The 115,343-nt window shown below is 59.4% G+C and carries 101 protein-coding genes, 2 tRNA genes and 4 pseudogenes (2 of these 107 running past the window's edge); 63 read left to right on the top strand and 44 right to left on the bottom strand.

Annotation, left to right across the window (positions count from 1 at the left end; genetic code table 11):
* Positions 1-1,301 carry the 3' portion of a hypothetical protein gene (locus JJB09_RS10905; protein ID WP_201657433.1) on the top strand. It extends 532 nt beyond the left edge of the window, so the window shows 1,301 of its 1,833 coding nt (coding positions 533-1,833); its start codon lies off the left edge, out of view; it ends in the stop codon at positions 1,299-1,301.
* A 6-nt stretch (positions 1,302-1,307) separates the two neighbouring features.
* On the opposite strand, the gene JJB09_RS10900 is transcribed toward JJB09_RS10905, so the two are convergent.
* Both JJB09_RS10900 and JJB09_RS10895 read right to left on the bottom strand, forming a co-directional pair.
* Positions 1,308-2,681: a cytochrome P450 gene (locus tag JJB09_RS10900; protein WP_201657431.1), complete on the bottom strand. Its 1,374-nt coding sequence runs from the start codon at positions 2,679-2,681 to the stop codon at positions 1,308-1,310.
* A 1-nt stretch (position 2,682) separates the two neighbouring features.
* A complete protein-coding gene (locus JJB09_RS10895) occupies positions 2,683-3,897 on the bottom strand; it encodes a lipase family protein (protein ID WP_201657429.1) in 1,215 nt (404 codons plus the stop codon).
* Positions 3,898-4,021: 124 nt separating this feature from the next.
* On the opposite strand from JJB09_RS10895, the gene xseA reads away from it, so the two are divergent.
* Both xseA and JJB09_RS10885 read left to right on the top strand, forming a co-directional pair.
* Complete coding sequence (xseA, locus tag JJB09_RS10890; protein WP_201657922.1) at positions 4,022-5,614, top strand: exodeoxyribonuclease VII large subunit; 1,593 nt, start codon at positions 4,022-4,024, stop codon at positions 5,612-5,614.
* Entirely contained in the window at positions 5,611-6,201 is a 591-nt protein-coding gene (locus JJB09_RS10885; RefSeq protein ID WP_201657427.1) for an NAD(P)H-dependent oxidoreductase, read from the top strand. Before xseA ends, JJB09_RS10885 begins: the two co-directional genes overlap by 4 nt.
* 51 nt (positions 6,202-6,252) lie before the next feature.
* Here JJB09_RS10885 and JJB09_RS10880 read toward each other — a convergent pair whose 3' ends face one another.
* A complete protein-coding gene (locus tag JJB09_RS10880; RefSeq protein WP_201657424.1) occupies positions 6,253-6,735 on the bottom strand; it encodes a MarR family winged helix-turn-helix transcriptional regulator in 483 nt (160 codons plus the stop codon).
* Positions 6,736-6,812: 77 nt separating this feature from the next.
* On the opposite strand from JJB09_RS10880, the gene JJB09_RS10875 reads away from it, so the two are divergent.
* On the top strand, positions 6,813-7,697 hold the full coding sequence (locus JJB09_RS10875; protein ID WP_343229013.1) for an EamA family transporter: 885 nt from the start codon (positions 6,813-6,815) through the stop codon (positions 7,695-7,697).
* A gap of 225 nt (positions 7,698-7,922) precedes the next feature.
* Here the strand turns inward: JJB09_RS10875 and JJB09_RS10870 are convergent, their stop codons facing one another.
* Positions 7,923-9,164 (bottom strand): aminopeptidase, encoded by a 1,242-nt coding sequence (locus JJB09_RS10870; RefSeq protein WP_201657420.1) that lies wholly within the window; start codon positions 9,162-9,164, stop codon positions 7,923-7,925.
* A 180-nt stretch (positions 9,165-9,344) separates the two neighbouring features.
* Between JJB09_RS10870 and coaBC the strand changes: the two genes are divergently transcribed.
* Positions 9,345-10,550, top strand: coding sequence for a bifunctional phosphopantothenoylcysteine decarboxylase/phosphopantothenate--cysteine ligase CoaBC (gene coaBC / locus JJB09_RS10865; protein ID WP_201657418.1), 1,206 nt, complete (start codon positions 9,345-9,347; stop codon positions 10,548-10,550).
* 43 nt (positions 10,551-10,593) lie between these two features.
* Here coaBC and JJB09_RS10860 read toward each other — a convergent pair whose 3' ends face one another.
* Positions 10,594-11,409 (bottom strand): class II glutamine amidotransferase, encoded by an 816-nt coding sequence (locus tag JJB09_RS10860; protein WP_201657416.1) that lies wholly within the window; start codon positions 11,407-11,409, stop codon positions 10,594-10,596.
* 203 nt (positions 11,410-11,612) lie between these two features.
* Here JJB09_RS10860 and JJB09_RS10855 point away from each other — a divergent pair, with 203 nt between their 5' ends.
* The 4 genes from JJB09_RS10855 (at position 11,613) to JJB09_RS10840 (ending at position 15,699) form a co-directional block, all read left to right on the top strand.
* Positions 11,613-12,524, top strand: coding sequence for a pirin family protein (locus JJB09_RS10855; protein ID WP_201657414.1), 912 nt, complete (start codon positions 11,613-11,615; stop codon positions 12,522-12,524).
* A 187-nt stretch (positions 12,525-12,711) separates the two neighbouring features.
* A complete protein-coding gene (locus tag JJB09_RS10850) occupies positions 12,712-13,332 on the top strand; it encodes a glutathione S-transferase family protein (RefSeq protein ID WP_201657412.1) in 621 nt (206 codons plus the stop codon).
* 143 nt (positions 13,333-13,475) lie between these two features.
* On the top strand, positions 13,476-14,561 hold the full coding sequence (locus JJB09_RS10845; RefSeq protein ID WP_201657410.1) for a zinc-binding metallopeptidase family protein: 1,086 nt from the start codon (positions 13,476-13,478) through the stop codon (positions 14,559-14,561).
* 106 nt (positions 14,562-14,667) lie between these two features.
* On the top strand, positions 14,668-15,699 hold the full coding sequence (locus JJB09_RS10840; RefSeq protein WP_201657407.1) for a LacI family DNA-binding transcriptional regulator: 1,032 nt from the start codon (positions 14,668-14,670) through the stop codon (positions 15,697-15,699).
* A 5-nt stretch (positions 15,700-15,704) separates the two neighbouring features.
* On the opposite strand, the gene pbpC is transcribed toward JJB09_RS10840, so the two are convergent.
* The 4 genes from pbpC to JJB09_RS10820 all read right to left on the bottom strand — a co-directional run bounded on the left by pbpC (position 15,705) and on the right by JJB09_RS10820 (position 25,341).
* Positions 15,705-17,786 (bottom strand): penicillin-binding protein 1C, encoded by a 2,082-nt coding sequence (gene pbpC / locus JJB09_RS10835; protein ID WP_201657404.1) that lies wholly within the window; start codon positions 17,784-17,786, stop codon positions 15,705-15,707.
* A gap of 6 nt (positions 17,787-17,792) precedes the next feature.
* Complete coding sequence (locus tag JJB09_RS10830; RefSeq protein ID WP_201657402.1) at positions 17,793-23,240, bottom strand: alpha-2-macroglobulin family protein; 5,448 nt, start codon at positions 23,238-23,240, stop codon at positions 17,793-17,795.
* 514 nt (positions 23,241-23,754) lie between these two features.
* Complete coding sequence (locus tag JJB09_RS10825) at positions 23,755-23,997, bottom strand: hypothetical protein (RefSeq protein WP_201657399.1); 243 nt, start codon at positions 23,995-23,997, stop codon at positions 23,755-23,757.
* Positions 23,998-24,171: 174 nt separating this feature from the next.
* On the bottom strand, positions 24,172-25,341 hold the full coding sequence (locus tag JJB09_RS10820) for a pyridoxal phosphate-dependent aminotransferase (RefSeq protein WP_201657396.1): 1,170 nt from the start codon (positions 25,339-25,341) through the stop codon (positions 24,172-24,174).
* A gap of 210 nt (positions 25,342-25,551) precedes the next feature.
* On the opposite strand from JJB09_RS10820, the gene JJB09_RS10815 reads away from it, so the two are divergent.
* The 7 genes from JJB09_RS10815 (at position 25,552) to JJB09_RS10785 (ending at position 31,716) form a co-directional block, all read left to right on the top strand.
* A complete protein-coding gene (locus JJB09_RS10815; protein ID WP_201657919.1) occupies positions 25,552-26,235 on the top strand; it encodes a GntR family transcriptional regulator in 684 nt (227 codons plus the stop codon).
* 188 nt (positions 26,236-26,423) lie between these two features.
* On the top strand, positions 26,424-27,563 hold the full coding sequence (locus JJB09_RS10810; protein WP_201657393.1) for an aminotransferase class V-fold PLP-dependent enzyme: 1,140 nt from the start codon (positions 26,424-26,426) through the stop codon (positions 27,561-27,563).
* Positions 27,564-27,650: 87 nt separating this feature from the next.
* Positions 27,651-28,439: an ABC transporter substrate-binding protein gene (locus JJB09_RS10805; RefSeq protein WP_201657390.1), complete on the top strand. Its 789-nt coding sequence runs from the start codon at positions 27,651-27,653 to the stop codon at positions 28,437-28,439.
* 87 nt (positions 28,440-28,526) lie between these two features.
* Positions 28,527-29,204: an amino acid ABC transporter permease gene (locus tag JJB09_RS10800; protein WP_201657387.1), complete on the top strand. Its 678-nt coding sequence runs from the start codon at positions 28,527-28,529 to the stop codon at positions 29,202-29,204.
* A gap of 42 nt (positions 29,205-29,246) precedes the next feature.
* The gene (locus JJB09_RS10795) at positions 29,247-30,014 is read left to right on the top strand and encodes an amino acid ABC transporter ATP-binding protein (RefSeq protein WP_201657384.1); all 768 of its coding nucleotides are present in this window, start codon (positions 29,247-29,249) and stop codon (positions 30,012-30,014) included.
* A 120-nt stretch (positions 30,015-30,134) separates the two neighbouring features.
* Positions 30,135-31,391, top strand: a complete 1,257-nt coding sequence (locus JJB09_RS10790; protein WP_201657381.1) for a cysteine desulfurase-like protein — start codon at positions 30,135-30,137, stop codon at positions 31,389-31,391.
* Positions 31,392-31,512: 121 nt separating this feature from the next.
* A complete protein-coding gene (locus JJB09_RS10785) occupies positions 31,513-31,716 on the top strand; it encodes a hypothetical protein (RefSeq protein ID WP_201657378.1) in 204 nt (67 codons plus the stop codon).
* Between the two features lie 170 nt (positions 31,717-31,886).
* Here JJB09_RS10785 and JJB09_RS10780 read toward each other — a convergent pair whose 3' ends face one another.
* Complete coding sequence (locus JJB09_RS10780; protein WP_425523713.1) at positions 31,887-32,768, bottom strand: N-formylglutamate amidohydrolase; 882 nt, start codon at positions 32,766-32,768, stop codon at positions 31,887-31,889.
* 226 nt (positions 32,769-32,994) lie between these two features.
* Here JJB09_RS10780 and cpdR1 point away from each other — a divergent pair, with 226 nt between their 5' ends.
* Positions 32,995-33,357, top strand: coding sequence for a response regulator CpdR1 (gene cpdR1, locus JJB09_RS10775; RefSeq protein WP_201657372.1), 363 nt, complete (start codon positions 32,995-32,997; stop codon positions 33,355-33,357).
* A gap of 85 nt (positions 33,358-33,442) precedes the next feature.
* A tRNA-Val gene (locus JJB09_RS10770) sits at positions 33,443-33,517 on the top strand.
* 215 nt (positions 33,518-33,732) lie between these two features.
* On the opposite strand, the pseudogene JJB09_RS27110 reads toward JJB09_RS10770, so the two are convergent.
* The 3 pseudogenes from JJB09_RS27110 to JJB09_RS10760 all read right to left on the bottom strand — a co-directional run.
* Positions 33,733-33,897: pseudogene (locus tag JJB09_RS27110) on the bottom strand (IS256 family transposase); the annotation flags it as partial.
* Positions 33,898-34,046: 149 nt separating this feature from the next.
* A pseudogene (locus JJB09_RS26910) lies at positions 34,047-34,130 on the bottom strand (IS21-like element helper ATPase IstB); the annotation flags it as partial.
* A gap of 39 nt (positions 34,131-34,169) precedes the next feature.
* Positions 34,170-34,286 (bottom strand): annotated as a pseudogene (locus JJB09_RS10760) (transposase); the annotation flags it as partial.
* A gap of 537 nt (positions 34,287-34,823) precedes the next feature.
* Between JJB09_RS10760 and JJB09_RS10755 the strand changes: the two are divergent.
* Complete coding sequence (locus JJB09_RS10755) at positions 34,824-35,432, top strand: transposase (protein ID WP_201657369.1); 609 nt, start codon at positions 34,824-34,826, stop codon at positions 35,430-35,432.
* Positions 35,433-35,891: 459 nt separating this feature from the next.
* On the opposite strand, the gene JJB09_RS10750 is transcribed toward JJB09_RS10755, so the two are convergent.
* Positions 35,892-36,461, bottom strand: coding sequence for a transposase (locus JJB09_RS10750; protein WP_201657364.1), 570 nt, complete (start codon positions 36,459-36,461; stop codon positions 35,892-35,894).
* Between the two features lie 771 nt (positions 36,462-37,232).
* On the opposite strand from JJB09_RS10750, the gene JJB09_RS10745 reads away from it, so the two are divergent.
* The 3 genes from JJB09_RS10745 (at position 37,233) to hisN (ending at position 40,516) form a co-directional block, all read left to right on the top strand.
* Positions 37,233-37,907: a hypothetical protein gene (locus JJB09_RS10745; protein WP_201657361.1), complete on the top strand. Its 675-nt coding sequence runs from the start codon at positions 37,233-37,235 to the stop codon at positions 37,905-37,907.
* Between the two features lie 314 nt (positions 37,908-38,221).
* Entirely contained in the window at positions 38,222-39,403 is a 1,182-nt protein-coding gene (locus tag JJB09_RS10740; protein ID WP_201657359.1) for a helix-turn-helix transcriptional regulator, read from the top strand.
* Positions 39,404-39,742: 339 nt separating this feature from the next.
* Complete coding sequence (gene hisN / locus JJB09_RS10735; protein ID WP_201657356.1) at positions 39,743-40,516, top strand: histidinol-phosphatase; 774 nt, start codon at positions 39,743-39,745, stop codon at positions 40,514-40,516.
* Between the two features lie 5 nt (positions 40,517-40,521).
* Here the strand turns inward: hisN and JJB09_RS10730 are convergent, their stop codons facing one another.
* A complete protein-coding gene (locus JJB09_RS10730; protein ID WP_246748664.1) occupies positions 40,522-41,484 on the bottom strand; it encodes an alpha/beta fold hydrolase in 963 nt (320 codons plus the stop codon).
* Between the two features lie 416 nt (positions 41,485-41,900).
* On the opposite strand from JJB09_RS10730, the gene JJB09_RS10725 reads away from it, so the two are divergent.
* Positions 41,901-42,371: an Hsp20 family protein gene (locus tag JJB09_RS10725; protein ID WP_201657353.1), complete on the top strand. Its 471-nt coding sequence runs from the start codon at positions 41,901-41,903 to the stop codon at positions 42,369-42,371.
* Between the two features lie 70 nt (positions 42,372-42,441).
* On the opposite strand, the gene JJB09_RS10720 is transcribed toward JJB09_RS10725, so the two are convergent.
* On the bottom strand, positions 42,442-43,488 hold the full coding sequence (locus JJB09_RS10720; RefSeq protein ID WP_201657350.1) for a threonine aldolase family protein: 1,047 nt from the start codon (positions 43,486-43,488) through the stop codon (positions 42,442-42,444).
* Between the two features lie 501 nt (positions 43,489-43,989).
* Here JJB09_RS10720 and gltB point away from each other — a divergent pair.
* Both gltB and JJB09_RS10710 read left to right on the top strand, forming a co-directional pair.
* A pseudogene (gene gltB, locus JJB09_RS10715) lies at positions 43,990-48,630 on the top strand (glutamate synthase large subunit); the annotation flags it as partial.
* Between the two features lie 143 nt (positions 48,631-48,773).
* On the top strand, positions 48,774-50,228 hold the full coding sequence (locus JJB09_RS10710) for a glutamate synthase subunit beta (RefSeq protein ID WP_201657347.1): 1,455 nt from the start codon (positions 48,774-48,776) through the stop codon (positions 50,226-50,228).
* A gap of 51 nt (positions 50,229-50,279) precedes the next feature.
* Here the strand turns inward: JJB09_RS10710 and JJB09_RS10705 are convergent, their stop codons facing one another.
* A complete protein-coding gene (locus tag JJB09_RS10705) occupies positions 50,280-51,476 on the bottom strand; it encodes an SGNH/GDSL hydrolase family protein (RefSeq protein WP_201657345.1) in 1,197 nt (398 codons plus the stop codon).
* Positions 51,477-51,562: 86 nt separating this feature from the next.
* Complete coding sequence (locus JJB09_RS10700) at positions 51,563-52,738, bottom strand: lytic murein transglycosylase (RefSeq protein WP_246748681.1); 1,176 nt, start codon at positions 52,736-52,738, stop codon at positions 51,563-51,565.
* A gap of 236 nt (positions 52,739-52,974) precedes the next feature.
* On the opposite strand from JJB09_RS10700, the gene galU reads away from it, so the two are divergent.
* Positions 52,975-53,859: a UTP--glucose-1-phosphate uridylyltransferase GalU gene (galU, locus tag JJB09_RS10695; protein WP_343229010.1), complete on the top strand. Its 885-nt coding sequence runs from the start codon at positions 52,975-52,977 to the stop codon at positions 53,857-53,859.
* A gap of 46 nt (positions 53,860-53,905) precedes the next feature.
* Here galU and JJB09_RS10690 read toward each other — a convergent pair whose 3' ends face one another.
* Entirely contained in the window at positions 53,906-54,985 is a 1,080-nt protein-coding gene (locus JJB09_RS10690) for an acyl-CoA dehydrogenase family protein (RefSeq protein ID WP_201657338.1), read from the bottom strand.
* Between the two features lie 264 nt (positions 54,986-55,249).
* Between JJB09_RS10690 and JJB09_RS10685 the strand changes: the two genes are divergently transcribed.
* The 4 genes from JJB09_RS10685 (at position 55,250) to JJB09_RS10670 (ending at position 58,485) form a co-directional block, all read left to right on the top strand.
* A complete protein-coding gene (locus JJB09_RS10685; RefSeq protein ID WP_201657336.1) occupies positions 55,250-55,849 on the top strand; it encodes an RBBP9/YdeN family alpha/beta hydrolase in 600 nt (199 codons plus the stop codon).
* A gap of 172 nt (positions 55,850-56,021) precedes the next feature.
* Positions 56,022-57,377 (top strand): FAD/NAD(P)-binding protein, encoded by a 1,356-nt coding sequence (locus tag JJB09_RS10680; RefSeq protein WP_201657332.1) that lies wholly within the window; start codon positions 56,022-56,024, stop codon positions 57,375-57,377.
* Positions 57,378-57,699: 322 nt separating this feature from the next.
* Positions 57,700-57,888 (top strand): hypothetical protein, encoded by a 189-nt coding sequence (locus tag JJB09_RS10675; protein WP_201657329.1) that lies wholly within the window; start codon positions 57,700-57,702, stop codon positions 57,886-57,888.
* Positions 57,889-58,023: 135 nt separating this feature from the next.
* Positions 58,024-58,485, top strand: a complete 462-nt coding sequence (locus tag JJB09_RS10670) for an RrF2 family transcriptional regulator (RefSeq protein ID WP_201657326.1) — start codon at positions 58,024-58,026, stop codon at positions 58,483-58,485.
* A 22-nt stretch (positions 58,486-58,507) separates the two neighbouring features.
* On the opposite strand, the gene JJB09_RS10665 is transcribed toward JJB09_RS10670, so the two are convergent.
* Positions 58,508-59,056 carry a flavin reductase family protein gene (locus JJB09_RS10665; protein WP_201657322.1) on the bottom strand — a complete coding sequence of 183 codons (549 nt, stop codon included), beginning with the start codon at positions 59,054-59,056 and terminating at the stop codon, positions 58,508-58,510.
* A 209-nt stretch (positions 59,057-59,265) separates the two neighbouring features.
* On the opposite strand from JJB09_RS10665, the gene JJB09_RS10660 reads away from it, so the two are divergent.
* The 8 genes from JJB09_RS10660 to JJB09_RS10625 all read left to right on the top strand — a co-directional run bounded on the left by JJB09_RS10660 (position 59,266) and on the right by JJB09_RS10625 (position 65,730).
* Positions 59,266-60,702 (top strand): FAD/NAD(P)-binding protein, encoded by a 1,437-nt coding sequence (locus tag JJB09_RS10660; protein WP_201657319.1) that lies wholly within the window; start codon positions 59,266-59,268, stop codon positions 60,700-60,702.
* Positions 60,703-60,901: 199 nt separating this feature from the next.
* Complete coding sequence (locus JJB09_RS10655) at positions 60,902-61,867, top strand: aliphatic sulfonate ABC transporter substrate-binding protein (RefSeq protein WP_201657317.1); 966 nt, start codon at positions 60,902-60,904, stop codon at positions 61,865-61,867.
* Between the two features lie 45 nt (positions 61,868-61,912).
* Entirely contained in the window at positions 61,913-63,079 is a 1,167-nt protein-coding gene (gene ssuD, locus JJB09_RS10650; protein ID WP_201657310.1) for an FMNH2-dependent alkanesulfonate monooxygenase, read from the top strand.
* 94 nt (positions 63,080-63,173) lie between these two features.
* Positions 63,174-64,016 carry an aliphatic sulfonate ABC transporter permease SsuC gene (gene ssuC, locus JJB09_RS10645; RefSeq protein ID WP_201657308.1) on the top strand — a complete coding sequence of 281 codons (843 nt, stop codon included), beginning with the start codon at positions 63,174-63,176 and terminating at the stop codon, positions 64,014-64,016.
* 10 nt (positions 64,017-64,026) lie between these two features.
* Positions 64,027-64,833: an ATP-binding cassette domain-containing protein gene (locus JJB09_RS10640; RefSeq protein ID WP_201657305.1), complete on the top strand. Its 807-nt coding sequence runs from the start codon at positions 64,027-64,029 to the stop codon at positions 64,831-64,833.
* 101 nt (positions 64,834-64,934) lie between these two features.
* Positions 64,935-65,117 (top strand): hypothetical protein, encoded by a 183-nt coding sequence (locus JJB09_RS10635; protein WP_201657299.1) that lies wholly within the window; start codon positions 64,935-64,937, stop codon positions 65,115-65,117.
* Between the two features lie 85 nt (positions 65,118-65,202).
* Positions 65,203-65,358, top strand: coding sequence for a hypothetical protein (locus JJB09_RS10630; protein ID WP_201657298.1), 156 nt, complete (start codon positions 65,203-65,205; stop codon positions 65,356-65,358).
* 165 nt (positions 65,359-65,523) lie between these two features.
* Positions 65,524-65,730 carry a hypothetical protein gene (locus JJB09_RS10625; RefSeq protein WP_201657296.1) on the top strand — a complete coding sequence of 69 codons (207 nt, stop codon included), beginning with the start codon at positions 65,524-65,526 and terminating at the stop codon, positions 65,728-65,730.
* A 14-nt stretch (positions 65,731-65,744) separates the two neighbouring features.
* Here JJB09_RS10625 and ureG read toward each other — a convergent pair whose 3' ends face one another.
* From ureG to JJB09_RS10600, 5 genes are all read right to left on the bottom strand, one after another.
* A complete protein-coding gene (ureG, locus tag JJB09_RS10620) occupies positions 65,745-66,362 on the bottom strand; it encodes an urease accessory protein UreG (protein ID WP_201657292.1) in 618 nt (205 codons plus the stop codon).
* A 109-nt stretch (positions 66,363-66,471) separates the two neighbouring features.
* Entirely contained in the window at positions 66,472-67,164 is a 693-nt protein-coding gene (locus JJB09_RS10615; RefSeq protein ID WP_201657289.1) for an urease accessory protein UreF, read from the bottom strand.
* Positions 67,130-67,597 carry an urease accessory protein UreE gene (ureE, locus tag JJB09_RS10610; RefSeq protein ID WP_201657286.1) on the bottom strand — a complete coding sequence of 156 codons (468 nt, stop codon included), beginning with the start codon at positions 67,595-67,597 and terminating at the stop codon, positions 67,130-67,132. Before ureE ends, JJB09_RS10615 begins: the two co-directional genes overlap by 35 nt.
* 170 nt (positions 67,598-67,767) lie before the next feature.
* Positions 67,768-68,307, bottom strand: coding sequence for a peroxiredoxin (locus tag JJB09_RS10605; RefSeq protein WP_201657283.1), 540 nt, complete (start codon positions 68,305-68,307; stop codon positions 67,768-67,770).
* A gap of 157 nt (positions 68,308-68,464) precedes the next feature.
* On the bottom strand, positions 68,465-69,301 hold the full coding sequence (locus JJB09_RS10600) for a transporter substrate-binding domain-containing protein (protein WP_201657280.1): 837 nt from the start codon (positions 69,299-69,301) through the stop codon (positions 68,465-68,467).
* A gap of 89 nt (positions 69,302-69,390) precedes the next feature.
* On the opposite strand from JJB09_RS10600, the gene JJB09_RS10595 reads away from it, so the two are divergent.
* Complete coding sequence (locus JJB09_RS10595; protein ID WP_201657277.1) at positions 69,391-71,355, top strand: glycosyltransferase; 1,965 nt, start codon at positions 69,391-69,393, stop codon at positions 71,353-71,355.
* On the opposite strand, the gene JJB09_RS10590 is transcribed toward JJB09_RS10595, so the two are convergent.
* Genes JJB09_RS10590 through hutI form a run of 5 tightly spaced genes read right to left on the bottom strand, consistent with a single transcriptional unit; the run spans position 71,340 to position 77,160 of the window.
* On the bottom strand, positions 71,340-71,912 hold the full coding sequence (locus JJB09_RS10590; RefSeq protein WP_201657274.1) for a HutD/Ves family protein: 573 nt from the start codon (positions 71,910-71,912) through the stop codon (positions 71,340-71,342). The genes JJB09_RS10595 and JJB09_RS10590 overlap by 16 nt on opposite strands.
* Positions 71,912-73,585 carry a urocanate hydratase gene (gene hutU, locus JJB09_RS10585; RefSeq protein WP_201657271.1) on the bottom strand — a complete coding sequence of 558 codons (1,674 nt, stop codon included), beginning with the start codon at positions 73,583-73,585 and terminating at the stop codon, positions 71,912-71,914. The genes JJB09_RS10590 and hutU overlap by 1 nt, the downstream gene beginning before the upstream one ends.
* Before the next feature lie 11 nt (positions 73,586-73,596).
* Positions 73,597-74,400: an N-formylglutamate deformylase gene (gene hutG, locus JJB09_RS10580; protein ID WP_201657268.1), complete on the bottom strand. Its 804-nt coding sequence runs from the start codon at positions 74,398-74,400 to the stop codon at positions 73,597-73,599.
* 1 nt (position 74,401) lies between these two features.
* The gene (gene hutH / locus JJB09_RS10575; protein WP_201657265.1) at positions 74,402-75,937 is read right to left on the bottom strand and encodes a histidine ammonia-lyase; all 1,536 of its coding nucleotides are present in this window, start codon (positions 75,935-75,937) and stop codon (positions 74,402-74,404) included.
* Positions 75,934-77,160 (bottom strand): imidazolonepropionase, encoded by a 1,227-nt coding sequence (gene hutI / locus JJB09_RS10570; protein WP_201657262.1) that lies wholly within the window; start codon positions 77,158-77,160, stop codon positions 75,934-75,936. The genes hutH and hutI overlap by 4 nt, the downstream gene beginning before the upstream one ends.
* Positions 77,161-77,272: 112 nt before the next feature.
* Here hutI and JJB09_RS10565 point away from each other — a divergent pair, with 112 nt between their 5' ends.
* Both JJB09_RS10565 and hutC read left to right on the top strand, forming a co-directional pair.
* Complete coding sequence (locus JJB09_RS10565) at positions 77,273-78,619, top strand: formimidoylglutamate deiminase (protein ID WP_201657259.1); 1,347 nt, start codon at positions 77,273-77,275, stop codon at positions 78,617-78,619.
* Positions 78,620-78,649: 30 nt separating this feature from the next.
* Positions 78,650-79,402, top strand: coding sequence for a histidine utilization transcriptional repressor HutC (gene hutC / locus JJB09_RS10560; protein ID WP_201657256.1), 753 nt, complete (start codon positions 78,650-78,652; stop codon positions 79,400-79,402).
* On the opposite strand, the gene JJB09_RS10555 is transcribed toward hutC, so the two are convergent.
* The 7 genes from JJB09_RS10555 to JJB09_RS10525 form a co-directional block, all read right to left on the bottom strand.
* The gene (locus JJB09_RS10555) at positions 79,399-80,076 is read right to left on the bottom strand and encodes a TIGR02117 family protein (protein WP_201657253.1); all 678 of its coding nucleotides are present in this window, start codon (positions 80,074-80,076) and stop codon (positions 79,399-79,401) included. The two genes, hutC and JJB09_RS10555, sit on opposite strands and share 4 nt — an antisense overlap.
* A gap of 55 nt (positions 80,077-80,131) precedes the next feature.
* Entirely contained in the window at positions 80,132-81,841 is a 1,710-nt protein-coding gene (gene ureC, locus JJB09_RS10550; RefSeq protein ID WP_201657250.1) for an urease subunit alpha, read from the bottom strand.
* 5 nt (positions 81,842-81,846) lie between these two features.
* On the bottom strand, positions 81,847-82,491 hold the full coding sequence (locus tag JJB09_RS10545; RefSeq protein WP_201657247.1) for a glycosyltransferase family 29 protein: 645 nt from the start codon (positions 82,489-82,491) through the stop codon (positions 81,847-81,849).
* A gap of 4 nt (positions 82,492-82,495) precedes the next feature.
* Positions 82,496-82,918 (bottom strand): lysozyme inhibitor LprI family protein, encoded by a 423-nt coding sequence (locus tag JJB09_RS10540; protein WP_201657244.1) that lies wholly within the window; start codon positions 82,916-82,918, stop codon positions 82,496-82,498.
* Positions 82,919-82,943: 25 nt separating this feature from the next.
* On the bottom strand, positions 82,944-83,249 hold the full coding sequence (locus tag JJB09_RS10535) for an urease subunit beta (protein ID WP_201657241.1): 306 nt from the start codon (positions 83,247-83,249) through the stop codon (positions 82,944-82,946).
* Between the two features lie 11 nt (positions 83,250-83,260).
* Complete coding sequence (locus tag JJB09_RS10530) at positions 83,261-83,563, bottom strand: urease subunit gamma (protein ID WP_201657238.1); 303 nt, start codon at positions 83,561-83,563, stop codon at positions 83,261-83,263.
* A gap of 87 nt (positions 83,564-83,650) precedes the next feature.
* The gene (locus JJB09_RS10525; protein WP_425523712.1) at positions 83,651-84,484 is read right to left on the bottom strand and encodes an urease accessory protein UreD; all 834 of its coding nucleotides are present in this window, start codon (positions 84,482-84,484) and stop codon (positions 83,651-83,653) included.
* A 224-nt stretch (positions 84,485-84,708) separates the two neighbouring features.
* Between JJB09_RS10525 and JJB09_RS10520 the strand changes: the two genes are divergently transcribed.
* The 13 genes from JJB09_RS10520 to JJB09_RS10460 all read left to right on the top strand — a co-directional run bounded on the left by JJB09_RS10520 (position 84,709) and on the right by JJB09_RS10460 (position 98,679).
* Positions 84,709-85,062 (top strand): ArsR/SmtB family transcription factor, encoded by a 354-nt coding sequence (locus JJB09_RS10520; protein WP_201657232.1) that lies wholly within the window; start codon positions 84,709-84,711, stop codon positions 85,060-85,062.
* Positions 85,049-85,534, top strand: coding sequence for an SRPBCC domain-containing protein (locus tag JJB09_RS10515; RefSeq protein ID WP_201657229.1), 486 nt, complete (start codon positions 85,049-85,051; stop codon positions 85,532-85,534). Before JJB09_RS10520 ends, JJB09_RS10515 begins: the two co-directional genes overlap by 14 nt.
* A gap of 343 nt (positions 85,535-85,877) precedes the next feature.
* Complete coding sequence (tolQ, locus tag JJB09_RS10510; protein WP_201657227.1) at positions 85,878-86,597, top strand: protein TolQ; 720 nt, start codon at positions 85,878-85,880, stop codon at positions 86,595-86,597.
* Between the two features lie 15 nt (positions 86,598-86,612).
* Positions 86,613-87,080, top strand: coding sequence for a protein TolR (gene tolR / locus JJB09_RS10505; RefSeq protein WP_201657224.1), 468 nt, complete (start codon positions 86,613-86,615; stop codon positions 87,078-87,080).
* Positions 87,081-87,089: 9 nt separating this feature from the next.
* Positions 87,090-88,214: a cell envelope integrity protein TolA gene (tolA, locus tag JJB09_RS10500; protein ID WP_201657221.1), complete on the top strand. Its 1,125-nt coding sequence runs from the start codon at positions 87,090-87,092 to the stop codon at positions 88,212-88,214.
* 73 nt (positions 88,215-88,287) lie between these two features.
* Complete coding sequence (gene tolB / locus JJB09_RS10495; protein ID WP_201657218.1) at positions 88,288-89,595, top strand: Tol-Pal system beta propeller repeat protein TolB; 1,308 nt, start codon at positions 88,288-88,290, stop codon at positions 89,593-89,595.
* Positions 89,596-89,744: 149 nt separating this feature from the next.
* Positions 89,745-90,278, top strand: a complete 534-nt coding sequence (gene pal, locus JJB09_RS10490) for a peptidoglycan-associated lipoprotein Pal (RefSeq protein WP_201657215.1) — start codon at positions 89,745-89,747, stop codon at positions 90,276-90,278.
* Positions 90,279-90,598: 320 nt separating this feature from the next.
* Entirely contained in the window at positions 90,599-91,429 is an 831-nt protein-coding gene (locus tag JJB09_RS10485; protein ID WP_201657212.1) for an alpha/beta fold hydrolase, read from the top strand.
* A gap of 276 nt (positions 91,430-91,705) precedes the next feature.
* Positions 91,706-92,686 carry a tol-pal system protein YbgF gene (ybgF, locus tag JJB09_RS10480; RefSeq protein WP_201657209.1) on the top strand — a complete coding sequence of 327 codons (981 nt, stop codon included), beginning with the start codon at positions 91,706-91,708 and terminating at the stop codon, positions 92,684-92,686.
* Positions 92,676-94,019, top strand: coding sequence for a tRNA lysidine(34) synthetase TilS (tilS, locus tag JJB09_RS10475; RefSeq protein WP_201657206.1), 1,344 nt, complete (start codon positions 92,676-92,678; stop codon positions 94,017-94,019). Before ybgF ends, tilS begins: the two co-directional genes overlap by 11 nt.
* Before the next feature lie 115 nt (positions 94,020-94,134).
* Positions 94,135-96,063 (top strand): ATP-dependent zinc metalloprotease FtsH, encoded by a 1,929-nt coding sequence (gene ftsH / locus JJB09_RS10470; RefSeq protein ID WP_201657203.1) that lies wholly within the window; start codon positions 94,135-94,137, stop codon positions 96,061-96,063.
* Positions 96,064-96,269: 206 nt separating this feature from the next.
* Complete coding sequence (gene glmM / locus JJB09_RS10465) at positions 96,270-97,622, top strand: phosphoglucosamine mutase (protein ID WP_201657201.1); 1,353 nt, start codon at positions 96,270-96,272, stop codon at positions 97,620-97,622.
* A 211-nt stretch (positions 97,623-97,833) separates the two neighbouring features.
* On the top strand, positions 97,834-98,679 hold the full coding sequence (locus JJB09_RS10460; RefSeq protein ID WP_201657198.1) for an outer membrane protein: 846 nt from the start codon (positions 97,834-97,836) through the stop codon (positions 98,677-98,679).
* A 65-nt stretch (positions 98,680-98,744) separates the two neighbouring features.
* Here JJB09_RS10460 and JJB09_RS10455 read toward each other — a convergent pair whose 3' ends face one another.
* The 3 genes from JJB09_RS10455 to JJB09_RS10445 form a co-directional block, all read right to left on the bottom strand.
* Positions 98,745-99,812, bottom strand: coding sequence for a cyclic nucleotide-gated ion channel (locus JJB09_RS10455; protein WP_201657195.1), 1,068 nt, complete (start codon positions 99,810-99,812; stop codon positions 98,745-98,747).
* Between the two features lie 248 nt (positions 99,813-100,060).
* Positions 100,061-100,720, bottom strand: coding sequence for a calcium-binding protein (locus tag JJB09_RS10450; RefSeq protein ID WP_201657192.1), 660 nt, complete (start codon positions 100,718-100,720; stop codon positions 100,061-100,063).
* A 169-nt stretch (positions 100,721-100,889) separates the two neighbouring features.
* On the bottom strand, positions 100,890-101,399 hold the full coding sequence (locus tag JJB09_RS10445; protein ID WP_201657189.1) for a DUF992 domain-containing protein: 510 nt from the start codon (positions 101,397-101,399) through the stop codon (positions 100,890-100,892).
* Positions 101,400-101,802: 403 nt separating this feature from the next.
* Between JJB09_RS10445 and JJB09_RS10440 the strand changes: the two genes are divergently transcribed.
* The 3 genes from JJB09_RS10440 to serA all read left to right on the top strand — a co-directional run bounded on the left by JJB09_RS10440 (position 101,803) and on the right by serA (position 105,738).
* Positions 101,803-102,645 (top strand): outer membrane protein, encoded by an 843-nt coding sequence (locus JJB09_RS10440; RefSeq protein WP_246748663.1) that lies wholly within the window; start codon positions 101,803-101,805, stop codon positions 102,643-102,645.
* Positions 102,646-102,894: 249 nt separating this feature from the next.
* The gene (locus tag JJB09_RS10435) at positions 102,895-104,073 is read left to right on the top strand and encodes a phosphoserine transaminase (protein ID WP_201657183.1); all 1,179 of its coding nucleotides are present in this window, start codon (positions 102,895-102,897) and stop codon (positions 104,071-104,073) included.
* A gap of 69 nt (positions 104,074-104,142) precedes the next feature.
* Positions 104,143-105,738: a phosphoglycerate dehydrogenase gene (serA, locus tag JJB09_RS10430; protein ID WP_201657180.1), complete on the top strand. Its 1,596-nt coding sequence runs from the start codon at positions 104,143-104,145 to the stop codon at positions 105,736-105,738.
* A 213-nt stretch (positions 105,739-105,951) separates the two neighbouring features.
* On the opposite strand, the gene JJB09_RS10425 is transcribed toward serA, so the two are convergent.
* The gene (locus JJB09_RS10425; RefSeq protein ID WP_201657177.1) at positions 105,952-106,992 is read right to left on the bottom strand and encodes a DUF2793 domain-containing protein; all 1,041 of its coding nucleotides are present in this window, start codon (positions 106,990-106,992) and stop codon (positions 105,952-105,954) included.
* Positions 106,993-107,147: 155 nt separating this feature from the next.
* A complete protein-coding gene (sciP, locus tag JJB09_RS10420) occupies positions 107,148-107,423 on the bottom strand; it encodes a CtrA inhibitor SciP (RefSeq protein ID WP_201657174.1) in 276 nt (91 codons plus the stop codon).
* 247 nt (positions 107,424-107,670) lie between these two features.
* Between sciP and mnmA the strand changes: the two genes are divergently transcribed.
* The 5 genes from mnmA (at position 107,671) to JJB09_RS10395 (ending at position 112,677) form a co-directional block, all read left to right on the top strand.
* Positions 107,671-108,867, top strand: coding sequence for a tRNA 2-thiouridine(34) synthase MnmA (gene mnmA, locus JJB09_RS10415; RefSeq protein ID WP_201657171.1), 1,197 nt, complete (start codon positions 107,671-107,673; stop codon positions 108,865-108,867).
* Positions 108,868-108,997: 130 nt separating this feature from the next.
* Positions 108,998-109,074 (top strand) — tRNA-Met (locus tag JJB09_RS10410).
* Between the two features lie 169 nt (positions 109,075-109,243).
* Positions 109,244-110,221 carry a zinc-binding dehydrogenase gene (locus JJB09_RS10405; RefSeq protein ID WP_201657168.1) on the top strand — a complete coding sequence of 326 codons (978 nt, stop codon included), beginning with the start codon at positions 109,244-109,246 and terminating at the stop codon, positions 110,219-110,221.
* Between the two features lie 171 nt (positions 110,222-110,392).
* Positions 110,393-111,553 (top strand): CoA transferase, encoded by a 1,161-nt coding sequence (locus JJB09_RS10400; protein WP_201657165.1) that lies wholly within the window; start codon positions 110,393-110,395, stop codon positions 111,551-111,553.
* Positions 111,550-112,677 (top strand): ABC transporter substrate-binding protein, encoded by a 1,128-nt coding sequence (locus JJB09_RS10395; protein WP_201657162.1) that lies wholly within the window; start codon positions 111,550-111,552, stop codon positions 112,675-112,677. The genes JJB09_RS10400 and JJB09_RS10395 overlap by 4 nt, the downstream gene beginning before the upstream one ends.
* Positions 112,678-112,832: 155 nt before the next feature.
* On the opposite strand, the gene JJB09_RS10390 is transcribed toward JJB09_RS10395, so the two are convergent.
* Both JJB09_RS10390 and JJB09_RS10385 read right to left on the bottom strand, forming a co-directional pair.
* Entirely contained in the window at positions 112,833-113,678 is an 846-nt protein-coding gene (locus JJB09_RS10390; RefSeq protein ID WP_201657160.1) for an amidohydrolase family protein, read from the bottom strand.
* A gap of 111 nt (positions 113,679-113,789) precedes the next feature.
* Entirely contained in the window at positions 113,790-114,578 is a 789-nt protein-coding gene (locus tag JJB09_RS10385) for an IclR family transcriptional regulator domain-containing protein (protein ID WP_201657157.1), read from the bottom strand.
* Positions 114,579-114,830: 252 nt separating this feature from the next.
* Between JJB09_RS10385 and JJB09_RS10380 the strand changes: the two genes are divergently transcribed.
* A protein-coding gene (locus JJB09_RS10380) for a mandelate racemase/muconate lactonizing enzyme family protein (RefSeq protein ID WP_201657154.1) crosses the window boundary here: on the top strand, positions 114,831-115,343 show its 5' portion. It continues 609 nt past the right edge of the window; the window shows 513 of its 1,122 coding nt (coding positions 1-513); it begins with the start codon at positions 114,831-114,833; the stop codon falls past the right edge of the window.

The following is a 115,343-nucleotide window of genomic DNA, read 5'->3' as shown; positions in this document are numbered from 1 at the left end:
ACAATCTGCAACTGGTGCTGGCCATCTTCATTGTCGCGATGTTGATCGATCCGTTGGCACGCGCTTCTAACTTTGCACTTGCCGCAATTGCGGGGGCCGTCGCGCTGGCAATTGGCGCTGAAACGACACCGCTCGTTGCGGTCGGGTCGGTGGTTGTCGCGTTACTCTGGGCATTCGATGGAGATCGATACAGGCGCGCAGCAATCGGCTACGGCTTGAGTTTTTCAATCTGTACCGCTGCAATCTTCTTCGGCACGACGCCAACGTCTCTTTGGTCTGCTGTCACCTGCGATACGTTGTCGCTTGGTTACTTTGCCATTGCCAGTGCAGGTGGATTTGCCCTTGCCGCCGCTGCCCTGTTTGCCAGCGGCCGGGGAACTGGCATGCGCCTTGGAGCGCTTGTCCTCGTCGGCTTCGTTACCGCTGCGATCGCGCTCATCATCGCGCCACAATGCTTGAAAAATCCTCTGGGCGACCTTGATCCGCTGCTCCAGACAATGTGGCTGTCGAGCATAAGTGAGGCGCAGTCGATCATCGCCGTCGCTCCGGAAGATGTCGGCGGCTTTTATGCGGTCGGCTTGATCGGCGTTGCGGTCTGCCTGTTTCGCATCCTCCGGCGCCAGCAGGCAACCGCACATGCGATCCTGCTTGCCCTGATTTTGGTCAGTTGGGTGATCTCGGCCGTGCAGGTGCGGGGTACGATATTCGCAAGTTTTCTCGCCTTCGTACCGCTGTCGGCGCTGATTTCGGATCTGCGTGATGTTTATTACGCCCGCCGCAACGACACCCGTGCCGCCGCCGCCTTCATCATTGCGGTGCTCGCCAGCATACCCTCGGTGTGGACCATTTCCGGAGTGATGGCGTTCAAGGCCGGTGATGCACTGGCTGGCACGCCACCGAAGCAGGAAGAGACAAAGGCCGGGGCCTGCGTTACGCCGCAACGCCTCAAGTCACTGGCTTCGCTGCCGCCAGGCCGAATCCTATCGACATCCAATCCGGGGTCGGTGTTGCTCCGATATACACCACATGCGGTGCTGACTGCCAATTACCACCGCAACCAGGCGGGCATGATTGCCGCGCTGAAAATGGGCATGGCTGAGCCGTCCGAAGCCTGGCAGATGATGAAACATGAAAAGATTGGCTATCTGCTGATCTGCACGGATGATCCCCAGCTGAGCTCGATCAGTCGCGCTCAGCCGAGCGGTCTCTTTGCCCGGCTGGTGAATGGCGAAATTCCAGAATTCCTCGAGCCAGTCGATAATGGCGGCGAAAAGCGGATGCTGGTCTTCCGGGTGCTGTAATGCGATTCAGCGCTTGCGCAACCTCAGGCGGATACCGTTTTCCGAACGCAGTGTCAGGCGCGCCACCGGCTTTGGCACGTGGCCTTCGACTGGCAGGATCTCATAGTGCCGCGAGATCATCGACAAGATGATGGCCGCCTCCTGCAACGCAAAGGAAGCACCAAGGCAGACGCGCGCCCCCTGGCTGAAAGGCATGTAGGCCGAACGGATCGCCTCTTTCTCGTCGCTGCGTGAAAAGCGATCGGGGTCGAACGTATCCGGGTTCTTCCAGATCTCGCGGTGACGGTGCAGGAGCCAGAGCGAAATGAAGATCGCCGACCCTTTCTTCAGTTTCTTGTCGCGCATGGTTTCGGGGACGGTGATGTCGCGGGGCACGAAGGACACAGGCGGATAAAGTCGGAGCGTCTCGCGAAACACGTCGCGGGTCAGCTTGAGGAACTTGAAATGCCGGGGCGCAAAGCCACCCTCCTGGCCGAAGGCCAGTTCGGTTTCCACATGCATGCGATCCTGCACATCCTGGTCATGGGATATCAGGTAAAGCGCCCAGGACAGCGCACTGGCCGAGGTCTCGTGGCCGGCGAGGAACATCACCGCGATCTGGTCGACGAGTTCCTTCTCGGAGAATTTCGAACCGTCCGTGTCTTCAGCCGCGATCAGCGACGAGAGAATATCCTGAGGCGGGTTTTCCGGATTGGTGGCGAGCAGTTCAAAGCGCTTGCGCACCATGCGGGCCAGCGGGCCGCGTATGCCTCTGGCATGGCGGATAGCCCGCATGCGCGGGATGGACAGCGCCTGCGGTAGGCCCGCCATGTTCCAGACGCCGTGGATATAGGCCAGTTCCTGATAGTGGTTGAACGCGTCGAAGATCTGCGCGGCTTCCTCACGCGGGATCGGTTCGGAGAAGATCGTCCGGAAGATGATATCGGCGGTGACATGGGTCATCTCGAAATCGATCTGCACCTCGCGGCCGTCGGCAACGGCGTCGAGCCGGGCCTTCATGTCGTTGGCCGATTCCATCATCAGCGGAAAGACTTCTGAAATGCGGGCGAAATCGAAGGCCGGGTTCATCATCCGGCGCTGCTTCTTCCAGGTCTCGCCATTGGATACGAAGATACCGTTGCCGAGGATCTGGTAGAGGATCGTCCCCATCAGATTGCTTTTCGGATAGAGATCAACATCCGACGACAATATGCGATTGACGATATCCGGTTGGGCGAGGAAATAGAATTTGCGTCGCACCCCGGAAAACTCACCCATCTTCATGGAGTAGCTGCGTTCGAACAACACGTCGAGCGACGAATGCCGCCCCTCGATGATGCGGGTCAGCGGCGAGGGACGCGTCTTGCGGATGACGGGCATGGGGCCGACGATGCGTGCCATGTCAGCGCTCCTTCCTGAAGAATGGTTTGCCCGAGGGGCGTTTGCCGTAGCGCTCACGTGCCTTCTGGGTGCCGGAGATCAGCAGGACGAAATCATAGAGATCACTGTCGAGGTCCGGATTGTCGGAGGCCTGCATGTAGAAAAAGTGCATCAGCATTCTGTGATAGCGCGCTTCGTTCATATGATCTTCTGAGAAGATCTTGTGAAACTGCGCATTGAGCTGCCTCGGCATTGCCTTGGGCGGGTTCGGCAGGAAATCCAGCACGTTGATCATCGCAAAGCAGGCGCCGTCCGGCGGCGATGAGAAATCGAGCCAGTTGAAATCCGGAAACTTTGCAAACCGCGACAGTTCCTCATGATACCAGTTGGGCTTGTTGCGGAATGCGAGCAGGCATTGGGTCTCGCCGAGTGTCACCAGTCCCAGCGGCGAATCCTTGGCTCCCCATTCTGGACGGCGTTCGAGCACCCGGGATGTCACGATGGAGGCAATCGAGGTGCCGAAGCTATGACCGACGATCAAAGCTTCATCAGGTTTGCCCTCATCGATGGAGGCGACGATATGGTCGACCATCTGGTTCAGCCGTTCATCGAGACCGGGAACAAAGTCACGCGATTGAACCATCTTGTTGGCGAACAGACCGATGCGCCCGTTCCATTCCGGCTTGTAGCGGTCCATGTTCTTGCGGATCCACCAGAACGCATAGGCGCCTGCGCCAATCAGCACCAGCGCAAGGACCTTGCCGATGACTCCTGGGAAAAAGTACAGGCCGAGCAGGCCAAGCAACGGCAGCAGGACACCCAGACCATGAAGGATGGCAGTCATCGCCGGCGCAGACATGACGATGGCGATCGGCCAGCTGTCTCGGATCGTCCTGGTATAGACGCCGTCGAGAAGCAGCCGCCAGAGGCCCGCGATCGACTGCAGGTAGACAAGCCAATTGCGCTTATCCCAGTGCTCGCGAATGATGTCGTCCCATTGCAGAAAGTCGAAACTCGTCTCGCTCGTGCCAGTCGGCAGGGTTGCCGTGATAGGCCACCGGCGAACCAGTTTCGACACGTTCTTGCGAGCGCCGGTCTTGACGTCGTAGCCGGTGGTCTTGGCCCACTTCTCGGTTTCCGTCACGCAGTTCTTGTGCAGGAACAAAACGCCGCGCGGATCAAAGCCGCTGATGAAGAAGACCTGGCGGCGAAAGGGGCGGGAAGAGGAATCAGCCATCAACGATCCGGTTGGGGTTGCCATGATTGCCTGTGATTAACCGATAAAGGTACGGGGGTCCATTGTTCCAGATCAAATAGATCCAAACTCTGGCATCGGCGCGCCTTTGACGACATGATGGACCATCATGACTTTCTTTGAAAACGATTCGCCGTCCAACCTGACCGAGTATACCGTTTCCGAGCTGTCGGGCTCGATTAAGCGGACGATGGAAGCTGCCTTCGACCACGTGCGGGTGCGCGGCGAGATTTCCGGCTATCGAGGGCCGCATTCATCGGGGCATGCCTATTTCGCGTTGAAGGACGACCGCTCGCGGCTTGAGGCGGTGATCTGGAAGGGCGCGTTTTCCAAGCTGAAGGTGCGGCCGGAAGAGGGCATGGAGGTGATCGCCACCGGCAAGATCACCACATTCCCCGGCTCGTCGAAATACCAGATCGTCATCGAAAGCCTCGAGCCAGCCGGCGTCGGCGCGCTAATGGCGCTGCTTGAGGAGCGCAAACGGAAGTTCACTGCCGAGGGGCTTTTCGATCCGTCGCGCAAGCAATTGCTGCCTTACATGCCGGCGGTGATCGGCGTCGTCACGTCGCCGACCGGGGCGGTCATTCGCGATATCCTGCACCGGATTTCCGACCGCTTTCCGCTGCATGTGCTGGTCTGGCCGGTCAAGGTGCAGGGTGAGGGGTCGGGCGCCGAAGTCGCCAATGCGATCCGGGGGTTCAACGAATTTCAGCCGGGTGGCGATATTCCGCGGCCGGATGTGCTGATCGTGGCGCGGGGCGGCGGTAGTCTCGAGGACCTGTGGGGCTTCAACGATGAAGTCGTGGTGCGGGCGGCCGCGGCTTCCCAGATTCCGCTGATATCTGCGGTGGGCCATGAGACTGACTGGACGCTGATCGACTATGCCGCCGACCAGCGCGCGCCCACACCGACCGGGGCCGCCGAAATGGCGGTGCCGGTCAAGGCCGATCTGGAAGCGCAGATTTCGGGCCTTGCGGCGCGGCTTTCGGGTGCGATCAACCGGCAGATGGACAATCGCCGGCAAGGCGTGCGGTCGCTCGTGCGGGCGCTGCCCTCCATCGACCAGTTGCTCGCATTGCCGCGCCGCCGCTTCGACGAGGCTTCGGCCCGGTTGGAGCGGGGGCTGGAGTTGACCGCCCTCAACAGGCGGCGGGCTTTCGAACGAACCGCGTCTCAACTCCGGCCGGACATTCTTTCCGCCCGGATTTCCGAACGGCGGCAGAAGGTAAGCGAGCAGATGCTGAAGGCCGAGCGGGTGATCGAGCGATTGATCGACCGCTCCCGCGCCCGGCTGTCACGCGCCGATGCGGTGTTTGCGGGGCTACCGGCCCGGCTGTCGGGAGAAACCGTGCGCCAGAAAGAGCGGTTGGCCAACATTGCGCGACGCAGCGATGGCGCGCTCGACATCTTTCTCAAGCGCGAACGGCAGGCGCTGTTGGCTCATGACCGAATCCTGCAATCGCTCTCCTACAAGAATGTGCTGAAGCGCGGCTATGCCGTCATTCGCGATGAGCATGATCATGTGTTATCGTCGGCGGGAACGGTGAGCCAAGGCAAGGCGATCGATATCGAATTTGCTGACGGCCACGTCAAGGCAGTTGCCGGTGAGGGAGACGGTGGACCCCAGCCGGTGAAGAAGAAACCTCTACCCAAGGCACCTGCTTCCTCAGGCGCATCCGGGCAAGGAAACCTGTTTTGAAGTTCCTCGTCGTTCTCGCCCACCCGCTGAAATCGAGCTTTGCGGCATCGGTCGCGGGGACAGTGGTGGCGACGCTGGAGGCGCGGGGGCACAATGTCGATTTTCTTGATCTTTATGCCGAGGATTTCGATCCGCGCCTGACGGCGGCGGAGCGAGCGAGCTATTTGGACGAAACCTACGACTCGTCGGCAGTCGAGCCCATGATCGCGCGGCTCAAGGCAGCGGATGGGTTGATCCTCGTCTTTCCGCAATGGTGGTTCAACTTGCCTGCCATACTGAAAGGCTTCATCGACCGGATCTTCGTACCGGGCTTCGCTTACGGCACCGATCCGGACGGCGGCAGGCTGTTTCCGACACTCGACAACATCAAACATTTCTGGGCGATAACGTCGACCGGCTCGCCGTGGTGGATCGTGCATTTCTACATGAACAACCCTGTGAAGCGAATTCTCAAACGGGGCGTGGCGAAATTCTGCTGCCGCCGAGTCGATTTCCGCATGCTGTCACTGCACAGCATGGATCAGATAACGGATGCAAAACGGGCGAGTTTTCTGGAGCGCGTGCGTAGGACAGTGGCAACGCTCTGAGTTCGTGTCTCCTGCTCATCCGGCCGTTGGGGCCGGATGAGGGGCATTCAGTTACTCGAATCCGCTCAGGAACTTTGCCAATAACCCATCCAGAGCCTTTCGCTCAGCCTCGCTCAGCACCTCCACCAACCGGTGCTGGTTGGCGACATGGGCGGTGACAGCCGTATCGACTAGAGCCAGGCCATTTTCTGTCAGCGCGATGATCATGCCGCGTCGATCCTCCGGATTGGTGGTGCGCTCGACAAGGCCGGCCTTTTCAAGCTGATCGATCCGATTGGTCATCGTGCCCGAGGTGACCATGGTGGTGGCGATGAGTTCGCCAGGTGACAAACGATAGGGTGGTCCCGTACGCCGCAGCGTCGCCAGAACATCGAAACTGGAACTCGACAGGCCATGCCTGGCGAGTTCAGCCTCCACCTCGCGGCCGAGATGGGCGCGCAGCCGCGTTATGCGACCGAGGAGACCCATCGGTGCGACATCGAGGTCCGGCCGCTCGCGATTCCATTGGGCTAAAATTCTATCCACATGATCCATGCTTCCAGTATCGCTCGAATTGTCTTGACGTCAAGATAAAATGGAATATCTTGACGTCAAGACAATATAAGGAATTCATCGTGGCCCGTTCATCAGACATCCTACTTACCGCTCTGGCGCCGGCGATCTGGGGCAGCACCTACATTGTCACGACCGAGCTGTTGCCGCCGGGCTATCCGCTGACAGTCGCCATGCTCAGGGCCTTGCCGGCGGGATTGCTGCTGCTACTCCTAGTTCGAACGCTGCCATCAGGAATCTGGTGGGTGAGGTCGTTGTTGCTCGGCGCGCTGAACTTCTCGTTCTTCTGGGCGATGCTGTTCGTCTCTGCTTACCGGCTGCCGGGCGGTGTCGCTGCGACCGTCGGGGCCGTCCAGCCGCTGATCGTTGTTGCGCTGTCGCGCCTATTGTTGGGTTCACCGATAAGAGTGTTCTCGATTGTAGCAGGCGTCGCCGGCCTGATCGGCGTGGCGTTGTTGGTTCTGACCCCGAAGGCGGCGCTCGATCCGATCGGTATTGCTGCCGGTCTGGCCGGCGCAGTCTCTATGGCATTTGGCACAGTATTGAGCCGTAAATGGCAGCCGCCGGTTTCGCCGCTCACCTTTACGGCCTGGCAACTGACGGCGGGCGGCATGCTGTTGCTGCCGGTGGCGCTCCTGCTCGAGCCGACCCTGCCGTCGCTGACGCCAGCCAATTTTATCGGCTTCGTCTGGCTCGGCCTGATTGGTGGCGCCTTGACCTATATCGTCTGGTTTCGCGGCCTGGCGCGGATCGAGTCATCTGCCGTGTCGGCGCTGGGCTTTCTTAGCCCGATGGTCGCGGTCATTCTCGGCTGGGCGCTGCTCGGCCAGGATCTCGGGCCGCTGCAGATCGCCGGTATCGCCGTCGTGCTGGTCAGCACCTGGCTCAGCCAGCGGGCGCAAAGGGGTGTGGCGCTGTCAAGTGTGGCGGTTAGTATGCGGTGAGGCTCACCCCTCACCAACTACGGCCAAGGCCTCGCGATGCTCGTCCGGCCTGCGTATCCTCTCCCACAAGGGGAGAGGTGAAATCGCTGCATCGCTTTGCCACAAGGCACGGCGAACGCCACTGGCGCCCCCTACCTCTCCCCTTGTGGGAGAGGATAGTTCGTCCCCAAGAGGCGAAGCCGATTGGCTGGACGAACTTGGTGAGGGGTTGCCCGTGAGATGACTTTAGGCCCATTCGCCCTTGCGCATCACAGGCACGCGGCTACCATCGACACCAATACCGTCGATATCGACCTCGCCGGAACCGATCATCCAGTCGATATGGATGAGGCTGGAATTGCCGCCCTTGGCAGCGATTTCGTCCTGGGTGAGATTGGCGCCGTTGACGAAGCACTTCGAATAGCACTGGCCGAGCGCGATGTGGCAAGCGGCATTCTCGTCAAACAGCGTGTTGTAGAAGAGCAAGCCCGAAGCTGAGATCGGCGAGGAATGCGGCACCAGTGCCACTTCGCCAAGGCGGCTTGCGCCCTCGTCGGTTTCGAGCACCTTCCTCAGCACCGCTTCGCCCTTGGTGGCCTTGGCTTCGACAATCCGGCCTGCCTCGAAGCGCACCTGGATGTTGTCGATCAGGGTGCCCTGGTGGCTCAGCGGCTTGGTAGAGGAGACGAACCCTTCGACGCGATGTGCATGCGGCGTGGTGAACACCTCTTCCGTCGGAATGTTGGGATTGCAGAGCACGCCGTTCTTGGCATTGGTCGCGCCACCATGCCATTCGTGACCGTCAGCGAGGCCGACAGTCAGATCCGTGCCGGGACCTCGAAAATGCAGGGCGGAGAAATTGTGCTCGTTCAGCCATTTGGCGCGACGCGCGAGCTCCGCATTGTGGGCTTTCCATGCTGCGACCGGATCGGCGACATCGACGCGCGAGGCGGCGAAGATTGCATCGGCGAGCTTCTTGACCGCAACGGCTTCGGAATCGTCAGGAAACACTTGTTTGGCCCATGACGGATTTGCAAAGGCGACGATGTTCCAGTTGATGTTGAAATTGGAGATGTGTTCGAGGGCTGGCTTGTAGGCGGTTGAAAGGGCGCGATTGGCGCGGGCAACCTTGGCCGGGTCCTCGTTGGCCAGCAGCATCGGGTTGTCGCCGGCGATTGCCAGGCGCGCGGAGCCGTTGGCATAGGCCTTGGCCATGCCTTCATAGAGCCAGCCGGATGCGCGATCGAAGGTATCGTCGCCAGCATGCGCATAGCGCATCAGGGTCGCCGCTTCGTCGTTGTAGAAGGTCGTAACCAGTCCGCCGCCAGCAAGATAGGCATGCTTGGTGATGAAGCGGGCGAGCGGCGCTGCGGCAAGCGGCGCGGTGATCACCAGATCCTGGCCCTTCTGCAGGTCGAGACCTACCTTGACGGCGACCTCGGCCAGTTTTTCGAGCTTGCCCATATCGATTGCGGTTTCGGCTGTCATGCGGACCTCTATGCTGTTCATGCTGTTGCCAATTATCTGGCGCATTCGGGCGGCTTTGTGAAGGCTTGGCGACAAATTAACGCAATTCCAAGGCCGTGCGATTGCTGCTCGACCAAACATTGCGATAGTCGCGCCGCTCCACTATTTTGGTGTGAGAAGAATTCCAGCCGCGGGCGAGCCATGACCTTGAAAGACAAACGCATTCTGCTGATCATTTCCGGCGGAATCGCTGCATATAAGAGCCTCGACCTGATCCGTCGGTTGCGAGAGCGCGGGGCAATTGTCATTCCTGTCATGACCAAGGGGGCGGAGGAGTTCATCACGCCGCTCGCCGTCGGTGCGCTGTCGGCCCAGCGGGTGCATACCGATCTGTTCTCTCGCGAGGACGAGGTGGATGTCGGTCATATCAGGCTGGCGCGCGAATGCGATCTGGTCGTTGTCGCTCCCGCTACGGCAGATCTGATGGGCAAAATGGCGAATGGTCTTGCCAACGACCTTGCCTCCACCATCCTGCTTGCCACCGAGCGGCCAGTTTTGCTGGCGCCCGCAATGAACCCGAAAATGTGGTCGAACCCAGCCGTCAGCCGCAATGCCTCGCAGTTGCTGATCGATGGCGCGCATTTCATCGGGCCGATGCGCGGCGAAATGGCCGAAGGCGGCGAGGCCGGCATGGGCCGTATGGCCGAGCCGCTCGATATCGTGGCGGAAGTCGAAACATTGCTGGATACCGCGCCGAAGCCGCTTGCCGGCAAGCGCGCGATCGTGACGTCGGGCCCGACGCATGAGCCCATCGATCCGGTTCGCTATATCGCCAACCGGTCTTCGGGCACGCAGGGCCATGCCATCGCTGCCGCCCTTGCAAGGGCCGGTGCGGATGTCACGCTTGTGTCGGGGCCGGTGAGCCTTGACGATCCGCGGGGTGTACGGACAGTGCATGTTGAGCGTGCTGAAGAGATGCGCGATGCGGTGCTGTTGGCGTTGCCGGCGGATATCGCCGTGATGGTTGCTGCCGTCGCCGACTGGCGCGTTGCCTCCGCCTCCGGCGAGAAGATCAAGAAGCAGGCGGATGGCGCGACGCCGGTGCTTTCACTGACCGAGAACCCGGATATCCTCAAGGTCATCGGTCATCATGCCCGGCGGCCGGCATTAGTCGTCGGTTTCGCTGCCGAGACCAACAATGTCGAACAGAACGGCCGTGCCAAGCTGGAACGCAAAGGCGCCGATTTCATCGTCGCCAACGATGTTTCGCCCGAGACCGGCATCATGGGTGGGGCGCGCAATCGCGTCGCTATCATCAGCAGGGACGGGATAGACCGTTGGCCTGACATGGGCAAGGACGAGGTAGCGGAAAAGCTGGTGGCTTTGATCGCAGAGCGCTTCAAATGATGTTTTCAATGCCGGACTTGTCACGGCATTGCGGTGTCGGAAGCTACTGCGCGGCGACCATCGGCATCGCGAAATCGAGCGAAGTGTCGGTCTCGAACACCGAGACTTCAAGTCCGTCCGCGCCGATGATCACGGCACTGCCGTCGGGAATGCGCATCCAGTTCTGCCGGTTGTCGTCAAGCGGTTCCGAGACCAGGCAATAGCCGCGTTCGGCACTCATGGCCGAAGCGTAAAGCGTCGGTGCGTTTTCGTCGGTGGCGTAACGAACGGCATAGAGCCGGTTGCCATCGGAGAAGGCAGCAGTGAAGCGGACGCCGGCCTGATAACCAAGATGGGTGGCGAGATGCTCGATGAACGCGATGGCTTCCCGGAATGCCGGCAGCGGGGCGGTCTCAAGCCCGAAGTGCAAAGCGAGCAAGAAAATCAGTTCCGAGTCCGTCGTGCCGGCCCGGGTCGCGTAAAGATGGTCCGGCAACATGGTCTCGAGCGGGCGCCTCAGCTTCTCGAAATGCTCGATCTGGCCGTTGTGCATAAAGGACCATCGGCCGTGCACGAAGGGATGGCAATTGTCCCGCCGTGTGCCGCCCGATGTCGCGGCACGCACATGGGCAAGAAACAGCGGCGAACGGATCTGGCTCGCAAGGCTTTTCAGATTGCAATCGGACCAGGCCGGCAAAATGTCTCTGTAGAGGCCCGGTGCCTCGCGCTCACCATACCAGGCGATGCCGAAGCCGTCGCCATTGGTGGGGGTGCGTGCCTCGGTGGCTGAGTGCGACTGTGCGATCAGCGAGTGGGCCGGCGAAGAGACGATGTCCTCGATGAACAGGGCATTTCCGCGATAAGCGGCCCAGCGACACATGATCGACCCCAATACGCGACGGAATTGTCGAATGAGCGATCATCACGCGGTATGGTTAACAAAAGTTTAACGGTCTATCCGATCTCGCTCATATTCCGAAAAGACCGAAAAGCTGAACGCTCTGTTCTGAAGCTGGGCGACTGTCATTCAGCGCCAGCACGCCTATATTGCTGGCAAGTTGAACTCAATTGAAAGGAAGGCCCATGTCCATCCGCCCCGTAAAGCATGAATCCCGCGCCCAGCCGACGATGGAGGGCGCAGGCGTCCATCTGCATCGAGTCTTCGGCTTCGGCGATCCGTCGCTGACCGATCCGTTCCTGATGATGGATGACTTCCGCAACGACGATCCTGCTCAATACCAGCGTGGATTTCCCTGGCATCCGCATCGCGGCATCGAGACCATCACTTATGTGCTGGCCGGTACCGTCGAACATGGCGACAGCCTGGGCAACCAGGGTCTGCTCGGCGCTGGCGACGTGCAGTGGATGACGGCTGGCAGCGGCATCATGCACCAGGAGATGCCGAAGGGTGATTTTGCCGGCAGGATGCATGGATTCCAGCTGTGGGCCAATCTGCCGTCCTCGCAGAAGATGACCGCTCCGCGCTATCAGGACGTTAAGGCAGCCGACATTCCTGTCGTCGTCGATGACGACGGCACGTCGGCAAGGATCATCACCGGCGAGTTCTGGGGCAAGACCGGACCGGTCGATGGTGTCGCGGCAGAACCCGTCTATCTCGATATTTCCGTGCCGCCAGGGAAGAGGAAGACCTTCAAGGTCGACACCTACCGTAAGGCGTTCGCCTATATCTTCGCTGGCTCCGGTACGTTCCGCGATGCCTCCAAGCCGATCGGCGTCAAGGTCGAGAAGGAAGTCAACGGCGAGGAACTCAACATCCGCGATCTTTCTGGCAACCGCACGCTGGTCGTTTTCGACACGGGCGATGAGGTGACCGTGCAGGCGGGTGATGAGGGTATCCGGTTCCTTTTGGTTTCGGGCAAGCCGATCGAGGAGCCGGTTGCCTGGCACGGGCCGATTGTGATGAACACGCGTGAAGAAATCATGCAGGCCATGCGCGAGTTGCAGAACGGCACGTTCATCAAGGCCGATCACTAGTGTTTCGTTGGCCGGTCGCGAATTGTCGCGGCCGGCCCTGCTCGATTTGATGTCTTCTGCGCGGCGCGATCGAGGCAACCCTAAACTAAAGTGTCCACTTCAGAATTTTGTGCAAGGCGCAAATGAGGCTTCCCTTCGGCATGCTATGAAATAGATTATGCCGACGTCATGAGGGAGGCAAATCGACATGTACAAACTTTATGGATCTCCGGGTTCGGGCAGTGCTTCGGTAGAGGCTGCACTCGCCGAAGTGGGTGCTCATTATTCGGTTACGCGGGTCAATACCGGCGAGGGCAAGCACCTGACCGAGGACTACAGGGCTATCAATCCGCGTCAACAGGTGCCGGCACTTGAGTTGCCCGATGGCACTGTCATGGCGGAAGGATCGGCGATGATGCAGCATCTGGCCGATGCGTTTCCGGAATCGCGGCTTGCGCCTTTACCCGGAAGCTCCGCCCGCGCCCAGCATGACCGCTGGCTGATCTTCATGGCCGTCAACATGTACGAAGGCGAACTGCGCAAGGCTTATCCCGGCCGCTATTCGAGTGATCCCGAAGGTGCTCAGGCCGTGCAGGCGAGTGCCGATGCCTATGTGAAGCGGCATTATGAAATCCTGGAGCAGACGATCGGGACCGGTCCCTATCTCTTCGGTGACGCGATGACGATGGCGGATATCTATCTCTGGATGCTCGCTTCCTGGATGGATCAGGAATGGCTCGCCAATCATTGCCCGAACGTATTCCGGCTTGCGAGCGTCGTTCGAGCGCGGCCGCGGCTGCAAACCATCCATGAGGCGCACTTCGGATAGGGGGCGGCGGCGCATATCGACGGGCGTGTTGCCAGCAATGGACGGAACCTGGAGTGCAAGCCAGGCGTTGGTGAGCAGCAGGGTGCGCATTTCAGCATGAAAAGCGCTGCAGTCACACAATCGGCCGACAACGGAATCCAGCCATGAAGCTCTTCCGATGCCAGAAATGCGGCACTGCCATCCATTTCACCAATGATGTCTGTCTGACTTGTGGGTTTCGGCTTGGCTACATCTGCGAACTCTTCACCATGTCGGCGCTTGTCGAGGAAGGTGACAGGTTGAAGGCGTTAGCAGATCCCGGCAAGTCGTATATCTTCTGCCGGAATGCCAACGAGGCGGCTTGCAACTGGCTTGCGCCAACGGATGGCGGCAATCCATACTGCCTTGCCTGTCACTACAACCTTACCATCCCGGATTTGTCGGTTGCGGGCAATCTTGCGCGGTGGCAGAAGGTAGAGCAGGCAAAAAAACATCTGTTCTACTCGCTGACCCGTTTCGGACTGCCCATCCCCTCTCGCCGCGATTATCCCGATCGGGGGCTGGCTTTCGAGTTTCTCGCTGAGCGCCATGACGCCAATGGCGGTGTCCGGCAAGTCCAAACTGGGCATGCTGGCGGGTTGATTTCCGTCGATATCGCCGAAGCCGGCGATGCGGAACGGGAGGTGCGCCGCACATCCATGGGTGAACCATATCGAACCCTGATCGGGCATTTTCGCCACGAGATTGGTCACTTCTATTGGGACCTGCTGGTCCGGGACCGGGGTGGTGTAGATGCATTCAGGGCGGTTTTTGGAGACCCCGAGGAAGACTATGCGGTGGCGCTGAAGCGGCACTATCGGAATGGTGCCCCGCCGGACTGGCAGGTCACCTTTATCAGCGCCTACGCATCGGCGCATCCGTGGGAGGACTTTGCGGAAACCTGGGCGCATTGCTTCCATATGATCGATGGGTTGGAGACGGCACACGCCTACGGTATCAAGCCGGGTCTGAAGTTTCAGAATGCTGACGCCGGACCCATCCAGGCGACGGGCTTCGATCCTTATGCGGCAACAGACATTGAGCCGGTGATTGCGGCCTGGGTGCCGCTGACTGTTGCAATCAACAGCGTCAACCGGAGTCTGGGCCAAGCGGATTTCTACCCGTTCGTGCTGTCGGAAGCCGTGATCGGCAAGATTGCATTCGTATTGAAGCTGATCGCCGGTGCGCGCTGTCAGCCCGGCGCATCCTGACGTTTGGGCGAGGCAGGGCTCCATCAAGGAGCTTGCGATGGAGTCTTTCATTTTCTTGCAATTTCAATCTGCGCCGTGATACGTTTTTATCAGGGAGAACTGGTTTATGGCGTCGCGTCCAACTATTTCGGATCTTGCAAGAGCCGCCGGCGTCAGCGTCGCGACCGTCGACCGGGTCATCAATGGCCGCCATAAGGTGCGGCCGGAAACGTCGCGTCGCGTCCATGATGCCGCATCCGAAATCGGCTATCTCAATTTGAACTTGATCCATCAGCCCGAGCCGCGGCAAGGTGCGGAGTATCGGTTGGGCCTCATCTTGCCAAAACCGCAAAGCGCGTTCTTTCAGAGCGTAGCGCGAACCTTCGAAGCTGCAGCGGCGACTGCACCGGGTATTCGCGCCATCGTTCAGATCGAGTACGCCACTGAGCTCAACCCGGCCGGAGTTGCCGAGATGCTGACTGACATGGCGGCGCGGAACCAGGCGATCGCAATAACGGCTCCCGATTATCCGGCCGTGACGGCGGCGGTGGAGGCAGCTGCTGCCCGCAACATCCCGGTGTTTTCGCTGTTCAGCGATTTCGCTTCCGGCGTGCGCGCCGGCTATATCGGCATGAACAATCGCAAGGCGGGCCGAACCGCGGCCTGGTTGATTGCAAGAACGGCGAAACATCCGGGCAAGGTGGCCGTGCTCGTCGGCAGCCATCGTTTGCAAGGCCATGAACTCCGGGAGATCGGCTTTCGGTCCTTCTTCCGCGAGAAAGCGCCGGAATTCGACGTGCTCAACACTTTGATCGATATCGATTCCGCGCAGAGTACCTACGAACAGACAGCGGCGCTGATCAGGCAGCATCCGGATCTGGTCGGCTATTACATCACCGGCGGTGCTATCGAAGGCGCCATTGCGGCAATCCGCGAAGCACGGTTGGGAGAAAACCTGCGTGTGGTCGTCACGGAGCTGACACTGGATTCGAGGGCTGCACTGGCCGACGAAATCATCACCATGGCGATCAGTGTGCCGCTACAGGCTGTCTGTCGCGAACTTGTACAGCTTATGATCGGGGCGATCGACAATGGTCAGGCAAGTGTCGCCGGCCAGACCTTCGTACCCTTCGAGCTTCACTTGCCAGAAAGCGTCTGAATCCCCTACCGCAGGAAGACTCGGACGCTGGCCGCGCGCCCCACCGCGTCGATCACTGTCAGGGTGGAATAGCCGCTGCCGTCGGGAGTCCACTGGAACGTGCGCCGGCGCGATTCCTCGACCATCGGCCTGCCATTGGCGAGCCAGCGGAATGGCGGCCTCCCGCCTTGCAGTTTCAGCGATAGCGGCATGACATCGGCGGTTTGCAGGCCGAGTTCGACTTCGGCACCCTCGGGCGGATAAATGATCTGCGGCGCAGGTTCGCGGGCGCCGATGGAGATCAGCCCGGTCCGTGTCAGCGAAAAGCGCTTGAGGCTGACCGGCAGCTCCGATTCCGTAAGCCTGAGTGCGCCGGGTGGTGCGCTCGGCAGCGCGGTAACAGCCACTCCGGACTTTTGGAAAGCCTCAAACAGGATCGGGGCTGCAGAGACATAGCCGCTCAAACCGGGGATCGCCGCATTGTCCGGCCGGCCGACCCAGACCCCCAATACGTAGCGACCGTCATAGCCGACCGTCCAGGCGTCGCGATAGCCGTAGGAGGTACCGGTCTTGTATGCGATGCCGCGCGCCGTTGCGCCCTGCGGAGGCCGCATGCCCGAGAGAATGTCGGACACCTGCCAAGCGGCGACCGGATCGAGGATCGGTTCGCCGTCGATAACGCCCGGCTGGTCGAAAATTCCGTCGCCGAGCTTCACCGGCTTGCCGCCATTGGCAAGCCCCGCATAGAGTTGGACGAGATCATGAAGCGTGATGCCGACACCGCCCAATGCAATTGCCAGCCCCGGCGCTTCGTTGGCCGGCAATACCGGCCGCACCTCGCCGCGGCGGAAGCGGACCGACAGCCGGGCAGGGCCAACGACGTCGAGCAGGCGCACGGCCGGTACGTTGAGACTCATCTGCAGTGCCTGCCGGATCGTCACGTCGCCCTGATAGGACATATCGAAATTGCGCGGGCGGTAGCCGAAGAAATCGGCCGGACGATCCTCGATGATGGTCTGCTGGGCGATCATGCCCTCTTCGAAGGCAAGGCCATAGATGAACGGCTTGAGTGTCGAGCCCGGCGAGCGCAGGATGCGCGTCATATCGATCCAGCCCGAGCGGCCGGCATCGAAATAGTTGGCCGAACCGACTTCGGCGACGATTTCGCCAGTCCTGACATCGGCCATCACCATGGCGACCGAAAGCTTCGGGCCGAGTTTGGCGGCCGCGTCGAGCGCCACGGTTTCCAGACCCTGCTGAATATTGCGCCGGAGCGTTGTCCGATGGATCGATTCCTTCGGATTTTTCCGCAATGCCGCTTCTGACAGATGCGCGGCGAGCGCTGGCAATGCCAGACGTTTTGTCGGAACCGCACTCAGCTGAGCCCGCTCCGCTTCACCTTCGCCGATAACGGCTGCTACCGCCATGCGTTCCAGCACCCGCTTGCGGGCAGCTTCGGCCGCCTTGAGGTAGCGGTCCGGGCGGCGCTTTTCCGGCAGTTGCGGCAAGGCGACGAGGAGGGCGGCCTGACCAACGGACAGACGACGTGGTTCCTTGCCGAAATAGGCCAGGCTTGCCGAGCGGATGCCTTCGAGATTGCCGCCATAGGGGGCGAGGTTCAGGTAGAGATCGAGGATCTCGGCTTTGCTGAGGCGGCGCTCGATCTGTACTGCTCGCGCCATCTGCAGCAGTTTGGCGGTGATCGAGCGGTCCTGCCGGGGCTCAATCAGCCGTGCGACCTGCATGGAGAGCGTGGACGCTCCCGACACGATGCGGCCATGCGTGACGAGCTGCAGGCCGGCACGTCCCAGCGCGAGAAGGTCGATACCGCCATGGTGTTCGAAGCGCTGATCCTCATAGGCGACCAGCATGCGGATAAACTGCGGGTTGACGTCATCGGCGTTTACCTTGAGCCGCCACTTGCCATCTGGCGTCGTGAACGCGCGCAGCAACTGGCCATCAGCATCCAGCACTTCGCGGGAATTGACCGCCGCCCTTTCGAGTGGCGGCGGATAGGCGGCGTCGAGCGCATGCAGCCCCCAGGTGATCCCGGCGGCAAGCGCCGCCTGGATCCCTACGAGTGCCATGAATGTTCGCGCCAGCCTCATCTTCGATCAGTCCTTGACGACCCGCATCTTACCGGTGGCCGTGCGTGCCGAGAACTGCGGACGGTACATGTCCTCGACGGACGCAGCCGGGTGATCGTAGGTGCCCGGATTGACCGCGCGGACCACATAGGCAAGCGTGATTTCGCTGCTGTTGCCCGGTGGATTGTCGATCGCGGCCAGGAACCGGTCGTAGCGGAATTCCAGATGCGCTGCCTGGGTTTCCGGCAGCCAATCGAAGTTCGCGATCGCGGCACTGTTGACGAGCCCCGGATTGTCGATCTCGAAGCCGGCCGGCAGGAGATCTGCAATCATCAGGCGGCTCGACCAGTCGTTCTCCTGTTTGACTTTCAGAACCACGACATAGCGTTCGTTCTGCTTGACCTCGCTGACATTGGCCTCTTCGCCATCCAGCGTGTAGTAGCTGCGGGCGATGTCGAAGCCGTCTCCGCCCGCCGTTAATGGATCCTTCGGCGAGGCGACGGTGGTGATCACGGCCGTCACAGGCTCGTTTGCCTGGTTGACGATATTAACCGGCTGCGCCAGCAGATCGTCGCCGCTCATGCGTGTCTGATAGCCGCCCGTCTTCAGCACGTCGTTGACGCTGACCCTGATATCCTGGTCGGCGTTCTTGAGAGCGCGGGCGGCGAGCACCAGCCAGGCCTGCTCCTGAGTGCTGGTCCAGGTCGTGCGTTCCCACTCCTTCGCCACGAGCGCCGCAAGCTCGGGAATGATAGCCGACTGCGGGCGGCTTTCGGCCGCCAGCGCCAGGATCGCCGCATCGTCGCGCAACGTCGAGCCATAGTCGGAGCGCGCCAGGCTGACATTGACAAGCATGCTGGACATCCGTGCAGCGTCGGCGAATATCCGCTCGGAACGCTGGCGGTCACCGTAGAGCGCCAGCGAGGCAGCGATATGGGCCTTGGCAAGCTGGGTCGGGAACCGGTCCAGCATCGTATCGGCGTAGTAGCGCAGGTCGCTGATCGCCGCACGGCGATTGCGTGCCAGCACGTAGAGCGCATAGGCCATCTCATTGCCCCGGTCGGCGACGTTGCTGTCATAGCCGAGCTGGTTTTCGAGGTTGTCGAGCGCCGATACCATGGCCGTGTCCGGCACGTCGAACTTCTGTTCTCGGGCCCGCGTCAGGAAATCTGTGACATAGGCATCCAGCCAGAAGTCGCCCGAACCCGGTCCCCAGAGGCCGAAGCTGCCTGATGAAGACTGATAGGACAGCACGCGATAGACTGCGTCCTGAACCCGCTTCTTGACCTCGCCATCATCCGGCACGCCGGACTGGATGGCCAGTTCGCTGAGATAAAGCAGCGGCAAGGCACGGCTGGTGGTCTGCTCGGCGCAGCCATAGGGATAGCGATCGAGCGTCATCAGCAGCGCCGGGATATCGAACGCCGCCAGTTGCGTCATGTTCACGCTGATCGAGGCGCCCTGCATGATGGAGTTGGCCATCAGCTGGCTGTCGACGAGCAGGCTGCGGCCCGGATCGATCCGCACCAGCCGCCGTTCCGTCATCGGCAAGGTCGAGGGCCGGACATTGAGGTTCAGCTGTTGGCTGATCGAAAAGCCGTTGGCGCCGGTCAGCATGACGGTGATGTTGCCGTCGCCCGCCAGACCGCCCTTGATCGGCAGCGTCAGGTCCGATTTGCTGCCGGGATCCAGCTTCACGGTTCTCGCGCCCTGACTTTGATCGATCAATACGCGGTCATTGGACGAAAGCGCGAGCTGGTAGTCGCCGGCAGGCGCATCGGTATTGGCGATATCGAGCCGGAGCTCGGCCGTGTCTCCCGGCGCCAGGAACTTGGGCAGGCTTGCGGTCACGACCACGGGATCGCGAACCACCACGTCCTTGACGGCATGACCCAGGCCGGACTTCGTCCAGGCGACGGACATGACACGTGCGGTGCCGTTGAATTGCGGGATGTCGAAGCTGACAGTCGCCTTGCCCTGCGCATCCAGTTTGACCGGACCGGAGAAGAACGCCACCAGCTTTTCTGTCGGCGGGTTGCCCTGCAGCGGTGCTTCGGCTCCGTCGCCGCCAGTGCGGAGACGACCGGTGGCACCCAGCGAACCGTCGATCAGGCGGCCGTAGAGGTCGCGGATTTCAAGCCCCAGCTGGCGCTGGCCGAAGTACCAGCCTTCCGGGTCCGCCGGCTCGTAGCGCGTCAGATTGAGAATACCGACATCGACGGCGGCAACCGTGACATAGGCCTCTTCATTGGCGCCCGCGCCTTGGACCGCCACCTGAATGTCGAGCGGCTGGCGAGGCAGGGTCTTTTCCGGCACGGTCAGATCGACGGCGAGTTTGTTCTCACCCGGATCGACGGCAACCCATTTCAGGCCGATCGCCCGCATCGGCAGGCGGCTTTCCTGTGCATCACCAGGTCTGAACAGGGTGGCGGTAACGTAGGCGCCCGCACCCCATTCAGCGGTAACGGGAACATCGATCACCGCGCCTTCCTTGCCGACGCTGGCATTGATCGAGGCAATCAGGCTTTCGGTGCCGACATTGATCACGGCTTCACCGGCAAAGCGCGGCGAGATCTTCAGCCTGGCGGTTTCACCGATCTTGTAGTTCTCCTTGTCGAAGCCGATTTCGAGTCCGTCCGGCGTTTCTGTCGACGTTGCCTGCACATACCAGCCGGCATCGAATTCAACGCTGGAGGTCGGGCCATCGCCGGCCAGCGATTCCACCTCTAGCCGATAGCGGCCCCAGTTCACGGGTGTAGAGACCTTGGCACCATCAGGCGTCAGGTCAAAGGTTCCATCCGACACCTGCTTGGTGGAAAGCACAGGCTCATAGCGCCAGGACGACCCGTCGCGATACCATTGGTAATTCCGCTCGACGCTGAGCAGCTTCCAGCGAAGCCCGGTCATGGCCTGCCTTTCGCCCTTGCCGTCCAGACCGATCACATGGAAGTTTGCGATGGAATTTTCGGCGAGGTCGCCGGAGAATTCCGGCTTGATGCCGATCATTGCGTCGCCGGTGTTGATCGGAAGGGTGATGTCGCGCTCGACGGCACGGCCGCCGGCTTCCTTCATGCGTACCACCACCTTGGCTTCCAGAAACTGGGTGGTCGAAGGCAATTGTGGAAGGTCGATGGCGATCGCCGCCTTGCCGTTTTCATCGAGCGGCGCAAGGTTTTCCAGTGCCACCCGGGTTTCTTCCTGCGCCTCCTCATCGGTGAGGCCGAAGACATAACCCTTGTATTCCGCACGTTCGCGTGTCGGTTTGAGCGCGATGTCGCCTTCGAGTTCAAGGCCCGCAGCGGGGGCGCCATAGAGGAAGCGTCCATCGACATCGACCTCGGCCGGCAAACCCGGTTCGATGTCCTTGGCCTTGCTGGTCAGGTCGAATTCGATGCGATCGGGTACGAAATCGTCGACCTGGAACTGCTTTTCGCTGATCGCAGCTTCCTTCGGGTCGGTATAGACGCGCATGGTCCAGGAGCCGCGCATGGCGGACTGCTGCAGCGGCAGGTCCAGCGTGTGGCCGCCGAGATTGCCGCCATCGGTGACGATGCGCCGGTCCTCGACGCCATCGGGACGCAGGAAGACGAAGGTCAGCGGCAGCTTGTCGATCGCCTGGCCGGCGATATCGCGGGCCAGCGCTGCAACATGAACCGTTTCGCCGGCGCGGTAGATGCCGCGCTCGGTCCATGCCAGCACGTCGATAGCCCCTGGCGCGGTCCGGCCGGTGACGCCGCGGTCGGAAAGATCAAAGCCGGCACGGGTCATGTCGAGGAAAACATAGTCCTTGGCGCCGTCCTGGGCGGTCAGCACCGCAGGCGTCATGGCGGCAGAACCGCGCATCAGACCGGCGGACAGCAAGGCACGGCCGTTGCTGTCTGTCGTGGTCGTGCCGAGGATTTCGTTGTTCTTGGCCAGAAGCTGCAGCGTGACATTGGCCATAGGCTTGGCTGTCGCCAGCGAGCGGACGAACACATTCAGGCCATCGGTGCCGGCATAGGTGGAAATGCCGATGTCGGAGACGACGAACCATTGGGTCGCCTTGGTGTCCCAGTCGTTGACATTGGCCTGCTTGGAAGCGGCCGTCAGGACATAGACGCCGGGTTTGCGCTCCGGAAGGGCTTCATCCACCGGGAATGAGGTGACCACTTCCTTATTGAGTTCGGTCTTGATGTCGATCGAACCGCTCCAGACCAGCTCGCCCTGTTCGGATTCGATTTGCGAGGAACGCCAGCCGTCGAGCTGGGTCAGGAACTGCGAGCTGCCGAGGAACGAAGCGATCGCTCGGTCGCCGATGCGATAGAGCTTGAGCTGGGCATTGTCGGAATTGATCGAAACCAGCGGAATGCCGCGGCGCGCGGTGCTTGGCAGCACAAAGCTGTCGCCGGTGAAGCGCACGGTCGGAGCACGATCCTTGACATAGACTTCCAGGTCGACCTGATCGAGCAGCGGTTCGTCCACCGAGGACGGCAGGCCGGCGCGCATCGCCAGCTTGTAGCGCTCACCGTGAACCAGTCCCTCGACGCAGATTTCACTGCCCTTGGCTTCGATCGCCTTGGGAGCCGCGCCATTCAGCGTGACGTAGGACGTATAGTCTACACCGGCTTTGACCAGCGGCTCGGAGAACTGAATGCAGGCGCGTGGCGTGGCGCTGTCGGAGTCGACCGAATTGTTGACTACCCGGAAGCCCTGCCGGTAGCGCAGGTCCTGGTAGGCTGCCTGCACGGTTGGATCGTCCACCAGCTTCAGGCTCGCTTTATAGGCGTTGATGCCTGCACGAAAATTCTGCGTGGCTTCCAGAGATCTGGCCAGAACAGCCAGTGTCTGCGCCCGCACTGACTTTGTCCGCGATGTCTCGTAGGCGTTGACCGCTGCCGCCAACCCTTCGGCATTGATGGAATAGTTTCCCGCGACCCGGTTTGCCGCAATGGCCATCTCGATCCAGATCGCGCTGTCGTCGGGGCTGATGGAAAGCGCGCCCTTGTAGGCGATGAGGGCTTGATCGATCGTCCCCGCGGTAACGTTGTGCCGCGCCAGGTCAAGCAGGCTTTGGATGCCCATGCCCTGTTGTTCCGGCGCGATGGCGAGGTCCAAGCGCTGGCGGCGGGCGTCGTTCAGGTGCTGTTCGGTCAGGAAACTCAGTGCCTGCGGTGCGCCGAGATCCGGCTCCTGAACCTGCTGGGCCACGACCTTGCCGGCGACAGCCCCGGGGAACGGGTTCATCTTGTTGAAGTCGGATTTCAGGAAGCACCATTTGGCCTTGGTGTTGTAGGTGAAGGCCTTGCAGGATTGATCGTCGACGCATTCGGTGCCGCACTGGTCGAGCGTCACGTTCTGAACGGTGCGAAGGTCAAAGCCGAAATAATCGGCGTCCTTGACGGTGACCACGGTTCGTCCCGGCTCGGCGGCCTGGGCGGCAAATGTGGATAAAGCGAGGCTGGCAAGAAGCAGGGTGGATCGGATGTAGGCGCGCATGGACGTCGAGACTCCCGATTAAGGCGTAAGCCGAGGGTTCAATTGGTCATTTTCAGGCGCAAGCGATGGGGGCCGCTGGCGCAATGGGCGAGGTGAACGCCGAAAAATACAGGAATCGCGGAACGCGCTGGCAGGAGGAAATTCCAACAACCTGAGGACCACATGGATAATACCATCGCATTTCCCCGCTACACGCTTCACAAACCGGAGGACAGGCTCTCGCGAGTGATGATCCATCGACTGCCGGCTACGTGTCATACGTTTATAGAAGGATTTTTATTCCGATCACAAAGGGATTTTCGTGACCTTCGGTCAGAAAACGTAAAGGTCACCCGCATCGCGGGCGACCTTTCAATCTTCTGGACCTGGATTGCCTTTGCGGGTCCTACAAGAGGGAATCGAGGGGACGGGGTGCTATTTCCGGCAGCCGCGGGGACTTCGCTGGCAAAGATATCGGCCTCCGGCAGCGTTCCATGAATTTTAGGGCAACGTCGCCAGAGTGGGTGTGCGCCGCTCAGTAGATGATGCTGACGCAGTTGCCACGGGCGTTCCGGATGCGCGAGGGGCACTTGTCGACCGCGCCATTGGTGGTGTTGCCGAACCATTTTTTGCGCTCGTCAAGGCTCGGTCCATCATTCTTGTTGAAGTGTCCGAAGCTTTTCGAACCATTGTTGTTCATGCCGCCCGCGTGGGATGCCCCGGCGAGCGCGCTGATTGCCATGATGGTAACGAATGTCGTGGCGAGAAGTGTACGCATTTCCGTATCCCTTCATAGGTGACCGCCAGTTCATGCTGACAAGGGGATTACGGGATAGCGCCAAAAAGAGTTTCAGCGTTGGCCAATGAATTTAGCAGCCCGCCGCAACTCGAAGATCGGCGGCGAAACAAAAAAGGGCAGAGGCCAGCAAGCCTCTGCCCCGTTGGCGTGATATTACAGGGCGTTGAAGAAGCCGCTCAGGCGGTCCATGGCCTGTTCCAGCCGTTCGTAGCTTTCGGATCCGAAGCAGACGCGCAGATGGTTGTCGCCAGCCTCGCCATAGAAGCCGCCGGCCTCGACGACGACGCCAGCTTTTTCAAGGATGAGGTCGGCGGCCTGCTGCGACTTCAAGCCGGTGCCGCTGATGTTAGGAAATGCATAGATCGTGCCTTCAGGGCTTGTGCAGGTGACGCCCGGCATCTGGTTCAGCCGGCTGACAACCAGGTCGCGCTTGCGGCGATCGTCTGCGACCATCTCGTCGAGGATGGATGCGTCGCCGGTGACTGCCGCCAGGGCGCCATACTGGATGAAGGTGTTGACGTGGGTGATCTCGTTGGCGGTCAGCTTCAGCAGCGCCGGCATCATGGATGCGTCGGCGGCGATATAGCCGAGGCGCCACCCATCCATTGCATAGGCCTTGGTGAAGGCGAACATCGAAATCGTCCGCTCCCTCATGCCCGGCAGCGATGCAATCGAAATGTGCTCGACGCCATCGAACAGGATCTGTTCGTAAACTTCGTCGGAAACCACGACCAGATCGTTCTTGATCGCGAGATCGGCGAGGATCTCGAGCTCAGCGCGGGAATAGACGCGGCCGGTGGGGTTGGATGGATTGACCAGCACGATCATCCGCGTGCGCGCTGTGATCAGCGGCTCGATCAGTTCGCGTTTGATCGAGAAGTTGTCGTCCTTGTCGAGCGGGGCATAGACAACCTTGGCGCCGGTCATCTCGATCTTGTTGATGTGCTGGGGGTAGAAGGGTTCCAGCAGGATCGCCTCGTCGCCCTCGTCCAACAGGGCCATGAACGCGACAAACGACGCCTGGGTCAGGCCGTTGGTCATCAGGATTTCGTCGGGCGATACCGTAATCTTGTTGTATTCGGCCAGCTTCGATTGCAGCGCGCGGCGCAACGCCGGCTCGCCGCGCAGGTCTGAATAATGCACCAGTCCGTCGCGAAGCGCCTTTACGGTCGCATCCTTGATGTGCGCCGGGGTGTCGTGGAACGGACGACCCAGTTCGAGATGGATCAGGTCGATGCCGGAAGACGCCATCGCAGCGGCCTTCTGAAACATTCCGAAGCTTTTGGGTGAAGTGTTGGTAATCCGTCGCGCAAAACGTGCCATGTTGTGTCCACTCTTGTATTGTCTGCAGTCAAGGGGCCAGCCCGGTGCGGCGCGGTGTTCGAACCTGCTTTCGACAAGCGCCGTGCATTGCTGATAACCTGAATTGAGCATTTGATCAAATGATATTCCGACTTGTGTTTTGAATGAACGAGCACTAGATTTTACGCAAGTAGCTATCCGGTCGCCCGAACAAGGAGTTGAGCATTGGCTTTGGAAGAAGGGTTTGGGCCAGTTTCCGGACGGGTCACAGTCCAGGATGGCGTCTATCTGCAGTTGCGTGAGGCATTGCTGATCGGGCGTTTCGATCCGGGGCAGGTCTTGACGATTGCCTCTCTTTCCCAATCCTTCGACACCAGCCATATGCCTGTGCGAGAAGCGTTGCGACGTCTTGCTGCCGAAAACGCGCTTGAAATTGCCCGCAACGGTTCAGCCCGAGTGCCGCCGGTCTCTGTCGCGCGTCTCGACGATCTGTGCCGGGCACGTGCAACCATCGAAGGTCTGGCGACTGAACTCGCCACCCAGATAATCGGGCCCGAGGAGATCGATGCGCTGGAAGCGGTGGTTGCCGCGCACGAGATCTGCGCCCGAGACGGGCAGGTTTTTGAGATGTTGGCCACGAACCGCGAGTTCCATTACCTTATCTATAAAGCATCCAAATCGGAAGTCCTGATCCAGCTCATAGACACGCTTTGGTTGCGGTATGGGCCTTACATGCGTATGCTTTCCGCGCATGTCGGCCCACGCATGGCGACCGAGGATTTCGGATCCTATACACTCCATCATCGCAGAATCATTGCTGCCATGCGCCAGCGTGACGCGGTCCGGGCGCGAGAGGAAATGGTCTCTGACATCCGCGATACCCAGGATCTGCTGCGCAGTCTGATCGCGCAGTAAAGTTGGCCGCCTACGGCTTTTCAGGCATGGTTTGTGTGCTGCACTTTCATTTGTGCGTCGCAACGTACTGCGTCGCAGGGGCTTCAGCCTTGCGGCACCGCGAAATACAATATTGCGAATCCCGCCAACAGGCTGATTGACGTTCGAGGGATATTATGATCTTTTGATCAAAATATTTGAGGTCTGAAATGTCTGGCTACTTTCTCTATCACTCCATCGGGACGTTTCCCGGCAAGGCCGAGAAGATGGGCGACGCACTCGCTCGCTTTTCTGCGGTGTGGTCTGCGGAAGACGATGGACAGTGGTCCGCTGCGCTGGGACAACGTCAGGCTTTCATCGACGCATGGCGCGGTGTGATCGATGTGCCGGCGGGATCGTTGACGACGGCCGAGAATGTCACGACTGCTCTCTATTCCCTGATTGGCGCCTTGCCGGAAGATCGGCTGCGCGGCAAGCGGTTGCTGGTTGCTGCGGATTGTTTCCCGAGCCTGCATTTCCTGCTGGCGGGGATTGCCGACCGGTTCGGTTTCACGCTCGACACGGTGCCGCTACGGCCCGGCGAAGCATGGGTGCGCGACGAAGACTTCATGGCGCATTGGCAGGAAGACGTTGGTCTGGCTCTGCTGACCTTCGTATCCTCGACCACCTCTCACAGAATCGATGCGCAGCGACTGGCCGCGCATGGCAAAGCCATGGGATCGCTCGTTGGCGTCGACATTACCCAGGGCGTCGGCGTCGTGCCGTTCTCGCTTGGCACGATCGATGCCGATTTCGTCGTGTCGACTTCGCTCAAGTGGTTGTGCGGGGCGTCCGGCGCCGGTATTCTCTATGTCCGCCCGGAGTTGCTCGCCGCTTGCCGACCGGAACTGCGCGGCTGGTTCAGTCAGGAAAATCCGTTCTCGTGGGATCTGGACAAGTTTCAGTTCGCTGCCGATGCCCGCCGCTTCGACCATGGTACGCCGGCAATCCTGGCGTCAGTTGCTTCGCTGCCAGGCATCGAATGGGTGATGGAACGCGGCATTGCTGCGATCCGTGCCAACAACCTGGAAGCCAGCAGCCGTATTATCGGTCGCGCGCAGGAGAATGGCTGGGCGATTGCTTCGCCGTTAAATCCTGACGAACGCGGCGGCAGCGTCATGCTGACCCTGCCGGAAGCGGCCGATCCCGCCGGCGTTGTTGCGGCGTTGCGCGACCAGAAGATCTATTGTGACGCGCGCGGCAGAACGATGCGGCTTTCCCCCGGCGTGGTAACGTCCGGCGATGCTGTCGATGAGCTGTTCAATGCGCTCGAGCGGATTGTGCCGCCGGAAAATACCCGGAGCGCCTGAGACGGATCGACAACGGCCTCAACGCCCAGTCTTTGCATGCCTGAACTGAAAAACACCTGGTTATGAAGGTGAGAAAACGGAGGAACTATGTTCAAGAAAATAGCACTTACGGCAGCCGCTGCCTTGTCGCTGATGGTATCGTCGGCGTTCGCGGAAGGAAAGCTCGTGGTTGGCGCTTATGCCGCCAACCCGCCGTGGGAATTCAAGAATGAGAGCGGCACGTTCGAAGGCTTCGAAGTCGATGTCGCAACCGAAGCCGCCAAGCGCGTCGGCATGGATGTCGAGTTCCAGGCGCTGGGCTTTCAGGCTCTGTTTGCTGCCACCAGCTCCGGCCGCATCGATTTCGCCATCTCGTCGATCTCGATCAACAATGACCGCCTGAAGACGCAGTCCTTCACCCAGCCTTACTACGACAGCGACGGCACGATCGTTGGCAAAGCCGATTCCACCGTGAAGACGCTCGAAGATCTCAAGGGCAAGGTGATCGGTGTCGTTGCCGCCACCACCGGTGAAGCTTGGGCCAAGGAAAATGCCGAAAAGTACGGCATTGCCGAAATCAAGAGCTATGCCGCCCAGCAGGACCTGCTGCTCGACGTGCAGAACGGCCGCATCGAAGGTGGTGCGGGCGAACTCGCTGGCTTCCAGTATGCGATCCAGAAGGTGCCGAGCCTGAAGATCCTCGTCCGTATCCCGACCGGCGAACGCTTTGCGATGATGGCGAAGAAGGATCACGAATTCCTTCCGAAGATCAACGACGCGATCTCCGCCATGAAGACCGACGGCACGCTGGCTGCGATCCACAAGAAGTGGTTCGGTGTCGAGCCAGATGCCGGCACCAGCACGGTCACGGCAATGCCGATCCCGGCCGCACAGTAATATCATCGGATCGCAGCGGCACGCCGCTGCGATCCCTTTTTTTGTTGAACGACCCGGCTGCGACCGCCGCACTATCAGGTGACCACGATGGCTTTGATCGAAACCTTCTTTAACTGGGATATTCTTGTCCGGTCATTTCCGATCCTGCTGCAAGGTCTCGGCAACACGTTGATGCTCGGTGTCGCGGCGATCTTTTTCGGCAGCATCTTCGGCCTGCTGCTCTGCTTCGTCCGCCTTTATGCACCAAAACCGTTCCAGTATCTCGCGGTCGCCTATATCGACGTATTTCGCGCCCTGCCGATCCTGGTCGTGCTGATCCTGATCTATTATGCCTTGCCGTTCGTCGGCATCTCCTTCTCCTCGTTCACATCCGCGACGCTGGCGCTTTCGATGGTGCTGGCCGCATTTACCGCCGAAGTCTGCCGCGCCGGCATCGAGAACGTACCGAAGGGGCAATTCGAAGCTGCCGCAAGTCTCGGCCTGCCGTTCTGGTCGGCCATGCGCAAGATCATCCTGCCGCAGGCCGTCAAGGTCATGATCCCGCCGCTGACGAGCAACTGTATCTCGACGTTCAAGGACACCGCACTGGCTTCCGTCGTCGCCATGCCGGATTTGCTCAAGCAGGCAAGTGATACACAGGCGCTGATGGCCAACCCGACCCCGCTGATCGGCGCCGCAATCATCTATTTCGTCTTCCTCTGGCCGATGGTTCGTCTGGTTGGCTATCTCGAGAAGCGAGGCGCGCGCGCCAAGACTGCGCGCTGATCTCACCCAACTCCCAGGCAGATTATCAAGAGACCGATTACAATGACCGATCAGACCACGACATCCCAGGCATCCGCACGCCCAGCAATCTCGATGCGCGGCATCAACAAGTGGTACGGCGAGTATCACGCCCTGCGCGACGTCAACCTGACCGTAGCGGCCGGCGAACGCATCGTCATCTGCGGCCCCTCAGGCTCGGGCAAGTCGACCACCATCCGGTGCATCAACCAGCTCGAAACCCATGAAAGCGGGTCGATTTCGGTCAACGGCATAGAACTTGGCGGCAAGGGCCAGCGGCTGGATGAGATCCGCCGCGAAGTCGGCATGGTGTTCCAGCACTTCAACCTCTTTCCGCATCTGACCATTCTCGAAAACTGCACCATCGCGCCGATGACCGTGAAGAAGATGTCGCGCAAGGAGGCCGAGGAGGTCGCCCGCCACTATCTCGACCGGGTTCGTATCGGCCATCTCGCAGACCGGTTTCCGTCGCAGCTTTCAGGCGGCCAGCAGCAGCGGGCGGCGATTTCGCGTTCGCTGTGCATGCAGCCGAAGGTGATGCTGTTCGACGAACCGACCTCGGCGCTCGATCCGGAAACGGTGGGCGAGGTGCTCGACACGATGATCTCGCTGGCCCAGGATGGCATGACCATGCTGGTGGTCACCCATGAGATGGGCTTTGCCCGCAAGGTGGCCGACCGGGTGATCTTCATGGATCACGGGGCCATCTGCGAAGAGGCCAAGCCGGAAGAGTTCTTCACCGCGCCGAAGAGCGAGCGTGCCGCCGCCTTCCTCAGCCAGATCATGCACTGATTGCCGGCCAGCGCATCTCGTGATGCGCGCCATTCCCAATCATGTATTGCCCAAATCGATTGCGATTGCTTGGGGTAGTATCTTGCTGCCCTGAGATCCTGTTTTTCCCGGAGGAATGCTATGACCATCTCGCCCAGCCCGTCTCAGACGTTTCCGGTGGACCTCGTTCGCACGCGGTTTCCGGCTCTGTCGCTGCCCGGCAATCCGGTGTTCTTCGACAACGGTGCGGGCGCGCAGGTGCCGCAGGGCGTGCTGGATGCGGTGAACCACCATATGCTTCATTGCATGGTGCAGCGTGGCGGACGCTATGCGGCAAGTCGCGCCGTCGATCAGGCGATTGCCGAAGCGCGCGAAAGCGTGGCGCTGCTGGTCAATGCCTATGAGCCCGCCGAGGTCTCCTTCGGCATGAACGCCACGTCGTTCATCCGGCTGGTCAGCCTCGGCATTGCCAAGTCGATGGGCCATCGCACGGAAATCGTCGTCACCGACATGGACCACGATGCCAACATCTCCACCTGGCTGGCACTCGAGGCCGAGGGCTTCAAGTGCGTCTGGTGGCGTATGCGCGAGGACGGCAACCTCCATGTGGACGATTTGCGCCCGCTGCTGGGTCCGCGCACCCGGCTGGTCGCCTGCACGGTCGCTTCCCATTCGATAGGGTCGCTGGTCGATGTCGTTGCGGTGGCTGAGTTGGCGCACGCTGCCGGCGCGGAAGTGTTTCTCGATTGTGTCCATTACGGCCCGCATGGGCTGATCGACGTACAGGCCTGGAACTGCGATTATCTGGTCTGCTCGGGTTACAAGAACTTCTCGCCGCACATGGGGTTCCTCTGGGGTCGGTTTGAGCTGCTCAAGGCGCTGCCGACCTTCCGGGAGGATTTCATTCCTGATGTGCCGCCGCACAAGATCGAGGTTGGCACCTTTACTTACGAGAATGCGGTGGGCATGGGGGCTGCAGTCTCCTATCTAGAGTCTCTAGGACGCGGCTTTGCGCCTTCAACGGGCCAGTCGCGGCGCGCCGATCTGGTCGCCGGCATGGGCGCGATCCGCGCTTACGAGACCACGCTGTCGCAGGAAATGCTGCGCGTGCTGAAATCGCATCAGGCGACGATTTACGGTGTGACTGACGAGGACAGGATCGCCGAGCGGGTGCCGACATTCTGCTTCAACCTGCCGGGCAAAACCCCGGCATCCGTCGCCCAGGCGATGGCGGATGACGGGATCATGATCCGCGACGGCCATATGTATGCGCCGCGGCTGATGAGCCGACTCGGCCTTGCCATGGACAGCGGAGCCATTCGCGCCACGCTGGTTCATTACAACACGATGGCGGAAATCGAACGCTTCGACATGGTTCTCAAGTCGCTGGCGACCTGACGGGCGCAACTGGCTGGCACTATGGCCGGGAGGGGCGTCGGTGTGAAGGGATAGTTGCGCGGCGCGCCTGCCGCGCCTACACTCGCTGCCACCGATGCCGTTTCTCCCGGGGTGACACGCCATGACCGAGCAGCGCAGCGCAGCAACAAGTGCCAAGATTCTCGAACATCTCTGTCGCCATCCCGGCTGCACCCATTGGGGCTCCTGGGGCTATGACAGCGGCGACGGCGTCAGCGGCTGGTGGTGTCTGGAGCATCGGCCGAACACCAATCCGGTCGAGCAGGCGGCGGCGGAGAACTGGGTATCCGACGGCAACGAAGGATAAGCAAAGGCTTACTCGGGATCGGTTGCTCGGACCGCATGGGCGGTCGAACGTTCGATGCTTGTGCGGCTGCCAAGCGGGCGCAATGCCCGTTCGATTGCGTGCTGTCGCGACCGTTAGAGTTCGATCCAGACTACTGCATAACGGACACTATCGAGATTGCTTAGGCGGAACTATTCGGCCGCAAATGCGACGTTTTCCACACCGACATTGACCTCTGCCGCGAAGTTCTCGAGAAACTGTCGGATAGCGTCGGCAACGTTGGCGAAGTCAGATTTCTTCTTCAGCGTCGCCTCGTCGATGTATAGCGCACGGTTGATCTCGATCTGCAGGGCATGCAGCCCTCTTGCGGGCCGCCCGTAGTGCTCGGTGATGAAACCGCCGGCATATGGCTTGTTGCGAACCGCCGCGAATCCCATGTCCTCGAGTAGCTTGAGCGCCAGCCGTGACATCTCCGCCGACGCCGACGTTCCATAGCGGTCGCCGATGATGAAGTCCGGCCGGATTCCACTGCCCGACAAGCGAATGTTGCCCGGCATTGAATGGCAATCGAGCAACACAGCACGTCCGAACGCAGTGTGGGTTCGGGCAAGCAAGCGCCTGAGGGCGGCGTGGTAGGGTTTGTAGATCTGCTCGACGCGGCAGAGCGCTTCGTCGACAGGCAGCTTCTGCCGGTAGATTTCCATGTTCTCCGCGACGATGCGCGGAACGGTTCCCAGCCCGCCGGCGACCCGAATGGACGCCGTGTTGGCAAATGGCGGCAGCGTGCCGACGAACATGCGAGGATCGAGTTCATAGGGCTCGCGATTGACATCGACATACGCCCTGGGGAAGTTGGCCGACAGCATCGGGGCGCCGAGTTCGACGCCGGAAAAGAACAGTTGCTCGACGTAGTGATCTTCTGAACGTCTGAGGCTGGTCGCATCGAGGCGGGAATTCTCGACAAAACACCGCGGATATATCCGGCCGCTATGGGGAGAGTTGAGCACAACCGGAACCTGCAACGCTTCGGGTTCCCATATGTCGAACAGATTTCCCTCCGTGAAATCCCAGATCATGCGGTTTTTGCATCCTCATTCGACGGTTCAACTGATTTGGTCATGTTGCCAGCAGCCATGCGCCAAGTCCATACATGACCATGCAATAAAGTACCTTCAAAAGAGCCGTTCAAACCGTTATTGAGTGCATTGTTAAGTGTGGATTCACTGGATTTTTACCCGGCCGCGCTTACAGTCGCGGGATTCCGCGAATGATGCGTTCCATACAGGTTGAAGAGACACGATGAGTCAGAAAATACTTCTCGCCGAAGACGACAACGACATGCGCCGGTTCTTGGTCAAGGCGCTTGAAAAAGCGGGATACAGGGTCATCTCCTATGACAATGGCGCCAGCGCCTATGACAGACTCCGGGAAGAACCCTTCTCGCTGTTGCTGACGGATATCGTCATGCCTGAGATGGACGGCATCGAGCTCGCGCGGCGCGCGACCGAACTGGATCCTGACCTCAAGGTCATGTTCATCACCGGCTTTGCGGCGGTGGCACTCAACCCGGATTCGAACGCGCCCAAGGATGCCAAGGTACTCTCCAAGCCGTTCCACCTTCGCGACCTGGTCGACGAAGTCAACAAGATGTTGGCTGCCTGAGGAGACCCGCAAGAAAGTTTCCACAGGTCGCAAAAAAGGCTATTGACCTTCCAATGCGACTGTGGTCTATGCCCCTTCATCGGATGGGCGTGTAGCTCAGCGGGAGAGCACTACGTTGACATCGTAGGGGTCACAGGTTCAATCCCTGTCACGCCCACCATCCAAATTCCAAGCCAGTTCAATGGCTTATGAAAAGCGCCCTCCGAGGCGCTTTTTCTATTTCGACTTGAAATAGCGACGAAGTCGTAACTTGCTGTGCGTGAACTCGTGTCACTCGCCAAATTGCCGTAGCGCGCAAAATCGAATGGCGCGGCGCGCAAGATCGGATCCCGGTTTTGACAACCATGGTGCCTTCCGGTTGGCCGGAGGGGAGTATCAGCGAGCCACGGCAGGCAGACTGATGATGGAAGCATCGCTCATGTGGCCGGTTGTTTTCAGTGACATCTAGCGGGGCCGCTGCACCACCCATTCGTTGTTCTGTTCCAGCAGGAGAGCACCGACGAGACGCGTTATTGCAGCGTCGCTTGCAAAGATGCCGCCCTTGTCAATCGGCGTGGAATATTGACCCCCTATCGGTGTCCAGAATTGCCTCCTGGCTATGTAGATCAGCACTTGGCCGGGCCGGCGTTGGCTGGGGTTTGTGAGGGCGGGCCAGGAGCGGGTGCTGGTGCCTTTCGACTTTGTCTTTGAGATCGGTTCTTGAAGCGCCAGGACTCGTTTCCGGTCTCGATGATCTCGCCGTGGTGGGTTCGCCGGTCGAGCAGCGTCACACTGTTTCAAAATCGGGTATGCAAAGGGGGCAGTCCACAAATGTAGAAACTGGCGTCACTCATACCGTGCTGCCGGCTTAGTCTCGCCACCGGAATCCCGTCCTCCGCCTGCTCCAGGATCGCCATGATCTGAGCGTAGCTAAATCGGGATGTCTTCATCGGAATCTTCTCCAAAATCATTGTGGGAAAATTCTACTTTTGAACTCGGTTGGTTTGCGGGGGTGGGGATTACCCTGTCACTGGAGCACAGGTGCGCATTTCTGCGTCGAAGTGGAATAGCGAGCGGTCGAAATGAGAATCATCGACTAAAATTCGATAGCAAGATTGGCGATTCGCTCAGTAAAAATGCAAAATTATTCTTATTTAATATTTTAGGTGCTCTAAAAATAACATAAAGTATCGTGTATATATTTATAATGCCGATCTTGTATTTATTGATGGGCTATTTTTCCACCAGAAAATATCTTCATTGCATGAAAAATGAACATTCAAAGAATAATACCTAAATCCTGATGAAAAGTATCATATTTGTGTTCAGGTTTGTCGCTGTCATTCCTCTATAAGACGCGCTTACTACGCAAAAAACAAAGGAATATTTTTCAAGTTCACCCATTTGGGGGAGGCGAGACAAATACTATTTGTAATACGACGTAGTTGGGCGAGGGGTGTCGTCTGGCAATTTGGGGAATCGTAACCATGCTATCGCAGGCGAAGTACAGGACATCAGGAGAGCAGAATTTCTGCGACGATGTGCCGATTTCGATAAATACAACAGGCTATTTCTACGATCAGGAATCTGCCGCGCAGTTGATCAGGCATGTCCGGTGGAATGGCGGGCTTTACTGTCCTCGCTGCAGATCGCTTGCGATCAAGAAAATCAATTCGTTCTTCGTGAATGAGATATTTCAGTGCAATGCGTGTCAATACAACTTCAACTGTACGTCCGGTACGCTGTTTCATGGCTCGAAACTGAGGCTGGACACGCATCTCGCGCTGGCGGTGGCAATCGACAGCCTCATCGGGCATGTGCGAATCAATGAAATTGGTCGGCTGCTGGGAGTTAGTCCGCGCACCGCCAAGTTGCAGCTCGCTAAGCTGGGAACGGTTCCGCCTGCGCACAGGTATCTTCACGGTTCGGATCAGGCGCTCGCCGATATCGGGAACTACGGGACAATCCTGGAGCTATTTGAAGCCAAGAGCTTCTCCATTCAGATCAGTGCGTTTCAACTCCGCCTCGCGAACTGGTTGGGGGTGGGCAAAGCCCACGACGCGTCAGCAAGGGGTGCGCTGCTCTCCATTGCTTAGTGCCAACCGGCACATGTCAGCGCTTTGGTAGTCTTGGCGATCCGGATTGCGGTGAGGTTTTCTTGCCGTAATGAATCCGGTGCGCCGCTCCATATCGCGCAAGCCCAGATCAAAGAAGTTGGGAGGTTATCAGTGCTCGCCGGTGATCGGCCGCGCCGTTTGACTGTATCAAACGACATGTATTCATTTATAGGCGAATCTATACATCAGTTATTCTTGAATTCGCAGTGGATTGGCAGGAGGCCTCTATTGAGGGATCTCCTGTCCGTTGGGCTTTCGAACTCGGCCTTTTTCTTTCGGGCTATTCCGACCCAGCGATAGCTTCGAAAGGACTCCTCAAAGAACTGCAGAAAAATCAAAAAAAATGCGTTTGATCGTATATCCACATACGAAATTATAAAATGTAACAAATTTAAACGAATGTAAAAATATGCAGTCGATGGCGAAATCGAGAAGATTCTATTCGTAGTACTTTTCCCGAATTACGGCTTGCAGATACTGGTGGAAATTACTTGTTGAAACGATGATGCTTTTTGTTTCGCAGTATGAAAAGAAGTTCTCAAACTCGCTGTTCTGCTCTTGCTCGGGTGAATTCGCCTTCAGCCACGCCGCCTTGTCGCGATCGATTTCGGCAAAAGCTATGGTCGTCTTTAGCTTTTCGACTCGGCCGATGAGGGACACTGCCGTCTTGTTGGATACAGAGATTGCATAGGAGACGTCGCGAGGAGAGAGTTTCTTGCCCAATGCTCCGTACAAAACAAAAAATTGGAAGTATTTTACAATCGGAATCTTTGTCCCGTGGAACAATGTTCCGGAAAATGAATTGAACATGTATCCGCAGTCGACGCATCGATACAGCTCACGAAATATAGCAGTGTTAACTGTTTTAATATAGATGGAATCGCAGCGCGGACAATGCTTTGAATCAGGCCAGCGCATCTGATCAACTACGCGAAAAGCATTGTTGTTGTTCTGAAGAATCGTCAGGCTGCGTGGAGATGAGATATCTCCACTGTCGTCGTCCTTCACAAGAGTATTCAAATACATCATTTAAGTTCTATACTTTTCCTTGCGGGGAAATCTGCACTTGCAAACGCTTAAGTAGAACAATTGTCTCAAAGCGTTAGCACTGCTCCACGAGCAGTTCGCGGCACGAGTGCGCCGCCATTTGTCCCTATAGCCCCTTCTGCAAACTGCCTTCGATCATATAATTAGTAAAGGATAAGCCCATGTAATACTTTTTAAAATTGTCCATACTTAGTAAAATCGAATTCGTCTCCGGAGTGCTAAAATATTCCCACAAGAATTTTCAATATGCACCGGTCCGCTTGGAAGAGGCCTAGTGCATTTGACGCCCGGCGCACGGAAGCGCTGTTGCGATGTGGTCCTGCATTGTCCGACGCGTTTGGCGCCCTCAGAGTTAAGTGGTCATATTTCCAATTCAAGTGATAGTGACGGTCGCTGTCGGATGTTGCCGGGAGGCCATATTCGTTTGTGTGTTGAATGCAGGATTTGCCCGCTGCCGCGATTGAGCGATGCGCCCGATGGCCTGAGTATTCGGCTTTGTTGCGGCGGTACTCCCGCTTCGTGTTCCCAAAAACCTTCCGGGCGTCGGGACCAAGGCAGTTGGTCGCCCCTTTTTACATATCCAATGATTTCTGGAGAACAACTTCAGTAAATTAGGGAAAAATTAAGATATAAATTTTCAATATAATGTATATTTTTCGCGATCTAATTTGATAAACGTTGTTTGTTATGCGCGGTACCTTTTAATAAAGTAATATACATCAATAAATTGATATGCAGGCTGTTGTATGCAACTGTAATGACCTTTGGTGGTGGATTATCACTGCATTTTCGGGGATTTTCATGTTGTGTGGCGTTGAGGATTGCTTCGATGAACATCATGCAATGGGCTATTGCAGGTTTCACTACGCCCGCTGGCGTGAAGCGGTAGCTCTTCGCTCCGCCGGCAACGAGCAGTTTAGTTGCACGCCAGAGGATGTGGGTGCCGATGAAAGTGCGGCTTCCAATTGCCAGGTCAAAGGCTGTGGGCTACCGGGTCACCAGCAGGGCTGGTGCGTCGGACACTATGCCAAATGGCGGCGGGGTCTGCCCGCGTCCCTGATCGTCAACAACAGGATTTGCGTTGCCGACGATTGCGAAAGGCCCGTCAGGTGCAAGGGGCTCTGTGCATTGCATTACCAGCGATTTCGCAATGAGCGTATCAAAGTCGAGACGTCAGACCGCTATGAAACCGAGGCTGACAGCACGCCCGTGATAATCTCGCAACCGGAAATGCCGGATACTCACAAGATCGTTGGTGTCATGGCCTTGCGAGGTCGGTTGTCGATAAAGAAGATTGCGAAGAAGTTTGAAGTCACCGAAAGCATGGTGCTTCGCATCTTCGAATCCCATGAACTCTCAGAAGGTTCCCGTTTCTTTGAGGAAGCCGGCATATCTGAGTTGGCTTGATTTCGGCTACAGAAAGAGCGTGGCGTGTAGGCGGGACTATCTGTAGGGTTGGGCTGCATGAGCATATGCAACGGCCTGATATCGCGCTTGCGACTGGCGCGCATGTACACCTTCGCGGATTAGGGGCGTATCTGTCGTGCCAGCGGAGTTCGGATCGCATCCACACAAAGTATTTCCGCACCGATCAGCATGAGCTCAACTGGCTTCTGTCCGGGTTGTTTAGACTTTAGCCTAATCGTCGCTCTTTCTCCAAACGCATAAGTTGCTTTGCCGTATTTTGAATGGTAAGTACTTGTTTACGCAAGTTCCGGAGATTGGTTGGAGACTGCGCTTTCGCAGAGGTGGGGCAAAGGGTTCCATTTCTGCCGTCGTGGTGTCCGAGAATTATGCAAATCGATCTCCTGAAGCTCGACAAGGCGATGGACCGGTCCTTGGAGGCGGCGGCGGACCACTCCCTATGGCCTGAAATTCTGCAGGGAATTTCAGAGGCGACTGGGTCTTTTGGCGCAAACATTATTCCGACAGCGGAACGGTTGCCCGGGCTGGTTATCGCCACAGAAAGTGTGGGGCCAGTGCTCGAGGAGTATTTCGACGACGGCTGGCACCAGAACGACTGGCGCCTCAAGGCATTGCCGTTGCTGGTCGGGCCAGGTACGGCGTGTGACCAGCAGTACACTTCCGATGACGAGTTTCGTGAGCTCGGTTACTATCGCTTCCAGGCCAAATATGGGATCGGCCGTAGTTGCATGATCGGTTTTTCTTCTGAGCAGGATCTGCTTAGCCTTACGTTGCACCGAACGTTGGCCAGCGAGTTCTTTGGTGAAGCCGAAGTGGCTGTGTTGCGGATGATGCGGGATCGGCTCATGGCTGCAGCGCTGCTGATGCGCAGCCTGTCAGCAAAGCGCGTCGAGGGTATGGCGAAGGCGTTTGAGATGGCCGATATTGCCGCCATCTTCTTTGATCGTTTCGGGAAAGTCACAACGGTCAATGAACGGGCAGCCTTGCTGCTCGGCGACGAACTTCAGGTTCGACAGGGTGAGCTCACATCCCGTTCTCGGGCTGAAACGGCTGCTATACGCCAGAAAATGCGATTGGTTACCAGCGAGCATTGGCTGCATCCCACTGCTGACGGCGGTTTGGTGCGAATCGCGAGAGTTGACAGGCCGCCAGTGCTGGTTCGCATCCAGCGGCTTGGTGGCAACCTGCCAGACTTCTTTGCGAATTCGGTAGGCGTGTGTCTGTTTGAGGATATGAACCGCCGGCCGGTGATCGAGCCTGGTTTGCTTGGGGATGTCTACGGCCTGACCCCGACAGAGGCGTTGATTGCGGTGCAGCTGGCGGAGGGCATTGATTTGCGTTCCGCCGCTACCGCTTCGTCGATGGGATATGAGACGGCGCGCACCCATCTACGCTCGATTTTCGGAAAGACGGGGACGGGCCGCCAGTCCGAACTCGTGGCCATGCTCGGGCGGCTGAAGGCGGCCAAGGCGTTGTGAGAGTATGACGTATCGGCGGCATGCTGCCGAATCTCCGCTGCGACTTCCTAAAAAAGAGGCCGCGCATGGGAGCGCAGCCAAATTTAGGGAGGAAACACCCAAGGAGGGCATTTACAGCCGGTAAGGACTGTGGCGAAAAGCTACTGCTGCACTGCAGTAAGGTCAATGAAAATCGGGCTATTTCCGCCTTAAAAATAACCTTTCTGGTAAATTGCCTAATCGTTGAGCGATTGGCTGAATATTGATCGAAACAAAGGTGTGGCGTGGCTTGAATATATGCGCATAGCCTCTGTACAACGGTCGCTAGATTGCCCCGACTCGACGGACGGAGAACCCCACATGCATCCAGATCGCGCCTTCTTCGATAGCTTGGCCGAGGCCGCCAAAGCCGAGACCTTGCCCCGGTTTCGCTCAGGCCTCAGAGTCGTGGATAAGGGCGGGCAATATTACGATCCAGTCACCGAGGGCGACCAGGCAGCCGAGACGGCGATCCGGGCGCTGATCGAAGCCCGCTATCCCGACCACGGCATCCTTGGTGAGGAGCATGGCTCCACGGGGCTCGACCGTGAGTTCGTCTGGGTTATCGATCCGATCGATGGTACAAGGGCTTTCATTTCGGGGGTCCCGGTGTGGGGCACGCTGATCGGACTCTACCAGAACGGACGCGCGCGTATGGGACTGATCGACCAGCCATTTACAGGCGAGCGCTATTTTGCCGATGGCGAACGCGCCCACTACCGGGGACCGGGCGGCGAGCGGGTGCTGAAAACCAGCGGCTGCACATCGCTATCCAGTGCGATCATGTTTACGACCTCGCCGCACCTTTTCCTCGGTGAGGACGACCGGCGCTACCGGGCGGTGGAATCGCGTTCGAAGCTTTTCCGTTATGGGACGGATTGTTATGCCTACGCGTTGCTGGCGGCCGGGCACGTGGATCTTGTGGTCGAGAACTCCCTAAAGCCGTACGACGTCGGAGGCATCATTCCGATCGTCGAACAGGCTGGGGGCGTGATGACAGGATGGGATGGCTCGCGCCCAGAAATGGGTGGCTATATCATCGCCGCAGCCACGCCGGAGCTTCATGCCGAGGTTCTCGAAATCCTCAATTCCTGAGGCTGTCAAGCGCCCGTATAGATGGATGGATCGGCATCCGATCCCGGAATGAAGGCGTCGATCGCGGCCAATGCCTGGCCGCGAAATATGTCGCGTTCCTGCAGGATCTCGTGTTCCGAGCCCGCGATCGTAATTAACTTGCTGGCGCGGAACTTGCGCGAAAGCCCTTCCAGGCCCTGATAGGGGACAACCTTGTCCGCTGACGGTGCGATCACCAGGCTCGGGACTTCGATCCGCTTGAGGTAGTCGATCGAGTTGATGGTTTCGATTGTATCTATCATCGTCGAGATCCAGCGCGCCGTCGGTGGACCAATGCCAAGCTGGGGACAGGTTTTGACGATCAGCCTGTTGCGCTCAAAGCGCGCCGGATCAGACGTGACCTTGTTGCTTGAAAAGGGCTTGTTCCGTCGGTCGCGGCCGAATTGAACCCAGCCGAACCCGAATGTCGTCGCCGCGTTGGCGAGAAATTTCAGGAGCCATCTTGGAAGGCGAAGCCCGGCGGCATCGATGAACGGTGCGCAAAGAACCATCCGTTCTATTCGATTTGCAAGGCGTGGGGCTGCTTTCAGCGCCACGAGCGCGCCCATTGAATGACCCAGGATAGAAAACGGAAGCTTGGCGTCGGGCAGCACGATCGCCTCGAGAAATGCGTCGAGATCGCGTTCGAGGTCGGAGAAGCGCCTGATATGGCCCCGACTGCGATTCTTCAGGAGGCGCGGTGAGCCACCCTGGCCGCGCCAGTCGAATGTAGCGACCCACAGGCCCATCGCGTTCAGGTCCTGGATTGTTTCGAAGTATTTCTCGATCGATTCATTGCGGCCCTGCAGTAGCACCACAGTGCCTTTCGGCAGTCGGGAGCCCGAACGAAACACGGCGTAGCGCAACTCAAGACCGTCGAAGGTTTTGAAGTAGCCGGCGAAATGATTGGGCGGTACTGCGTTGCCCGGCGAAGCGTTGAGTATGTCCAAGAGAACTGCCCGGATCCTGCACAAGAGATACCTGCGCTGCCTAGCACGATTCGAGCCGTTCGCGACAGCGGGCCAAGGCCAGTTTGCAGGAAAAGAAGCCGGAGACGTATCAGGGGATGAAACGCTCCGGCATAGCAAGACTGGTGCGGAAGGGACGTTGCACGCCAGTCACGGGAGGGGCGCTCCCTATGATTGAACTCTAGCGGAGGGTAGCTGAATGCGGGCCGAACCCTTCGTTCATCCGTCGTTCATTTTTCTTTTTCGTTCCCCGCACTCTTGAAAGCCGGATTTGCATCTCCCACCTTTTGCCATGCGAGGTGCCAATACGGGCCTTGCGCAACGGAGACGCCGGCGCCTGCACACAGGGTGGCGTGCTCTTACAACAACCGCAAACGTTGCTCTTGAAGGAGGACACCATGCGTCATTTCGATTTCTCCCCGCTCTATCGTTCGACCGTCGGCTTCGACCGCGTTTTCACCATGCTGGACAGCCTTGCGCAGCCAGAGCAGCAGACCTATCCGCCCTATAATATCGAGAAGACAGGCGAAAACGCTTACCGGATTTCGATGGCGGTGGCCGGCTTCCACGAAGGCGAATTGTCGATCGAACTGGACCAGCACCTTCTGACTGTGAAAGGCGAACGGGCTGAGGAAAAGAGCGAGAACGGCGATCTGCTCTACCGCGGTATCGCCAAGCGCGCCTTCGAGCGCCGTTTCCAGCTTGCAGACCATGTCGAGGTACGCGCCGCGCATCTGAAGAATGGCCTGTTGCATGTCGACCTTGTGCGCGAAATTCCCGAAGCGATGAAACCGCGCCGTATCGAGATTGCCGCCGCCGACAAGGCTGAGGCTCCGAAAGCCATCGAAGCCCACGTCATCAACAACTAATCACTCCTCCCTCGGTGATCAGCAGAAAGCCCCTTCGGTTCCGACCGGAGGGGTTTTCGTGTGTGTCTGATCAGAGCAATGCGGCAAGCTGGACGATGTCCTCGTCCCGCGTGGCAAACGAGGTCACGAAGCGATAGATCTTCTCATCTGCCGACAGCCTTCCCTCCATTGCCTCGGGCGTATCCCATTGCATCAGCGGCACGCCGGCTGCGGTCATTTTTGCAGCTGTTTCGTCCGGCAGGACGACGAACAGCTGATTCGAGCCGGTTTCCCAGGCCAGTCGCGCCGATCTTGAAGCTGCCACTGCGGTTGCCAGTTGGGCAGCCATTCGGTTGGAATGGCGTGCGAGCTTCAGCCAGAGGTCGTCCTTCAACCATTCGTCAAACTGCGCGGAGACGAAAGTCGACTTGGAGAACAGGTTTGCACCCCGCTTGCGCAGATGCGGCATGTCGCGGGCCTGCTCCGGATTGAAGAAGACAATCGCTTCGGCGCACCAGCAGCCATTCTTCGTGCCGCCGAGCGACAGAATGTCGATGCCGGATTTCCAGGTCATCTCAGCCGGAGAAACATCGAGCGCTGCAATCGCATTGGAGAAGCGCGCGCCGTCCATGTGGATGGCCAGTCCGGCCTGTTTGGCTGCGGCAGACAGCGCGCGAATTTCGTCAAGCGAATAGATCGTTCCGGCTTCCGTGGCCTGGGTGATCGATATCGCCATCTTCTGGCCGATGTGCAGATCCCCGGGATAGCGCGCCATTGTCTTTTCGAGTTGGCTTGCGCTCATCTTGCCTTGGCTGTCGCCGCTGACGGGCACCAGTTTGGCGCCACCGGTCATGAATTCGACGGCGCCACCTTCGTGATGGATGATATGTGCGTCCGCGTGGCAGAAGATGATGCCGCCGGTCTTCTTCACTGCGGCAAGCGACAGCGAATTGGCGGCGGTGCCAGTGGCCACAAAAAACACCTTTACCTCGCGTTCGAACAATCTGGAAAGCTTGCGTTCCACGTCTTCATCAAGCGTGCTGGCCCCATAAGGAGTCCAGTATTTGCCGGATTCGGCGACCAACCGTTCGGAAATGGCTTTATGGGCTCCTGCCCAGTTGTCGGATGCGAAATTCAAGGTAAAATCCGTTTCTCTCGGAGAGGCAATGATGGCGCGCGCTGCTGCGCGGAGCGACAGCGCAAAGGCAAAGATGCATTGGACGCGATTGTCAATAATTTTCGATTGGCGTCTTGCAGGGCGGTTTGCTTTCTGTCATAGAATTGTTGAATTAGGACAGTCATGCTGTCCTATTTTGCTGCATGGATCCTGAAGGCTGGTCACCCGGCCTTTAAAAGAGCGGTCCGGCCTTCGACCCGTGGGGAAGCGGACGAAGGCAGAAGCCGGCAGCTGCGTTGGGACGGTAGCCAATCTGGCCCGGAAATTGCAGCTCGTTCAGGAAAATGCGAAGACGGTTTTTCGACGGCGTGGGGTCGGGGGCGACTTTCCGCGCCAAATTTGCGCGCTGCTCACCGCAGGAGGAATTAAGTCATGAAGGATCAAACCCAAGCACGCCAGTACGAGCAGTTTCGACAGATTGCGTCTGAAACTGCTCCGAAAACAACCTCCTCCTCTACAGGTAAAGGGCTGCCTGCAAAACAAGGGCTCTACGATCCGCGAAACGAACACGACGCCTGTGGCGTTGGCTTTGCCTGTCATCTGAAGGGCGTCAAGTCGCACCAGATCGTTCGCGACGGTCTTTTCATGCTGGAGAACCTCACCCATCGCGGCGCTGTCGGTGCCGATCCTCTGATGGGAGACGGCGCCGGTATTCTGGTGCAGATTCCCGATAAATTTTTCCGCGAAGAACTTTCAGGCCAGGGCATTCAACTGCCTCCGGCAGGCGAATACGCCGTCGGCTATCTGTTCATGCCGCGCGATGAAGCGGTGCGCAACCACATAAAGAACATCATTTCTGACGTCATCGCCAATGAGGGTCAGGTATTGCTCGGCTACCGCGAGGTACCCGTCGACAACTCTTCCCTTTCCAAGGCGCCGGATATCGCCGCGACTGAACCTTTCCATTTGCAGGTGTTCATTGGTGCGGGCGCCGACGCGGCGACCAATGCCGAATTCGAACGCCGTCTTTTCACGCTGCGCAAGGTGATCTCCAACCGCATCTACGACGAGGGCAAGGGCGACGACAAGGGTTTCTACGTCGTGTCGCTCTCGACCACCACGGTGGTCTACAAGGGCATGTTCCTCGCCTATCAGGTGGGGTCCTATTACAAGGATCTTGCCGACCCGAGGTTCGAATCGGCTGTTGCACTTGTCCACCAGCGCTTTTCGACCAACACCTTCCCGTCCTGGAGGCTTTCGCATCCATACCGCATGGTGGCGCACAACGGCGAGATCAACACGCTGCGTGGCAACGTCAACTGGATGGCGGCACGCCAGGCGTCGGTTTCGTCTCCTCTCTACGGCGAAGACATTTCCAAGCTCTGGCCGATTTCCTACGAAGGCCAGTCCGACACCGCCTGCTTTGACAACGCGCTGGAATTTTTGGTGCGCGGCGGCTACTCGCTGGCGCATGCCGTGATGATGCTGATCCCGGAAGCCTGGGCAGGCAACCAACTGATGGGCCGCGAGCGCAAGGCGTTTTACGAGTATCATGCGGCGCTGATGGAGCCGTGGGACGGACCGGCTGCCGTGGCATTCACCGACGGCCGCCAGATCGGTGCGACGCTCGACCGCAATGGCCTGCGTCCCGCCCGCTACATCGTCACCTCTGACGACCGCGTCATCATGGCCTCCGAATCTGGCGTCCTGCCTGTTCCGGAAGAGATGATCGTGCGCAAGTGGCGGCTGCAGCCCGGCAAGATGCTGCTGATCGATATGGAAAAGGGCTGCATCATCTCAGACGAGGAAGTGAAGGCCGAGCTTGCGGGCGCTCACCCCTATGCCGAATGGCTCGATGGCAGCCAGTTGATCCTGGAAGACCTGAAGCCGGTCGAGCCGCGCGCGCTGCGCCGTGACGTCTCGCTGCTCGATCGCCAGCAGGCTTTCGGCTATACGAGCGAAGACACCAAGCTCCTGATGTCGCCGATGGCGACGACCGGTCAGGAAGCCGTGGGCTCGATGGGCACCGATACGCCGATTTCGGCAATGTCGGACAAGTCGAAGCTGCTTTACACCTATTTCAAGCAGAACTTCGCCCAGGTCACCAACCCGCCGATCGATCCTATCCGCGAAGAACTGGTGATGAGCCTCGTGTCCTTCATCGGGCCGCGTCCGAACATTCTTGATCATGCTGGTGCTGCTCGCGCCAAGCGGCTCGAAGTGCGCCAGCCGATCCTGACCAACGGCGATCTCGAAAAGATCCGCTCGATCGGCCATACGGAAGACCGCTTCGACACCAAGACGCTCGACTTCACCTACGACGTAAATCGTGGTGCCGAAGCCATGCCGGAGATGCTCGATCGCCTTTGCGAAAGAGCGGAAGCGGCCGTCAAGAGCGGCTACAACATCATCGTGTTGTCCGACCGCCAGATCGGGCCGGATCGCATCGCCATTCCGGCGCTGCTGGCCACGGCGGCCGTGCACAACTACCTGATCCGCAAGGGGCTTCGCACCTCGGTCGGCATCGTCGTGGAAACCGGCGAACCGCGCGAAGTGCATCAGTTCTGCTGCCTGGCAGGCTATGGCGCCGAAGCGATCAACCCTTATCTCGCATTCGATACGCTGATCGACATGCACAAGAAGGGTGAATTCCCGAAAGAAGTGTCCGAGGACGAAGTCGTCTACCGCTACATCAAGGCGGTCGGTAAGGGCATCCTCAAGGTCATGTCCAAGATGGGCATCTCCACCTACCAGTCCTATTGCGGCGCGCAGATCTTCGATGCCATCGGCCTGTCGACCTCCTTCGTCGACAAATTCTTCTTCGGAACCGCCACCCAGATCGAAGGTGTCGGCCTGGAGGAAATCGCACGCGAGACCTTCCTGCGCCACGTCTCTGCCTTCGGCCGGGATCCGATCCTGGCGGCTTCGCTCGATATTGGCGGCGAATATGCTTACCGCATGCGTGGCGAGTCACACGCCTGGACGCCCGATGTCGTGGCGGAACTTCAGCATGCCGTGCGCGGCAATGCCGAGGATCGCTACCGCGAGTTCGCGCGCCTGGTCAACGAATCCTCGGTGCGGATGAACGCCATTCGTGGCCTGTTCTCGGTCAAGATGGCCGAGGCCAGCGGCCGCAAGCCGGTCGACATTTCCGAAGTCGAGCCGGCGGTGGATATCGTCAAGCGGTTTGCGACCGGGGCTATGTCTTTCGGCTCGATCAGCCGTGAGGCGCATACCACGCTGGCAATCGCGATGAACAAGATCGGCGGCAAGTCCAACACCGGCGAAGGCGGCGAGGAGGCGGAACGCTATCTGCCCAAGGCCGATGGCACGCTGCCGCTCGAACGTTCGGCGATCAAGCAGGTGGCCTCGGGCCGGTTCGGCGTGACGACCGAATATCTGGTCAATGCCGATATGCTGCAGATCAAAGTCGCGCAGGGCGCCAAGCCCGGCGAAGGCGGTCAGCTGCCCGGCCACAAGGTCGATGCGACGATTGCCAAGACCCGCCATTCCACACCGGGTGTCGGCCTGATTTCACCGCCGCCGCACCATGACATCTACTCGATCGAGGATCTGGCACAGCTGATCTTCGACCTGAAGAACGTCAACCCGACCTCGGACATATCAGTCAAGCTGGTGTCGGAAGTCGGCGTGGGCACGGTTGCTGCCGGTGTCGCCAAGGCGCGCGCCGACCATATCACCGTGTCGGGCTATGATGGTGGCACGGGTGCTTCGCCGCTGACATCGCTGAAGCATGCGGGTTCTCCCTGGGAAATCGGCCTGGCCGAAACCCAGCAGACGCTGGTCCTCAACGGCCTTCGTTCGCGCATCGCGCTGCAGGTCGATGGCGGCCTGAAGACTGGCCGCGACGTGATCATCGGGGCACTGCTCGGCGCCGACGAATTCGGCTTCTCGACCGCGCCGCTGATCGCTGCAGGCTGCATCATGATGCGCAAATGCCATCTCAACACCTGTCCGGTTGGCGTCGCGACCCAGGATCCGGTGCTGCGCAAGCGCTTCAAGGGCACGCCCGAACATGTGATCAACTTCTTCTTCTTCGTTGCAAACGACGTTCGTGAGATTCTCGCGGCTATGGGCTTCCGCAGCCTCAGCGAGATCGTCGGCAAGAGCGAGCTGCTCGAGAAAGACGGCGCGATCAGCCACTGGAAGGCGAGGGGCCTCGACTTCTCCAAGATCTTCCACAAGGTCGATGCTGCCGAAGAAGAAACACGCTGGACCATGCGCCAGAAGCATCCGATCGATGATGTGCTGGATCGCAAGCTGATCGAAGCGGCAAAGCCCGCGCTCGAAGAGCGCCAGCCGGTGACGATCGAAGCCGAGATCAAGAATGTCGACCGGTCTGCGGGCGCCATGCTTTCGGGTGAAGTCGCCAAGCGCTATGGCTACAAGGGCCTGAAGGACGATACGATCACCGTCAAGCTCAAGGGCACGGCGGGCCAATCCTTCGGGGCGTTCCTGGCACGCGGTATTACCCTCGATCTCGAAGGTGATGGCAACGACTATGTCGGCAAGGGCTTGTCGGGTGGGCGCATCGTCGTCCGGCCGCCGGCAAACAGCAGGATCGTGGCAGAGAACTCGATCATCGTCGGCAATACCGTGCTCTATGGCGCTATCGCCGGCGAGTGCTACTTCAACGGCGTGGCGGGCGAGCGTTTCGCGGTCCGCAACTCGGGCGCGGTTGCCGTCGTCGAAGGCGTGGGCGACCATGGCTGCGAATACATGACCGGCGGCGTTGTCGTCGTCATCGGCGAAACCGGCCGCAACTTTGCCGCCGGCATGTCCGGCGGTGTGGCCTACGTGCTCGACGAGAGCAACGATTTCGCCCGTCGCTGCAACATGGCGATGGTCGAATTGCAGCCAGTTCCGGAAGAGGACGAGTTGCTCGAAAAGCTGCACCACCACGGCGGCGACATCGCCCATATGGGCATGGTCGACGTCTCGGGCGACATGACACGACACGACGAGGAACGGTTGTTCCAGCTGATCTCGAACCACCTGCACTTCACAGGTTCGGGACGCGCCAAGGAAATCCTCGACAACTGGGTCACATTCCGGCCGAAGTTCCGCAAGGTCATGCCGGTCGAGTATCGCAGGGCGCTTGAGGACATGGAACGCATGAAAATGCAGGAGGCAGCTGAGTAATCAGCCGCCATGCGGTTCGGCACCATAGCCGGGCCGCGACTTCTCACGTGTCATCGAAACGCACGGATTATTGGGTATCCTGATTGATCAGGATGAAGCGAACAGGCTGGCTGCGAACTGCAGTGACTTGAGGGCAGGATCAGATGGGCAAGGTAACGGGTTTTCTTGAAATCGACAGGCAGGTTGGCAAGTATCAGCCGGCTTCGGACCGCATTCGCCATTTCCGCGAATTTACAATTCCGATGTCTGATCAGGAAGTGGTGAAACAGGCGGCCCGATGCATGGACTGCGGCATTCCATTCTGCCACGGCCCGACCGGATGTCCGGTGCACAACCAGATCCCGGACTGGAACGACCTCGTCTACAACAACAAGTGGGACGAGGCGATCCGCAATCTCCACTCGACCAACAATTTTCCGGAGTTCACCGGCCGGGTCTGCCCGGCTCCGTGCGAGGAAGCATGCACGCTGAACCTCGAGGACATTCCGGTCGCCATCAAGACGGTCGAGCAGGCAATCGCTGACAAGGCCTACGAGATGGGCTACATCGTGCCGCAGCCGGCGACGGTGAAATCAGGCAAGTCGGTCGCGGTCATCGGCTCGGGCCCGGCCGGCATGGCTGCTGCCCAGCAGCTGGCGCGCGCCGGCCACAATGTCAGCGTCTATGAGCGCGAAAGCCGCCCCGGTGGCCTGCTGCGCTACGGTATCCCGGACTTCAAGATGGAGAAGAACTTCATCGATCGCCGCGTCGAGCAGATGAAGGGCGAGGGCGTCACCTTCAATTGCGGCGTCAATGTCGGCGTCGATCTCAAGGTCGAGGCGCTGTTGGCCGAATATGACGCGGTTCTGTATTGCGGCGGCTCCGAAACCCCGCGTGATGCGGGCATTCCGGGCGTTGAATTCGCCGGCGTGCATGATGCCATGCCTTATCTTGTGCAGCAGAACCGTCGTGTTGGCCGCGAAAACATCGACAGCGTGGCCTGGCCTTCTGCGCCGATCCTGTCCGGCGGCAAACATGTGGTCGTGGTCGGCGGCGGCGACACGGCATCCGACTGCGTCGGCACCGCTTTCCGTCAGGGTGCGGTACGTGTGACCCAGCTCGACATTCGTCCGCAGCCGCCCGAGAAGGAAGACAAGCTTGCTGTCTGGCCCTATTGGGCCACCAAGATGCGCACCTCTTCGTCTCAGGCTGAAGGCGCCAATCGCGAGTTCCAGGTCGCGACGCTGGAATTCGTCGGCGAGGATGGTGTGTTGACGGGCGTGAAGTGTTGCCAGGTCGATGAAAAGCGCAAGCCGATCGCCGGCACCGAATTCGTCATCAAGGCGGATCTGGCCTTCATCGCAATCGGCTTTTCCGGTCCGCTTCGCGACGGCGTCGTTGCCGACCTCGGCGACAGCCTGACGCTCAACACGGATCGGCGTGGTTCAACCAATGTCGTCGCCAACGATCGCGACTACAAAACCTCGGTCGATAAGTTGTGGACCGCCGGCGATGTGCGGCGTGGTCAGTCGCTGGTCGTCTGGGCTATCCGCGAAGGCCGCCAGGCTGCGCGCGCGATTGACGAGTCCCTGATGGGCTCGACGACGCTGCCACAGTAAGCACACGAGGCTCCGGAAAACCGGAGCCTCGCATCTTCTTTGGCATGTGGTTCAGCCGGCTGGCTTTTCCGCCTTCTTCCACTGAAAATCATCGACGCGACCCTCTGGCGCGGGGCCGGTTTCACCCTTCTCGATCAAGAGGTCGCGTGGCGAGATGCCGGAGGTCTTGGGCACAAGGTTGCTGTCGAGCAGTGCCTTGGATCCGTCGAGTTCGGGGTCGAGGAAACTGATCGGCGCGATCCTTTCGATCTTTGTGATCGTTGATTGCGGGGTGATGCCCTCCAGCGGCAGGTTGCTCGAATCCAGACGGATCAGGTTGGCAATTTCGTCATTGCCGGTCAGTCGCCGAATGTCCTTTTCCAGATAGAAGGCCATCTTCCGCTTGCCGGCCTTGGTCAGACTCAGGCCATCCGAGCCGCGCAACCGGACCGGTTGGCCGTTGACGTCCGAGCCGGAAGCGATGAACTTGCCGTTTTCGTCGGCGAATCCATCCCAGATGTCGATGAAGGTGCCACCCGCCATCTCGACCTTGCTGCGATAGAGGTTGTTGAGGGTCGCCGCATCCGCGCTCAGCGAAGGCGACTGGAAGGCGGGCAGCCCCGTCCAGATCAACGGGATCTTGTTCTTGGTGGTAACGCCGATGAATGCCTCGATGCGTTTTTCATATTCGGTGTTCCAGGCTTCGGAGCGGAATTTCTCCTTCTTGCCGGCGACGCTCATCTGCTGGCGATCGTTGGCGCCGATCATGATGACCACGAGCGCCGGCTTCAGTTCGCCGATCTTGGCTTCAAGCGTTGTCGGCCAGTCAAGATGATCGGTTCGCACGAGGCCAGACGAACCATCTGCGCCTTTTTCGATGGCAAGGCCGGGATCCTCCTCGACTGCCGCGGTCAGGCCATCGGCAAGTGCGGAAGCCATGAAGTCGCCTACGACCAGGACCTTCTTCGCATCCGGCCGTTTTTGGATGGTGGGCGGTTCGACTTTGACGATGGAGGAACCCGCGCGAACGACCGATTTATGTGGTCGCTTCTTCCTCGGCGGCTCCGCAACAGGCCGCATCACTTGAGGTTTCCTCCGGCGTGTGCCGAAAATGAAGTCGATGATCGAGCGACGCGGGCGAACTTCCTGCGCATGCGCGATATTGGTGGAGTAGACGACCGGCAACGGAATCGCGAGGACCAGGGCGATGAATGCTGAAAGCAAGAGCCGGAAGCGGGTCCTTCGGGCTACAGGCGGTGGGTTGGTCATGGTTTCATCCATCCGCATCTGGTCGAATTGAAAAAGGCCGGACTTTCGCCCGGCCTTCCGGCATTGCCAACATAAGGCAAATGCACCTATTTCTGCAAGGCCTTGAGCAATCGCTGGGATGGCTGGCCGTCCTGCGTCATGCCAATCTGGGCCTGGATTGCGGAAATGGCGGCCTTCGAGCCGGAGCCGAAATTGCCGTCGATCTCGCCATCGTAATAGCCAAGCTCCTTCATGCGCGACTGCAATTCGAACTTCTGCTTGATGTCGAGCGTGCCTTCGGGGCGCGGCCAGTTCTGCTTGACGCCTCCAAAACCGGCGATTTCGTCGGCCAGCATCCCTACACCCATCGCGTAGGAGTCGGCGGCATTGTATTTCTTGATGACGAAGAAATTCTTTGTCATCAAGAAACCTGGGCCATTGCCGCCGGCGGGGAGCTTCAGCATTGCGCGATCCGCGCCATTCTTGAAGCCCTTGCCATTCGGCCTGAGGAAGCCGAGTTTCTGCCACTCCGCGAGAGACTTGGTTTTGCCGGCGTAGGCTTCAGCATTTCCCGGAGGAACGATTTCGTAGCCCCAGGTCTTGCCCGGCTGCCAGCCATTTCTCTTCAGCAGATTTGCGGATGTCGCAAGCGCATCCGGTATGGAGTTCCAGATATCGCGCCTGCCGTCGCCATCGGCGTCATAGGCATAGATCAGGTAGCTGGTCGGGATGAACTGGGTGTGACCCATGGCGCCGGCCCACGAACCGGTCAGGTTCTTGGCCGAGACATCGCCGCGCTCGAGAATCTTGAGTGCTGCGATCAGCTGGGTCCGTGCGAATTTGGCGCGCTTCTTGTCGACATAGGCAAGTGTTGCCAGCGCGCGCGGCACGTTGTGCAGGCGGTCCGGCTTTTCGAGCACGGCGCCATAGTTGCTCTCCATCGACCAGATGGCGAGCAGCACATGCTTGTCGACGCCGAAATGCCGTTCGATCGCATTGAGCGTCGGGCCATACTGGCGCAACATGTCCTTACCGATTCTTACCGTGTAGGGGTTGACGCGACTATCGAGATATTCCCAAATCCGGCTCTTGAACTCCGGCTGGTAGTTTGCCTTCTCAAGTACGGTCGGATCGGGTTCGCTCACGCCCTTGAAGGCGCGTTGGTAGGTCGACTTGCTAATGCCTGCATTTGCTGCAGTAGGATAGAAGGCATTGATCCAGTTGACGAAACCCTTGTCGGCATATGCGGGTGTGGAAACGAGAAGTCCCACCGCTGCGATCATCGGCAAGAGGCTTCGGATCAATCGATACTTGTGGTCATTTTGCATGGCTACAATTCCGGTTCTGATGCTTCCTGAAAGCCGGCCACGCCAGCTTAAACCGTCAATTTACAGAAACGAAGTCAACAAATTCTTTACCATGGAAATTGCAAAGGGTCACTTTCAATGAAAAAAAATCACATTTAGTAATTAAACGGCGTGAACGCTGGATGGCCGGCTCTTTCAGATTGGAGAAAAAAGTGGGTGCAGGAAAAGTAAAAAAAGCAGTATTCCCGGTCGCTGGCCTGGGTACGCGCTTTCTTCCCGCAACAAAAGCGGTTCCGAAGGAAATGATGACGGTCGTCGACAAGCCGGTTATCCAGTATGTTGTTGACGAGGCAATCGAAGCTGGTATCGAACATTTCGTATTCGTGACCGGGCGCGGCAAGGCAATCATCGAAGACTATTTCGATATACAGTACGAGCTGGAAAGCACGCTGAAGGCACGCAACAAGAAAGCCGAGCTTTCGATTCTCGAATCAATCCTGCCAAAAGCGGGTGCGGCGAGTTTCACCCGTCAGCAGGAGCCGCTGGGGCTCGGCCATGCGGTCTGGTGCGCGCGTGACATCATCGGCAAGGATCCGTTCGCCCTTTTGCTGCCCGACATGATCATGAAGTCGGACGTCGGCTGCATGAAAGGCATGGTCGATCTGCACGCCATCAGCGGCGGAAACGTCATTGCGGTGGAGGAATGCGCGCCGGAACTGGCGCATCGCTACGGTATCGTTGCTACGGGCGAGCAGATCGGCGAGGGCTTCCGCATTACGGACATGGTGGAAAAGCCGGCTCCAGGAACGCAGCCGTCGAATTTTTTCATCAACGGCCGCTACATCCTGCAGCCCGAGATCTTCAAGATCCTCGAAACGCAGGAGCGTGGCGCGGGCAACGAGATCCAGTTGACTGATGCGATGCTGAAATTGCTCAAGGATCAGGCTTTCACCGCCTATCACTATAAGGGCATGACCTACGATACCGGTGCGAAGGATGGGTTCATCATGGCCAATGTCGCCTTCGCGCTCGACCGCCCGGATATACGCGGCCTTGTGGAAGCGGACCTGAAGGCGGTGCTGGCCGCCCTGAAATGAAGCAGCTCGACAGAGGGTGAATGGTCTTCGCCCTCTGTCGCCGGCTCTAATGCAGGCTATCGCCAAGCATGGTTGCCCCGATCGGCGCATGACCGTAGGGATCTGGCCCATGGGTGCGAACGGGACCGGCATCATCCAGACTGGCTTGAGGATTGACCCTCCCGAGTTCGGTGGCGTGGTCGAAAGCCTCAGCGGCGCTTGAAAGCGCGATTGTCGCGGAGAAGCTGGCATTTTTCAACGATTGTTCGTCCTTGTTGACCTGGGCAATGTCGATTTTGCCGCCGGCGCGTTCGATCGCCGCCTTGCCATTTTCGATCCGTGAAACGGTCAAGCCAAGCAATTCCAGGTAACGCTGTCCGAATTTTTGCTGCGGCACCGCCCTGACATGCCGCGCAAGCGTGTCGTTCAGCCTGCGCTCAGCCCAGCCAAGGCGCTCGGCAGACCTGAGCAACTGCCCCATCGGCTCGGCGGTCAGGTTTTGTGTATCCCCGATCTCTATCAGGCAGCCGTTGTCGACATGAACGTCGGAGAAGATGAGACGATTGGGACCTATGGTCAGCCCCGATGCCAGGCGCGGCAGGAAAACCGCAATCGCGCCCTGGTCGCTCTCTGAGCAGGCAACGATCCAGTCTGTCTCCCTGAAGTCGCCGACGATATCGATCGTCGCAGTCAGTCGCCAGCCAGGCTTGCTGTGCTCAGGCTCAATGGATTCGGTCTGGCTGATGGTTCCGGCATAGCGGAACGTGTCGCCTGCGAGCGCGCGGGCATAAAAATAGGCGGCCGGCCCGGTGGGCGATAGTCCGCGCAGCAATTCGATGCAATAGAAGTGCTCGGCAAGAGCTGCCGCCGCGGCTCGGCTGGCGGTAGCTATCTTTAGCATTATCTCGCCCAGAACGGCGTTCGCAACGTCGGCTCCGCCAAACTCGGGTGGCACGGAAATGCCGAGCAGGCCAGTCTGAGCAGCGGTTGCTGTCGCGGAGTAAGGGCTAGAAACCGGAAACCCGTTGATATCAGGCGCCGAAAAACGTCTGACAAGATCGTGGACCGCGTTGAACGCATCGGCTTCGCTTTCGATGATCGGAGCATTGGTCCGGATTCTCTCAGGCAGGCGTGAAACTGTTCCCACGGGAGTTCCTTTCAGGTCTGTTCGGAGGGACGCACGAACGCTTCAAAGCATACAGTCGATATATAATATAGACATTATCATGAAGCGCAAGCCGATCCTCTTTCGCATCTGGCAGGATAGGTACCACCAAGCCAGCCCGGGCGATAATGATGAAATTTTAAAATCCATAAAATATATAGAATATACTTTCTTCAGGCGGAGAGTGATGTGTGGGAGTGTTGCGGGAGAGAATGTCACGCAATCACCTCTCTAGGGGAGTCTCCCATGCCCACCAAACTGATTGTCCCAGGATTGAACGGATCTGGCGAAGGTCACTGGCAGGACTATTGGCTTCAGGACGATCCTGACGCCATTCTGGTCGAGCAATCGGATTGGACGAAGCCAGACATTGCGGAGTGGACTGCCCGGGTCGAAGACGCGGTTGTGCGCCATCCCGGTTGCATACTCGTGGCGCACAGTATCGGCGCTATCGTGGTGGCAGGACTTGCCACCCGCCCGGCGCGCCATCTGGTCAAAGGTGCCCTGCTGGTGGCTCCCTGCGATCCGTTGCGGGTGAATGGCCTGCATCCCGACGTCGTCGAGTTGCGCGATCTGCCGCTGGACAGGCTGCCATTTCCGTCGCTGCTGGTGGCAAGCCGCAATGATCCATACATGACATTCGAAAATGCCGTGCTCTATGCCGAGCAGCTCGGTAGCGACCTGATCGACCTCGGCAGTGCCGGTCATATCAACATAGCCAGCGGCTATGGACGGTGGAAGCGTGGTTATCGGCTTGCTGCGCGCCTGGATCGACATGAATATGTCAAGGTGCGCGATGTCCCGAGGGCGAGCCTCCTCGAAAGCCTGTTTGGCTTACGGTCGTAAATGCGCCGGCGTGTTACAAGCCGCGTAGCCTTTGGGCTGCGCGGTTTGCGCCTTGAATTGCGGATTTCAGCAGGTGAGGGTCATTCGAAATAATAAACTATAAAAAAGATGGATAATATAAAATATATACGTATTATGGCCGCCAGTTGGAACGAATCTTTCGGAGGCCAGAATGACGAAAGCCGATATTGCAGTGTTGGGCGCAGGATTTTCGGCAACAGCCGTCGTCGTCAATCTGCTTGAGTATTTACACCCTGAGCGCACCATCGCCGTGGTCGGATGCCAGAACGGTTTTGGTCGTGGCGTCGCGTATGCGACCGATGACGATGCGCATCGGCTGAACGTGCCGGCCGGCAGAATGAGCCTGTTTGCGGATCGGCCGAACGATCTGATCGATTGGCTGGCGCGTCGCGGCGACGCCTATGGTTCGGACGATTTCATACCACGGAGGCTGTTCGGCGCATATGTTTCCGACACACTCGGCCAAGGTATTCAGCGCACAGACAATCGGGCTCGCGTACGGTTCATCGATGCGCAGGCTTTGCGATGTCACGCGTTGGAAGCGGAACGCCAAATCTTCGAGTTGACGAATGCAGACGTGATAGAGGTTGGCAAAAGCGTGCTTTGCCTTGGCGGCACTGCGGCAGGACTGCCGGTTGTACAGGGTGGGGTCGACGCGGCGGTTCGCGACCTCGTGGTGGAAAACCCGTGGACTTGTGGCTGGATGGATGGCCTGGACATCGATGCGCCCGTGTTTATCGTAGGCGCAGGCCTGACCGCCGTCGATCAGCTTGTCTCATTGAGAAAACGGGGTCATGCGGGGCCAATCCACATGTTGTCTCGCCATGCGCTGATGCCGCATGCACATGTCGTACCCCGATCTGCCGCAATCGAATCGCCAATTAGCCCGGGCGGCAAATTGAGCGAGATGCTGAACGCATTGCGTGTCGCCGCCGCGAGATCCGAAGATTGGCGAAGCGTCGTCGATGGTTTGCGACCCGTGACACAGTCGCTTTGGCAGTCCATGAGCATCGATGAGCGGCGGCGTTTCCTGCGTCATGCCAGCGGCTGGTGGAACATACACAGGCACCGGATGGCACCCGATATCGCCGGCGTGCTCGATTCCATGCGGGCCTCGGGGCAACTAGTCGTGCACAAAGGTTGGCTCGAACGCGTGGTCAGGGAAGGACAAAACGCTGCCGTGATCTACAAGGATCGGCATTCGCGAACATCAAGGCGCATTGCTGCCCAGCGTGTCGTCAATTGTACCGGCATGGAAAAGTGTTCCGTGGCCCGTGTTCCGCTGCTGCAGGACATGCTCGACAAGGCGTTCATCCGCCAGGACCCACTGGGCCTTGGCCTGGCGGTCGATGAACAGTCCCGGATTCAATCAGGCGCCGGGATGCTGGATACCGGGGCGTATGCCATGGGCCCGATGACGGTGGGGCAGTTCTGGGAAATCTTCGCCGTACCGGATATTCGGGTTCAGGCGCGTGATGTCGCTCAGCGTGTCGCCACGGCTGCCTGACAGCACAAATTGGAATTTATTTGCTCACAATTATGCATTTGGCGACAAGGTTGGAAAATTATGCCATTTCTATAAAAATAATAATTGACAAAAAAGGTAGATAATTGTAGTTTTTAATCGTCGGCAGCGAAATGCTGCTCTTGTTGAACGGATATCGGAAAGGGAGAGCAATGGGCCGCATTTACGACTATTCGTCGATCCGCTTTCAAAATGATACGATTTTCCGCCGCATGTTGTGTTCCTGTCATCATCGAATGTGATGCTTACGCATCGCAACTTACGAAGAACAGGAAATCAAACCCTAGCTGTGATGGGTATGGTCATGCACAAGTCCGTTGTTGAATATGCCGGAGTTCCGGTCGGTATCGTCGTTCCCTCCGAGGGGGCGCTCAAATTCGTAGCCGTCAAGTTTCATGTCATGGGGTTGGACGGTCATCGGTTTAGTTCGTTGAGTGATGTCCGCAGGGCAATCCAGCTGCACCTCGTTAGTGCCGCAGCCATCGCGGCTTAGGCCTTTTCACGCTCTTTTCGCCATACCGGCAAGGTTCCCTTAGGGAGCCTTGCTATAAATTCGGTTTGCTCTCTTCATACGCGCAGCAAAGCGGGCTATGTAGAGCAAACGTTCTGGCTTGAAACGCGATGTGAGATGCTGACCAACAAGGGTAAATACGGACTGAAGGCTTTGATTGCTCTGGCCAGGCTCGCCCCGGGCGAGACTGCCTTCAGTGCGCAGATCGCGAGCGAAAACAATATTCCCAAAAAATTCCTGGACACGATCCTGCTCGAGTTGCGCAATGCCGGCATCGTGCGGTCCAAGAAGGGCCCTACGGGCGGTTACTCGCTGTCTCGTCCTGCAGAAGAAGTCCGCATCGGCCATGCGGTACGGGTCATCGATGGGCCGCTTGCGCCCATCCGTTGCGCCAGTCGCACCGCCTATGAGGCTTGCGACGATTGCGCCGATCCGGAAAACTGTCTTGTTCGCAGATCGATGACCGAAGTCCGCGACGCCATTTCTGAAATTCTCGACAATATGACGCTGGCGCGTCTGGTGTCGGGCGAATACGGAGAAGCCGAAGTCGGCCGCCTGATGGAAAAGGCAGCCTCCTGAATTCGGCTGGCGTCCGCCCGCGTCAGGCGTGGGTGATCTGGCCGTAGCGGCCGTTGCCATAGATCAGTGAAGATCCGGCGCTTGAGACGACCGCCACGGCGCGACCGAGGATGATCGCGTGGCTGTGTCTTTCGATGATTTCTTCCACTTCGCAATCGATGGCTGCAAGCGCCTCCGACAGAACCGGGGCGCCGCTGGCCATTGTCGTCCAGCGTGCGCCTTCGTAGCGCTGCGTTCCCTTGATGCCGCCAATCCCGGCAAAGCGGTCGGCAATCGCCTGATGATCGGCTGACAGAATGTTGACGCAGAAATGTCCGTAGCGCTGGATGACCGGCCAGCTTGATGATCCTTTGTTGATGCTGACGATCATGGTCGGCGGCTCCATGGAGAGTGCGGTCGCCGATGTTACCGTCGCGCCGGTACGGTCGTCGCCAACGCCTGCTGTAATCACGGAAACGCCGCCCGAAAGGGTGCGCATTGCGAGCTTGACCGAGGCGGCTTCGGCGTGCGCCGCAATTCGGCGGGGAGCGCCGTCAAAGGGATATGCCGCAAGATTCTGGGCGATGGTCATGGACTTCTCCATCTTCATTCATGGCTTTGGTCTTGGCGCTCATGGCGCCGGGAAAGAAAGGTAATTCAAAAAAACGTATTGTCAATAAAAATTATAGATTATATGGTTATTGAGGCGTCGGCGTTCCGCGGGCGGGAATTTGGTTGCGGTCATCGCTCGGCACAAGGAGACGTGCTAGGGTAAGCGACCCGGATCAGGAGACTATCACCATGATTAACCCAGACGGGAATACGGTTGTCGCCATTATCGGCGGCGGATTTACTGGCGGCGCTGTCGCATGGCAGCTTGCCCGCAATCCCGCACTTTCCCGGCTGCGGATCGTTGTCTTTGAACCGCGCGACAAACTTGGCGCCGGCTTGGCCTATGATACCTCCGACCCGGTTCACAGGATTAATGTGCCTGCAACCCGCATGAGCCTCGATCCCACGGACCAGGAGCATTTCTCCCGTTGGATCGAGAAAACCGGCGCTGTGTCGGGCGACATCGGCGTGACCGCAGGTGACGGACAGCTTTTTCCGCAGCGCCAGGTGTTCGGTGCCTATGTCAACAGCCACATACGCCCCTTTATCGAGTCCGGTCGAATCGAGCACATTCGCAATCGCATCGAACGATTGACGCGCCACGGCGCTGGGTGGGTGGTCGAAAGCGACGACGGGATGCAGTTGGAGGCTGATCTGGTGGTGATCGCGACCAGCCACCCTTCGCCAGCTGCGCCGAGAACGCTCGTATCGATCCTTGAAGGCCATCCGCGCTTTGTCGCCGATGCCACGGTGCCAGATGCGCTGCACGCCATTCGGCCGGATGATACGGTATTGCTGGTTGGCAACGGGCTTACATCAGCCGATGTGATTGCATCGCTGGTTCAAAACGGACATCGCGGCAAGATAACCTCCATTTCCAGGCGTGGCCTGCGTTCTCGGGGCCATGCGCCTGTTCCGCAGGAACCGTACGGGGATTTCACCTCACGGCCGATCCTGTCGGCACGCCATTTGACGCGCCGTATCAGGGAAGCAATTCGTGAAGCGGCCATTTTCGACGTCAGTTGGCACGCGGTCATCGATGCCGTGCGCGCACAGGGGCAGGATATCTGGAAAAACCTCCCGATAGCCGAGCGCAAGAAGATTGTCCGGCACCTCAGGCCGTTCTGGGATGTGCATCGCTTCCGGATTGCCCCGCAGGTGGAGAATGCTTTGGTCGAAACGGCGAAGCACGGGCAGCTTGAGACGCTTGCCGCATCGGTCGGGGTCATTTCCTATCACGAGGGCCGCATCCGCGGTGCTCTCAAGCTCGCCCGGCGCAAGGGCAGCATCATCCGCGATTTCGATGCGTTGATCGTGACCACCGGTCCGGCCCATGGCAGCATCCTCGAGAGTCAGCAGTTTCTTGAGGAGCTTGCAGCAAAAGGGCTTATCGCGAGCGATCCTGCCCATCTCGGCATCGCCTGCAATCGCAATTCACAAGCGCTCGATCAGGAGGGAAGGGCAGTGCCCGATCTCTATATCGCTGGACCACTTGCGCGTGGCACCTTTGGCGAGTTGATGGGATTGCCCCAGGTTTCCGAGCACGCGGCCGAGGTTGCCCGACAAGTGGCTGAGGCGATTGAGCAGGCTGGCTCAGTAACAAAGCTCGCGTCAGATGCGGCCTGACAAATCACCGATTCCTTAGGTTTTGGAATAATATTCCTGCATTTCGGATCATGAGAAAATCTGATCCGGAAATTAGAGATTTTTTGTAACGATATAATATCGATAAAAACAATAGAATATATCAATATGATCATTGAAGCCCTTTGGGGTGGCAGCGAAATTTGGCTCTGAACGCCACGCAGGCGGAAAGGAATTTATCATGGTCACGCGCAGACAAACATTGGGTCTCATAGGGGCTGCCACCGCGGCAATGATCCTGCCGGTTGGCCGGACGGCAAATGCGGCAGCCTCTACGATCCGCATCGGCTGGCAGAAATTCGGGATCCTCGCCATCGCTAAGCAGCAGGGCGTGCTGGAAAAGAGGCTGGCGTCGCGTGGCATTTCCGTCGAGTGGTCTGAATTCTCCTCCGGTCCGCCGTTGCTCGAAGCGCTCGGCTCCAATGCGCTTGATTTCGGCCCGACCGGTGACGTGCCGCCTCTGTTCGCGCAGGCGGCTGGCGGCAATCTTCTCTATGTCGGCACCTACAAGCCGCCGGCAGCCTTCCATGGCATCCTCGTTCACAAAGATGCGCCGATCCAGAAGATCGAGGACCTGAAGGGTAAGAAGGTCGCCTACAAGCGCGGTTCGAGCGCGCACAATTTCGCATTCAAGGCGCTGGCATCCGTCGGCTTGATGCCTGATGACATCGAAGGCGTCGACCTGCCGCCACAGGATGCGGGTGCGGCGTTCAAGAGTGGCAGCATCGATGCCTGGGCGATCTGGGATCCCTTCTTCGCGGTGGCGGAGGCTGATCCCGAGGCGCGGCTGCTGGTCACGTCGGAAAACATCGTCGAGGCCTGGGGCTATTTTCTCGGCAATGGCGATTTCGTCCCCGCCAACCCTGATGTGATCACCGACATCCTCGATGAACTCGCCAAGCTTGGCGCGGAAGCCCAGAAGGATATCGACGGCACGGCCAAGCAGCTGGCCGAGATTACCGGCGTCAAAGAGGAGATCACCAAAGTGACGCTTACCCGCGCCGGTGCCGACCTCGGCAAGGTCGCGCTCGTTTCTGACGATGCGGTCAAATACCAGCAGGCGCTGGCGGACGACTTCCACGCCCTCAAGGTCCTCCCAAGACAACTCACGGTCAGCGACATCGTCTGGCGCCCCAAGGAAAGCTAATTCCGCGGACGTTTCGTCCGACGATATCAGTAAGGAAAGTAACCCATGTCCAGCAAGCAACCCCTCGATTTCCTGTGGTTCATCCCGACCCCCGGCGATGGCAGCTATCTCGGCTCGAACGAGCAGAATCGGCCTGCCGATCATCGCTATTTCCGCGAGATCGCCACCGCTGCCGATCGGCTCGGCTATTCTGGCGTCCTGATCCCGACATCGATCGCCTGCGAGGAGCCTTTCCTCGTCGCGGCAGCACTTGCGCCTTTCACCGAAAAGCTGAAGTTCCTTGTTGCCGTTCGTCCGGGCACGGCATCGCCCGCCTACTATGCCCGCATTGCAGCGACGCTGGACCGGATTTCCAACGGCCGCCTGCTGCTCAACATCGTGGTTGGCGGCAGCGCCCAGGAACTCGCCGGCGACGGCATCTTCCTCGCCCATGACGAGCGCTACGATCACGCCGACGAGTTCTTTCAGGTATTCAACAAGCTGCTCGAAACCGGCGAAGCCAATCTCGACGGCAAGTACATCAAGGCGATCGACGCCAAGCTCGGCTATCCGCCAGTGCAGAGCCCGCGCCCGCCGCTTTATTTCGGTGGCTCATCCGATGCCGGCATCGATTTCTCGGCCGGCCTCGCCGACAAGTACCTGACCTGGGGCGAGCCCCCGGCGCAGGTTGCCGAAAAGGTCGCCAAGGTCCGCAAGGCCGCGGCTGACAAGGGCAAGGATGTCTCTTTCGGCATCCGCCTGCATTTCATCGTGCGCGAAACCGACGAGGAAGCGTGGGAGGCCGCCGACAGCCTGATCTCCAAGCTGTCTGACGAAACCATCGCCCAGGCGCAGGAGAATTTCACGAAGAACTCCGACTCGGTCGGCCAGAGCCGTATGGCGGCACTGCACGGCGGGCGACGCGACAAGCTCGAAGTTTCCCCGAACCTCTGGGCCGGGATCGGTCTCGTGCGTTCCGGGGCAGGAACTGCGCTGGTCGGCTCGCCGAAGACGGTCGCCGCGCGCCTCAAGGAATATCAGGATATCGGCATCGATACGGTGATCGCTTCTGGCTATCCGCATCTCGAGGAGGCCTATCGCGTTTCGGAACTGCTGTTCCCCGAACTCGGCATCACCGGTGCGGTGCCATCGGCACGGCCGAGCTTCAACCAGCCGCAGGTCTTCGGCGGCGGTGGCCATGGCGGCAACCTCCGGGTGGTGGCGGGTTCCTGACCCATCCCGGCTGGCGCGCCCCCGGTGCGCCAGCCCTTCGCCAATCCAGTCGAATTGTCTGTGTGGGAGACAAGTTCATGCATGGAGTGACGCTATGACGGCCATCGAAAGCTACGGCAATTCCGCCGAGGTAGCGAAGAAAACTGCCGGTCGAAAGAACGCCGCGCGCAAGCCGGCTCCCGGATCCGTCGATCTTGTGCCTTACGCGCTGCCGATCGGTATCATCATCATTTGGCAACTGCTGTCCTCTATCGGCTGGATCTCAGCTCGGGTCATGCCGTCGCCAGCCGATGTTGCCAGTGCTTTCTGGTCGACGACGGTATCGGGCGATCTGCCGCACGATATTGCGGTAAGTGCTGCTCGCGCCTTCGCTGGCCTCGCCGTCGGCGGCACAATTGGCTTCCTGCTCGGGATAGCCAACGGCATCTCACGGTTTTCGGAACGGCTGACGGATACCAGTCTGCAGATGCTGAGAACCATCCCGCATCTGGCGATGATCCCGCTGGTCATCCTCTGGTTCGGCATCGGTGAGGAATCCAAGCTTTTCCTGACGTCGCTCGGCGTGCTCTTTCCTGTCTATCTCAATACCTATCACGGGGTTCGCAATGTCGACCGCGATCTCATCGAGATGGGCAGGGTCTACGGCATGAGCGGCTGGACGCTGTTTCGCAAGATCATTTTCCCCGGTGCGCTGCCGTCGATCTTCGTTGGCCTTCGTTATGCGCTGGGCATCATGTGGCTCACGCTGATCGTTTCCGAAACCATCGCGGCTTCGTCTGGCATCGGTCATATGGCCAATGAGGCGCGGGAATTCATGATGACCGATATCGTGGTGCTGGCGTTGCTCATCTACGCAGCACTCGGAAAGGCTGCCGATGTGGCTGTCAGGTATCTCGAACGACGGGTGCTTTCGTGGAACCCCGTCTACCAGCACTGAGGAACGACAAATGAATGCTACGGTGTCGTGGGCCAGGGGTCCAGGTGAAAGCGATGTTGGTTCGTCCTCCGTCCAACGGCGTCCGGTAAGCGTCCGCTTGGATGGCGTCGAAAAGGCCTTCGGAGGCAATCGTGTGCTGCGGGGCATCGACCTCGAGATTCCGGCCGGGCAGTTCGTGGCCATCGTCGGCAAGAGCGGTTGCGGCAAAAGTACGCTTCTGCGAATCCTCATGGGTCTGGAAGAACGAACAGGTGGCGGCATTACCTTCGAAGACGCCAGCGGGAATGCCGCCGTCGCCAATTCGCGGATCGTCTTCCAGGAACCGCGACTGCTACCCTGGTTCAATGTCATCGACAATGTGGCCGTTGGTCTGAAGGACCAGACGAATGCGGCTGAGGCCCGGGCTCAGGCGATGGTCGCGCTCAGGGACGTGCAACTTGCTGATAAGTTCGATGAATGGCCATCGCGTTTGTCTGGCGGCCAACGCCAACGCGTGGCGCTCGCCCGCGCGCTCGTCAGCCGACCGGATTTTCTTGCCCTGGACGAGCCCCTCGGCGCGCTTGATGCGCTGACCCGGCTCAGCATGCAGCAATTGCTGAGCCGGGTCTGGCGCGAGCAAGGCTTTACCACGTTGCTTGTCACTCATGATGTCAGCGAGGCCGTGCATCTTGCAGACCGCGTGATTGTGCTGGAGCAAGGCCGGATATCGGTGGATCTCGCGGTCGACCATGTGCATCCACGTCCCCATGGGCTGCCGGAACTCGCCGAGGTCGAGGCGCGGTTGCTGTCGGCTATCCTGGGAAGCGGTCAGGTCTGATGCGTTCTGCCGCATTTTCAACGCAAGTCTTAATCTCTATTGACTCTATAGATAATATCGTCATGATGCCTAGGTAGCGAGATGCCAACAGGAGAATTCCGATGATTATCATGAACGGCTTTCCGATCGGCTTTTTCTTCCCCAAGCGGGACTTCGTGCAGCCCCTCGTCAACGACGAGCGGGAGCGTACCAAAGTCGAGCACCGGCAGAAGGATGACGATGTCGCACACGAGGTCGAAGCCACCACTTCAGGTCTTTCGCTTTACGCTTACAGGTTTTTCTAAGTTTTTTTCCGCCCCGTTGGCGCCCGGACCCGCAATGGTCCGGTTTTTTTCTTTCGGGCGGGTATTATTGCAAGGAGGGTCGCGTATGACCTCACAGTCGCCAGTCACTTCTACGACGCGGGTCAGCATCCAACGCCAAGCCTCCGGCAGCAAGTTTCGCGGAGCAGACGCTCTTGCGATGCGTATCGCGGTGACGGCCGTGTTTCTGTTCGTCGGCTTGATGATCTTCGGCATTGTCTAGCGGTTTCTGCCCCGGATCGCCGACGTCAGAGGCGAGGCATTATTGACTTCGGGAACCTCGATCCCCACATCTGCGTTACATATCCGCAGATACCTGCGGAACAGAGCGATCGGATTTTGGGGAGCAAGATATCGCCTGTGTCGCCGTGAGGCCAAGGAGGCCGCAATGACAGCATTCAGCTCTGGTCGGCATTTCCTTTCCGGAATTGCCCTTTATCTTGGCGGACCACTGTCGCTTCGTATGTTGATGCAGGCACGTGATGCCAGGAAACGCCGCCGCCTTTTGTTGAGAAATCGCCACTACAAGCCGTTGAGCATCCGGCAAAAGCGCGAATTGCTGGAGATCGTCCGCCAGGATGACTGGTTCGAATAGCGGCCACCCGGTAATCAGACGACCAACCCGCCATATCGCTTGAGATAGTCGACGATTTCCGCCACCCCTATTCCCCTCTTCATATCCGAAAAATAGAACGGCTTGCCGCCCCGCATGCGCGTCGCATCACTCTCCATAATGTCGAGATCGGCTTCGACATAGGGCGCGAGGTCCTTCTTGTTGATGACCAGCAGATCGGACTTGGTGATGCCCGGGCCGCCCTTGCGCGGGATTTCTTCTCCCTGGCAGACCGAGATTACGTAGATTGTCAGGTCGGCCAGATCGGGCGAGAAAGTTGCCGCAAGGTTATCGCCGCCGGATTCAATGAAGACGATGTCCAGATCGGGGAATTTGCGGTTGAGCTCGGCAATTGCTGCAAGATTGATCGAGGCGTCCTCGCGGATTGCCGTGTGCGGGCAGCCGCCGGTCTCGACGCCGACGATACGGTCCGACGACAGCGCCTGCATGCGCACCAAGGCGTCGGCGTCCTCGCGCGTATAGATGTCGTTGGTGACCACGGCGACGGAAAAGTCTTGCCGCATGGCCTTGCAGAGCTTTTCGGTCAATGCCGTCTTGCCGGAGCCGACCGGGCCGCCGATGCCGATCCGCAGCGGGCCGTTTCGAGATGTCATGATGCAAATCCTTTCGTCAGGAAATGGAAACGTGTGCCGACAATGCCCAGCCAGGATACAAGCCGTCTGTTGCCGGCAACAACTGGATAGTGATCGCAGCATTTGGCGATCATGAGCGGAACAGTCTCGTATACTGCGTCTCGTGCCGGATTGCGGCGAGATCCGCGATGAAGGTGGCTGCACCGAGGTCGTCGAGGGTCGACTGGGTTGACCGCCTGGCAGTCTCCACTATGTCGGCTTCCAATCCCGCCAGGATGGACACGCCCTGCTTCTGACCAATAACCCCCAGGCGGATAGCTGCGGAGACAGCCTGCGACAGCACGGCATGCAGATAGGCTGCTGTGGTGCTGTCGAGGCTTATGCCATGGCCAGCGGCGACCGCACCGACGGCGATCGCATAGGGGGGCCTGCCGCCGAGAAACGCAAGTACCGGATGTGGCCATGCGGATGCGGCAGCCACAAAAGCTTCACCGAGCGCCATGAGCTCGAGGTGACGTTCGGCAGAGCCCGCAAGCGCCTCGGCGAGTTCGGAGGCTGCCTGCAAGCGAGGGCAATCAGCGTGACTGCGCCAGGCCTCGGCCTGCAATACTGCATCGTTCCACAGGACGCCGTTCGTCGCCTGAGTTTGCAGCCAGCGCGCCAGTTCGTCGCCATTGGCTATCATGCCGTCGTGGACGGCGCTTTCCAATCCCCCCGAATAGGCAAATCCTCCGACAGGAAACGCCGGGGATAGCCACGTCATCAACCGTATCAGGGATCGCTCGCTGTCAATGGTCGTGATGGTGGTGGTCATGCGAACCATGGCTGTGATAGGCGCCGTGAACCGGATGGAATGGCTCCTCCACCTCGGTGACGATTGCTCCCAACCCCTCGAGCATTGCCTTGATGACATGATCGCGCTCGATCAGGATCCGCGACGGTTCGATTTGGGCTGCAAGGTGGCGGTTGCCTAGGTGCCAGCAAAGTTGCATCTGATGGACGGTATCGCGCGCCTTGATCTCCAGAAGCTTTTCGTCGGCGGCAGCGATGGCGATGTAGTGGCCGTCCTCGGTGGCCAGCAGGTCTCCATGTTCGAGAACCGTGGGCTCCTTCAGATCCAGCATCACCACGTCGTCATTCGCCATGTGCAGGAGTTTCCGGCGCAGGTGGCGCTCGTCATGCTTCAGGGTAACAGTATCGATGGCCGCCGGCTTGGCAGCGTCGGGCTTTTCAATGCGCGTCGAGCGATAAGGCATCGCGATACTCCGGCCTCCATCTGTAACTTCGGATAGGGTACCTGAAGGCATTTTCGCACGAAGCGCAATGCGTAATTCCGGATTCCGGACATGAAAACCCCCCCGAAGTCGATGTCCAACTTTCGAGGGTCAATTCAGTTCGCGCCGTGGCTCCGATGGTGCCGAAGGGATCAGGCTGCCTTCTTCAATTCGCGCAGATTTTCGAGAATATTCTGCGGCGAGGACGCGCCGTATGGGTCGGATTCGCAGTTGTCCGCAAAGCCTTCTTCTTCGAACCACTGCTCGATCACGCCATCATTGATGACGGCGCCATAACGCCACGAGCGCATGCCGAAGCCGAGGTTATCCTTGGCGACCAGCATGCCCATCTTGCGCGTGAACTCGCCGGAGCCGTCAGGAATGAGCTTGAGGTTTTCGATGCCCTGGCTCTTGCCCCAGGCGTTCATCACGAATGCGTCATTGACCGAGATGCAGTAGATTTCATCGACGCCCTCAGCCTTGAAATCGGAAAACAGTTTTTCGAAATCGGGAAGCTGGTAGGTCGAGCATGTCGGGGTGAATGCACCCGGCAGCGAAAAGAGCACCACCCGCTTGCCGCTGAAATAGTCGCTGCTCGACTTTTCTTCCCACCGGAATGGGTTCGGGCCGCCGATCGCTTCATCGCGAACGCGTGTACGGAATGTGACGTCGGGAACTCTCTTGCCAATCATGCTTATCTCCTGCGTAGGCGCGCGGCCATCATCCATTCCGGAAAATGGCCGCTTGTAGTTTTTTGACATCCTACCCGAATTTCTATTGCAGCGCAGCAGGAAACTGCCGGCGGGAGGCGCAGGCATATCTGCCATGCATAGGTTGCATGTCTTGTTACTACAGGCCGTTGGGAAAATAGCGCAGGTAGATCTCGCTCAGCCGGCCACTGCGTGACAGGGCCAGCAAGGCGCTATCGATTGCCCGGGTAATCTGAGGCATGTCCTTGCGGGTCATCATCGCAATGCCTTCGCCCAGAAAGACGGCTGAGTAATAGGGACCACCGAGATAGGTGCAGCAATCGGCGGAATCCGCCGATTCCAGCCAGAACGAGAGCTGCAACCCGTCGCTGAATGCGGCTTGTATCTCGCCTTTCTTCAGCGCTTCGAGCATCGCCTGGCGTGAACTGTAGGGCTTTGGCTGGATAAGGGGAAAGAATGTCGTCAGCATTGCAGCATGCGCGGTGCCCTCGAGGACACCGGTCTTGCCCGGAGCAAGTTTTTCAGGGGTCGTCAGTTGTCCGGCGCTGGAGCGGGCAATGACAAAGCGGGCGGGCAGCTGCATGAAGACCCGCGAGAAGCCGTGTGTCTCGCGCAGCTCCGGGGTTATGCGCATCCCCGCCAGAACAACCTCGCCATCGCCCTTGTCCAACGCCCCCTGCAGTTCCTTGAACGGCATGGCCTCGATCTGGCAACGTTCCACCACTTTGAGCTCAGTGCATATCTCGCGGGCAAGATCCACATGAAATCCGGACAGCTTTCCCGACTGATCAAGGAAGTTGAATGGTGGAAAATCAACAGAGGTGAGGAATCGGATGCGCGGCACCGTTGCCAGATCCGGCGCTGGAATGCGCTCGCGTTGATCGAACATCAGCGGCATCGAAAGCGAGCTGCGCTCCTGTGCGGCCAGCGGCCCGCAACTCGCGGAAACGACGAATGTCAAAAAAAATGCACGCATAAGATAAAAACAACGTGACACAACCATTAGCTTCATTATTATGGGTCCAGTTTTACTCAAATGCGTTCAACGTGTGTTGTACCAGAGTTATGCGTCAGGGGGAATATTTCCAATCCGGTGGTGAAGTTTCCAGCCTTGTCGTTGGGTCGGATCCCCAGCGATTCCCGGCGTTCTGGGATGGCGCCCCGCAAGCCGAAGTAGACTCTGAGCGAGCCTTTCTCAAGAAACTTGGCTTCTCCAAGCCTTTTCTCGAAATACTCGCAAAGCGTGCCACATCGAACGGGACCTCGCTGGAGGCGGAACTGCTGGCCGATGGCCGCGTTCGCGAAGACGCCTATTATGGCGCTCTGGCGCGTGTCCTCGAACTGCCGTTCCTACCGGACATCGATCCGGCGACGATAGCCGATCGTCCCGGCGTCGATACCCAGCTCCTGCTTCCGAGGATGGTCCGATGCCACCTGCCGGACAGGGCGCCGGCAATTGCCATCGTCCCATCGGCGCGTGAAATCGCCAATGGCGAGGCGCAGATCTGTTGCATGCTCGGGATCCGCCAAAGAGTTGTAGTGACCACGCCATCCGCGATCCGCAGTGCGGTTTGGCGAGTTGGTGCGATCCGCCGCGGCAAACAGGCTTCTGAGGCTTTGTTCGATGCGCGGCCGGACCTCAGCGCCAGGATCGTGATTTCAGGGCAACAGGGCTTCGTAGCGGGCTTATGCCTGACGCCGATCGCGTTGTCTTTCTTCCTGCTTCCGAGTGCTTCGCTGCTGGTCATGCACATGTTGCTGTCGCTGTGCTATTTTCTGGCTTTATGGATCCGGGGACTGGCCAGCGTGCTCGGCGAGATCCTGACAAAACAGAGGCCGTTGCGGGATCCCGGCGAGTTGCCGGTCTATACGGTTCTGGTCGCGCTCTATCAGGAACAGGAGGTTGTCGCCCAGCTTGTCGATCGTCTCAACAAACTGAATTGGCCTCGCTCCCGGCTCGACATCAAGCTCGTGTGCGAAGAACGGGACAATGATACGATCCAGGCTCTGCGCAACTTGGAGCTCAAGCCGGAATACGAGATCGTCACCGTTCCTGATGTCGGCCCGCGCACCAAGCCGAAGGCCCTGAATTATGCGCTTGAGGCGGCTCGTGGCGATTATGTTGTCATCTACGATGCCGAGGACCGTCCGCACCCTGACCAGTTGCTGGAAGCATTCCAACGGTTCCAGCTGCGACCGGATGATGTTGCCTGCCTTCAGGCGCCGCTGATCGTCTCAAACGCGCAGGAGGGGTGGCTTTCGGCTCTGTTTGCGCTGGAGTATGCGGGCCTGTTCCGCCGTATCCTGCCGCTATTGGGAGACTTGCGGCAGCCGATGCCGCTCGGCGGCACGTCCAACCACTTCCGCATAGGGCCGTTGCGGTCAGCGGGTGGATGGGATCCCTTCAACGTCACGGAAGATGCCGATCTGGGTCTGCGATTTCACCGGCTTGGCTACCGTGCCGAGATGATCAGACGGCCGACACTGGAAGATGCGCCGACGGACAAGCGTGTATGGCTCGCCCAGCGCAGCCGATGGATGAAAGGCTGGATGCAGACCTGGCTGGTGTTGATGCGGCAGCCACGTAAGCTGAGCGGTGAATTGGGACCGGCAGGAACGCTCGTCTTTCACGTGATGATCACAGGAATGCTGCTTTCCGCGCTCGGGCACCCGCTGATCGTAGGGTTCGTGGCCCTTGCGATCTGGCGCCTGCTCAATATCGGCTTCTCCACGCCGCTGGAGCAAATGCTACTTGCACTCGATAGCTTCAACACCTTCGGATCCTACGTTCTGTTCGTGGCCATGGGCTACAAGGCAATGAGCATGGACGAGCGCCGTCGCGTGGGCGACAAGTGGCGTTATGTCCCTCTCTACTGGTTGCTCATCTCGTTGGCGGCATGGAGGGCCTTGATAGAGCTCTACACCAATCCGTTCCTGTGGCGAAAAACGCCGCATCGGCCGGCGGTGAGGATGGCCAAAACCGCCGAGACAGACGCAGTGGAGGGCAGCAGCCTTCAATCGACGCGGTAGATGGTGATTGCCAGGACATCGGTGACCGCGTGACCGGTAAGGGCAATATTGCTGTTAGCCTCGCCCAACAGCAAGGCATCGAAGCGATCGAACACGATGGCTTGGCCGTCTATGACCATTGATGTGGTTGCATTGAAGACAAACAGGCGTACTGCATCCTCGTCATCAGACACGATCGGTTCTCCGCAAAATCGCCGCATCACATGCCGGAACTGGCCGCGCCGGGTCATGATGTTGAGATCGATCGTCGGGCCGCCCTTGTTGCGGCTCGAAATATCGAGATCGCCGGAGAAAGCGAAAGGTTCACCTTTCGGGTCGAGCTCTTTCGTACTGTCGGGAAGATCGAGGCATAGCCCATCGCCGTCGAGCAGCGCGATTGTCCGGTCGATGCCGGCGAAGACGGAAAACGGTCCGTCCGCGCCGACATGGGCAATGGAGAGCCGCCAGCCGAAGTTCGAGATATCGCTGCCGGGCGGGAAGGACGCCACCTCTTCGGTGACGCCTTGCCCGTTTTTCCACGGCATGCGCTTGTGGTCGCTGTGCTTGAGAATGCGCATCAGTTGCCCAGGATGCCCGGCAGACGCAGGCCCTTTTCCCTGGCGCAATCGATGGCGATGTCATAACCGGCGTCGGCGTGACGCATGACGCCTGTGGCTGGATCGTTCCACAGCACTCGTTCAAGGCGGCGGGCCGCATCATCGGTGCCATCGGCGCAGATGACCATGCCGGAATGCTGGGAAAAGCCCATGCCGACGCCGCCGCCATGATGCAGCGACACCCAGGTGGCGCCCGACGCGGTGTTGAGCAGGGCGTTGAGCAGCGGCCAGTCGGACACGGCGTCCGAACCGTCCTTCATCGCTTCCGTCTCCCGATTGGGCGAGGCGACCGAGCCGGAATCGAGGTGGTCGCGGCCGATGACGACAGGTGCCGAGAGTTCGCCTGTGCGTACCATCTCGTTGAAGGCGAGCCCAAGGCGGTGACGATCGCCGAGGCCTACCCAGCAGATGCGAGCCGGCAGGCCCTGGAAGGAGATCCGTTCGCGGGCCATGTCCAGCCAGCGATGCAGATGCGTGTTGCCGGGGGTCAGTTCCTTCACCTTGGCGTCGGTCTTATAGATGTCCTCGGGATTGCCCGAAAGCGCTGCCCAGCGGAACGGGCCGATACCGCGGCAGAAGAGAGGGCGAATGTACGCAGGCACAAAGCCGGGGAAAGCGAAGGCGTCTTCCAGCCCTTCTTCCTTGGCGACCTGGCGGATGTTGTTGCCGTAATCGAGCGTCGGCACACCCATGTTCCAGAAGTCGACCATGGCGGCGACGTGGACCTTCATCGAAGCGCGGGCCGCCTTTTCCACCGCCTTGGGATCGCTTTCCTGCTTGGCGCGCCATTCGGCGACGGTCCAGCCGAGCGGCAGATAGCCATGGATGGGGTCATGCGCCGAGGTCTGGTCGGTGACGATATCAGGCTTGATGCCGCGCTTGACCAGTTCGGGGAAGACATCGGCAGCATTGCCGATCAGGCCGACGGACTTGGCTTCGCCGGCCTTGGTCCACTCGTCGATCATGGCGAGCGCCTCGTCCAGCGTATGCGCCTTGGCATCGACATAACGGGTGCGCAGGCGGAAATCGACGCGGGTCTCGTCGCACTCGACCGCCAGGCAGCAGGCGCCAGCCATCACGGCTGCCAGCGGCTGGGCGCCGCCCATGCCACCGAGGCCGCCGGTCAGGATCCACTTGCCTTTGAGGTTACCGTCGTAATGCTGGCGGCCGGCTTCCACGAAGGTCTCGTAGGTGCCCTGCACTATGCCCTGCGTGCCGATATAGATCCACGAGCCGGCCGTCATCTGGCCGTACATCGCAAGGCCCTTCTTATCGAGCTCGTTGAAGTGATCCCAGGTTGCCCAATGCGGCACGAGGTTGGAGTTGGCGATCAGCACGCGCGGCGCGTCCTTGTGGGTGCGGAACACACCGACCGGCTTGCCGGATTGCACCAGCAGCGTCTCATCCTCGTTCAGATCCTTCAGCGAGGCGACGATCTGGTCGAAATCCGCCCAGGTGCGGGCCGCGCGGCCGATGCCGCCATAGACGACCAGATCATGCGGACGTTCTGCAACATCGGGATCGAGATTGTTCATCAGCATGCGCATCGGCGCTTCGGTCATCCAGCTTTTGGCTGTCAGTTCGTTGCCGCGGGCAGCACGGACATCCCTGATATTGTGGCGTGGATTGGTCATGTCATTTCCCCTTATTGCTTGAGGCCGAGCGCGATGTGTTCGATGCGCTCCAGAATGGTTTTGAGATGTGCGCGCAGGCGGTCTGCCTTGGCGGGATCGTAGGCGAAGGGCGGTGCTTCGGTCGTGAGATGGGTCGATTGCGCAAGCTCCATCTGGATCGCATGCACGTTCGTCTGCGGTTTACCGTAGTGGCGCGTCGTCCAGCCGCCCTTGAAGCGGCCGTTGAGGATGCTGGTGTAGCCGGATGCCGCGGCAGCGGTTTCGACTGTGGCCTGCTCGACCGCGGCATCGCAGGTCTTGCCCATGTCGGTGCCGATGTTGAAATCCGGCAGCTTGCCCTCGAAGAGGAAGGGAATATGCGAGCGGATCGAGTGGCAGTCGTAGAGGACAGCCACACCATGGATCGCCTTGACGCGTTCGATTTCGGCAGCCAAGGCTGCGTGATAGGGCGCGTGGAAATCCCTCAGCCTTGCGGCGATGTCGGCGTCGGTCGGTGCCGAGCCTTCCTTCCAGATCGGCTTGCCGTCAAAATCCGTATCCGGAATCAGGCCGGTGGTGTTCTGGCCGGGATAGAGGCTGGCGCCTTCAGGATCGCGATTGGCGTCGATGACGTAGCGGTGGAAGGTGGCGCGCACCGTCGTCACGTTGTCGAGCAGCCCTTCATAGAGCTTGTGGATGTGCCAGTCGGTATCGGCGAGGATCTTGCCGTTGTCGTTCAGGCGTGCCCAGATATCGGTGGGAACATCGGTGCCGGTATGCGGAAAGCCGAGGATGACAGGCGAGGTGCCCTGGCGGGTTTCGAAGACGGGGGTCATCTCAGCCCTCCAAAGCCGGCAGAATCCCCGGAGAGACCGTGGCATTCAGCGCGCCGGTCGCGACAATATTGCCGGCTGCCGCAAGATCGTTTGCCATGTAGCGGTCGATTTCGAGCGTCGGTACGACTTCGCGCAACGCCTTGATGGCGTTGGCGAGTTCCGGGCTCGTGGTCAGAGGCGCGCGGAATTCGACGCCCTGCGCGGCCGTAATTGCCTCGATGCCGATGATGCCGAACAGGTTTTCGGTCATCTGCAGCAGCCGGCGCGCGCCATGGCAGGCCATCGACACGTGGTCCTCTTGGTTGGCGGAAGTCGGGGTCGAATCGACGGACGCCGGATGCGACATCTGCTTGTTTTCGCTCATCAGGGCTGCGGATGTGACCTCGGCGATCATCAGGCCGGAATTCAGGCCTGGTTTCTTTGCGAGGAAGGCCGGCAGGCCATAGGAAAGGGCAGGGTCCACAAGCAGTGCAATACGGCGCTGGGAGATCGCACCGATTTCGCAAACGGCAATCGCAATCTGGTCGGCGGCGAACGCCACCGGCTCGGCATGGAAATTGCCGCCGGAAACGACCGAGTTGTCGGACAGGACAAGCGGGTTGTCGGTGACGGCATTGGCCTCGATTTCCAGCGTGCGGCCGACCGAACGCAGCAGATCCAGGCAGGCGCCATCGACCTGCGGCTGGCAGCGGATGCAATAGGGATCCTGGACGCGCTCGTCGCCTTCGAGATGGCTCTGGCGGATCACCGAACCGGCCAGCAGGCCGCGCAGTGCCGCTGCCGTATCGATCTGGCCTTTGTGCCCACGCAATGTGTGGATGTCGGGATGGAACGGTGCCGACGAGCCCATGGCGGCATCGGTCGACATCGCGCCGGTAATCAGTGCGGCGTTTGCCGCGCGGTGAGCGCGAAACAGGCCGGCCAGCGCCAGCGCCGTCGACGTCTGGGTGCCGTTGATCAGTGCCAGGCCTTCCTTGGCGGCGAGCACCACGGGCCTTAGGCCAGCCTTCTCGAGCGCCGACTTGCCGGAAAGCCGCTCGCCCGCGAAGAAGGCTTCTCCCTCACCCATCATCACCGCGGCGAGATGGGCCAGCGGTGCAAGGTCACCCGAGGCGCCGACCGAACCCTTTTCCGGGATAACAGGCGTGACACCTTTTTCGAGCATGCCCTCGATCAGCCGGATGAGGTCCAGCCTTACGCCGGAGGCGCCGCGGCCAAGCGAAATCAGCTTCAGCGCCATGATCAGCCGCACAACGTTTTCCGCCAGCGGGTTGCCCACGCCGCAGCAATGCGACAGGATCAGGTTGCGCTGCAAGGTGGCGAGATCGGCGCTATCGATCTTGATCGAGGCGAGTTTGCCGAAGCCGGTGTTGATGCCGTAAACGGCCTCGTTGCCAGCGGCAATCTCGGCAATGCGGTCCGCGCCCCGCTGGATCGCCGCGTCGGCAGATGGATCGAGCCTTGCGGCCTCACCAGTCCAGTAGATGTTTTCGAGAACCTTGAGCGGTACGGAACCCGGATGGAGAACAACGGTCATCGATCGAACCTTTCACCCTTGAAAATACGTGCATGCAGCGGATTGAAGCCCATGCGATAAGCCAGTTCGGCGGGACTTGAGATGTCCCAGATCGCCAAATCGGCGGATTTGCCGACTTCGAGCGTGCCGGTCTCGCTGAGAAGCCCCAGAGCACGGGCGGCATTGCGCGTGGCGCCGACAAGGCATTCCTCGACAGTCAGTCCGAACAATGTCGCCGACATGTTCATGGTCAGCAGCAGTGAGGAGAGCGGCGATGTGCCGGGATTGCAATCGGTGGCGACGGCGATCGGCACGCCTGCCTTTCTGAGCGCATCGACCGGCGGCTTCTGCTTTTCGTGAATGGCATAGAACGCGCCCGGCAGCAGTACCGCGACGGTGCCGGCCTTGGCCATCGCTTCGATGCCTTCGTTGTCGAGATATTCGAGATGATCGGCAGAAAGCGCGCCATAGGCTGCCGCCAACTTCGTTCCGCCGAGATTGGAGAGCTGTTCGGCGTGCAGCTTGACCGGAATGCCGAGAGCTTTTGCATGATCGAAGACGCGGGCAATTTCGGCCGGCGAGAAGGCAATGCCTTCGCAGAAGCCGTCGACTGCATCGACCAGCCCTTCAGCATGCGCCTGCTCCATCCCCGGCAGCACGACATCGGTTATGTATTCGCCATTGCGGCCCTTGTATTCGACGGGTGTCGCATGGGCGGCAAGATAGCTAGTGACGACGCGGACGGGACGAACGAGTTCGAGAGCCCGGGCGGCGCGCAGCATGTTCAGCTCGGCCTCGATATTCAGCCCGTAGCCGGATTTCACTTCAATGGTGGTGACGCCCTCGGAGATCAGCGTATCGAGGCGGGGCAGCGCTGACTTCATCAGTTCTTCGACGCTGAGCGCGTTGGTCGCCTTGACCGATGAGACGATGCCGCCGCCGGCGCGGGCGATTTCCTCGTAGCTGGCGCCCTCTAGGCGCATCTCGAATTCACGGGCGCGGTTGCCGCCGTGGACGATATGGGTGTGGCAATCGATGAGGCCGGGCGTGACCCAGCGGCCTTCGAGATCGATTTCCTCGGCATTGTCGCGGAGAGCGACAGGCAGGCCTGATCGCGGGCCGGCATAGAGGATGCGTCCGGCTTCAATGGCGACCGCGCCGTCTTCGATAATCCCCAGTCCCTCACGGCCTGTTGCCAGGGTCGCGACGGAACCATTCGCCCATATCTGAACCAGCTTCGACATAAGATATGCTTCCCCGTGTTTTTTGTTGCATCTTCAGTCGCTGGGTAATATGTATATACTTAATGTGCCGAAACGCAAGCGGCATTTGTGCAGAATCTGTCGGGAGGTTGTCATGGCGGTGGTATTTGCGGAACGTGCACTGGGGCCGTCGGGCTGGCTCGACAATGTGAGGATGACGGCGTCCGAAGGTCGTTTTACCGCGATCGAAGCCAACCAGCAGCCGGTCGCGGGCGATGAAATCCACAAGCTGATTGTGCCCGGTATGGCCAACCTTCACAGCCATGCATTCCAGCGGGCAATGGCGGGTCTGGCGGAGACGCGCGGCCCGGGTGACGATTCCTTCTGGAGTTGGCGCAACATCATGTATCGCTTCGCGCTGTCGATGGCGCCGGAGCAGGTCGAGGCCGTCGCCAGCCAGCTCTACATGGAAATGCTCGAAGCCGGGTTTACCCGCGTTGGCGAGTTCCACTACCTGCATCATGACAAGTCGGGCGAACCCTATGCCGATCTTGCCGAGATGGCTGCAAGAGTTGCCGCAGCGTCGGCGCAAACCGGCATTGGCCTCACCTTGTTGCCGGTCTACTATGCCAATTCCGGCTTCGGCGGTGCCGAGCCAGCCGAAGGCCAGCGGCGTTTCATCAATACCCCTGACCGGTACGCCCGGCTGCTGGAAGCCTGCCGGGCAATCGTCGGCAGGACCGATGGTGCCAATCTGGGTATCGCACCGCATAGCCTGAGGGCGGTGACGCCGGACTCACTGCGCGCGGTGCTGCCGTTGATGCCGGATGGGCCGATCCACATCCACATTTCTGAACAAGTCAAGGAAGTCGAGGATTGCATCGCTTGGTCGGGGCGGCGTCCGGTCGAGTGGCTATTGGAAAATTTTGACGTCGATGCGCGCTGGTGCCTGATCCACGCCACCCACATGACCGACGACGAGACGCGCGCCATGGCGCAAAGCGGCGCCGTTGCCGGGCTTTGCCCGATCACTGAAGCCAATCTGGGTGACGGCACATTCCCGGCAGCCGCTTTCATGGATGCGGGTGGCGCCTGGGGCATCGGCTCGGATTCCAACATTCTGATCGGCATTGCCGATGAGTTGCGGCAGTTGGAGTATTCCCAGCGTCTGGCGCATCGTGCCCGCAACGTCATCGCCCAGCCGAACGGTTCGACCGGCCGTCGGCTGTTCGATGCCGCCGTTTCGGGCGGCGCTCAAGCCATGGGCGCCAGTAGTGGGTTGCAGGTCGGCAATTCAGCGGATTTCGCAAGTCTTCGCCCCAAGCATGTGGAATTTACAGACGACAGGCTTCTGGACCGCTTTATTTTCGCGCAAGGAGCCGATATCGATTGCGTGTGGGTGCGCGGCGTCAAGCAGGTTCGAGACGGGCGGCACGTGGCGCGCGAGCAGGTCTCGGCCCGGTTCGGCAACGTCATGCGCGAACTGGTCGCTGGCTTGTAGCCGCTTCGGAAACGGGGAAAGCTGGACTGGATGACAGTGTCTCAGACGATTGCCGGCGCAAATACCGAACTTTCGTTGCATCAGCGCATTGTCAATGAAATCGAAGGCAGGATCTTGTCCGGCGAGTGGCCGCCCGGCCACCGGCTGCCATTCGAGCTTGAACTCGCCGAGCAATATGGTTGTTCGCGGATGACCGTCAACAAGGCGATGGCCCAACTGGCGAGGACCGGGTTGATCGAGCGGCGGAAGAAATCCGGCAGTTTCGTCATCCAGCCGCACGCGCAGTCGGCGGTACTTGAAATCAGTGAAATCAAGCAGGAGGTCGAAGGGCTCGGCAAGACCTATCGTTACAAACGCGCCTCACGGGAGATGCGCAAGGCGACGAGCGACGATCGTGCCCTCCTCGACCTTTCCGCCTCCGGCAAGGTGGTCGAGGTGACTGCGCTTCACTATGCGGGAGAGCGGGTCTTCTGCTTCGAGGAGCGCCTGATCAATCTGGCAGCCGTACCGGAAGCTGCCGAAGAAACATTTGCCGACACGGCGCCGGGCAGTTGGTTGCTGCAGCAGGTACCGTGGAGTGCGGCCGAGCACAAGATCAAAGCAGTCGCGGCGGACGATGACATTGCCAGCGCGCTCTCTATCCCTCCGGGCTCAGCGTGTCTGGTGGTGGAGCGTCGCACCTCGATGCAGGGCACCTTCATCACCCATGTCCGGCTCACCTATCTCGGCTCGAGCCACGAGCTTGTGGCGCGCTTCACGCCGTCGCAGACCGGCCAGATCTAGTTGTAGAGCTTGAGCGAAACTGCGAGCGTTTGCGGTATCGGGTTCCAGAGGCCTGTGCGCAAGCCTGCCTCGCGCAACGCCCACGCCGTCCATGTATTGCAGCCGACCAGGATGTTGAAGAATCCGTTTGCCTCGAAGAAGGCGTCGTAGCGGCCGTAGCCAGCACCTGGAATCGGCACTGGAGTTTCCTTATCGAGCGCAAAGCTCGACTGGATGAAGACCAGCATGCGTTCGAAGCCGGCCTCGTCCACCTCGTGACGCGTGATCGCTGGCGCGTCGACCGGTAGCATCCCGGCGACATCGACATGCATCACCGATTTGTCGATGGTCAGTGCGCGGAGCACCGGCAGCGGCTTGAGGTCGGCCCAGCGCGGTGTTTCCAGGTAAAAGGAACGGCCACCCCAACCGAAGACCAGATACCTGACGGCCGGATTGTCGATCGGGACGCCGGCTGCAGACAAAAATCCGAAGCGGGCGCGGATGGCAGCGTCCACCGGAATGGCGATGTCGGTGTGGATCGGATTGGAGAGCACGAGAATTTGCCGTGTCTCGGTCGAAGACCCGGCGGCTTCGGCAGTTGGCCAAAGAGGGCGTGGCAGGAATGTACCGACCGCGATCAATAGCGCTACGAGCAGAGTTCCGGTCAGGAGCCGCCGCCATACGCGTATTGCCATGTTTGCCTCTGTGCGTGTCGGCATGATCATCCCGGGAATTGCTGCCCCATATCGATCAGAACAAAAAATACCTCTGCGCCATAGGCAACACGGTCGCCGGTTCGCAGGTCAACAGGACGCCATCGGCGCGCACTTCATAGGTTTCCGGGTCGACCTCGACATGCGGGGTCAGGTCGTTGTGGATCATCGATTTCTTTGAAATTCCACCGCGGGTGTTCCGGACCGGCAGCAGTTTTTTGGCGACGCCGAGCTTTTGCGTGAGCCCAGCATCCAGAGACGCCTGCGACACGAAGGTCACCGACGAATTGGTGCGCAGCTTGCCGAAGGCGGCGAACATCGGCCGGTAGTGCATGGGCTGGGGCGTCGGGATCGAAGCGTTGGGATCGCCCATCGGCGCGGCCGCAATCGAGCCGCCGAGCAGCACCATGTCGGGCTTGACGCCGAAGAAGGCCGGAGACCAGAGAACCAGGTCGGCGCGCTTGCCCACCTCGATCGAACCGATCTCGTGGCTGAGACCATGGGCGATAGCCGGATTGATGGTGTATTTGGCGATGTAGCGCCTGACGCGCATGTTGTCGTTGTCGCCTGTCTCTTCCTTGAGAGGACCGCGCTGCCGCTTCATCTTGTCGGCTGTTTGCCAGGTGCGGATCGCCACTTCGCCGACGCGGCCCATGGCCTGGCTGTCCGAGGAAATAATCGAGAAGGCACCTAGGTCATGCAGAATGTCTTCGGCAGCAATGGTCTCCTTGCGGATGCGGCTTTCGGCAAACGCAATGTCCTCGGGGATCGATGGGCTAAGATGGTGGCAGACCATCAGCATGTCGAGGTGTTCGGCCAGCGTGTTGTGTGTGTAGGGCCGGGTCGGATTTGTCGAGGACGGGATGACATTCGGCTGGCCGCAAATGCGGATGATGTCCGGGGCATGGCCGCCGCCCGCGCCTTCGGTGTGGAAGGCATGGATCGTGCGGCCCTTGATCGCGGCGATCGTATCCTCGACGAAGCCGGATTCGTTGAGGGTGTCGGTGTGGATCATCACCTGCACGTCATATTCGTCGGCGACCGACAGGCAGCAGTCGATGGCGGCGGGCGTGGTGCCCCAGTCCTCGTGAAGCTTCAGCGAGGACGCCCCCGCGAGCACCATTTCCTCGAGTGCTGCGGGCAGGGATGCATTGCCCTTGCCTGCCAGCGCAAGATTCATCGGGAAGGCGTCGAAACTCTCGATCATGCGCTCGATATGCCAGGCGCCGGTGCAGGTGGTGGCAAGCGTGCCGTGTGCGGGGCCGCTGCCACCGCCGAGCATGGTGGTTATGCCGCTCATCAGCGCTTCCTCGATCTGCTGGGGGCAGATGAAGTGGATATGGGCATCCATGCCGCCGGCGGTCAGGATCTTGCCTTCGCCGGCGATCGCTTCCGTCGAAGGTCCGACGATAATCGTTATGCCCGGCTGCGTGTCCGGGTTTCCCGCCTTGCCGATTGCGGCGATGCGGCCGTCCTTGAGCCCGACATCGGCCTTGTAAATGCCACTGTGGTCGACAATCAGCGCATTGGTGATGACCGTGTCGACGGCGCCCTGCGCGCGCGTCGCCTGGCTCTGGCCCATGCCGTCGCGAATGACCTTGCCGCCGCCGAATTTCACCTCTTCCCCATAGATGGTGAAATCCTTCTCGACCTCGACGAGCAGCTCGGTATCTGCAAGCCGCACCTTGTCTCCCGTCGTCGGGCCGAACATGGAGGCGTAAGCCGCACGGGACATCTTGTAGGACATGGGGATCAGGCTCCTGAGGCGGGTCGCATCAATCTATCTTGTAAAATACGGTTCAACTTACGTTCGGCAATCCGGGCCTCCACCCATTGCCGCTCGGCCTCCCATGGGTGCCATTCCCAGCCCTGATGACCGAAGCCCACGATGGAGACGCGGTCGGTGGGCAGGCGGAACACGCCGAGGACTTCGGCAAGCGCAACAAGGCCGGTCGACGGCACGACATAGGGCGTTGGTGCATAGGCCGCGAGCTCGCGGTCCAGTCGGTCGTGCGTTGTTGCCGGGATGACATGCAACGCCTTTCCGGTCTGGTTTGCGAAATCCGCAAAGCCTTCTGTGTAGTCGTCGCAGAAATCATCGAGTTCAGGGTGGCTGATCGCCAGTGGCGCGCGCATCGCGGCAAATCGGGCGGGATCGCGCACGCACCAGATGGACGAGGCAGACGACACGGCCGGGTTCTGCTTCCAGCCGGGTCCTTCGAGCATCGCCTTGCCTGGGCGTCCGGTGTTGCAGACCACGACGATGTCGGTCTTGCTTCCCCCAGCGCCTACAGAGCGGCAATCGTTGAAACGCATCACAATGTCGGCGGCATCGATCACGTTACCTAGACCCGGATCGATCGCTCCATTGCCGACAATTACGACGCTGCGTCCCATCCGGTCAGTTTCCCATGCCCTGCACCAGTTCCTTGAGCTCCTTGGTGCGTGTCTGCGTGAGGGTCGCCATGCATCCGTTGATCAGCATCGGCTGCATGGAGCCGCCGACCGCTTCGTAGCCCACGCCATCGCAATGGCCGTCGCGATAGTCGATCCAGGCGCGTTGGGCCTTTTTCAACGCCTTGACCGCGCCGACATAGTCAGGTCCCATCTCGGCGGCCTCCTTGTCGACCTCTGCCTGGCTGGCGAGCGCCTGCTTGTAGACGGCATTCAGTTCCTTGTCGGCAGTTTCGAAGTCCTGATAGGAGCACTGGTTCATGTCCGCCTGCGTCTGGGCGTTGGCGCAATCAACAGGCGGGTCTTCCTGGGCGAGCGCGGCGCTCGCGCCCGATGCAATAACTAGGAACGCAAAAGCAATATTCTTCATCGGGTTTCTCCCTAAATGGATTTGCCTACAGTTTGCCCATCACCTGCTGGCGGAAGCCATAGACTTCGCGCTTTCCCGAAAGTGGGATGAGTTGCACGGACCGTTTCTGGCCCGGCTCGAAGCGCACGGCTGTTCCCGAGGGAATATCCAGCCGCATGCCGCGCGTTTTCTCCCGGTCGAAGTCAAGACCGGCATTGGTCTCGTAGAAATGGTAGTGCGAGCCGACCTGGATTGGCCGGTCACCGGTATTGGCGACCTCAAGGGTTATTGTCGGCCGGCCTGAATTGAGTTCGATGTCGCCCTGGGCGGGGATCAATTCACCGGGGATCATGTTCTGGTTCCTCAGCGGATGGGTTCGTGGACGGTCACCAGTTTGGTGCCATCGGGGAAAGTGGCTTCCACCTGCACGTCGTGGATCATTTCGGCGATGCCCTCCATCACCTGGTCGCGGGTGATGACATGGGCGCCCGCCTCCATCAGGTCGGCAACGGCGCGGCCGTCGCGGGCACCTTCAACGACGAAATCGCTGATCAGCGCAATGGCTTCGGGGTAGTTGAGCTTGACGCCTCGCTCCAGTCGCTTGCGGGCGACCATTGCCGCCATCGCAACCAGCAGCTTGTCTTTTTCACGAGGGGAGAGGTTCATCGAGCGCTCCGCAAAGATCATGCTATGAATAGAGAAACCAGTCGCCGCCGGACTGCGCGCCGCACCAAATCAGTGTGGACCGCAGATCTAGAGGCTCCACACTTTCGGTGGCGGTTCGCCATTTCGCAAGAGCGAAATGGCCGGGATGAGAATTTTCCTGAGGGCATAACCGTCGCTGGCGACGAAGCGGACCACCAGCTTGCCGTTCCACTGGCTGGCGGCTGCCGTGCCGTTTGCAAGCAGACTGCGCAGTTTTGGCAGCAGCACCTCGGATCTGCGGCCGCAATAGAGCAGGGTGGCAAAGGCCATGTTGCCGGCGAGCACTGGCGATCTCGCCGTCAGGGCTTCGATATCGCCCGACAGGCACACATCTTCGGCATGGATGAGCACGCCGTTGCGGCGCACCCGCCAGCGGTCGCGGAAGTGACCGGACTGGACGATTTCGCCCATCGCCTTGCGGCCGAGGAGTACGGCTTCCAGGGCGACGAATTCGGCGGTTTCGGCGAGATCGACGTCAAGCGTACGCTGCAGTGCACTCCGATTGAAAAGGATCGTCTCCTGTGGCAGCCAGTGCAATTCCGCTCCGTCTCCGACAGTGAGCGTTGAATTCACTTCCGCATTTCCGCCTGAAGACTTGTAGATTCTCTCGCAGGCCTGGGTGGTGACGGTGATCGACGTGCCTGTGCCTGCTTCAACCTGCCACGCGATGCTGTCGCCACCTGTCAGGCCCCCGGCTGTGTTGATCAGCACCGCCTCCATCCTGCCGTCGAAGGATTGCGGCATCCGCATCTTGGCAGCGCCTTCCTGATAGAACACCTGCAAACGCGTACAGTCGCCTGCCGACTTGGCAACCAGACGGGCGGTACCCCTGGCGCGTTGGGGATGCTGTCCGGCATCGGGCACCGTGGTGTCTGTGGCAATCGCGTCCAATATCGCTCCGTTTGAAGCTCTTGTGCCAAGAGTGCCCATAGGGCGCCTTAGGGAATGTTCGATTGCGTGACCATTGCACGGCTGACGGCGGGTGGCTACTGCCAGCCATTGACAACTTCGCCAACTGAAATGCTGGAAGGATCCGCACTCCAGATTGACCTGAAGCTGAAATCGTTATATAGATAAGTGGAAATATAGCTATATGGAAATATAAAATGCAACAATCCGCCACCCAGCTCGACCTCGTTTTTGGGGCACTGGCCGACCCGACGCGCCGGGCAATCCTGGCACGCCTGGCGGCGGGGCAGGCGACGGTCAACGAACTAGTCGAGCCGTTCAAGTTGACCCAGCCGACGATCTCCAAGCATCTCAAGGTGCTGGAAGGCGCAGGGCTGGTGACGCGCGGACGTCAGCAGCAGTTTCGTCCTGTCGTGCTCAATGCGGAGCCACTGCGCCAGGCGATGGGCTGGATCGGCGACTACCGCCGTTTCTGGGACGAGAGCCTCGATCAGCTGGGCGACTATGTGAAGGAACTTCAGCAAAAGGAACAGAGTGATGAACATCAGTGAAAAACTCGAAGCGGTCGAGGATCGCGAACTTGTCATTACCCGTGTCTACGACGCTCCGGCGCGTCTGTTGTTTCTCGCCTATTCCAGGCCCGAGCACATGATGCGATGGTTCGGCCCCAAGGGCTGGCCGTTGACGAAATGCGAGATGGATTTTCGTGTCGGCGGCGAATTCCACTTCGCCATGACCAGCAGCGAAGGCGAGGCAGGCCCGCCTTTCGGCGGCAAGTATCTGGAAATCATCCCGAACAAGAAGATCAAATACGACAATGGGTTTGAAGAACCCGGCAACGGCCGGATGCTTGTAACCGTTCTTTTCGAAGAACAGGATGGCAAGACGACGCTGACCGTCAGCACGGTTTTCGATACCGCTGCCATGAAGAAAGAATACATCGGCCTGGGCATCGAGGAAGGCATGAATTCCGGCTTCGACAATCTCGAAGAGCTGGTGGCGGAGCTCAAGGCCGTTGGTTGACTTCCGTTTGCGGGCACATTGCAATGGCGGCGGGCAACAGTTCCCGCCGACTGCATTTCCACATTTGTTTGGCTACTGCCGCAGGCTTCACTTTCACGAATTTTTCTTTGCTAACTTTCTTTTAACCATAATGGGGTCTTACTGAGGTCACTCAAATTTTGTGCACTGCACGCCTTCCTTTCACCAAATTTGGCGTCAAGAAGGCTAGCTTACGGAGCTTTTGCAACAGTCAAGGCCAAAGGTTGGACAATCAACCGATTAGCGACGGACAGATTTATGAACGCCGCCCGGGCCTGGATTGCGATCTCAGGCCTGGGTGTTTGGATTCGGGGACTTTGGAAATATGGAAACTGCAAATTTGGCAGCCGCGCATGCTGATGTGACGCTGTGGTCGCTCTTCATGCAGGCGGGCTTTGTCGTCAAGCTTGTGATGATCGGCCTCATTGGCGCGTCCGTCTGGACCTGGGCGATGGTTGTCGACAAGTTCGTCAGCTACAACCGGGCCCGCAAGCAGCTCGACAGTTTCGAACAGGTCTTCTGGTCCGGCCAGTCGCTTGAGGAACTCTACCGCACGCTTTCGGAACGACAGGTTTCGGGAATGGCGGCGATCTTCGTGGGCGCCATGCGGGAATGGAAGAAGTCCTTCGAACGCGGAGCGCGCTCGCCAATCGGCCTGCAGATGCGTATCGACCGCGCCATGGACGTCACGCTCGCCCGTGAAAGCGAAACGCTGGAAGCCCGGCTTTCTTCGCTTGCAACGATCGGTTCAGCCGCGCCGTTCATCGGCCTTTTCGGCACCGTCATCGGTATCATGACCTCGTTCCAGGGCATCGCTGCCTCGAAGTCGACCAATCTCGCGGTTGTCGCGCCGGGTATTGCTGAAGCGCTGCTGGCCACGGCTATCGGCCTGGTCGCCGCTATCCCCGCCGTCATTGCCTACAACAAGTTCTCGGGTGACGCCGGCAAGCTGATCGGCCGCATGGAATCCTTCGCCGACGAATTCTCCGCCATTCTCTCGCGCCAGATCGACGAGCGGCTTCAGCCGCGCGCCGCTGCGCAGTAACGGGGAGGTTTTCGGATGGGAATGTCAGGCGGCCCCCAGGCCACATCGTCGGGTGGACGCGGTCGTCGCAGGGGCGGCGGCAAGAAAGCGCCCGTCAGCGAAATCAATGTGACGCCGCTTGTCGACGTCATGCTCGTTCTGCTGATCATCTTCATGGTGGCGGCACCGCTGATGACTGTCGGCGTACCGATCGACCTGCCGGAAACGCAGGCCAAGGAAATGAATTCCGACACCAAGCCAATCACCATTTCTGTCGACAAAGCGGGTCAGATCTTCTTCGGCGACGAAGCCGAGGTGGCGATTCCGATCGACGAGGTACTTCCGAAGCTGCAGGCGATCGCCACAACGGGCTACGAAGAGCGTATCTTCGTGCGCGGCGACGCGGTGGCCGATTATGGCACCGTGATGAAGGTCATGGCGCGCATTTCTTCTGCCGGATACAAGAACATAGGCCTTGTGACCCTGCAGGAAACGCCGAAGTAAGAGACTGAAATGAAGGGTAGCGTCATAACATCGGTAGCAATGCACGGGCTTCTGCTCGTGTGGCTGCTCGTGTCGTTCGGCTCGCCCGAGCCGTTCGTCGTCACGGCATCCGAAGCGCTGCCGGTGGAGCTCGTGCCGATCGAGGAGATGACCCAACTTCAGCAGGGCGACAAGGAAGCTCCGAAGAAGGAAGAAAGCGCCACCGAGGTCACCAAGCGCGAGGATAAGGTCGACAACGCCGTCAACAACGGCGACAACAATTTCGACCTGAAATCCGTGCCGACGCCGACGGAAAAGCCGGACAACATCCAGAAGGCGGCTGCGCCGGAGAAATCCGAGAAAGTGCTGCCCCAGCAGGACGTCAAGCCCGAGAACGTCGAAGAAATCATCAAGGAAGAGACCCAGGTCGAACCCGCGACCGAGCTTGCTGCCAAGGCCGAGCCAAAGGTGGAGGTAAAGCCGGAGCCGAAGCCCGAACCAGAAGTCAAGGAAGAAGCGCCGGTTGAGGAAGCCAAGGCTGAGCCTGTTCCCGACAACGTGCCGGTGCCGGTAACGCGTCCCAAGGTCACCGAAGTCAAGAAGCCGCCGGAGAAGACCGAAGAGAAGAAGAAGGAAGTCGAGGTCGCCGAGGCCAAGACCGCCAAGACGCAGGACCGCAAGAAGGACGAGAAGAACAAGAAGTCGGCGAAATCCACCACCCAGAAGGATTCCGATTTCAACTCCGACCAGATCTCCGAGCTGCTCAACAAGACCGATGTCGAGGCCGGCGGCGCCAAGCGCAACAAGAAGAACAAGGCTTTCGGGGCCGAGAAGGCCACTGGCGGCCAAAAGCTGTCGCAGGACGAAATGAGCGCGTTGCGTGGTTTGATCGAAAAGAACTGGTCGATCATGCCCGGACAGGTGAGCTCCAACGATATCGTCATAACCGTCAGGTTCGAGCTCGATGAGAACGGCGAACTTGTCGGGCGCCCGGAAGTGACCGGAACCGGCGGCGACGACGGCGCAAGGCAGGCACTCGAACGCGGCGCGGTGCGCGCGGTGATGAGGTCGGCGCCCTTCGACCAGTTGCCGAAGGACAAATACGACACATGGAAAGTTGTCACAGTCAATTTCCAACCCAGTGACATGATGTGACCGGATTCGAACGGTAGCGGGACAAACCTCGCGCGATGAACAAAGAACAAGTAGGCTGAAAGGCTGACGTAGGATGATGAAACACCCAATCTTCAAGGCTCTGCTGGTGATCGCCGGACTTTTTGCGGTCTGTGCTGTGCCGGCGAACGCCGAAGTGACCATTGATATCCGCAAGGGCAATGTCGAGCCGCTGCCGATCGCCATCACCGATCTGCAGTCTGGCGATACGCTCGGAGCACAGGTCTCGCAGGTGATCGAAGCGGATCTCAAGCGTTCCGGCTTCTTTGCGCCGATCAACAAGCAGGCCTTCATCCAGAAGATCACCAACCCGGATTCCGCACCGCGCTTCGAGGACTGGAAGACGATCAACGCGCAGGCGTTGCTCACCGGTCGCGTCACCAAGGAAGGCGATGGCCGCCTGCGTGCCGAATTCCGTCTTTGGGACGTCTATGGCGGTTCGCAGCTGATCGGCCAGCAGTTCTTTACCCGGCCGGAAAACTGGCGCCGCGTGGCCCATATCATCGCTGACCAGATCTATGAAAAGCTGACCGGCGAAAAAGGTTACTTCGACACCCGTGTCGTGTATGTTTCCGAGACAGGTCCGAAGACCCAGCGCATTCGCCAGCTGGCGATCATGGACCAGGATGGTGCAAACACGCGCATCCTGACGAAGTCAAAGGCGATCGTTCTGACGCCGCGTTTCTCGCCGAACCAGCAGGAAGTCACCTACATGTCGTTCGAGGGCGACCAGCCGCGCGTCTATCTGCTGCAGCTGGAAACCGGACAGCGCGAAGTCGTAGGCAACTTCCCGGGTATGACGTTCTCGCCGCGCTTTTCGCCAGACGGCCAGCGGGTCATCATGAGCCTGCAGGAAAAGGGCAATGCCAACATCTACACGATGGATCTGCGCTCGCGGACGACGACCCGGCTGACGTCGACGGCGGCGATCGATACTTCGCCCTCCTATGCGCCCGACGGCAACCGGATCGTGTTCGAAAGCGACCGCGGCGGCCGCCAGCAGCTCTATGTGATGAATGCTGACGGCTCTGGTCAGAACCGCGTTTCCTTCGGTGACGGCTCCTACTCGACGCCGGTCTGGTCGCCCAAGGGCGATCTGATCGCCTTTACCAAGCAGTCGGGCGGCAAGTTCTCGATCGGCGTCATGAAGCCGGACGGTTCGGGCGAGCGTATCCTCACCACGGGCTTCCACAACGAAGGCCCGACCTGGGCACCGAACGGGCGCGTCATCATGTTCTTCCGTCAGGGTGCCGGTGCCGGTGGGCCCGCGCTCTATTCAATCGACCTGAGCGGCTACAACGAACAGCGCATCGCCACGCCGGCTTTCGCTTCCGACCCGGCCTGGTCGCCGCTGCTTGAGTAGCAATCGCATGAGATCCAGGGGTTCCGTTTCATTAGAAAAGTGATACAGAACCCCGGATTTCCGATTTGTTAACCATGAATGTTGAAATCGGATTAACCCCATCGGGTTACAGTCTGGCAACCGTAAATCTTAAGACTCAGGAGCAGGCCATGAGCCACACTTCCACCTATAAGCCCGGCCGCATGGCACAGCTCGCACGCAATCCTTTTGTTATCGCGCTCATCGCCGGCGTTGCGCTGGCCAGCTGCGCCAAGAAGAACAAGCTCAACAGCGCCGACGATCTTGGCCTGAACTCCAACAGTTCGGCGACCCCGGGTTCGCCGCAGGATTTCACCGTCAATGTCGGCGACCGCATTTTCTTCGATACCGATTCCACCTCGATCCGCGCGGACGCACAGCAGACGCTCGCCAAGCAGGCTCAGTGGCTGAACCAGTATCCGAACTACCGCATCACAGTCGAAGGCCACGCCGACGAACGCGGTACACGCGAATACAACCTGGCGCTCGGCGCCCGCCGCGCAGAGTCGACCCGCGACTACCTCGTTTCGCAGGGTGTTGCTGGCAATCGCATGCGCACCATCTCCTACGGCAAGGAAAAGCCGGTCGCGGTTTGCGACGACATTTCCTGCTGGTCGCAGAACCGCCGCGCGGTCACCGCTCTCAACGGCGGCCCGAACGGCTGATAAGCTAACTTTCGTAGACGTTATCTCAAGCCGCCCGCAACACGCTGTTGCGGGCGGCTTTTCGTTTGAGCCTGCAGGACGAGGGGTAAAAGAAGCAGACGGCAGAGACTTGATTGGCGGCACGCTCTCAAGGTCATGGCGCGTTGCCAGCCGTCGAACTGTGCTAAGCTGACACGACGGTTGCCGACCGATGATTGCACTATTTCGACGCTAGAATATTGTGCCAGCCAGCGCACCCTGCCGGTGGCCTCGTGTGCTTTCGTGCAGGTCTCGGTGATTGCCCGAGACCTTACTGCCTCACCAACGATGGAGATAGGCTCATGACCACGATCAAGACCAAGGACGGTACCGAAATCTTCTACAAGGACTGGGGTCCAAAGGATGCCCGGGCGATCGTATTTCACCATGGCTGGCCGCTGAGCGCCGACGATTGGGACACGCAAATGCTGTTCTTTCTGTCGAAGGGCTATCGTGTGATTGCCCATGACCGCCGCGGCCATGGACGTTCAACGCAGACGGCGGCGGGCAATGAGATGGATACCTACGCCGCTGACGTAATCGAGCTTGCCGCCGCACTCGATCTCAAAAAAGCAATTCACGTCGGGCATTCGACAGGAGGTGGTGAGGTCGCGCACTATGTGGCCAGGGCTCAGGCCGGGCGCGTTGCAAAGGCCGTACTGATCGGCGCCGTTCCCCCGATCATGGTGAAATCGGACAAAAATCCAGGCGGGCTGCCGTTGGAAGTGTTCGACGGTTTCCGAGCCCAGGTTGCGGCCAACCGTGCTCAGTTCTACATCGACGTTCCGGCTGGGCCTTTCTACGGGTTCAATCGACCTGGCGTCCAGGTATCCCAGGGCATCATCGACAACTGGTGGCGTCAGGGGATGATGGGCGGCACCAAAGCGCAGTATGACTGCATCAAGGCCTTCTCCGAAACCGATTTTACGGAAGACCTGCTGAAGATCAATGTGCCGACGCTCGTCATGCACGGAGATGACGACCAGATCGTTCCGTTCGCGGACTCCGCACCGCTTTCAGCCAAGCTGCTGAAGAATGGGACGCTGAAGGTCTACAAGGGCTTACCCCATGGCATGGCCACTACGCACGCGGATATCATCAACGCCGATCTCCTTGCTTTTATCGAGAGCTGAGGCATGTGGCAGGCCCATTTCGGGCCTGCCTTTTCGACTTAAGCCCAGTCCCGGTTTTCGGGAGCCGAAGCCATAGGCGAGTATCCGGGCCCGGCTTGCTGCGAGAGTTGGTGCCAGCTTTTTGTTGCGTGGTGCCTGTTTTCCTTTTCGGGCTACGATAGCGCATCAAAGCATCTTACTTTAGCCTGACTCCGTTGCTTTTTTGTCCTGAAATTGAAAGAACTCCAGTTGTTGCGCTGCTTCGCGCGACGCGATTGGAACAACAGGATTGGAAAGATGAAAAAACAGGTCATGGCTGGCATGCTCGCGCTCGCGGCCACAGCTCTGTGGGTATCGCCGCCAAGTGCGATGCCGCTTGGCACAATGAAGGGGAAGGTCGATGCACGCAGCGATGCGCCCGTTATCCTCGCCCAGGCAGGCAATGCCGAAATGCGCGTGCAGCAGCTCGAGGAGCAGCTCAGGCAGCTCAACGGGCGGGTCGAGGAAATGAGCTTCCAGCTTCTGCAGATGCAGGAAACGATCCGCAAGGCGCAGGAAGACAACGAATTCCGCTTCCAGGATCTTGAAGGCGGCGCCAAGCCCAAGAAGAAGAGCTCCATCGAAACCGTGCCTGGTGATCAGAGCCAGGATACCGCAAATGCTTCCGGCGATACGACGCCGGAAGCAGGCCAGAACGATGCCGCGCAGCTCAACCTGCCGATGGACGATATCGGCGGCACCGATCCGAACACCGGCAAACCGGCGGGCGATCTCGGGTCGCTGAAGCTGGACGAAAACGGCAATGTGCTCGGCACCCAGTCCCTCGATGGCGTCGATGTCTCCAACTTGCCACCACCGGACACGTCAACCAGCGATCAGACGGCCTCGCTGAAGACCGGCGTGGACGCGCAATACCAGTCGGCCTACGAGCAGGTTCTTGCCGGCGATTACGCCTCGGCAGAGAGCGGTTTTGCGGATTTCATCAACGCCAACCCGCAAAGCAAGAAACTCGCGGATGCCAATTTCTGGTTGGGCGAAGCGCAGTATTCGCAGGGCAAATATAATGATTCCGCCAAGACCTTTCTGAATGCCTACAAAACCTATGGCAAGTCTGCCAAGGCCCCCGAAATGCTGCTGAAACTGGCCATGTCGCTTGCGGCGCTCGACAGCAAAGACACTGCCTGCGCCACGTTGCGTGAGGTTTCCAAGGCCTATCCCAAGGCATCGCGTGCTATCATCGGTAAGGTTGCCAGCGAACAGAAGCGGCTTGCGTGCTGATATGGTCGGGCACTTGTCCGGCGGTTCCGCTCCGCTTGAAGCGTCGAGCCTGAACGCGCCCGAAAGTGCGGCCCTCGAATTCCTTTTGAAACTGAAGCCTCCGTGCCGCGTGCTGATAGCCTATTCCGGTGGGGGCGATTCCACCGGCCTGTTGTTTTCGCTTGCCTCGCTGCTCCGGAGGCAACCGATGCCAGGCATTTCGCTGGCGGCGGCCACGGTCGACCACGGTTTGCGCAGCGGCTCGGCGGAGGAGGCGGAAAATGCCGGCCTGCTGTGCAGGCAGTTCGGTATCACCCATCACATTCTTACCTGGCGAGGCGACAAGCCCAAAACAGGAATTCAGGCCGCCGCCCGCGAAGCCCGCTATCGCCTGCTGGCGCAATGCGCCCGCGATATCGGCGCCGATCTGCTTGTCACCGCGCACAATCTGGAAGACCAGCTCGAAACACATGAGATGCGCAAGCTGCGCAATCCGGACGCTGCGGGCGGGATGTCCGAGGCGGTGCTGATAGATCGCTCCATCTGGGCGTGCCGGCCTTTTCTGGCTGTGCGCCGTGATGACATCCGGGACTATCTCGTGACCAACCATGTCCAGTGGGCGGAGGATCCCAGCAACGACAATGTGATGTTCGAGCGGGTGAGGGTACGCAAATCTTTGGCGCCGCAGGGCGCCTATCCCGATTTCGCTGGCCTTGCGGGTGATCGCAAGCGCCGGGCTGATCTCGCCGCAGCTTTTCTGGCTGCGCATGTCATCCTCCACGCGGGGCGCGTGGCAGAGGTTGATCTTTCCAGCTTTGACGTTCGAGAGCCCGGCGGGGTTCTGGCTCTTTTGCATCTCATCGCATTTCTCGGCGGCAGAACTCACACGGCCGGACGGGAGAATGCTGAACGCATGAGGCGCTTTGCCGGTCAGCGCGAAGAAACACGCCTGAGCATCGAGCGCGTGGTTCTGGAGCGTCGCAAGCAAAGGCTCTACATCACCCGCGAGCGACGTTCGCTGCCGGAACTGGTCATTGCGCCTAGCGATACGGTCGTTTGGGATAGTCGGTTCCGGGTCCGAAACGGCGGCGGCTCGCCGGTTTCTGTGTGGGCCGGCGCCGGAACTCAAGGGTGCTTACCCCTTTTGGGCGGCGATTTGCCTGCCGATCTGCCGGGTTCGGTCCGCCAGCGGGCGCTTCAAACCGAGCCCTGTGCGAGCGATCCGGCAAGTCTTCAGGTCGTTCCGATTATTGCGCAATTCGACCGGTTCGTTCCATCAGATCTATACGAGGTCGCTAATAGGCTTGCAATCCTCGGCGGATTGGCCCAGTTTCCGGAGATAGCGACAAGGTGAGCCGGTGCTTTTGCTGCTGCCGTGGCTTGGCAAGACGAGCAAGCATCCCTATGTTACACCTTGAAAATGCCGACATCGGGGGATAACCCGTCGGCAGACAAATCCGGTGAGGTCAATGAACCCGAATTTCAGAAACATCGCCCTATGGGCCATTATAGCCGTGTTGCTGGTCGCGCTGTTCAGCATGTTCCAGACGCAAGGCGATCGTGTAAATTCCAGCGAGATCCCCTATTCCGACTTTGTGAAGGCCGTGGATGGTGGCAGGGTGCGGCAGGTGGAGTTCACCGGCAATCGCGCGCGCGGAATTTACGCTGACACCAATGCGGTGTTCCAGACCTATGCCCCGCAGATCGACGATTCCCTGATGACCCGCCTGCAGGACAAGAATGTCACTGTTTCGGTTCGCCCGGAAACCGACGGCTCGTCGGGCATCTTCGGCTATCTGATCAACCTGCTGCCGATCCTGCTGATCATCGGCGTCTGGCTGTTCCTGATGCGCCAGATGCAGGGTGGTTCGCGCGGTGCGATGGGTTTTGGCAAATCCAAGGCCAAGCTGCTCACCGAGGCGCATGGGCGCGTCACCTTTGACGACGTTGCCGGCGTTGACGAAGCCAAGCAGGACCTCGAGGAAATCGTCGAATTCCTGCGCGACCCGCAGAAGTTCCAGCGCCTTGGCGGCCGCATTCCGCGCGGCGTGCTGCTGGTCGGCCCTCCGGGTACCGGTAAGACGCTTCTCGCCCGTTCGGTCGCCGGCGAAGCCAATGTGCCATTCTTCACCATTTCGGGTTCCGACTTCGTTGAAATGTTCGTCGGCGTTGGTGCCAGCCGCGTGCGCGACATGTTCGAGCAAGCCAAGAAGAATGCACCCTGCATCATCTTCATCGACGAAATCGATGCGGTCGGCCGTCATCGTGGCGCCGGTCTCGGTGGTGGCAATGACGAACGCGAACAGACGCTGAACCAGTTGCTGGTCGAGATGGACGGCTTTGAAGCCAACGAGGGCGTCATCCTGATCGCCGCGACCAACCGTCCCGACGTGCTGGACCCTGCGCTGCTGCGTCCGGGCCGTTTCGACCGCCAGGTCGTGGTGCCGAACCCGGACATCATCGGCCGTGAGAAGATCCTGAAAGTGCATGCGCGCAACGTGCCGCTGGCGCCGAATGTCGATCTCAAGATTCTGGCTCGCGGCACACCCGGCTTCTCCGGTGCCGATCTGATGAACCTCGTCAACGAATCCGCCCTGATGGCCGCCCGCCGCAACAAGCGCCTGGTCACCATGCAGGAATTCGAAGACGCCAAGGACAAGATCATGATGGGCGCGGAACGCCGCTCGTCCGCCATGACCGAAGCCGAGAAGAAGCTGACCGCCTATCATGAGGCTGGCCACGCCATCCTGGCACTGAACGTGCCGGCGGCGGACCCGCTGCACAAGGCGACCATCATTCCGCGCGGCCGTGCGCTGGGCATGGTGATGCAGCTGCCGGAAGGTGACCGCTATTCGATGAGCTACAAGTGGATGGTTTCGCGCCTTGCCATCATGATGGGTGGACGCGTTGCTGAAGAAATCACCTTCGGCAAGGAAAACATCACTTCGGGCGCATCGTCCGACATCGAGCAGGCAACCAAGCTTGCGCGCGCCATGGTGACCCAATGGGGCTTCTCCGACGTGCTCGGCCAGGTTTCCTATGGGGAGAACCAGCAGGAAGTTTTCCTCGGTCACTCGGTTTCCCAGACCAAGAACGTGTCGGAGGCGACTGCGCAGAAGATCGATACCGAAGTGCGCCGTCTGATCGACGAGGCTTACACGGAAGCACGTCGGATCATTACGGAGAAGCATCAGGAGTTCGTCACCCTGGCCGAAGGCCTGCTCGAATACGAGACGCTCTCGGGCGACGAGATCAAGGCGCTGATCCGTGGCGAAAAGCCGGCCCGGGATCTTGGCGACGACACGCCAGCCAATCGCGGTTCCTCGGTCCCGAAGACCGGCCACCGCAAGGATGGTCATACAGAAGCCGAGGGCGGTTTCGAGCCGCAACCGCAGTAAGCGGGTTTTCGGATACGAATGTTACAAACCCCCGGTCGATCGATCCGGGGGTTTTGTTTTTGCTGCCGTCCGTATGTCGCGGCCATTATAACGCTATGTGTTCGGGCTTTGATGAATTTGATGTGGCTTTTGCGGCCACATGTGGCATGAAATTCTGACATAATCGCCCCATACAGGCCCCTTGTAACGAAAACCGGATTGAGAAAATGAAAAGACGCTACTTCGGAACCGATGGCATTCGCGGCCAGTCGAACCGCTTTCCGATGACCCCGGACCTCGCCATGCGGGTCGGTATAGCGGCAGGGATGATTTTTCGCCGTGGTGGCCACCGGCATCGTGTCGTCATCGGCAAGGATACACGCCTTTCGGGCTATATGCTGGAAAACGCGCTGGTCGCCGGGTTTACAGCAGCTGGTGTCGATGCTTTCGTTCTTGGTCCGATTCCGACTCCCGCCGTCGCCATGCTGACGCGCTCTTTGCGCTGCGACATCGGCGTGATGATCTCGGCATCGCACAACCCCTATCAGGACAACGGCATCAAGCTCTTCGGACCCGATGGCTACAAGCTTTCCGACGCCATAGAAGCGCAGATCGAGGAACTGATCAGCAAGGATCTTGCTCCGCAACTCGCCGAACCTGATGAGATCGGTCGGGCCAAGCGCATCGACGGCGTCCATGACCGTTACATCGAATTTGCCAAGCGGACATTGCCGCGTGACGTCAGGCTGAATGGCCTGCGTGTGGCGATCGACTGTGCCAATGGCGCGGCCTACAAGGTTGCTCCTGCCGTCCTATGGGAGCTCGGCGCCGAAGTTGTCTCCGTCGGGGTAGAACCGAACGGCACCAACATCAACCTCAACTGCGGTTCCATGCATCCGGAAGCTCTGGTGAAAAAGGTGCATGAAGTGCGCGCCGACATCGGCATTGCGCTGGATGGCGACGCAGACCGGGTTATCATTGTGGACGAGAAGGGCAACGTCGTCGATGGCGACCAGTTGATGGCGCTGATCGGCGAGACCTGGGCCAACGACGGCTCGCTACGCGGTCAGGGCATCGTCGCGACGATCATGTCCAATCTGGGCCTCGAGCGTTTCATGACCGAACGCGGCATGACGCTGGCGCGCACCAAGGTTGGTGACCGCTACGTGGTGGAGCACATGCGCGAGCATGATTTTAACGTTGGCGGCGAACAATCCGGCCATATCGTGCTGTCGGATTTCGGCACCACCGGCGACGGCCTGGTGGCCGCGCTGCAGGTTCTGGTCGCCGTCCGCAGGCTCGGTCGTACCGTCAGCGAGGTCTGCCGTCGTTTCGAGCCGGTGCCGCAGTTGCTGAAGAACGTTCGGATCGAGGGTGGCAAGCCGCTCGAAGACAAGCGGGTCAAGCAGGCGATTGCCGACGCGGAAAGCGAACTGGCAAACCGCGGCCGCCTCGTCATCCGTCCATCCGGCACCGAGCCGCTGATCCGCGTGATGGCCGAAGGCGATGATCACGGTCAGCTTGAACGGATCGTCGACGGTCTGGTCGATGTTATTGGCAAGGCAAGAGCTGCAGCCTGACCTTTACTGACTATCTACTTGCTGTGTGGGCTCCTGGTCTGGTCAGGAGCCCTTTTTGCTTTGGAAACCTGCTCTTCTGGGGAGGTTGCGTAGAAGCTTATGGTAAAGATACGTGGTTAAACAGGTTTTAACCTTTCCCCTTCATTATCCATCCTGACCAAGAATTGTCCTCCCGGCGCGCGCCGGCCAAATTGTATGTGGAGTATGGATCATGAAGAGAATTTTGGCATTCGCATCTATTGCGCTGGCGCTTTCGGGGCAGGCATTCGCAGCAGATCTCTATCAGCCCGAGCCCGTTGCAGCGCCGCCTGCCGAACCAGTCGTAGTGGCCTCCAGCGGATGGTACCTGCGCGGCGACCTCTCCTATGACTTCATGGACATGCGCGGCGCCAACTACATGCGCGGAACGCCACAGGAAAAGGCCTGGTTCAAGAGCGCCGACCTTGACGACACCGGCAATATCGGCGTCGGCGTTGGTTATCAGGTCAACGACTATCTGCGCTTCGACAAGACACTCGACTACATGTTCAGCTCGGACTTTCGCGGCTCGACGACGGGCGGGTGCGGTACTGTAGCCGGCCCCTGCCGCTCGCGCGATTCTGCTTCCATGTCCGCTTACAGCCTGATGGCCAATGCGTATGTCGATCTAGCACACTACGGCGCCGTGACGCCCTATGTCGGCGTCGGCCTCGGTGCCACAAGGATTCAGTGGGACGATCTCAAGAACACCTCGTGCAGTTCATCCAATCCCAATGCCTGCGACCCGACTGTCACCCACAAGGGCAAGGATAGCTGGCGCTTCACCTACGGGCTGATGGCAGGTGCCGCGATCGACGTGACCTGCCAGCTGAAGGCGGATGTCGGTTATCGTTTCAGGCATGTCAACGACGGCCCGATGTTCGGCTCCCGCTACGGTGCAGGCAATGGTCGTGACGAGGGCTTCAATATTCACGAAGTGCGCACCGGCCTCCGCTACAGCCTCGACGATTCGGCTTGCCAGCAGGCATATATGCCGCCGGCCGAGCTGCCGAACCAGCCGCAGCCCGTCTTCAAGTAAGACATATCAAGACAGACGATTTCGAACCGCCCGGCAACGGGCGGTTTTTTGTTGCCATCAGCCTGTCAAGCCTTCGGAGTTGCTGCACGACGTTCGAGCGCGGTCTTGCGGATGATTTCCCCTATCTCGGGGCTGTTGTTGGACAGCATCTGAAAGTCGACAGCATACAGTGAGAGGAGCGAGACTTCGGTGGCGGCACTGACGGTCGCGGACCGGGGTTCGCCGCTGATCAGCGCGATCTCGCCGAAAAAGCTGCCAGGTCCAAGCTCCACCGGATTCGGCGTTGCGACGCTGACGAATCCCTCGACGATGAAGAACATTTGGTCGCCGACGTCGCCCTTGCGGCAAATCACGGTCCCAGCCGGCACGATACGCGGCCGCAGCGCCCGGACAATCTCGACAAGTGTTGACGAGCCGAGCTTTTGAAACAGCGGTACGGCGGCGACCAATTGCCAGTTGCGAACGAAATCCCGACGTCGGACTTCTTCGTAGAAGCCGGTGGCCAGGATGCCGGCCCAGAGTGCAAATATGCCGATGCCGCTCATCATGACCAGGCCCGCGAGCACGCGGCCGGCGAAGCTTTGCGGAATCTCGTCACCGTAACCGGTTGTCGACAATGTCACCACCGCCCACCACAACGTCTGGGGAATGCTGCCAAACTTGTCAGGCTGCACGTCGCGCTCGATCAGGTAGGCTGCCAGCGCCGCGCTAAACATGACGATGCCGAAGACCGAGGTGATCCCGGTCAGATTCCTCGCTTCATTGGACAGAACCCTGCCCATCAGTTGGAAGAAGGCCGAATTGCGCAGCGGCTTGAGCAGCCAGATGGTGCAGTAGAGGCTCTGGTCGCGTTTGCCGATGAAAAAGAAGGCTGCCAGCGGGACCAAGACAGCGAGCAAATCGATGGCGATTGCCGGCATCGCAATCCTCGCGGCTGTCGTCTGTTGCCTGATCAACGCCAGGATCAATTCCAGCAGGTAGGCGGCCCAGATGCATACGAGCAGGGCCTCCAAGGCTAGTCTCATTCGTACTGAAATGTCCGGCGTGGTGAGCGCGGCTACTGCAAACAACCCCATCGCAACGAAAAGCGCGTTGAGTGGCGCGGAAATCTTTTGCCAAAGCTGACGCGACATTCAACTCCCCCGACGGGCCCGCTCGTGCGCCTCCGCAAAGGGTCGGATCTTGGTCATCCAACCCCCGAATTCACAGGAGTATAGTCGTATTCCGGAGAATGAACATGTTCACGTGTTCAAGCAGTTACATACGAATGCGGCTAAGGTCGAAACACAATAAAAGCCCACCGATCCGCAGGAGGGGAAGGGGCCGTGCGGCGACATGCTGCATCGCCGCGAATGACTTCTTGTGGTCATGAGTCTGGACCTTAGAAAACAAAGATATCCGCTTCGGTCAGCGCCGGTTTGTTCTGGAGTACGGCGATGATTTCCTTGACACCGCTTCCGTTGCCGTCCGCGTCATAGAAGAGTTCGCCTGTCGTCTGGTCGTAGATGACGTGGTCGTCGGCATCGAGTGCATCCGTGCCCAGCACGAATTCACCGGAGGGCAGGTTTCCAATCGCCAGCTCCGTGAAAACGCGGACATCGAGGCCGATGCGATCCTCCGTCGAAACGAAGTCCTTCACGATGTCGCGGTCCTGCGTTCCCGTCCAGGAAAACAAAAAATCGTCACGACCGCCGCCGCCGCCGAGAATGTCGTTGCCTTGACCGCCTTGCAGCTTGTCCCTGTCATCTCCTCCGTCCATGCGGTCGGCGCCACGACGCCCCAGCAGTTTATCCATGCCATCGCCGCCGGAGAGCCTGTCGTCGCCATCACCTGCATCTACCAAGTCATTGCCGTTTCCGCCGAGAACTGTGTCGTTGCCGGAATCGCCGAAAAGCTTGTCATTGCCATTGCCGCCATCGAGCAAATCGTCGCCCGCTCTGCCGACTATCTTGTCGTTGCCGCCATTTCCGAAGAGCTCGTCATCTCCCCTCGAGCCTCTGATGCGATCGTTTCCAGGGCCGCCATTGGTTACTTTGCGCATGCCGTCCTCCCGTTCGGTTTGCAGAAGTCAGATGTCATCAGCTGATGGGGCCGGGCCGGCCGGCCCAGCTCTGAATTTGAATAATTCCAAATCATAGCGCCAATGTACGTGCGCGTCAGGGTGAATGGCGCTTACCAATTTGGCTTAGTGGCGGGTTGGCGGCCCTGGATCATCTCGCCGCGTACAGTGTCACGAACGCTTTTGCGGCAGCGACATTCAGCCCAAGCTGGCCCGAAACGCTGATCGGCTGCAGTTGAATCGAGCCGCCGGTGCCGCCGAGCAGCACATTGGCGCCCAGCCCGGCGCCAATCGTCGCTTCGGCGGCCGCGCCGAAATAGTCGCCCTTCAGCGAACCCTGGTGATAGCCGGCGGTCGGCGCGAACACCGCCCACACGAGCCCGCCCTGCGCGGTGTAGCCGAGATCGATTCCGAACTTTTTGATTACACCTGTATAGTGGTCGAGGGGATCGCCACTGAAGCTGGAATGGAAGGTGCAATCAAGCTCCTTGGCCGAGCCAAGGAGATAGCCTCCGCCTTCGCCTATATTGCAGGACAGGTAGCCGATCCTTACCCCGCCACTGGCATCGTATTCGGCGACAGTGTCTGCCGCATGGCCGGTCATGGTGCCGGCGAGTGCCAGGGAGGTTGCAACAAACACGGTCGAAAGGGTGTTCTTCATCGCTGTGTTCTCCATGAAGCGCGACCGAACTGAAACGCCTGGCCGCTTGGCAGGAATGCTGTCGCGGTGCCATCCCCACCGATGAAATTGGTCCGGCGTCGGAGTACAACCGATATGACCACTTATGGTTCCGCCTCTATTGAGACATTTCGAAGGCGACCCACCTGAGGCTTTGCGCGCTCGCGCCAATCAGAACCGACCGGAGTCGTGCTTCCACCCGCGACTATTGTGCCGCCGCAGGCCAGGGCCAGACCGCGATCTGGCCCTCGATGTAAGCCGGGACTTCTGAGACATGGTAAATTCGATGCAAACAAACATGCTTAACCGCGAGTTAACCTCTGATTGGCATAGTTCCACAAAAGCAGTTTCGCCGGTTCGAGCCGGCCGGATGGAAGGGAACGTCATGACGATCCGAAGGAGTCTCGCTACCGTTGCAATCACGCTCGGCTTTGCATCAGCCGCAGCGGCATTCGACATGCCGCCGCCGATCGATGCTCCCGAGATCGAAACGGATGGGATCGCTTCGACCACCAGCGGCTGGTATATTCGCGGCGACCTCGGCTACAATGTTTCCACCGAGTCGGATGCTCCCACATATCGAAATTACAACTTTGCCACCGACAGTTATGTGACGAATTCATTCGACAAGCATCGCTTCTCCAACAATGTCACACTGAATACGGGCGCGGGCTACCAATTCAACGAATTCCTGCGCACGGACCTGACGCTCGATTACTTCGGCTCGACATTCAAGGGTAAGGCGGATCGCCAGAAGCCGTGTACATTCTTTACCGGCAACGGGGCTTACGGCAGTTGTGCCTACAAGCAGCAGGATATGACGGCGCTTGGCTTGCTTGCCAATGGCTATGTCGATCTTGGCACCTATTGGGGGCTGACCCCCTATGTCGGCGCGGGCGCCGGTGTCAGCTATGTGAAGTGGGGCGACGTGGAGCAGAGCCGCCTCTGCCACAACACGAACAGTTGCGGTGGAATCGATTTCACGGCCGCCGACCAGGACGGCGCCGACAGCTGGCGTTTCACCTATGCCTTGATGGCCGGCATGTCCTACGACGTAACGGAAAACATGAAGCTGGACTTCGGCTATCGGTATTCGCAGATCGACGGTGGCGACATGTTCGGCTTCAGTCGTTTCGAAACCGCGGCAGGTGCTTTCGGCACCAAGGGCAAGGACAAGGGCCTGTCGCGTCACGAGTTCCGCACCGGTATCCGGATGATGACCTGGTAATTTCCGCTTCGCCTGAACATCGATTTTTCGATCCCGCTCAGCGACTGTTGGGCGGGATTTTTTGTCATGGAAGGATGCTGCAGCGGCAGGCTGCCGACAGGTTGGAGCCAAGGACCTGCGACAGGCCTGCGTCAAAATATCCCCTGTTTGCGTCACATCGCGCTTGACTTGAAAAGCGCATTTCCATATTCACGGCGGCGGGACACCTCTCCCCAACGAGAGGCCATATACCTGGAAGGGTAGCTTACGATGGTTGATACCGCTACGCCGGCCGTGCGCCCGGCTAACTCTCATTTTTCTTCTGGCCCATGCTCGAAGCGTCCGAACTGGTCGCTCGATGCGCTCGCTGATGCAGCGCTTGGCCGCTCCCACCGTTCCAAACTCGGCAAGAACAAGCTCAAGCAGGCGATTGACCTGACGCGCGAAGTTCTGGACGTGCCCGCCGATTACCGCATTGGTATCGTGCCCGCATCCGACACCGGCGCTGTCGAGATGGCGCTCTGGTCGCTGCTTGGCGCCCGCGGCGTCGACATGGTCGCCTGGGAAAGCTTTGGTTCGGGCTGGGTCTCCGACGTCGTCAAGGAACTCAAGATCCCCGACGTCCGCAAGTTTACGGCCGACTATGGCAAGCTCGTCGATTTCTCCCAGGTCGATTTCGACCGCGACGTTGTCTTCACCTGGAACGGCACCACCTCCGGCGTGCGCGTCGCCAATGCCGATTTCATCCCTGATAATCGCCAGGGCCTGACCATCTGCGACGCCACCTCGGCCGCTTTCGCGCAGAACCTCGATTTTGCCAAGCTCGATGTGGTCACCTTCTCTTGGCAGAAGGTGCTGGGTGGCGAAGGCGCGCATGGCGTTATCATTCTTTCGCCCCGCGCCGTCGAACGTCTGGAAAGCTACAACCCGGCCTGGCCGCTGCCGAAGATCTTCCGCATGACCAAGGGCGGCAAGATCATCGAAGGCATCTTCCAGGGCGAGACGATCAACACCCCGTCCATGCTCTGCGTCGAGGACTATATCGATGCGTTGCTGTGGGCGAAGGATGTCGGCGGGCTCAAGGCGCTGATGGCGCGTGCCGATGCCAATGCCAAGGTGCTGTTCGATTTCTGCGACAAGAACCCCTGGCTCGCCAACCTGGCCGAAGTCAAGGAGACCCGTTCCAACACCTCCGTGTGCCTGAAGATCGTCGATCCGGCTGTGACTGCGCTCGACGCGGACGGCCAGGCAGCCTTCGCCAAGGGCGTCGTCGCGACGCTGGAGAAGGAAGGCGTTGCCGTCGATATCGGCGCTTATCGTGACGCGCCGTCCGGTCTGCGCATCTGGTGCGGTGCGACCATCGAGACGTCCGATCTCGAAGCGCTCGCACCGTGGCTGACTTACGCTTTCGAAAAGCAGAAGGCTGCACTTTCGGCGAAAGCCGCGTGATTTTCTCCCTTCCGTGACGAGCGGAAGGGACCTCAAATCTCCCAGATATCTTCTTTGATGGAGGCCTTCATGGCACCGCGTGTTCTCGTATCCGACGAACTCTCAGAAACTGCTGTCCAAATTTTCCGTGACCGTGGCGTGGAAGTGGATTTCCAGCCCAAGCTCGGCAAGGACAAGGAAAAGCTCGCCGAAATCATCGGCAACTATGATGGTCTCGCGATTCGTTCCGCGACCAAGGCGACCGAAAAGCTGATCGCTGCTGCGACCAACCTCAAGGTCATCGGTCGCGCCGGTATTGGTGTGGACAATGTCGATATCCCGGCTGCGTCGCGCCGTGGTATCATCGTCATGAACACCCCGTTCGGCAATTCGATCACAACAGCCGAGCATGCCATCGCGCTGATGTTTGCGGTTGCCCGCCAGCTTCCGGCCGCCGATTCCTCGACGCAGGAAGGCAAGTGGGAAAAGTCGAAATTCATGGGTGTCGAAATCACCGGCAAGACGCTTGGCGTCATCGGCGCCGGCAATATCGGCTCGATCGTCTGCTCGCGCGCGCTCGGTCTGAAGATGCACGTGCTCGCTTATGACCCATTCCTGTCGGCCGAACGCGCTCAGGAAATGGGCGTCACCAAGGTCGAACTCGACGAGTTGCTCGCCAAGGCCGATTTCATCACGCTGCACGTGCCGATGACCGACAAGACCCGCGGCATCCTCAATGCCGAAGCAATTGCCAAGACCAAGCCGGGCGTGCGCATCATCAACTGCGCCCGCGGCGGCCTTGTCGATGAGGCAGCACTTGCCGCTGCCATCAAGTCCGGCCACGTCGCCGGAGCCGGTTTTGACGTGTTCGAAGTCGAACCCGCGACCGAAAGCCCGCTGTTTGGCCTGCCGAACGTCGTCTGCACCCCGCATCTTGGCGCCTCCACGACGGAAGCGCAGGAAAATGTGGCCCTGCAGGTTGCTGAGCAGATGTCGGATTACCTCGTACATGGCGCTGTTTCCAACGCCATCAACATGCCGTCGATCACGGCAGAGGAAGCGCCGCGCCTCAAGCCGTTTATCCGGCTCGCCGACGTGCTTGGCGCCTTTGTCGGTCAGGTCACAGAGCATGCGATCAAGGAAATCGAGATCCTCTATGATGGCTCCACGGCCAACATGAACACCAAGGCGCTGACCTCGGCCTTGCTGGCCGGTCTCATCCGCAGCCAGGTTGCCGACGTCAACATGGTCTCGGCTCCGATCATGATCAAGGAAAAGGGCATCATCCTGTCCGAGGTCAAGCGCGACAAGTCGGGCGTCTATGACGGCTACATCAAGCTGACAGTGAAGACGGAGAAGCAGGTCCGTTCGATCGCCGGCACGGTGTTCTCGGACGGCAAGCCGCGCTTCATCCAGATCAAGGGCATCAACATGGACGCCGATGTCGGCGCCAACATGATCTACATCTCCAACACCGACGTACCCGGCATGATCGGCTTCATGGGCACGACGCTCGGCGAAGGCGGCGTGAACATCGCCAACTTCCAGCTCGGTCGTGACAAGCAGGGCGGCGATGCGATCGCGCTGCTCTATGTCGACGAGCCGATCAAGGCTGAGGTGGTGGCGAAGCTGACCGCCAATCCGGCAATCCGCCAGGTCAAGCCGCTGGTCTTCAACATCGACTGACATCCTCCCAAGCGCTCAGTCGAAGCCTCTCCGGATCGCTCCGGGGAGGCTTTTTATGTAAGGCTATCCGGAACTGATGTCGCTCAAAGCGCCCCTCATCCGGCTGCCGCCGCCTTCTCCCCGTAAAAAGCGGGGAGAAGGGACACATTGGCTAACTCGGAGCAGATTACCTCTCCCCGCTTGCGGGGAGAGGGTTAGGGTGAGGGGCTATTTTCACATTAGCGCCATCAGAATCTCGGTTTTGCCGTAGCCGAACTGGAATGCGGCAGTGCCGGTATGCGATAGCGCCACCCAATCGCCTGCGTTGAGATAGGCGAGCGCGGTGGACGATTGGCTGTAGCTCTGCGCCCCCGTGTCGCTGTCCCTGATGGTGAGGATGCTGGTGGAACCGTTCTGCACCGCGCTGACCGAATAGCTTGCTGCGGCCGTGGAAGACACGTTCACGGTGACCATGTAAAAGCCGGTGACCGGCACGACGAGGCGATTGCCGGAACCCGAAGGCACGGCGGTGCCCAACGAAAATCCACCCTGGTTGAGTGACAAAGTGTTGAAGCCGCTCAGCGTCCCCGATGTCGGGGTCATCGAGGTTTCGCCGTAGGTCGCACGCACGAGGGGCCGGTTGGGGAAAAGTACCGCGCCGCTACCGAGCGCCTTCAGGGCCGACTTCCAGGTCGAGCCGTCGGGAGAGACCTTGATCTCGAAGTCGTCGGCTCCGGCGAGACCCATTTCAGCGCGTCCCGACCAGCCGGTCTGGTACAGCAGCGAGGCGGTATCGCCGGGCGCGGCCTTGTTGATCTTTATCTGATGGCCGTTTCCCGCATTGTTGAACAGGCTTGCTGGGGCCGAAACGGTGAGGCGATTGGTTGTATCCGCCGATGCATTGATCCCCAGCTTGGCAACGGCGTCGATGGCGGGCGCGGGGAGATCCTGCCATGCAGTGCCGTCCCATACTTTCTGATGCCCGCTATCGGCAAACCAGGCTGTCCAGCCCTGGCGCGGGACAACAAATACCCAGGCGCCATCGGCGAAGAAAGCGATTCTGCCCGCCTTGCCGGTCCATGCGCCTGTGGGGGATGCAAGCACGGCGTGGCATTGGCCTTCGGCCGGCGAGACGGGCGGGGAGGTGGCGGCGGACTGGATGACGAGCTGCACGAGTGCATCAAGCCGTTTCAGTGCCTCGTTGTGGGTGATGTGCTTCTGGGCCTGCGAAGGCATGATGTAGGGAAGGACTAGATTGGTTGTTTCTTCCGACATGGCAATTCCTCAAATGAACGTGGCATTGAAAAGCTCATTATGAGGTACAGATCAGGGGCGGGGAAAACGGCCCGCAATAATGCGAAGTGGAGAAGGCGCGGCCAAAAGAAAAAGGGCCGCGTAAACGGCCCCCACATGGTCTGATCAGAATAAGTTCAGTGGCGATATTGCTGGATGCGCGTGGTGCGCAGACCGGCAAGACCATGGTCGGAAATGGAGCTTTGCCAGGACAGGAATTCCTCCACTGTCAAGGTATAGCGATCACAGGCTTCTTCGAGGCTCAACAGGCCCCCCCGCACCGCTGCGACAACTTCCGCCTTTCTTCTGATCACCCATCGCCTCGTATTGGCAGGGGGCAAATCTGCAATTGTTAGTGGACTGCCATCGGGGCCGATGACATATTTTACTCTTGGACGTATTGCTTCGGTCATTGGACTCTCTACACAAACAAAGACCATATGCAGCGACGATAGTCTGCCACATTTAAAAATTGTCTAAACGGATCGCGATAAATCGAATAAAAGCCTATTGAAAACAGGCTGGTGCCGAGTTTTTGCCATGAAAGCGGTGCATTTGGCGGCTTGCTGGAGCGGAAATTAGTTCCTATATCCGGCTTGGAAACCATGTTAACCTGACAGCACAATGCAGGTTTGAGCCACTCCAACAAAAGCAAGCAACGTGAACAGCCTCGATTTCGATAAGCGTCCCGAAGACACCCGTGTGGTCGTCGCCATGTCCGGCGGCGTCGATTCTTCCGTGGTAGCGGGCCTGCTGAAACGACAGGGCTACGACGTCATCGGCATCACGCTGCAGCTTTACGATCATGGTGCGGCAGTGCATCGTGCCGGCTCGTGCTGCGCCGGGCAGGATATCGACGACGCCCGCCGGGTCTGCGAAACGCTCGGCATTCCCCATTATGTACTCGATTATGAACGGCGTTTCCTGGAAACGGTGATCAACCCTTTCATGGAAAGCTATGTGGCGGGCGAAACGCCGATTCCCTGCGTATCCTGCAACCAGACGGTCAAATTCGCCGATCTGCTGGTGACTGCCAAGGAACTGGGCGCTGATGCGTTGGCGACAGGCCATTATATAAGGTCGCGTCCGAACCCGACCGAAGGCGATCCCGATCGGCGAGCGCTCTACCGTCCTGTCGATGCCGAACGCGACCAGAGCTACTTCCTGTTTGCCACCACGCAGGAGCAGATCGACTATCTGCGCTTCCCGCTGGGCGACATGTCGAAGGCTGCGGTGCGCGAACTTGCAGCCGAAATGGGGCTTGTGGTCGCGGCCAAACCGGATAGCCAGGACATCTGCTTCGTGCCGCAGGGCAAGTATTCCGATGTCATCAACAAGCTCAGGCCGGAAGCGGCGCTGTCGGGCAGTATCGTTCATCTGGACGGTCGTGTGCTCGGCCAGCATGAAGGCATTCTGCATTACACGATCGGCCAGCGGCGCGGTATCGGCATTGCCACCGGCGAGCCGCTTTACGTCGTGCATCTCGATGCCCGCAGCAAGCGGGTTATCGTCGGGCCCAAGGAAGCGCTCGATACACGACGGATTTATCTGCGCGACGTCAACTGGCTCGGTGACGAATCGCTGCTGGCGACGGCCGAAGACGGTTTCGACTGCTTCGCCAAGGTTCGTTCGACTCGCCCGCCGAAGCCGGCAAAATTCTTTGCCGGACCGCAGGGTGTCTATATTGAGCTTGAGGAAGGCGAACCCGGCGTGGCGCCCGGACAGGCCTGCGCCCTTTATTCGGCTCCGGGCGAAGACGCACGCGTCTATGGTGGCGGATTTATCGAGCGTTCTGAAAAGGATGCGTCGGCGGAAGTGCTGTTGAAGCAGTTGCTTTCAGCCCATGAGGCGGCCTGACCCGGCGATAGCCCGGTGCCGATCCGAATTTTTCCGCAACGGGCATTTGTTTTTGTCCGTTGGCGCTTGACAGGATGCCAGACCCCCCTTAAAAGCCGCGCCACTGGCCGGGTTTACCGGACGGTCGGATGGCGGGATAGCTCAGTTGGTTAGAGCGTGGGACTCATAACCCCAAGGTCGGCAGTTCAACTCTGCCTCCCGCTACCATTTCAAATATCTCCATAAACCAGTTGAACCATCCACGCTTTGCCCATTCGCAAACGCTGTTCGATGATGGTTTCGCGCTTGTTCGCATTCTGCTGGTTGGCAGCGGCGGCTTCAAACACCATCTATTCCGGGAATAGCCGTTCGTGGCACAGCATTCCAAGGAGTTCCCATGCGTAGCGCAACCCATGCCGTCTTCGGCGAGCCGTCTAAAGTGCTGACAGTCTCCGATCTGGCCGTTCCCGAGCCCGACAAGGGCCAAGTCCGGATCAAGACCATACTGGCGCCCATCCACAATCACGATGTGCTGACTGTTGCCGGCCAATACGGCTACAAGCCGCCCCTGCCAGCCATTGGCGGCACCGAAGCGGTTGGTTTGATCGATTCGCTGGGTGAAGGTGTCGAAGGGCTGAAGATCGGCCAGCGGGTGGCGGTCGCGTCCGTGCACGGCACATGGGCAGAGTATTTTATCGCTCCGGCGGCAGGTGTCGTGCCGATGCCGGATTTGATTTCCGACGAAGTCGCCGCGCAGCTTATCGCCATGCCGCTCAGTGCTCTGGTGCTTCTCGATTTTCTCAAGGTGCAGCCCGGGCAATGGGTCATCCAGAACGCGGCGACGGGGGCGGTTGCCAAGGTGCTGGCCATGATTGCCAAGGCGCGCGGTATCCACGTGGTCAACCTTGTTCGGCGCGAGGACGGCGTGGAGGAACTGAAGGCGCTCGGAATCGGCAACGTCGTCTCGACAGTGGAGGTCGGTTGGCAGGACAGCGTGCGTGCCATTGTCGGCAGTTCATCAATCGCGGCTGCTGTCGATGGTGTCGGCGGCACGGCGTCTGGCGATTTGCTGTCGCTTGTCGGAGAGGGTGGCCTGCTCGTGTCCTTCGGGGCCATGTCTGGAGAGCCGATGCAGCTTTCGGCAGGCGATATGATTTTCAAGCAGGTAACGGTGAAGGGCTTCTGGCTTGCCAAGCTCGGCAGCGCCATGCCGCGCGCCGAAATGGGCCGGCTGATCGGCGAGCTCGTGCAACTGGCGGCAAGCGGCAAGATCAAGCTGCAGGTCGAGGAGGTTTTCGCTCTGGAAAATATTTCCGACGCTGTCGCCGCCGCAGGCCGTGGCGGACGCAAGGGCAAGGTGCTGTTGCGGCCCTGACGCCTTGCCACCGAAGATGATCGCTATTTCTCTCGTTGAGGGCGCTTGATCCGTGGGGACAGGCGCCCTTGCCGCTTTCAGCTTCGTCCAGGATGTTCAAAGAGGTTGTTGCGCTCATGCATATTTGAATATATTCTTCAGATAAGAATTATTGTGAATTGGGATGCACGCGTGACAGACGATGTCGAACCGCCGCTCAGCGGCCTGCTGGTCGTGGATATGAGCCAGTTTCTTTCCGGCCCCTATTGCTCGCTCCGGCTGATGGACCTCGGTGCGCGCGTTATCAAGATCGAGCGTCCGGACGGTGGTGATCTGTCTCGGCGGCTTTATCTCAGCGACACGGAAATCGGCGGCGATTCGACTATTTTTCATGCGATCAATCGCGGCAAGGAAAGCCTGGCGATCGACCTGAAGAACGAGGCGGATCTGACAGCCCTGAAGTCTCTCCTGGAGCGTGCCGATGTGATGATCCAGAATTTCCGGCCAGGTGTGATCGAGCGGCTGGGGCTCGACTACGAGGCGGTAAAGAAGATCAATCCGAGACTCGTCTATGCCTCGATCTCGGGCTATGGCGAAGACGGACCGTGGGTAAAGCGGCCGGGCCAGGATCTGCTGGCGCAGTCGCGCTCGGGGCTTATGTGGCTCAATGGCGACCAAAATCAGGGGCCGGTGCCGTTCGGTCTCGCGGTCGGCGATATGCTGGCGGGTGCTGCGGTCTGTCAGGGCATTCTTGCCGCGCTGGTGCGTCGCGGTATTTCCGGCAAGGGCAGCCACATCGAGACGAGCCTGCTCGAGGCATTGGTCGATTTCCAGTTCGAAGTGCTGACCACCTATCTCAATGACGGCCGCCGCTTGCCAACGCGCTCGGATTTCCGTAGCGCGCACGCCTATCTTTCGGCACCTTACGGCGTCTATCCCGCGGAGGATGGCTATCTGGCCATTGCCATGACGCCGATCGCCAGGATCGAGAAGTTGCTCGATATCCCCGAACTTGCCGCCTATAGCGATAACCCTTCGAGCTGGTTTACAGAGCGCGACGAGATCAAGCGGCTGATCGCCGCGCGGATCGAGACCGGCACGATCGATCACTGGCTTTCGGTGCTGGAGCCCGCCGACATCTGGTGCGCCAAGGTGCTGAACTGGGAGGAACTGATCGAGCATGACGGGTTCAAGATGCTCGACATGCTGCAGAAGGTCGAACGTGGTGATGATGTTTCCATCCTCACCACCTGTTCGCCGCTGCGCGTCAATGGTAAGCGAGCCCATGGCGATCGCGCCGCGCCGCGGATCGGCGAGCACTCGGACAGGATCAGGGCGGAGTTTGGATTATGAGCGTAAAGTTGAAGGGCATGACATGGAGCCACCCGCGCGGTTACGATCCGTTGGTGGCCTGCTCGGCGCTCTACAAGCAGCAGACCGGTGTCGAAATCGAGTGGGACAAGCGCTCGCTTCAGGATTTCGAGTCGTTTCCGGTCGAGGAACTGGCCCGAACCTATGACCTTGTAGTCATCGACCATCCCCATGTCGGGCAGATCACGGCTGAGAATTGTCTGACGCCCCTGGATATCGATGGCCGCGAGACCGCTTTCGATACGCTGGCAGCGGGCAGCGTCGGCGAATCCTTCCGTAGCTACAACTGGCAGGGCCGCCAATGGGCGTTTCCGATCGATGCGGCCACGCAGGCGCAAGCCTATCGCGAGGACCTCGTCGATCCGATCGAAAGCTGGGAAGAGGTGCTCGAGGTCGCCGAACAGGGCGGGGTTCTTTTGCCACTCCGGCCCCCGCACTCGCTGATGACGTTTTACACACTGTGCGCCAATCTGATGGTGCCTTGCGCCTCCAGCGACGGCATGCTGGTGGATCCCGAAATCGGTGCCGGGGTGTTCGACATGATCGCCGAACTGGTAGATCTGATCGATCCGGCCTGTTTCGACATGGACCCGATCGCTGTGTTGGAGAAGATGGCGGAAGAGGACAGCGTGATCGCCTGTTCGCCATACATCTACGGCTATGTGAGTTATGCCGTCGAAGGGTTCCGCAAGAATGTGCTGACCTTTGCCGACATTCCCGAGACGGGTATGATCGGGCCGGCGGGCTCGGCGCTCGGCGGCACAGGCATCGCGGTCTCGTCCTTTTCCAAGGCCAGGGACGCGGCCGTGGATTTCGCCTACTGGATTGCAAGCGCGGACATCCAGAAGGGGCTCTATGCCTCCTCCGGCGGTCAGCCCGGCCATGCGGCTGCATGGGAAGACGAAAAGGTCAACGAGGCCACCGGCGACTTCTATGCCAATACCAGAATGACGCTGGAAGGCGCCTGGGTGCGGCCTCGCCACAATGGCTATATGGCGTTCCAGCAGGCAGCATCGGAACGCATCAATGCCGGGCTCAAGGCAAGGGAAAGTGGCGTAGCAGTCGTTGCCGATCTCAACCGGATGTTTGCCGAGAGCTTTGGCTAAGCTTGGGGACTGAAGCCGGGCTGCGGCGCACATTCACGCCGAAGCCCTCAGCTGTTCAAAGTATGAAATCGCTCGCCTGAAGCGTATGAGCAATTTGTTTGATCTGGGGTGGCGCCCGGGAGGCGCCGCCCGCTGAAATTTATTGTTCGGACTGCTCAGGAAACCTTCAGGTCCCACAGCTTGTTGGCGTTGCCGCTGAGTAGCTTGGCCTTTTCTTCCTTGCTGCAGCCTTCCAGCAGCGCATAGGTCGCGCCGACCCAGGTCGAAAGGGTGCCTGCGCGTGTGCAAACCGGCCAATCGCTGCCCCAGATCATCCGATCAAAGCCAAACGACGAAATCGTGTGCTCGGCATAGGGGCGGATCGATTCGAGCGTCCAGGTTTCAAGATCGGTGTAGGCGACGATGCCGGACAGTTTTCCGACAACATTCGGTCGCTTGGCGATTTCGGTCATATGGGAGCGCCACGGCTCGAGGCCGCCGCCCTTGATGTCGGGTACGCCGCAATGATCGAGCACGAACTGGACGTCGGGATTGAGGTCGATCAGGGCGATGGCCTTCGGCAGCTGCCGTGGCAGCACCACGAGATCGAAGGTCAGGCCGGTACCGGCCAGCCGCCGGATGTTTTCGCGGAACATCGGTGATTCCGAGAGTTCGTCCGGCATTTCATGCAGGATGCGGCGCAGGCCCTTGATGATGCTCCTGGAGCGGATGCTCTCGAGATAAGCAGCAAAGCCCTTATCTTCCGGCCGGCAGGAGGCGATCGCGCCGACGATCAGGCTGCCTTCGCGCGCTGCGATGCCGGTGATGTAATCGGTCTCCTTCTCGATATCGCCGGCGGCAACATCGACTTCCATGTGCATCGATGCCGTAATGCCGAGCCGCCGGGCCTCGCGCGCGTAATCGTCATAGGAGAAGCTGCGGTTCAAAGCGCCGGCGCCGGCGAGCCATGGGTAGCTCAGTGCGCTCTGGTCAACGATGTGCAGATGTGTGTCGACGATCATGTTTTCCTCCCGAATGCAGGCAATGTGCGGCCGAGCCGCCCTCTCGAATGGGCGCGACCCTGCCATGATCGGCAGGGTCATTCAAATAGAAATTGTTTCTTCAAATAAAAGTTACGCGTCCGGTCGGACATCCAGCCCGGCGAGCTTGGAAAGCTGCTGGCTTGTTTTCAGGAGCAGCTGAATTGTCTGCGAGATGTTGGGGGCCGCGGGGTTGTTGATGATGGTGATGTAGGGGATCGTCAGCGCGGCAATTGCTGTTTCATCCGGGCCCATGATCGGGGCTGAGAGGTTGACGACGCCAGCTGTCTGGACGCTGGGCATCATCTCGTAACCGCGTTCGCGGATCTGGTCGAGGCGTTCCAGCAGATCCGCTTTTTGCTCGCCGCCGGCTTCGCCTGTCTCTTCATATTCACGCATCATCATGGCGCGCTGCTCTGCCGAGCGAAACGCAAGAAGCACGTGGCCGGAACCGGTATTGAGAAGGCTGATATGCGAGCCGACCCGAATCGAGATCCCCCAGTAACCCGGCGCTTCCTGCTGGGCAATGACCACGGCGGCGCCCCGATCGAAGACGACGAGTTGGTTGGCCTGCTTGCTCTGGTCGGCAAGCTCGCGCATCAGTGGCGTCGCATAAGATGCAAGCCGCCTGACCGGTGCATGCAGCTGCGCCAGGCCGAAGAGCTTGAGCGTCAGCGAATAGCGGTCGCCATCCAGCCGGGTAACGTAGCCGCGTTTTACCAGCCGGTCGAGCATCCGGTAGAATTCGTTGGCGTTCTTGCCCATGCGCTTGGCAATTTCCGCCTGTGTCAGTCCGCCGTCTATGCCCGCCAAGAGTTCGAGGATGTCGAGACCCTTGTCGAGGGCTGGGGCCCGGTAGCGGTCGTTTTCGTCGTTGTCCACGGAAATCTCCCTGGTGAATGGTGATATTCATATACGCACGGCATTGACAGCAGCAACAACAAAGCGCTTGACGCTCGATAAATGCGATGTTTATATATAAATGAAATACTCACCCATGGCAAATGCCAGCGATGGCGAAGGTGCTGTTTATTTGTAAAGAGTACCGGATGAGGCAAGTTCGGCTTGCTTTGTAGCAGCATGCGAAGGCAACAATGCCATCTGCGGTGGGCGAGACGGGAGGGGTTTTAACTCATGGCGCGGATTGAAAAAGTCGAACTTCGGATGGTGGACCTTGTACCCAAGGTCAAGCGGACCGATGCGATCCAGAGTTTCGTCAGCCAGGAAACGCCCATCGTAACGATCACCGATAGCGATGGCGCTGTCGGTACGGGTTATTCCTACACGATCGGCACCGGCGGATCGTCGGTGATGCGACTGCTTATCGATCATCTGGCGCCGCGCATCATCGGCCAGGATGCCGATCAAATCGAAGCCATCTGGCACGACCTCGAATTCTTCACCCATGCGACCACCATCGGGGCGATCACGGCGATTGCGCTTGCCGCCATCGATACTGCCCTGTGGGATCTGCGGGCGAAAAAGTTCGGACTGCCGCTGTGGAAGCTCGCCGGCGGTGCCAAGGATCGCTGCCCGCTTTACACGACGGAAGGCGGCTGGCTGCATATCGAGAAACAGGCGCTGGTCGACGATGCCCTGGCGGCGAAAGCCAAGGGCTTTACCGGATCCAAGGTCAAGATCGGCAAG

This window comes from Phytoamicus setariae (assembly GCF_016722925.1).
Classification (GTDB): Bacteria; Pseudomonadota; Alphaproteobacteria; order Rhizobiales; family Rhizobiaceae; genus Rhizobium_E; species Rhizobium_E setariae.
Note: the sequence above shows the minus strand (reverse complement) of the source record. Positions and strands in the feature narration are given on the sequence as shown.

What these genes read in the sequence shown, in the direction of transcription:
- JJB09_RS10900 (WP_201657431.1), bottom strand. Translation starts at nt 2,681, where the DNA reads ATGGCACGCATCGTCGGCCCCATGCCCGTCATCCGCAAGACGCGTCCC.
- JJB09_RS10895 (WP_201657429.1), bottom strand. Translation starts at nt 3,897, where the DNA reads ATGGCTGATTCCTCTTCCCGCCCCTTTCGCCGCCAGGTCTTCTTCATC.
- JJB09_RS10880 (WP_201657424.1), bottom strand. Translation starts at nt 6,735, where the DNA reads ATGGATCATGTGGATAGAATTTTAGCCCAATGGAATCGCGAGCGGCCG.
- JJB09_RS10870 (WP_201657420.1), bottom strand. Translation starts at nt 9,164, where the DNA reads ATGACAGCCGAAACCGCAATCGATATGGGCAAGCTCGAAAAACTGGCC.
- coaBC (WP_201657418.1), top strand. Translation starts at nt 9,345, where the DNA reads ATGACCTTGAAAGACAAACGCATTCTGCTGATCATTTCCGGCGGAATC.
- JJB09_RS10860 (WP_201657416.1), bottom strand. Translation starts at nt 11,409, where the DNA reads ATGTGTCGCTGGGCCGCTTATCGCGGAAATGCCCTGTTCATCGAGGAC.
- JJB09_RS10855 (WP_201657414.1), top strand. Translation starts at nt 11,613, where the DNA reads ATGTCCATCCGCCCCGTAAAGCATGAATCCCGCGCCCAGCCGACGATG.
- JJB09_RS10850 (WP_201657412.1), top strand. Translation starts at nt 12,712, where the DNA reads ATGTACAAACTTTATGGATCTCCGGGTTCGGGCAGTGCTTCGGTAGAG.
- JJB09_RS10845 (WP_201657410.1), top strand. Translation starts at nt 13,476, where the DNA reads ATGAAGCTCTTCCGATGCCAGAAATGCGGCACTGCCATCCATTTCACC.
- JJB09_RS10840 (WP_201657407.1), top strand. Translation starts at nt 14,668, where the DNA reads ATGGCGTCGCGTCCAACTATTTCGGATCTTGCAAGAGCCGCCGGCGTC.
- pbpC (WP_201657404.1), bottom strand. Translation starts at nt 17,786, where the DNA reads ATGAGGCTGGCGCGAACATTCATGGCACTCGTAGGGATCCAGGCGGCG.
- JJB09_RS10830 (WP_201657402.1), bottom strand. Translation starts at nt 23,240, where the DNA reads ATGCGCGCCTACATCCGATCCACCCTGCTTCTTGCCAGCCTCGCTTTA.
- JJB09_RS10825 (WP_201657399.1), bottom strand. Translation starts at nt 23,997, where the DNA reads ATGCGTACACTTCTCGCCACGACATTCGTTACCATCATGGCAATCAGC.
- JJB09_RS10820 (WP_201657396.1), bottom strand. Translation starts at nt 25,341, where the DNA reads ATGGCACGTTTTGCGCGACGGATTACCAACACTTCACCCAAAAGCTTC.
- JJB09_RS10810 (WP_201657393.1), top strand. Translation starts at nt 26,424, where the DNA reads ATGTCTGGCTACTTTCTCTATCACTCCATCGGGACGTTTCCCGGCAAG.
- JJB09_RS10805 (WP_201657390.1), top strand. Translation starts at nt 27,651, where the DNA reads ATGTTCAAGAAAATAGCACTTACGGCAGCCGCTGCCTTGTCGCTGATG.
- JJB09_RS10800 (WP_201657387.1), top strand. Translation starts at nt 28,527, where the DNA reads ATGGCTTTGATCGAAACCTTCTTTAACTGGGATATTCTTGTCCGGTCA.
- JJB09_RS10795 (WP_201657384.1), top strand. Translation starts at nt 29,247, where the DNA reads ATGACCGATCAGACCACGACATCCCAGGCATCCGCACGCCCAGCAATC.
- JJB09_RS10790 (WP_201657381.1), top strand. Translation starts at nt 30,135, where the DNA reads ATGACCATCTCGCCCAGCCCGTCTCAGACGTTTCCGGTGGACCTCGTT.
- JJB09_RS10785 (WP_201657378.1), top strand. Translation starts at nt 31,513, where the DNA reads ATGACCGAGCAGCGCAGCGCAGCAACAAGTGCCAAGATTCTCGAACAT.
- cpdR1 (WP_201657372.1), top strand. Translation starts at nt 32,995, where the DNA reads ATGAGTCAGAAAATACTTCTCGCCGAAGACGACAACGACATGCGCCGG.
- JJB09_RS10755 (WP_201657369.1), top strand. Translation starts at nt 34,824, where the DNA reads ATGCTATCGCAGGCGAAGTACAGGACATCAGGAGAGCAGAATTTCTGC.
- JJB09_RS10745 (WP_201657361.1), top strand. Translation starts at nt 37,233, where the DNA reads ATGCAGGCTGTTGTATGCAACTGTAATGACCTTTGGTGGTGGATTATC.
- hisN (WP_201657356.1), top strand. Translation starts at nt 39,743, where the DNA reads ATGCATCCAGATCGCGCCTTCTTCGATAGCTTGGCCGAGGCCGCCAAA.
- JJB09_RS10725 (WP_201657353.1), top strand. Translation starts at nt 41,901, where the DNA reads ATGCGTCATTTCGATTTCTCCCCGCTCTATCGTTCGACCGTCGGCTTC.
- JJB09_RS10710 (WP_201657347.1), top strand. Translation starts at nt 48,774, where the DNA reads ATGGGCAAGGTAACGGGTTTTCTTGAAATCGACAGGCAGGTTGGCAAG.
- JJB09_RS10705 (WP_201657345.1), bottom strand. Translation starts at nt 51,476, where the DNA reads ATGACCAACCCACCGCCTGTAGCCCGAAGGACCCGCTTCCGGCTCTTG.
- JJB09_RS10700 (WP_246748681.1), bottom strand. Translation starts at nt 52,738, where the DNA reads ATGATCGCAGCGGTGGGACTTCTCGTTTCCACACCCGCATATGCCGAC.
- JJB09_RS10685 (WP_201657336.1), top strand. Translation starts at nt 55,250, where the DNA reads ATGCCCACCAAACTGATTGTCCCAGGATTGAACGGATCTGGCGAAGGT.
- JJB09_RS10680 (WP_201657332.1), top strand. Translation starts at nt 56,022, where the DNA reads ATGACGAAAGCCGATATTGCAGTGTTGGGCGCAGGATTTTCGGCAACA.
- JJB09_RS10675 (WP_201657329.1), top strand. Translation starts at nt 57,700, where the DNA reads ATGCACAAGTCCGTTGTTGAATATGCCGGAGTTCCGGTCGGTATCGTC.
- JJB09_RS10670 (WP_201657326.1), top strand. Translation starts at nt 58,024, where the DNA reads ATGCTGACCAACAAGGGTAAATACGGACTGAAGGCTTTGATTGCTCTG.
- JJB09_RS10665 (WP_201657322.1), bottom strand. Translation starts at nt 59,056, where the DNA reads ATGACCATCGCCCAGAATCTTGCGGCATATCCCTTTGACGGCGCTCCC.
- JJB09_RS10660 (WP_201657319.1), top strand. Translation starts at nt 59,266, where the DNA reads ATGATTAACCCAGACGGGAATACGGTTGTCGCCATTATCGGCGGCGGA.
- JJB09_RS10655 (WP_201657317.1), top strand. Translation starts at nt 60,902, where the DNA reads ATGGTCACGCGCAGACAAACATTGGGTCTCATAGGGGCTGCCACCGCG.
- ssuD (WP_201657310.1), top strand. Translation starts at nt 61,913, where the DNA reads ATGTCCAGCAAGCAACCCCTCGATTTCCTGTGGTTCATCCCGACCCCC.
- ssuC (WP_201657308.1), top strand. Translation starts at nt 63,174, where the DNA reads ATGACGGCCATCGAAAGCTACGGCAATTCCGCCGAGGTAGCGAAGAAA.
- JJB09_RS10640 (WP_201657305.1), top strand. Translation starts at nt 64,027, where the DNA reads ATGAATGCTACGGTGTCGTGGGCCAGGGGTCCAGGTGAAAGCGATGTT.
- JJB09_RS10635 (WP_201657299.1), top strand. Translation starts at nt 64,935, where the DNA reads ATGATTATCATGAACGGCTTTCCGATCGGCTTTTTCTTCCCCAAGCGG.
- JJB09_RS10630 (WP_201657298.1), top strand. Translation starts at nt 65,203, where the DNA reads ATGACCTCACAGTCGCCAGTCACTTCTACGACGCGGGTCAGCATCCAA.
- JJB09_RS10625 (WP_201657296.1), top strand. Translation starts at nt 65,524, where the DNA reads ATGACAGCATTCAGCTCTGGTCGGCATTTCCTTTCCGGAATTGCCCTT.
- ureG (WP_201657292.1), bottom strand. Translation starts at nt 66,362, where the DNA reads ATGACATCTCGAAACGGCCCGCTGCGGATCGGCATCGGCGGCCCGGTC.
- JJB09_RS10615 (WP_201657289.1), bottom strand. Translation starts at nt 67,164, where the DNA reads ATGGTTCGCATGACCACCACCATCACGACCATTGACAGCGAGCGATCC.
- ureE (WP_201657286.1), bottom strand. Translation starts at nt 67,597, where the DNA reads ATGCCTTATCGCTCGACGCGCATTGAAAAGCCCGACGCTGCCAAGCCG.
- JJB09_RS10605 (WP_201657283.1), bottom strand. Translation starts at nt 68,307, where the DNA reads ATGATTGGCAAGAGAGTTCCCGACGTCACATTCCGTACACGCGTTCGC.
- JJB09_RS10600 (WP_201657280.1), bottom strand. Translation starts at nt 69,301, where the DNA reads ATGCGTGCATTTTTTTTGACATTCGTCGTTTCCGCGAGTTGCGGGCCG.
- JJB09_RS10595 (WP_201657277.1), top strand. Translation starts at nt 69,391, where the DNA reads ATGCGTCAGGGGGAATATTTCCAATCCGGTGGTGAAGTTTCCAGCCTT.
- JJB09_RS10590 (WP_201657274.1), bottom strand. Translation starts at nt 71,912, where the DNA reads ATGCGCATTCTCAAGCACAGCGACCACAAGCGCATGCCGTGGAAAAAC.
- hutU (WP_201657271.1), bottom strand. Translation starts at nt 73,585, where the DNA reads ATGACCAATCCACGCCACAATATCAGGGATGTCCGTGCTGCCCGCGGC.
- hutG (WP_201657268.1), bottom strand. Translation starts at nt 74,400, where the DNA reads ATGACCCCCGTCTTCGAAACCCGCCAGGGCACCTCGCCTGTCATCCTC.
- hutH (WP_201657265.1), bottom strand. Translation starts at nt 75,937, where the DNA reads ATGACCGTTGTTCTCCATCCGGGTTCCGTACCGCTCAAGGTTCTCGAA.
- hutI (WP_201657262.1), bottom strand. Translation starts at nt 77,160, where the DNA reads ATGTCGAAGCTGGTTCAGATATGGGCGAATGGTTCCGTCGCGACCCTG.
- JJB09_RS10565 (WP_201657259.1), top strand. Translation starts at nt 77,273, where the DNA reads ATGGCGGTGGTATTTGCGGAACGTGCACTGGGGCCGTCGGGCTGGCTC.
- hutC (WP_201657256.1), top strand. Translation starts at nt 78,650, where the DNA reads ATGACAGTGTCTCAGACGATTGCCGGCGCAAATACCGAACTTTCGTTG.
- JJB09_RS10555 (WP_201657253.1), bottom strand. Translation starts at nt 80,076, where the DNA reads ATGGCAATACGCGTATGGCGGCGGCTCCTGACCGGAACTCTGCTCGTA.
- ureC (WP_201657250.1), bottom strand. Translation starts at nt 81,841, where the DNA reads ATGTCCTACAAGATGTCCCGTGCGGCTTACGCCTCCATGTTCGGCCCG.
- JJB09_RS10545 (WP_201657247.1), bottom strand. Translation starts at nt 82,491, where the DNA reads ATGGGACGCAGCGTCGTAATTGTCGGCAATGGAGCGATCGATCCGGGT.
- JJB09_RS10540 (WP_201657244.1), bottom strand. Translation starts at nt 82,918, where the DNA reads ATGAAGAATATTGCTTTTGCGTTCCTAGTTATTGCATCGGGCGCGAGC.
- JJB09_RS10535 (WP_201657241.1), bottom strand. Translation starts at nt 83,249, where the DNA reads ATGATCCCCGGTGAATTGATCCCCGCCCAGGGCGACATCGAACTCAAT.
- JJB09_RS10530 (WP_201657238.1), bottom strand. Translation starts at nt 83,563, where the DNA reads ATGAACCTCTCCCCTCGTGAAAAAGACAAGCTGCTGGTTGCGATGGCG.
- JJB09_RS10520 (WP_201657232.1), top strand. Translation starts at nt 84,709, where the DNA reads ATGCAACAATCCGCCACCCAGCTCGACCTCGTTTTTGGGGCACTGGCC.
- JJB09_RS10515 (WP_201657229.1), top strand. Translation starts at nt 85,049, where the DNA reads ATGAACATCAGTGAAAAACTCGAAGCGGTCGAGGATCGCGAACTTGTC.
- tolQ (WP_201657227.1), top strand. Translation starts at nt 85,878, where the DNA reads ATGGAAACTGCAAATTTGGCAGCCGCGCATGCTGATGTGACGCTGTGG.
- tolR (WP_201657224.1), top strand. Translation starts at nt 86,613, where the DNA reads ATGGGAATGTCAGGCGGCCCCCAGGCCACATCGTCGGGTGGACGCGGT.
- tolA (WP_201657221.1), top strand. Translation starts at nt 87,090, where the DNA reads ATGAAGGGTAGCGTCATAACATCGGTAGCAATGCACGGGCTTCTGCTC.
- tolB (WP_201657218.1), top strand. Translation starts at nt 88,288, where the DNA reads ATGATGAAACACCCAATCTTCAAGGCTCTGCTGGTGATCGCCGGACTT.
- pal (WP_201657215.1), top strand. Translation starts at nt 89,745, where the DNA reads ATGAGCCACACTTCCACCTATAAGCCCGGCCGCATGGCACAGCTCGCA.
- JJB09_RS10485 (WP_201657212.1), top strand. Translation starts at nt 90,599, where the DNA reads ATGACCACGATCAAGACCAAGGACGGTACCGAAATCTTCTACAAGGAC.
- ybgF (WP_201657209.1), top strand. Translation starts at nt 91,706, where the DNA reads ATGAAAAAACAGGTCATGGCTGGCATGCTCGCGCTCGCGGCCACAGCT.
- ftsH (WP_201657203.1), top strand. Translation starts at nt 94,135, where the DNA reads ATGAACCCGAATTTCAGAAACATCGCCCTATGGGCCATTATAGCCGTG.
- glmM (WP_201657201.1), top strand. Translation starts at nt 96,270, where the DNA reads ATGAAAAGACGCTACTTCGGAACCGATGGCATTCGCGGCCAGTCGAAC.
- JJB09_RS10460 (WP_201657198.1), top strand. Translation starts at nt 97,834, where the DNA reads ATGAAGAGAATTTTGGCATTCGCATCTATTGCGCTGGCGCTTTCGGGG.
- JJB09_RS10455 (WP_201657195.1), bottom strand. Translation starts at nt 99,812, where the DNA reads ATGTCGCGTCAGCTTTGGCAAAAGATTTCCGCGCCACTCAACGCGCTT.
- JJB09_RS10450 (WP_201657192.1), bottom strand. Translation starts at nt 100,720, where the DNA reads ATGCGCAAAGTAACCAATGGCGGCCCTGGAAACGATCGCATCAGAGGC.
- JJB09_RS10445 (WP_201657189.1), bottom strand. Translation starts at nt 101,399, where the DNA reads ATGAAGAACACCCTTTCGACCGTGTTTGTTGCAACCTCCCTGGCACTC.
- JJB09_RS10440 (WP_246748663.1), top strand. Translation starts at nt 101,803, where the DNA reads ATGACGATCCGAAGGAGTCTCGCTACCGTTGCAATCACGCTCGGCTTT.
- JJB09_RS10435 (WP_201657183.1), top strand. Translation starts at nt 102,895, where the DNA reads ATGGTTGATACCGCTACGCCGGCCGTGCGCCCGGCTAACTCTCATTTT.
- serA (WP_201657180.1), top strand. Translation starts at nt 104,143, where the DNA reads ATGGCACCGCGTGTTCTCGTATCCGACGAACTCTCAGAAACTGCTGTC.
- JJB09_RS10425 (WP_201657177.1), bottom strand. Translation starts at nt 106,992, where the DNA reads ATGTCGGAAGAAACAACCAATCTAGTCCTTCCCTACATCATGCCTTCG.
- sciP (WP_201657174.1), bottom strand. Translation starts at nt 107,423, where the DNA reads ATGACCGAAGCAATACGTCCAAGAGTAAAATATGTCATCGGCCCCGAT.
- JJB09_RS10405 (WP_201657168.1), top strand. Translation starts at nt 109,244, where the DNA reads ATGCGTAGCGCAACCCATGCCGTCTTCGGCGAGCCGTCTAAAGTGCTG.
- JJB09_RS10395 (WP_201657162.1), top strand. Translation starts at nt 111,550, where the DNA reads ATGAGCGTAAAGTTGAAGGGCATGACATGGAGCCACCCGCGCGGTTAC.
- JJB09_RS10390 (WP_201657160.1), bottom strand. Translation starts at nt 113,678, where the DNA reads ATGATCGTCGACACACATCTGCACATCGTTGACCAGAGCGCACTGAGC.